At 37.6% G+C, this 115,343-nt stretch carries 110 protein-coding genes, 1 tRNA gene, 1 other RNA gene and 1 pseudogene (2 of these 113 cut by a window edge); 61 read left to right on the top strand and 52 right to left on the bottom strand.

The annotated features are described in order from the left end of the window. The 6 genes from ACX0HA_RS06980 to ACX0HA_RS06955 all read right to left on the bottom strand — a co-directional run. Positions 1-429, bottom strand: the 5' portion of a protein-coding gene (locus ACX0HA_RS06980; protein WP_458844554.1) for a mechanosensitive ion channel domain-containing protein. Its footprint begins 99 nt before the window's first position; 429 of the gene's 528 nt are visible here — the first part of the coding sequence; its start codon is at positions 427-429; its stop codon lies off the left edge, out of view. A 2-nt stretch (positions 430-431) separates the two neighbouring features. After that, positions 432-1,025 (bottom strand): Maf-like protein, encoded by a 594-nt coding sequence (locus ACX0HA_RS06975; protein WP_458844553.1) that lies wholly within the window; start codon positions 1,023-1,025, stop codon positions 432-434. After that, on the bottom strand, positions 1,018-1,911 hold the full coding sequence (locus ACX0HA_RS06970) for a UbiA prenyltransferase family protein (protein ID WP_458844552.1): 894 nt from the start codon (positions 1,909-1,911) through the stop codon (positions 1,018-1,020). Before ACX0HA_RS06970 ends, ACX0HA_RS06975 begins: the two co-directional genes overlap by 8 nt. Before the next feature lie 46 nt (positions 1,912-1,957). Then, positions 1,958-2,485: a KdsC family phosphatase gene (locus ACX0HA_RS06965; protein WP_458844551.1), complete on the bottom strand. Its 528-nt coding sequence runs from the start codon at positions 2,483-2,485 to the stop codon at positions 1,958-1,960. Continuing rightward, positions 2,478-3,233, bottom strand: a complete 756-nt coding sequence (locus tag ACX0HA_RS06960) for a Rossmann-like and DUF2520 domain-containing protein (protein WP_458844550.1) — start codon at positions 3,231-3,233, stop codon at positions 2,478-2,480. Before ACX0HA_RS06960 ends, ACX0HA_RS06965 begins: the two co-directional genes overlap by 8 nt. A gap of 130 nt (positions 3,234-3,363) precedes the next feature. Next, positions 3,364-5,292, bottom strand: coding sequence for a M1 family metallopeptidase (locus ACX0HA_RS06955; protein WP_458844549.1), 1,929 nt, complete (start codon positions 5,290-5,292; stop codon positions 3,364-3,366). A 186-nt stretch (positions 5,293-5,478) separates the two neighbouring features. On the opposite strand from ACX0HA_RS06955, the gene ACX0HA_RS06950 reads away from it, so the two are divergent. The 5 genes and pseudogenes from ACX0HA_RS06950 to ygiD all read left to right on the top strand — a co-directional run. Continuing rightward, a complete protein-coding gene (locus ACX0HA_RS06950; protein ID WP_458844548.1) occupies positions 5,479-8,607 on the top strand; it encodes a cytochrome c biogenesis protein in 3,129 nt (1,042 codons plus the stop codon). A gap of 31 nt (positions 8,608-8,638) precedes the next feature. After that, positions 8,639-9,229 (top strand): glutathione peroxidase, encoded by a 591-nt coding sequence (locus ACX0HA_RS06945; RefSeq protein ID WP_458844547.1) that lies wholly within the window; start codon positions 8,639-8,641, stop codon positions 9,227-9,229. 45 nt (positions 9,230-9,274) lie between these two features. Then, entirely contained in the window at positions 9,275-10,930 is a 1,656-nt protein-coding gene (menD, locus tag ACX0HA_RS06940; RefSeq protein WP_458844546.1) for a 2-succinyl-5-enolpyruvyl-6-hydroxy-3-cyclohexene-1-carboxylic-acid synthase, read from the top strand. Between the two features lie 93 nt (positions 10,931-11,023). Continuing rightward, positions 11,024-11,857, top strand: coding sequence for a CvfB family protein (locus ACX0HA_RS06935; RefSeq protein ID WP_458844545.1), 834 nt, complete (start codon positions 11,024-11,026; stop codon positions 11,855-11,857). Between the two features lie 8 nt (positions 11,858-11,865). Beyond that, positions 11,866-12,579, top strand: a pseudogene (gene ygiD, locus ACX0HA_RS06930) (4,5-DOPA-extradiol-dioxygenase); the annotation flags it as partial. Between the two features lie 118 nt (positions 12,580-12,697). On the opposite strand, the gene ACX0HA_RS06925 reads toward ygiD, so the two are convergent. Beyond that, on the bottom strand, positions 12,698-13,912 hold the full coding sequence (locus ACX0HA_RS06925) for a sterol desaturase family protein (RefSeq protein WP_458844544.1): 1,215 nt from the start codon (positions 13,910-13,912) through the stop codon (positions 12,698-12,700). Between the two features lie 113 nt (positions 13,913-14,025). Continuing rightward, a complete protein-coding gene (locus ACX0HA_RS06920) occupies positions 14,026-15,219 on the bottom strand; it encodes a serine hydrolase domain-containing protein (RefSeq protein WP_458844543.1) in 1,194 nt (397 codons plus the stop codon). A gap of 248 nt (positions 15,220-15,467) precedes the next feature. On the opposite strand from ACX0HA_RS06920, the gene ACX0HA_RS06915 reads away from it, so the two are divergent. Genes ACX0HA_RS06915 through ACX0HA_RS06890 form a run of 6 tightly spaced genes read left to right on the top strand, consistent with a single transcriptional unit; the run spans position 15,468 to position 21,021 of the window. Continuing rightward, a complete protein-coding gene (locus ACX0HA_RS06915; protein WP_458844542.1) occupies positions 15,468-16,310 on the top strand; it encodes a 1,4-dihydroxy-2-naphthoyl-CoA synthase in 843 nt (280 codons plus the stop codon). Further along, on the top strand, positions 16,298-16,855 hold the full coding sequence (locus ACX0HA_RS06910; protein ID WP_458844541.1) for a PH domain-containing protein: 558 nt from the start codon (positions 16,298-16,300) through the stop codon (positions 16,853-16,855). The genes ACX0HA_RS06915 and ACX0HA_RS06910 overlap by 13 nt, the downstream gene beginning before the upstream one ends. Then, positions 16,815-18,341, top strand: coding sequence for a PH domain-containing protein (locus tag ACX0HA_RS06905; RefSeq protein WP_458844540.1), 1,527 nt, complete (start codon positions 16,815-16,817; stop codon positions 18,339-18,341). The genes ACX0HA_RS06910 and ACX0HA_RS06905 overlap by 41 nt, the downstream gene beginning before the upstream one ends. Positions 18,342-18,370: 29 nt before the next feature. Continuing rightward, complete coding sequence (menA, locus tag ACX0HA_RS06900) at positions 18,371-19,273, top strand: 1,4-dihydroxy-2-naphthoate octaprenyltransferase (protein ID WP_458844539.1); 903 nt, start codon at positions 18,371-18,373, stop codon at positions 19,271-19,273. A gap of 32 nt (positions 19,274-19,305) precedes the next feature. Next, complete coding sequence (locus ACX0HA_RS06895) at positions 19,306-19,983, top strand: metal-dependent hydrolase (protein WP_458844538.1); 678 nt, start codon at positions 19,306-19,308, stop codon at positions 19,981-19,983. A 3-nt stretch (positions 19,984-19,986) separates the two neighbouring features. Next, a complete protein-coding gene (locus tag ACX0HA_RS06890; RefSeq protein ID WP_458844537.1) occupies positions 19,987-21,021 on the top strand; it encodes an o-succinylbenzoate synthase in 1,035 nt (344 codons plus the stop codon). Here ACX0HA_RS06890 and ACX0HA_RS06885 read toward each other — a convergent pair. Both ACX0HA_RS06885 and nudK read right to left on the bottom strand, forming a co-directional pair. Next, a complete protein-coding gene (locus tag ACX0HA_RS06885; RefSeq protein ID WP_458844536.1) occupies positions 21,018-23,321 on the bottom strand; it encodes an acyl-CoA dehydrogenase family protein in 2,304 nt (767 codons plus the stop codon). The two genes, ACX0HA_RS06890 and ACX0HA_RS06885, sit on opposite strands and share 4 nt — an antisense overlap. Positions 23,322-23,381: 60 nt before the next feature. Beyond that, positions 23,382-23,960 carry a GDP-mannose pyrophosphatase NudK gene (gene nudK, locus ACX0HA_RS06880; protein WP_458844535.1) on the bottom strand — a complete coding sequence of 193 codons (579 nt, stop codon included), beginning with the start codon at positions 23,958-23,960 and terminating at the stop codon, positions 23,382-23,384. A 165-nt stretch (positions 23,961-24,125) separates the two neighbouring features. Here nudK and ACX0HA_RS06875 point away from each other — a divergent pair, with 165 nt between their 5' ends. Beyond that, positions 24,126-24,539: a hypothetical protein gene (locus ACX0HA_RS06875; protein ID WP_458844534.1), complete on the top strand. Its 414-nt coding sequence runs from the start codon at positions 24,126-24,128 to the stop codon at positions 24,537-24,539. A 221-nt stretch (positions 24,540-24,760) separates the two neighbouring features. Beyond that, a complete protein-coding gene (locus tag ACX0HA_RS06870; RefSeq protein WP_458844533.1) occupies positions 24,761-25,177 on the top strand; it encodes a hypothetical protein in 417 nt (138 codons plus the stop codon). A gap of 169 nt (positions 25,178-25,346) precedes the next feature. Here the strand turns inward: ACX0HA_RS06870 and ACX0HA_RS06865 are convergent, their stop codons facing one another. Further along, positions 25,347-25,853, bottom strand: a complete 507-nt coding sequence (locus ACX0HA_RS06865; RefSeq protein ID WP_458844532.1) for a DUF2911 domain-containing protein — start codon at positions 25,851-25,853, stop codon at positions 25,347-25,349. 146 nt (positions 25,854-25,999) lie between these two features. On the opposite strand from ACX0HA_RS06865, the gene ACX0HA_RS06860 reads away from it, so the two are divergent. Together ACX0HA_RS06860 and ACX0HA_RS06855 are read left to right on the top strand one after the other, a co-directional pair. Continuing rightward, the gene (locus tag ACX0HA_RS06860; RefSeq protein WP_458844531.1) at positions 26,000-27,919 is read left to right on the top strand and encodes a DUF294 nucleotidyltransferase-like domain-containing protein; all 1,920 of its coding nucleotides are present in this window, start codon (positions 26,000-26,002) and stop codon (positions 27,917-27,919) included. A 2-nt stretch (positions 27,920-27,921) separates the two neighbouring features. After that, positions 27,922-28,530 (top strand): 3'-5' exonuclease, encoded by a 609-nt coding sequence (locus ACX0HA_RS06855; RefSeq protein ID WP_458844530.1) that lies wholly within the window; start codon positions 27,922-27,924, stop codon positions 28,528-28,530. On the opposite strand, the gene ACX0HA_RS06850 is transcribed toward ACX0HA_RS06855, so the two are convergent. The 5 genes from ACX0HA_RS06850 to ACX0HA_RS06830 all read right to left on the bottom strand — a co-directional run bounded on the left by ACX0HA_RS06850 (position 28,527) and on the right by ACX0HA_RS06830 (position 33,429). Beyond that, a complete protein-coding gene (locus tag ACX0HA_RS06850; protein ID WP_458844529.1) occupies positions 28,527-28,970 on the bottom strand; it encodes a DinB family protein in 444 nt (147 codons plus the stop codon). The two genes, ACX0HA_RS06855 and ACX0HA_RS06850, sit on opposite strands and share 4 nt — an antisense overlap. Positions 28,971-28,972: 2 nt before the next feature. Then, positions 28,973-29,620: a hypothetical protein gene (locus ACX0HA_RS06845; protein WP_458844528.1), complete on the bottom strand. Its 648-nt coding sequence runs from the start codon at positions 29,618-29,620 to the stop codon at positions 28,973-28,975. Positions 29,621-29,717: 97 nt separating this feature from the next. Beyond that, a complete protein-coding gene (acs, locus tag ACX0HA_RS06840; protein ID WP_458844527.1) occupies positions 29,718-31,625 on the bottom strand; it encodes an acetate--CoA ligase in 1,908 nt (635 codons plus the stop codon). An 89-nt stretch (positions 31,626-31,714) separates the two neighbouring features. Next, complete coding sequence (locus tag ACX0HA_RS06835; protein WP_458844526.1) at positions 31,715-31,936, bottom strand: DUF6814 family protein; 222 nt, start codon at positions 31,934-31,936, stop codon at positions 31,715-31,717. Between the two features lie 2 nt (positions 31,937-31,938). Beyond that, a complete protein-coding gene (locus ACX0HA_RS06830) occupies positions 31,939-33,429 on the bottom strand; it encodes an MFS transporter (protein WP_458844525.1) in 1,491 nt (496 codons plus the stop codon). A gap of 244 nt (positions 33,430-33,673) precedes the next feature. On the opposite strand from ACX0HA_RS06830, the gene ACX0HA_RS06825 reads away from it, so the two are divergent. Genes ACX0HA_RS06825 through ACX0HA_RS06785 form a run of 9 tightly spaced genes read left to right on the top strand, consistent with a single transcriptional unit; the run spans position 33,674 to position 42,884 of the window. Continuing rightward, positions 33,674-34,285, top strand: a complete 612-nt coding sequence (locus ACX0HA_RS06825; RefSeq protein ID WP_458844524.1) for a flavin reductase family protein — start codon at positions 33,674-33,676, stop codon at positions 34,283-34,285. Beyond that, positions 34,286-36,595, top strand: coding sequence for an oxidoreductase (locus tag ACX0HA_RS06820; protein WP_458844523.1), 2,310 nt, complete (start codon positions 34,286-34,288; stop codon positions 36,593-36,595). Between the two features lie 13 nt (positions 36,596-36,608). Next, complete coding sequence (locus tag ACX0HA_RS06815; RefSeq protein WP_458844522.1) at positions 36,609-38,225, top strand: AMP-binding protein; 1,617 nt, start codon at positions 36,609-36,611, stop codon at positions 38,223-38,225. Continuing rightward, entirely contained in the window at positions 38,225-38,653 is a 429-nt protein-coding gene (locus ACX0HA_RS06810) for an acyl-CoA thioesterase (protein WP_458844521.1), read from the top strand. The genes ACX0HA_RS06815 and ACX0HA_RS06810 overlap by 1 nt, the downstream gene beginning before the upstream one ends. 4 nt (positions 38,654-38,657) lie before the next feature. Beyond that, positions 38,658-39,632, top strand: a complete 975-nt coding sequence (locus tag ACX0HA_RS06805) for a carbon-nitrogen hydrolase family protein (RefSeq protein WP_458844520.1) — start codon at positions 38,658-38,660, stop codon at positions 39,630-39,632. A gap of 20 nt (positions 39,633-39,652) precedes the next feature. Continuing rightward, on the top strand, positions 39,653-40,759 hold the full coding sequence (locus ACX0HA_RS06800) for a cupin domain-containing protein (protein ID WP_458844519.1): 1,107 nt from the start codon (positions 39,653-39,655) through the stop codon (positions 40,757-40,759). 34 nt (positions 40,760-40,793) lie between these two features. Then, positions 40,794-41,714 carry a fumarylacetoacetate hydrolase family protein gene (locus ACX0HA_RS06795; RefSeq protein WP_458844518.1) on the top strand — a complete coding sequence of 307 codons (921 nt, stop codon included), beginning with the start codon at positions 40,794-40,796 and terminating at the stop codon, positions 41,712-41,714. A gap of 8 nt (positions 41,715-41,722) precedes the next feature. Further along, complete coding sequence (locus tag ACX0HA_RS06790) at positions 41,723-42,478, top strand: maleate cis-trans isomerase family protein (protein ID WP_458844517.1); 756 nt, start codon at positions 41,723-41,725, stop codon at positions 42,476-42,478. 1 nt (position 42,479) lies between these two features. Further along, on the top strand, positions 42,480-42,884 hold the full coding sequence (locus ACX0HA_RS06785) for a hypothetical protein (protein ID WP_458844516.1): 405 nt from the start codon (positions 42,480-42,482) through the stop codon (positions 42,882-42,884). A gap of 733 nt (positions 42,885-43,617) precedes the next feature. Here ACX0HA_RS06785 and ACX0HA_RS06780 read toward each other — a convergent pair. Beyond that, the gene (locus tag ACX0HA_RS06780) at positions 43,618-44,109 is read right to left on the bottom strand and encodes a DNA-deoxyinosine glycosylase (protein ID WP_458844515.1); all 492 of its coding nucleotides are present in this window, start codon (positions 44,107-44,109) and stop codon (positions 43,618-43,620) included. 198 nt (positions 44,110-44,307) lie between these two features. Here ACX0HA_RS06780 and ACX0HA_RS06775 point away from each other — a divergent pair, with 198 nt between their 5' ends. The 5 genes from ACX0HA_RS06775 to ACX0HA_RS06755 all read left to right on the top strand — a co-directional run bounded on the left by ACX0HA_RS06775 (position 44,308) and on the right by ACX0HA_RS06755 (position 50,398). Further along, on the top strand, positions 44,308-44,928 hold the full coding sequence (locus ACX0HA_RS06775; RefSeq protein ID WP_458844514.1) for a YciE/YciF ferroxidase family protein: 621 nt from the start codon (positions 44,308-44,310) through the stop codon (positions 44,926-44,928). A gap of 67 nt (positions 44,929-44,995) precedes the next feature. After that, complete coding sequence (locus ACX0HA_RS06770; RefSeq protein WP_458844513.1) at positions 44,996-45,652, top strand: DUF6766 family protein; 657 nt, start codon at positions 44,996-44,998, stop codon at positions 45,650-45,652. Positions 45,653-45,740: 88 nt separating this feature from the next. After that, complete coding sequence (gene ku / locus ACX0HA_RS06765; RefSeq protein ID WP_458844512.1) at positions 45,741-46,526, top strand: non-homologous end joining protein Ku; 786 nt, start codon at positions 45,741-45,743, stop codon at positions 46,524-46,526. A gap of 5 nt (positions 46,527-46,531) precedes the next feature. Then, positions 46,532-49,168: a DNA ligase D gene (gene ligD / locus ACX0HA_RS06760; protein WP_458844511.1), complete on the top strand. Its 2,637-nt coding sequence runs from the start codon at positions 46,532-46,534 to the stop codon at positions 49,166-49,168. Positions 49,169-49,204: 36 nt separating this feature from the next. After that, entirely contained in the window at positions 49,205-50,398 is a 1,194-nt protein-coding gene (locus tag ACX0HA_RS06755) for a S41 family peptidase (RefSeq protein ID WP_458844510.1), read from the top strand. A 53-nt stretch (positions 50,399-50,451) separates the two neighbouring features. Here ACX0HA_RS06755 and sucD read toward each other — a convergent pair whose 3' ends face one another. From sucD to ACX0HA_RS06715, 8 genes are all read right to left on the bottom strand, one after another. Then, on the bottom strand, positions 50,452-51,324 hold the full coding sequence (gene sucD / locus ACX0HA_RS06750) for a succinate--CoA ligase subunit alpha (protein ID WP_458844509.1): 873 nt from the start codon (positions 51,322-51,324) through the stop codon (positions 50,452-50,454). Between the two features lie 117 nt (positions 51,325-51,441). Then, positions 51,442-51,804, bottom strand: a complete 363-nt coding sequence (locus ACX0HA_RS06745; protein WP_458844508.1) for a nuclear transport factor 2 family protein — start codon at positions 51,802-51,804, stop codon at positions 51,442-51,444. Positions 51,805-51,810: 6 nt separating this feature from the next. Then, positions 51,811-52,734, bottom strand: a complete 924-nt coding sequence (locus ACX0HA_RS06740; protein ID WP_458844507.1) for a UDP-3-O-(3-hydroxymyristoyl)glucosamine N-acyltransferase — start codon at positions 52,732-52,734, stop codon at positions 51,811-51,813. A gap of 85 nt (positions 52,735-52,819) precedes the next feature. Then, positions 52,820-53,386, bottom strand: coding sequence for an elongation factor P (gene efp, locus ACX0HA_RS06735; RefSeq protein ID WP_458844506.1), 567 nt, complete (start codon positions 53,384-53,386; stop codon positions 52,820-52,822). Positions 53,387-53,441: 55 nt separating this feature from the next. Then, positions 53,442-54,230 (bottom strand): acyl-ACP--UDP-N-acetylglucosamine O-acyltransferase, encoded by a 789-nt coding sequence (gene lpxA, locus ACX0HA_RS06730; RefSeq protein WP_458844505.1) that lies wholly within the window; start codon positions 54,228-54,230, stop codon positions 53,442-53,444. Between the two features lie 10 nt (positions 54,231-54,240). Further along, a complete protein-coding gene (locus ACX0HA_RS06725) occupies positions 54,241-55,629 on the bottom strand; it encodes a bifunctional UDP-3-O-[3-hydroxymyristoyl] N-acetylglucosamine deacetylase/3-hydroxyacyl-ACP dehydratase (protein WP_458844504.1) in 1,389 nt (462 codons plus the stop codon). A 12-nt stretch (positions 55,630-55,641) separates the two neighbouring features. Beyond that, on the bottom strand, positions 55,642-56,664 hold the full coding sequence (lpxD, locus tag ACX0HA_RS06720) for a UDP-3-O-(3-hydroxymyristoyl)glucosamine N-acyltransferase (protein ID WP_458844503.1): 1,023 nt from the start codon (positions 56,662-56,664) through the stop codon (positions 55,642-55,644). A gap of 23 nt (positions 56,665-56,687) precedes the next feature. Next, positions 56,688-57,932: an HD domain-containing protein gene (locus tag ACX0HA_RS06715; RefSeq protein WP_458844502.1), complete on the bottom strand. Its 1,245-nt coding sequence runs from the start codon at positions 57,930-57,932 to the stop codon at positions 56,688-56,690. A 193-nt stretch (positions 57,933-58,125) separates the two neighbouring features. Here ACX0HA_RS06715 and ACX0HA_RS06710 point away from each other — a divergent pair, with 193 nt between their 5' ends. The 4 genes from ACX0HA_RS06710 (at position 58,126) to ACX0HA_RS06695 (ending at position 61,839) form a co-directional block, all read left to right on the top strand. Further along, positions 58,126-58,401, top strand: coding sequence for a hypothetical protein (locus tag ACX0HA_RS06710; protein ID WP_458844501.1), 276 nt, complete (start codon positions 58,126-58,128; stop codon positions 58,399-58,401). 203 nt (positions 58,402-58,604) lie between these two features. Continuing rightward, on the top strand, positions 58,605-60,158 hold the full coding sequence (gene porX, locus ACX0HA_RS06705; protein ID WP_458844500.1) for a T9SS response regulator signal transducer PorX: 1,554 nt from the start codon (positions 58,605-58,607) through the stop codon (positions 60,156-60,158). Between the two features lie 17 nt (positions 60,159-60,175). Then, positions 60,176-60,583, top strand: coding sequence for a tRNA (adenosine(37)-N6)-threonylcarbamoyltransferase complex ATPase subunit type 1 TsaE (gene tsaE, locus ACX0HA_RS06700; protein WP_458844499.1), 408 nt, complete (start codon positions 60,176-60,178; stop codon positions 60,581-60,583). 56 nt (positions 60,584-60,639) lie between these two features. Continuing rightward, positions 60,640-61,839, top strand: a complete 1,200-nt coding sequence (locus ACX0HA_RS06695; RefSeq protein WP_458844498.1) for an alanine dehydrogenase — start codon at positions 60,640-60,642, stop codon at positions 61,837-61,839. Positions 61,840-61,884: 45 nt separating this feature from the next. Here the strand turns inward: ACX0HA_RS06695 and ACX0HA_RS06690 are convergent, their stop codons facing one another. Both ACX0HA_RS06690 and ACX0HA_RS06685 read right to left on the bottom strand, forming a co-directional pair. Further along, positions 61,885-62,268, bottom strand: coding sequence for a YegP family protein (locus ACX0HA_RS06690; RefSeq protein WP_458844497.1), 384 nt, complete (start codon positions 62,266-62,268; stop codon positions 61,885-61,887). A gap of 209 nt (positions 62,269-62,477) precedes the next feature. Then, a complete protein-coding gene (locus ACX0HA_RS06685) occupies positions 62,478-62,840 on the bottom strand; it encodes a winged helix-turn-helix transcriptional regulator (protein ID WP_458844496.1) in 363 nt (120 codons plus the stop codon). A 134-nt stretch (positions 62,841-62,974) separates the two neighbouring features. Between ACX0HA_RS06685 and ACX0HA_RS06680 the strand changes: the two genes are divergently transcribed. Beyond that, positions 62,975-63,757 (top strand): SDR family oxidoreductase, encoded by a 783-nt coding sequence (locus ACX0HA_RS06680; protein ID WP_458844495.1) that lies wholly within the window; start codon positions 62,975-62,977, stop codon positions 63,755-63,757. Between the two features lie 21 nt (positions 63,758-63,778). Next, a complete protein-coding gene (locus ACX0HA_RS06675; RefSeq protein WP_458844494.1) occupies positions 63,779-64,102 on the top strand; it encodes a nuclear transport factor 2 family protein in 324 nt (107 codons plus the stop codon). A gap of 306 nt (positions 64,103-64,408) precedes the next feature. On the opposite strand, the gene ACX0HA_RS06670 is transcribed toward ACX0HA_RS06675, so the two are convergent. The 3 genes from ACX0HA_RS06670 to ACX0HA_RS06660 form a co-directional block, all read right to left on the bottom strand. Continuing rightward, positions 64,409-64,483 (bottom strand) — tRNA-Val (locus ACX0HA_RS06670). Between the two features lie 92 nt (positions 64,484-64,575). Then, positions 64,576-64,953 carry a DUF4258 domain-containing protein gene (locus ACX0HA_RS06665; protein ID WP_458844493.1) on the bottom strand — a complete coding sequence of 126 codons (378 nt, stop codon included), beginning with the start codon at positions 64,951-64,953 and terminating at the stop codon, positions 64,576-64,578. A 12-nt stretch (positions 64,954-64,965) separates the two neighbouring features. Continuing rightward, entirely contained in the window at positions 64,966-66,138 is a 1,173-nt protein-coding gene (locus tag ACX0HA_RS06660; RefSeq protein WP_458844492.1) for a proline dehydrogenase family protein, read from the bottom strand. Between the two features lie 88 nt (positions 66,139-66,226). Between ACX0HA_RS06660 and aroB the strand changes: the two genes are divergently transcribed. The 5 genes from aroB to ACX0HA_RS06635 all read left to right on the top strand — a co-directional run bounded on the left by aroB (position 66,227) and on the right by ACX0HA_RS06635 (position 71,000). Beyond that, complete coding sequence (gene aroB / locus ACX0HA_RS06655) at positions 66,227-67,294, top strand: 3-dehydroquinate synthase (protein ID WP_458844491.1); 1,068 nt, start codon at positions 66,227-66,229, stop codon at positions 67,292-67,294. Between the two features lie 298 nt (positions 67,295-67,592). Continuing rightward, positions 67,593-68,999, top strand: coding sequence for a type III PLP-dependent enzyme domain-containing protein (locus ACX0HA_RS06650; protein WP_458844490.1), 1,407 nt, complete (start codon positions 67,593-67,595; stop codon positions 68,997-68,999). Between the two features lie 24 nt (positions 69,000-69,023). Beyond that, the gene (locus ACX0HA_RS06645) at positions 69,024-69,995 is read left to right on the top strand and encodes a deoxyhypusine synthase family protein (protein ID WP_317499478.1); all 972 of its coding nucleotides are present in this window, start codon (positions 69,024-69,026) and stop codon (positions 69,993-69,995) included. 7 nt (positions 69,996-70,002) lie between these two features. After that, positions 70,003-70,431 (top strand): DNA primase, encoded by a 429-nt coding sequence (locus ACX0HA_RS06640; RefSeq protein ID WP_458844489.1) that lies wholly within the window; start codon positions 70,003-70,005, stop codon positions 70,429-70,431. A 92-nt stretch (positions 70,432-70,523) separates the two neighbouring features. Beyond that, positions 70,524-71,000, top strand: coding sequence for a hypothetical protein (locus tag ACX0HA_RS06635; RefSeq protein WP_458844488.1), 477 nt, complete (start codon positions 70,524-70,526; stop codon positions 70,998-71,000). A gap of 26 nt (positions 71,001-71,026) precedes the next feature. On the opposite strand, the gene ACX0HA_RS06630 is transcribed toward ACX0HA_RS06635, so the two are convergent. From ACX0HA_RS06630 to ACX0HA_RS06615, 4 genes are all read right to left on the bottom strand, one after another. Further along, entirely contained in the window at positions 71,027-71,545 is a 519-nt protein-coding gene (locus ACX0HA_RS06630; protein WP_458844487.1) for a DinB family protein, read from the bottom strand. Positions 71,546-71,551: 6 nt separating this feature from the next. Continuing rightward, positions 71,552-74,128 carry a phosphoenolpyruvate carboxylase gene (locus tag ACX0HA_RS06625; protein ID WP_458844565.1) on the bottom strand — a complete coding sequence of 859 codons (2,577 nt, stop codon included), beginning with the start codon at positions 74,126-74,128 and terminating at the stop codon, positions 71,552-71,554. Positions 74,129-74,207: 79 nt separating this feature from the next. After that, positions 74,208-74,687 (bottom strand): Lrp/AsnC family transcriptional regulator, encoded by a 480-nt coding sequence (locus ACX0HA_RS06620; protein ID WP_294823891.1) that lies wholly within the window; start codon positions 74,685-74,687, stop codon positions 74,208-74,210. 87 nt (positions 74,688-74,774) lie between these two features. Further along, complete coding sequence (locus tag ACX0HA_RS06615; protein WP_458844486.1) at positions 74,775-75,932, bottom strand: M14 family metallopeptidase; 1,158 nt, start codon at positions 75,930-75,932, stop codon at positions 74,775-74,777. Positions 75,933-76,212: 280 nt separating this feature from the next. On the opposite strand from ACX0HA_RS06615, the gene ACX0HA_RS06610 reads away from it, so the two are divergent. Further along, positions 76,213-76,695 (top strand): helix-turn-helix domain-containing protein, encoded by a 483-nt coding sequence (locus ACX0HA_RS06610; RefSeq protein ID WP_458844485.1) that lies wholly within the window; start codon positions 76,213-76,215, stop codon positions 76,693-76,695. Positions 76,696-76,901: 206 nt separating this feature from the next. Here ACX0HA_RS06610 and ACX0HA_RS06605 read toward each other — a convergent pair whose 3' ends face one another. Next, complete coding sequence (locus ACX0HA_RS06605; protein ID WP_458844484.1) at positions 76,902-77,393, bottom strand: 1-acyl-sn-glycerol-3-phosphate acyltransferase; 492 nt, start codon at positions 77,391-77,393, stop codon at positions 76,902-76,904. Between the two features lie 119 nt (positions 77,394-77,512). Here ACX0HA_RS06605 and ACX0HA_RS06600 point away from each other — a divergent pair, with 119 nt between their 5' ends. Next, positions 77,513-78,175 carry a spermidine synthase gene (locus ACX0HA_RS06600; RefSeq protein ID WP_458844483.1) on the top strand — a complete coding sequence of 221 codons (663 nt, stop codon included), beginning with the start codon at positions 77,513-77,515 and terminating at the stop codon, positions 78,173-78,175. Between the two features lie 45 nt (positions 78,176-78,220). On the opposite strand, the gene kdsB is transcribed toward ACX0HA_RS06600, so the two are convergent. Both kdsB and ACX0HA_RS06590 read right to left on the bottom strand, forming a co-directional pair. Continuing rightward, entirely contained in the window at positions 78,221-78,946 is a 726-nt protein-coding gene (kdsB, locus tag ACX0HA_RS06595) for a 3-deoxy-manno-octulosonate cytidylyltransferase (RefSeq protein ID WP_458844482.1), read from the bottom strand. Between the two features lie 12 nt (positions 78,947-78,958). After that, positions 78,959-80,380: an ATP-dependent DNA helicase gene (locus ACX0HA_RS06590; RefSeq protein WP_458844481.1), complete on the bottom strand. Its 1,422-nt coding sequence runs from the start codon at positions 80,378-80,380 to the stop codon at positions 78,959-78,961. 108 nt (positions 80,381-80,488) lie between these two features. Here ACX0HA_RS06590 and ACX0HA_RS06585 point away from each other — a divergent pair, with 108 nt between their 5' ends. Genes ACX0HA_RS06585 through ACX0HA_RS06575 form a run of 3 tightly spaced genes read left to right on the top strand, consistent with a single transcriptional unit; the run spans position 80,489 to position 82,463 of the window. After that, positions 80,489-81,292 carry a DUF3822 family protein gene (locus tag ACX0HA_RS06585; RefSeq protein WP_458844480.1) on the top strand — a complete coding sequence of 268 codons (804 nt, stop codon included), beginning with the start codon at positions 80,489-80,491 and terminating at the stop codon, positions 81,290-81,292. Continuing rightward, positions 81,289-81,873 carry a 16S rRNA (guanine(966)-N(2))-methyltransferase RsmD gene (gene rsmD, locus ACX0HA_RS06580; protein ID WP_458844479.1) on the top strand — a complete coding sequence of 195 codons (585 nt, stop codon included), beginning with the start codon at positions 81,289-81,291 and terminating at the stop codon, positions 81,871-81,873. The genes ACX0HA_RS06585 and rsmD overlap by 4 nt, the downstream gene beginning before the upstream one ends. A gap of 44 nt (positions 81,874-81,917) precedes the next feature. Further along, on the top strand, positions 81,918-82,463 hold the full coding sequence (locus tag ACX0HA_RS06575) for a DUF3575 domain-containing protein (protein WP_458844478.1): 546 nt from the start codon (positions 81,918-81,920) through the stop codon (positions 82,461-82,463). On the opposite strand, the gene rnpB is transcribed toward ACX0HA_RS06575, so the two are convergent. Then, positions 82,463-82,781: RNase P RNA component class A (gene rnpB / locus ACX0HA_RS06570), an RNA gene on the bottom strand. The genes ACX0HA_RS06575 and rnpB overlap by 1 nt on opposite strands. 177 nt (positions 82,782-82,958) lie before the next feature. Between rnpB and ACX0HA_RS06565 the strand changes: the two genes are divergently transcribed. The 7 genes from ACX0HA_RS06565 to ACX0HA_RS06535 all read left to right on the top strand — a co-directional run bounded on the left by ACX0HA_RS06565 (position 82,959) and on the right by ACX0HA_RS06535 (position 88,498). Continuing rightward, on the top strand, positions 82,959-83,267 hold the full coding sequence (locus tag ACX0HA_RS06565) for a hypothetical protein (RefSeq protein WP_458844477.1): 309 nt from the start codon (positions 82,959-82,961) through the stop codon (positions 83,265-83,267). Between the two features lie 3 nt (positions 83,268-83,270). Further along, positions 83,271-84,341 carry a DNA topoisomerase IB gene (locus ACX0HA_RS06560; protein ID WP_458844476.1) on the top strand — a complete coding sequence of 357 codons (1,071 nt, stop codon included), beginning with the start codon at positions 83,271-83,273 and terminating at the stop codon, positions 84,339-84,341. Between the two features lie 92 nt (positions 84,342-84,433). Next, complete coding sequence (gene dnaX / locus ACX0HA_RS06555; RefSeq protein ID WP_458844475.1) at positions 84,434-85,519, top strand: DNA polymerase III subunit gamma/tau; 1,086 nt, start codon at positions 84,434-84,436, stop codon at positions 85,517-85,519. Between the two features lie 47 nt (positions 85,520-85,566). Then, positions 85,567-86,199 carry a DNA polymerase III subunit gamma/tau gene (locus tag ACX0HA_RS06550; RefSeq protein WP_458844474.1) on the top strand — a complete coding sequence of 211 codons (633 nt, stop codon included), beginning with the start codon at positions 85,567-85,569 and terminating at the stop codon, positions 86,197-86,199. 10 nt (positions 86,200-86,209) lie between these two features. Further along, entirely contained in the window at positions 86,210-86,812 is a 603-nt protein-coding gene (locus tag ACX0HA_RS06545) for a hypothetical protein (RefSeq protein ID WP_458844473.1), read from the top strand. Between the two features lie 78 nt (positions 86,813-86,890). Then, entirely contained in the window at positions 86,891-87,532 is a 642-nt protein-coding gene (locus tag ACX0HA_RS06540; protein ID WP_458844472.1) for a hypothetical protein, read from the top strand. Between the two features lie 72 nt (positions 87,533-87,604). Next, complete coding sequence (locus ACX0HA_RS06535) at positions 87,605-88,498, top strand: bestrophin family protein (protein WP_458844471.1); 894 nt, start codon at positions 87,605-87,607, stop codon at positions 88,496-88,498. Positions 88,499-88,504: 6 nt separating this feature from the next. On the opposite strand, the gene ACX0HA_RS06530 is transcribed toward ACX0HA_RS06535, so the two are convergent. The 8 genes from ACX0HA_RS06530 to pyrR form a co-directional block, all read right to left on the bottom strand. Then, the gene (locus ACX0HA_RS06530; protein ID WP_458844470.1) at positions 88,505-89,395 is read right to left on the bottom strand and encodes a Ppx/GppA phosphatase family protein; all 891 of its coding nucleotides are present in this window, start codon (positions 89,393-89,395) and stop codon (positions 88,505-88,507) included. 36 nt (positions 89,396-89,431) lie between these two features. After that, positions 89,432-91,549, bottom strand: a complete 2,118-nt coding sequence (gene ppk1, locus ACX0HA_RS06525; protein ID WP_458844469.1) for a polyphosphate kinase 1 — start codon at positions 91,547-91,549, stop codon at positions 89,432-89,434. After that, positions 91,515-92,036: a SixA phosphatase family protein gene (locus ACX0HA_RS06520; RefSeq protein ID WP_458844468.1), complete on the bottom strand. Its 522-nt coding sequence runs from the start codon at positions 92,034-92,036 to the stop codon at positions 91,515-91,517. The genes ppk1 and ACX0HA_RS06520 overlap by 35 nt, the downstream gene beginning before the upstream one ends. Positions 92,037-92,136: 100 nt before the next feature. Then, entirely contained in the window at positions 92,137-92,781 is a 645-nt protein-coding gene (gene pdxH / locus ACX0HA_RS06515) for a pyridoxamine 5'-phosphate oxidase (RefSeq protein WP_458844467.1), read from the bottom strand. Between the two features lie 117 nt (positions 92,782-92,898). Continuing rightward, a complete protein-coding gene (locus ACX0HA_RS06510; protein ID WP_458844466.1) occupies positions 92,899-93,807 on the bottom strand; it encodes a ribonuclease Z in 909 nt (302 codons plus the stop codon). Between the two features lie 71 nt (positions 93,808-93,878). Further along, positions 93,879-94,211 carry a ribonuclease Z gene (locus ACX0HA_RS06505; RefSeq protein ID WP_458844465.1) on the bottom strand — a complete coding sequence of 111 codons (333 nt, stop codon included), beginning with the start codon at positions 94,209-94,211 and terminating at the stop codon, positions 93,879-93,881. A 122-nt stretch (positions 94,212-94,333) separates the two neighbouring features. After that, on the bottom strand, positions 94,334-95,263 hold the full coding sequence (locus tag ACX0HA_RS06500; RefSeq protein ID WP_458844464.1) for an aspartate carbamoyltransferase catalytic subunit: 930 nt from the start codon (positions 95,261-95,263) through the stop codon (positions 94,334-94,336). Positions 95,264-95,287: 24 nt separating this feature from the next. Further along, entirely contained in the window at positions 95,288-95,821 is a 534-nt protein-coding gene (gene pyrR, locus ACX0HA_RS06495) for a bifunctional pyr operon transcriptional regulator/uracil phosphoribosyltransferase PyrR (RefSeq protein WP_458844463.1), read from the bottom strand. 185 nt (positions 95,822-96,006) lie between these two features. Here pyrR and ACX0HA_RS06490 point away from each other — a divergent pair, with 185 nt between their 5' ends. Then, on the top strand, positions 96,007-96,177 hold the full coding sequence (locus ACX0HA_RS06490) for a hypothetical protein (protein WP_458844462.1): 171 nt from the start codon (positions 96,007-96,009) through the stop codon (positions 96,175-96,177). 68 nt (positions 96,178-96,245) lie between these two features. Here the strand turns inward: ACX0HA_RS06490 and ACX0HA_RS06485 are convergent, their stop codons facing one another. Together ACX0HA_RS06485 and ACX0HA_RS06480 are read right to left on the bottom strand one after the other, a co-directional pair. Further along, positions 96,246-97,868 carry an ABC-F family ATP-binding cassette domain-containing protein gene (locus tag ACX0HA_RS06485; RefSeq protein ID WP_458844461.1) on the bottom strand — a complete coding sequence of 541 codons (1,623 nt, stop codon included), beginning with the start codon at positions 97,866-97,868 and terminating at the stop codon, positions 96,246-96,248. A 120-nt stretch (positions 97,869-97,988) separates the two neighbouring features. Next, positions 97,989-98,465: a GyrI-like domain-containing protein gene (locus ACX0HA_RS06480; protein WP_458844460.1), complete on the bottom strand. Its 477-nt coding sequence runs from the start codon at positions 98,463-98,465 to the stop codon at positions 97,989-97,991. A gap of 63 nt (positions 98,466-98,528) precedes the next feature. Between ACX0HA_RS06480 and ACX0HA_RS06475 the strand changes: the two genes are divergently transcribed. The 5 genes from ACX0HA_RS06475 to ACX0HA_RS06455 all read left to right on the top strand — a co-directional run bounded on the left by ACX0HA_RS06475 (position 98,529) and on the right by ACX0HA_RS06455 (position 108,419). Beyond that, entirely contained in the window at positions 98,529-99,209 is a 681-nt protein-coding gene (locus ACX0HA_RS06475; protein ID WP_458844459.1) for a hypothetical protein, read from the top strand. 102 nt (positions 99,210-99,311) lie between these two features. Further along, positions 99,312-102,143 carry an excinuclease ABC subunit UvrA gene (gene uvrA, locus ACX0HA_RS06470; protein ID WP_458844458.1) on the top strand — a complete coding sequence of 944 codons (2,832 nt, stop codon included), beginning with the start codon at positions 99,312-99,314 and terminating at the stop codon, positions 102,141-102,143. A gap of 34 nt (positions 102,144-102,177) precedes the next feature. Then, positions 102,178-102,900, top strand: coding sequence for an LOG family protein (locus ACX0HA_RS06465; protein WP_458844457.1), 723 nt, complete (start codon positions 102,178-102,180; stop codon positions 102,898-102,900). A gap of 136 nt (positions 102,901-103,036) precedes the next feature. Beyond that, positions 103,037-105,832, top strand: a complete 2,796-nt coding sequence (locus tag ACX0HA_RS06460) for a gluzincin family metallopeptidase (RefSeq protein WP_458844456.1) — start codon at positions 103,037-103,039, stop codon at positions 105,830-105,832. Positions 105,833-106,013: 181 nt separating this feature from the next. Then, positions 106,014-108,419, top strand: coding sequence for an alpha-ketoacid dehydrogenase subunit alpha/beta (locus ACX0HA_RS06455; RefSeq protein WP_458844455.1), 2,406 nt, complete (start codon positions 106,014-106,016; stop codon positions 108,417-108,419). 61 nt (positions 108,420-108,480) lie between these two features. Here ACX0HA_RS06455 and ACX0HA_RS06450 read toward each other — a convergent pair whose 3' ends face one another. Beyond that, complete coding sequence (locus ACX0HA_RS06450) at positions 108,481-109,842, bottom strand: NAD-dependent succinate-semialdehyde dehydrogenase (protein WP_458844454.1); 1,362 nt, start codon at positions 109,840-109,842, stop codon at positions 108,481-108,483. 94 nt (positions 109,843-109,936) lie between these two features. On the opposite strand from ACX0HA_RS06450, the gene ACX0HA_RS06445 reads away from it, so the two are divergent. Continuing rightward, complete coding sequence (locus ACX0HA_RS06445; protein ID WP_458844453.1) at positions 109,937-111,190, top strand: OmpA family protein; 1,254 nt, start codon at positions 109,937-109,939, stop codon at positions 111,188-111,190. 108 nt (positions 111,191-111,298) lie between these two features. Here the strand turns inward: ACX0HA_RS06445 and ettA are convergent, their stop codons facing one another. Genes ettA through holA form a run of 3 tightly spaced genes read right to left on the bottom strand, consistent with a single transcriptional unit; the run spans position 111,299 to position 114,269 of the window. After that, positions 111,299-112,990 carry an energy-dependent translational throttle protein EttA gene (gene ettA / locus ACX0HA_RS06440; protein WP_458844452.1) on the bottom strand — a complete coding sequence of 564 codons (1,692 nt, stop codon included), beginning with the start codon at positions 112,988-112,990 and terminating at the stop codon, positions 111,299-111,301. Positions 112,991-113,036: 46 nt separating this feature from the next. After that, the gene (locus tag ACX0HA_RS06435; protein WP_169519004.1) at positions 113,037-113,213 is read right to left on the bottom strand and encodes a CAL67264 family membrane protein; all 177 of its coding nucleotides are present in this window, start codon (positions 113,211-113,213) and stop codon (positions 113,037-113,039) included. A gap of 51 nt (positions 113,214-113,264) precedes the next feature. Next, positions 113,265-114,269: a DNA polymerase III subunit delta gene (holA, locus tag ACX0HA_RS06430; protein ID WP_458844451.1), complete on the bottom strand. Its 1,005-nt coding sequence runs from the start codon at positions 114,267-114,269 to the stop codon at positions 113,265-113,267. A 52-nt stretch (positions 114,270-114,321) separates the two neighbouring features. On the opposite strand from holA, the gene ACX0HA_RS06425 reads away from it, so the two are divergent. Continuing rightward, the gene (locus tag ACX0HA_RS06425) at positions 114,322-114,774 is read left to right on the top strand and encodes a type I restriction enzyme HsdR N-terminal domain-containing protein (RefSeq protein ID WP_458844450.1); all 453 of its coding nucleotides are present in this window, start codon (positions 114,322-114,324) and stop codon (positions 114,772-114,774) included. Then, a protein-coding gene (locus tag ACX0HA_RS06420; protein WP_458844449.1) for a glycosyltransferase family 2 protein crosses the window boundary here: on the top strand, positions 114,771-115,343 show its 5' portion. It continues 417 nt past the right edge of the window; 573 of the gene's 990 nt are visible here — the first part of the coding sequence; it begins with the start codon at positions 114,771-114,773; its stop codon lies beyond the right edge, outside the window. Before ACX0HA_RS06425 ends, ACX0HA_RS06420 begins: the two co-directional genes overlap by 4 nt.

Here is a 115,343-nt window from a genome sequence, read left to right as displayed (position 1 = left end):
AGTTTTTAATATAGTATGAAAAGCCTTGATGTCTTCGATCTGGGCTTCAATGGGGAAATCTTTGTCGTGTATTTTAATCACATCCCCTATACGGAAGGGAAAGCTAAAAAACAGTATAATACCGGAGGTTATGTTGCTTAAAATTGACCACTGCGCAAAAAAGGCAACACCAATAATAGTTAGGGTAGTGGTAAGGAATGTAAAAACCTGACCCGAATTTATTCCCCAAACTGCAAAAACCAGAATTATAAATAATGCTATCAGAAAGAAATTTATATACTTGCCAATAAGATTGGTACGATGCTCTGATAAATGAGCACCACGCGCATACCCCTTAATAAGTCGTTTGATAATATAACCAACAACAATAAATATCCCTGAGGATATCAGAGTAATTATTAGTTTAGTATAAAATTCCTGATTCGACATCTTTATTCTTTTATAGCAAATTTCAATAGGTGCTGGTATACTTTATCTACCGGCATACCAACAACATTAGCATAAGACCCTTCAATTCTGGCTATGGCAACAAGGCCTATCCATTCCTGTATACCATAAGAACCGGCTTTATCAAACGGTTTATATTCCTCAAGATAATATGCTATTTCTTCGTTTGTGAGGTCGTTAAACGTTACACGTGTTGTTTCATTAAACGTTTCGCCTTGTCCTTTATTCTTAATACAAACCGATGTAATCACTTCATGGGTTTTACCTGAAAGTGACTTTATCATATTGAAAGCATCCTCTTTATCTTTTGGTTTTCCCAGTGCTTTACCCTCATGCCAAACGATAGTGTCGCTTGTAATAAGTATCTCATCATCAGATAGTGTTTCATCTAAGGCTGCCGCCTTAAGTTCTGCCAGGTAATCTGTTATTTCAGCTCCCTGTAGCGTATCGGGATAAATTTCATCAACCTCTTTAAGGCGAACTTCAAAATTTGCATCCAGTTCTTTCAGGAATTGTTGCCTGCGCGGAGAGCCCGATGCGAGAACTATGGTATAATCTTTTAATTTTTCTTTAAGCATGATAATTGCTGTTAAAAGTTATAACTGCTATTGACAAAGCAGCAAAAAACAGTACCGCTTTTAAGATGACCTCTAGTGTTGCAAACTCTTTACTCGTTTTTGCCGACCACAGGTTAATAAGAACATACACAATTGGCCCCAATACAAATAATAGTAAATAGACCATAGCCCATAAATGCTCTTTTAAATAAGCATTGATATAATAAATTATAAGTCCGGCAACTATTAAGCCTATTACAAAGGTAACTTTTGCTGCCCTGTCTTTACCTATAGCTATCGGAAGGGTGTTAAGCCCTTCGTTATAATCAATATCCGTTTTTTTAAGATCGTTCACAAAAGTTAATAAAAGTCCACATGCTGTCGCAAAAACAGTATAATGAACAATCACTTTGAAAAGCATTGAAAGCTGGGTGTATTCAGCTATGGTAACAGAAACCGGGTATAAAGCAAATATACCTATGACCAGTATACTGAGCCCTATAAGACAAGCTATGACTATATTACCAAGTAATAGACTCTCCCTAAGATTCGTAGCATAAAAATAAAGTGTACCTACTGCTATGGCAAAAACCATCATAAAACTAGGCCTGCCTATCAAATTAGATAAATAGTAGCCTAAAGCCAGGCCTCCTATGGTCATTCCTCCATAAATATAATATGCTGCTGATTCGCTTATTCCATAAGACTCACTTCCATGAGCTGTTATACCATTAATAAGAAATCCGCCTGCAGCAATTAAAGCACATGTGATAACCAAAAGTAAAAAATTGCTATCGTTTAGGCTAAGGTTCAGGTTTTGGTAATCAAGAAAACCATATTTAAAGATAAATTGAGCAAAAGCAAGCAGTAAAAGATGGCCGAAACCTATTAGTTTTAAAAATTTCATTTAGCAGATTTAAGTTTAAAAAGATAAAAAACAGAGAGAGTATTAATTAATCGTACCTGGCATTGAAATGCTCCATCCACTTACCCTGTACTTTCATAACCTGCTCTATAACATCCCTTACACAACCAGTACCACCGTTTTTATGAGATATGTACTTGCTGATTTCTTTTATTTCCGGAGCTGAATCCTGAGGGCATGTTGGTAAGCCAACCAGCTGCATAACATGGTAATCCGGAATATCATCACCCATATATAACACTTGCTCGGGTTTAATATTATAGATATCTATGAATTCATCAAATGTTTCTACTTTATTAGGTACTCCAAGGTAAATATCAGTGATTCCAAGATTACGCAGCCTGATGCGCACGCCTTCATTAAGTCCTCCTGAAATGATGCAAACTGTGTAGCCATTCTCCACTGCAGCTTTCATAGCATACCCATCGCGGATATTCATATTTCTAAGCATTTCTCCTGTTGGGGTAACATGTATTGTACCATCGGTAAGTACGCCGTCCACATCAAAAATAAATGTGGTAATGTCATTCATCAATTCTTTATAGCTTTTAGCCATTTGTTCTTTGTATCGATTGTGTTAATAAAGTGTATATGTCTTTCTGCATTGGGTCTGTAATAAAATCCAAATGCCTTTGTATTGTTTCTATATCATTTCTCTTTGCCGGCCCGGTCTGGGCTTCAACAGGAGAAAGTGTTTTTATCTTAGTAGCCGTTTCCAGTATAAGAGGCTTCATAATCTCAAAAGGAATGTTGTTTGCGGTGCAAATATCATTTCCTAAAGCATAGAGGTTATTCGTGAAATTATTTACAAATACTGCCGCTACATGCAGGGCCTGACGTTGGTAAGAACTTATACTGTAGGTTAGGAGAGAGATACTCTTTGCTAATTGTTCAAGAATCACATAATCTTCCTGATGCTCACTTTCAAGGCATAGCGGAATCTGTTTGAAATCTACAGCTTTATTTTTTGAGAATGTCTGCAGCGGATAGAAAACACCCCTACGATTACGGCTGTTCAACTTATTAATTGGCGAACTTCCAGAGGTATGTACTACAAGTTTACCTTTAAAAGAAAACTGAGAAGATACTTCTTCTATTGCATCGTCAGTTACTGAAATAATATAAACATCTGCTTCCGCTAATTCATCGTATGAATTTGTGATTCTGTCAACTGGTAAAAGATGCTGTAATTTTTCAGGATCACGGGCAAAAGCCTGCACAATAATAATATCTTCAGATTTACTGAAGGCATTTATTAAATGCTGGGCAACATTCCCTGAACCTATAACAACAACTTTTAACATGGGGCTAAATTAGTAAAAAACTTTAGGTTTCAGGTGGTTCAGAGGTCTGTAAAATGATGTATTCAATTTGTCATAATGATTACGAAATAACGAATAAAAAAAGCGGTTTAAATACTAAACCGCTTTTTTACTATTGTTTTATCCATGAATTGTCGTTGGTATCAACATCAGGAAGGAAACGCCCCGGATCAATATCAATGGCTTTTACTTTCTTCGATGATTTAAGCAGGTAGTCCCATTCATTGGTTCGTTGCCAAACTTCCACCGGAAGTGTTTTTGTTTCTTTGGTGTCATCTTCATAAATAACTTTAAAAACAACAGGCATTGGCACATCACCTTTATTCACAAAAGTAATCACTGCCGAATCAGGATTCTGAATTACATTAGTCACGCCAAGGTCAATATTGCCACTACCGTTAAACCAGCCTCTCCAAAACCAGTTAAGATTATCTCCTGCGCCATTTTCCATGGCATTGAAAAAGTCTGACGGCTGAGGATGTTTGTATGCCCAGTTTTTAATATATGCTTTAAAAGCATTATCAAAACGTTCAGCTCCAAGAATATATTCGCGAAGCAAAATAAGTCCTGTTGCAGGTTTTGAATAGGCAGTATAACCAAGATTCATTGGCCTTGCAACATCCGGGTAGGTGCTTATACTTTCCCTGCTTTTCGATCTGTACCAAAATACTTTATTGCGACCCTTCGCAGCATCCGAAGTATATTCACCTTTATTAAAGGCAAGTGTACTGTAATGATTGATAAATGTATTGAAGCCCTCATCCATCCACGCATAGCGACGTTCATTAGAACCCACTATCATAGGGAACCAGTTGTGTCCAAACTCATGATCAGTTACCTCCCATAGATCCTGCCCATGGCTTGATGCATGGCAAAAAGAAACTCCGGGATATTCCATACCGCCCACATTTGAGGCTACATTTACAGCATTAGGATAAGGATATTCAAACCACCTGGAAGAATAGTGCTCTATTGAAGCTTTTGTATATTCTGTTGAGCGTGTCCAGGCTTTATCCCCATTACTTTCTTTAGTATAAACCGATTGTGCTACTGCTTTTTTGCCACTCGGAAGGTTAATCCTGGCTGCATCCCATATAAATCCTTTAGAAGCTGCAAAAACGGCATCGCGGCTGTTTTTTATTCTAAAATGCCATGTGGTCTTGCCATTTTGTGATGGTCGGGTGAGTTTGGTATTACCAACTTCGTTCGGAGCTATCAGGTAAACTGTTTTATCGCTTTGTGATGCTTTATCCCAACGGCTTAGCAATTCTTTTGAAAGTACGTCTTTGGCGTTAACAAGCTCTCCGGAGCCTACCACAATATAATCATATGGCACTGTCACTTTAAAATCGTAATCGCCATAATCAAGATAAAATTCACCTGCACCCAAATAAGGTTCAGTATTCCATCCTGATACATCATCATAAACTGCAGCCCTCGGATACCATTGAGCAACGGAATATATTACACCGTCTTTCATCTTCAGCTGTCCCATGCGATCCATGCCTTCCTGTGGAATTTTGAATTCAAAATTCATAGCCACTGTAGCAGTACCGCCTTTGGCTGGTATAGGCTCATTAAAGAATACCTGCATGCGGGTATCGGTTATGAGGTATTTTGAAGATGTATCTCCCTTAACTTTTGCCGAAAGTCCCGATATTTTAAATCCTCCATCTGTATCTCCGGCATAGCGGTTCCTTCCATCAATAGGAGTGGTAAGTGTACCTCTTGAATCTTCCGTAAAGCGGTTCTGTTCAACGTACATCCATATATAATCAAGATTTTCCAGACTGTTGTTATGGTATGTCATTGTCAGCTTACCCTTCAGCATATTGGCTTTTTCATCAAGTTCGACCTCGATAGAATAATCAGCTCTGTTTTGCCAGTATTCAGGCCCCGGTACACCTGATGCACTGCGATAAACGTTACCGCGACGGTACATGATGTCGTCAAACTTTGACTGGTTATTCGGAACTATTTCCTGTGCAAAAACAGTCAAACCACTAAAGCAGAAGAGTAAAAGTAATTTGGGTATTTTCATTAATTTTTTAATTAGTTTATAATCGTTTAGTTTAAGTTTAGAGCAAACGTCAAATATACCCAACTTCTTTATTATTAGAAAAAAATATTTGAGGTTGAAAATTCCTCATTTTTTATAATAAAATAAGGGCAGAGATTTAAGTTTTGAGTACTTTTGCATCAATTTACAAAAACACTTTCCGTACTCATGGATAAAATTATATCGTTCTTTTCTTCAACTCGTTTAATGGCAGTACTTTTCCTTGTTTTTGCTTTAGCAATGGGCATTGGAACCTTTATAGAAGACGCCTACAATACTGATACTGCACGTATATACATTTATAATGCAAAATGGTTTGAGGCCATTATGCTCATATTTGTAATTAACTTCTTTGGTAACATAAAACGTTACCAGCTCCATAAAAAAGAAAAATGGGCAACACTTTTGCTGCACCTTTCTTTTATTTTCATAATTATTGGTGCATTTGTTACCCGTTACATTAGCTATGAGGGCATGATGCCTATCAGGGAAGGTGAAACCGAAAGCCGTTTCTATTCCGATAAGACCTACCTGACAGCATTTGTTGACGGTCAGTACAAAGGTGAAATGAGACGCAGAACTTTCGAAGAAAAAGTATTATTGTCTCCAGTAGCCAATAATCATTTTTCTATTTCGAATAAATTTGACAGTATACCTTTCGAAATTGAATATAAAGACTTTAAAATCGGGGCTAAAGAAACTGTTGCGGAAGACCCGAAAGGTATTTTTTTCCTTAAAATGGTTGAAGCCGGAGACGGTGGCCGTCATGAGCACTACCTGAAAGAAGGAGAAGTACAGAACATTCATAATATCCTTTTTGCATTAAATGCTCCTACTGAGGGTGCGATCAATATCACGATTAAAGATGGGCAGTATACTATAAAAACGCCTTTCGAGGGCGATTTTATGCGAATGGCTGACCAGTTTAAAGGGAGTGTAGCTAAAAATGCTGAACAACCTCTAATGTTCCGCTCGTTATATAATGTTGCCAATGCACGCTTTGTATTTCCGGAAGCTCCCATAAAAGGAAAAATCGACTACGTTTCAAACAATGATTATAAAACAAAAGAAGATGCTGCGCTTACCGTAGTCGTAAAAGCAGAAGGGGAGGAACATGAAGTTACCCTTTTAGGCGGTAAAGCTAAAATGGGAGTGCCGCAATCATTTAAACTTGGTAGCCTTGAGTATACACTTATTTATGGCAGCAAGCAGTACGATCTACCGTTTTCGATAAGAGAGAATGATTTTATTGCTAAAAAACACCCTGGTACTGAATCAAGCTACGAATCTTTTGAAAGCAAGGTTACTGTAGAGGATAAAGAAAAAAATAACACTTTTGATGCACGAATCTATATGAACAATGTTTTGGATTACAGAGGCTACCGTTTCTTTCAGGCTTCTTTTGATGCAGATGAAAAAGGTACTGTACTATCTGTAAATCATGACTTTTGGGGTACATGGATATCTTATTTAGGCTATTTTCTTTTATACATAGGGCTTATGGCTATTTTATTTGACAAAAACACGCGATTTGGTGACCTGAAGCGTAAGCTTGAAAAAGTAAAAGCAAAAAAGGCTACACTTTCGGCTATTGCATTACTATTCTTTGTTTTTAATGGTTATTCACAAAATCATATGCATGATAAGCCAACCGAAAAACAAATGGATTCGCTTATAATGAAATACAAAGTAAGCGAAGAGCATGCTGCAAAATTCGGACGCCTTATCATTCAGGATGCAGGAGGAAGGATGAAGCCAATTAATACTTTCTCATCAGAGCTATTGCGTAAAGTAAGTAAAAGCGACACCTATAAAGGCTTGAATGCTGACCAGGTTTTCCTTTCTATGGCTATGATGGACCAGATGTGGTTCAGTGTACCTATTATTAAACTAAATACAAAGAATGATAGTTTAAGAATAATTACAGGGCTTGATAAGGAAGTTGAATTTGCTTCATTAGCTGACTTTTTTGATGCAAAGGGCAATTATAAACTATCGCGTATTCTTGAGAAAGCTTACAGAGAGCAAACCCCAAATAAATTTCAGACAGATTATATTGAAATTGATAAAAGGGTTAACCTGTTATATTCGGCGCTTACGGGGCAGATCTTAAAAGTCTATCCGGTACCGGGAGATAAAAACAACAAATGGGTTTCTTATTTAGAAATACCGCAAGTTAAAAATGCCGAGCTTGACAAAATCAAAAATGTGTTACCTTTTTATATGCAAGCGTTGGGCGAGGCAAGCCAGACAAACGACTACAAACTGGCAAACAGCCTTCTTGAAGGCCTCACAAAATATCAGCACAAATTTGGAGGAAAGATTATGCCTAGTGATGATAAAGTTAATGCTGAGATCCTGTATAACAAATATGACATCTTTAAAAAACTGTTTTCATGGTATATATATGCCGGAGCATTGATGTTCCTTTTTGTTATCGTAAAAATTTTCAATTCGCGTAAATGGATTACTTATACAGTTAAAACATTCCATACTATAATTGTATTGCTATTTGTACTACATACACTTGGACTAATTGCGCGTTGGTACATTTCAGGCCATGCACCATGGAGTAATGCTTATGAATCAGTTATTTACGTGGCATGGGCAACGATGTTTTTCGGACTTGCTTTCGGAAGGAAATCATCGCTTACTGTAGCTTCAACAGCTTTTGTGGCAGCTATGGTACTGATGGTAGCGCACTGGAACTGGACAGATCCTGAAATTGGCAATCTTGTACCGGTACTTAACTCATATTGGTTAATGATCCACGTCGCGGTAATCGTAGGCAGCTATGGGCCGTTTACCCTTGCTATGGTATTAGGTGTTGTGGGAATGATACTTATGATTTTTAGCAACGAAAAAAATAAGAAAAAAATGGAGCTCAATATTAAAGAGCTTACTTATATCAATGAAATGGCTTTAACAGTGGGGCTTGTTATGCTCTCTATAGGTAACTTCTTAGGTGGTCAGTGGGCTAACGAAAGTTGGGGACGCTACTGGGGCTGGGATCCAAAAGAAACCTGGGCATTGGTAAGCATTATGGTATATGCTTTTGTTATTCACATGCGTTTTGTACCTGCTTTAAGAGGTAAGTGGCTATACAACTTTTTTAGTGTAGTGGCATATGCATCCATTCTAATGACATACTTTGGAGTTAATTTTTATCTTACGGGTCTACATTCCTATGCAAGTGGAGAGGTAAGAACACCAATGTATTTCTTTTGGATGGCTCTGGCTGTTTTCGCTATTGGAGGTGTTTCGTATGTACAGTATAAAAAACATTTAAAGAAATAATTTTCGTATTTTTATATAAATAAATTAAACGATGAAAAAATTTGCAATTGCAATTTTAGGAACAGCACTTTTATTCAGCTGCCAAAACCAGGCACAGACTAAAAAAGCCAAAACCAACAAAGAAACAGCTAAAACTATGTCAGTATCTAACATATACCAGTTCAAAGTAACTGATCTTTCAGGTAAAGAATTTGACTTCGCTTCACTAAAAGGTAAAAAAGTAATGATCGTAAATACTGCCTCAAAATGCGGATTGACACCTCAATACAAAGACCTTGAGGCTATATATAAGGAATATAAAGACAAAGGATTTGTAATCGTTGGTTTCCCTGCAAACAATTTTGCTGCCCAGGAACCGGGGACAAGCAAAGATATAGCTGAATTCTGCCAACTGAATTATGGAGTTACTTTCCCTATGATGGATAAGATATCAGTTAAAGGTGATGATATGGCTCCGATATATCATTTCCTGACAGAAAAAAGTAAAAATGGCCTGCAGGATAGTGAGGTAGAATGGAACTTCCAGAAATACCTTATCAATGAGAAAGGCGAACTTGTAAAAGTAGTCAGCCCAAGGACATTACCTACGGATCCTGAAATAATAAACTGGATAAAATCCTAAATCTATTTAATCCCGGTTTTTGCCGGGATTTTTAAATTCCAAAACATGATCTATCCTAAAATACCTTTAGCGCAAAGCATTATAGAAGTATGCAGAGCTAAAGGAGTTACTGATATAATAATCTCTCCCGGATCGCGTAATGCACCTTTAACTATTGGCTTTGCCAACAATCCTAACTTCAATTGCTACAGTATTGCCGATGAGCGCTGTGCTGCTTTTTTTGCTACAGGGATGGCGCAACAGCTAAAGAAACCCGTGGCTGTTGTATGTACATCCGGTTCGGCATTGCTTAATTATTATCCGGCAGTTGCCGAGGCTTTCTATAGCCAGATTCCGCTGATTGTTATTTCAGCCGACAGGCCACACGATAAAATTGATATTGGTGATGGCCAGACCATCCGTCAGGAAAATGTATATGCCAATCATATTCTTTTTAATGCTAACCTTCTGGAAGAGCCTTCTGAAGAAAATGACAGACTTATCAATGAAGCCATAAATACAGCTGTTTTGAAAAAAGGTCCCGTACATATCAATGCACCTTTTGAGGAACCACTATATGAAACCGTGAATGAACTTTCAGTTGCATCGCAAATTATTGATGTTCCTGCACTTCCAACATATAATGAAGACCTGACTCCATATATTACTAAATGGAATACAGCTAAAAAGAAGCTTGTATTAGTAGGGGTAAATGATCCTAACACTATAGACGAATCAATTATTGAGCATTTAGCCAATGATCCTTCGGTTATAGTAATGACGGAGACTACATCTAACCTTCATGATTCAACATTTCTGAACAACATCGATACTATAATCACTCCGTTTACGATAGAAGATTTCGAAAGATGGAGACCGGAAATACTGCTTACTTTTGGTGGAATGGTAGTTTCTAAACGCGTGAAGGCATGGCTTAGAAAGTATAGTCCGGCTGAACACTGGCATATAGATACACTGAGGGCATATGATACTTTTGGTGCACTTACAAAGCATTTTGAGACAGAAGCCAATACTTTCCTAAAAGCTTTTTTGCCACAAACAAGGCAGGTTGAAAGTAACTATAATCTATTAGCTCAGGAACTAAAAGAGTTTAGAAAAGTAAAACACGATACGTATTTATCTAAAATACCATTCACAGATTTCAAAGCTTTTGAAGTTATATTACCTAAACTGAAAGATAATTCACAATTACAGATAAGCAACAGTTCTGCAATACGTTACATTCAGTTACTTGATGTAAAAGATTCAATTGAAGTTTTCTGTAATCGTGGCACCAGTGGTATTGATGGAAGCAGCTCTACAGCAATTGGGGCCGCTGTAACAAGCGGTAAAGAAACAGTTTTAATTACTGGTGATATCAGCTTTTTATACGATAGTAATGCGCTTTGGAATAACTATACACCTAAAGATTTCAAGATAATCGTTATCAATAATGGTGGAGGTGGTATCTTCAGAATACTACCCGGACATAATGAAACACCGGTATTCAATACCTATTTCGAAACCACTCATACTCTTACAGCTGAGCATTTGGCAAAGATGTATGGATTCGGTTATCAGGCAGCTTCAAATGAAACAGAACTTAAAGGAGAACTGGATACATTCATGCAAAATGGCGATCAGCCTAAAATATTAGAGGTATTTACCCCGATGCTGGAGAATGATAAAGTGCTGTTGCAGTATTTTAGAGAACTTACCTAATAGCAAGCTGGCTAATTGCCGGCTTTGTTGTTTTACAGCCTTTCCCGTTATATTGCCTGATTCTTTGTACCTTTGCAATAGAAATTTACACCCATGATCGAAATAGGAAAATACAACACGCTTAAGATAGCAAGAGATACACAGATAGGCCTTTATCTTAGTGATGGAAAAGAAGATATACTTTTACCTAACAAATATGTACCGAGAGAGTTTGAGATAGGGGAGGAACTTATTGTTTTCGTATACCTTGACCAGGAGGAACGCCCTGTTGCTACAACTCTTGAGCCTTATATTTACCTGAATGAGTTTGCGCTTTTGAGAGTAAATTTCACCAATAAATTTGGTGCTTTCCTTGATATGGGGTTAGAAAAGGATTTATTTGTTCCTTTCCGTGAGCAAGCCCGTGAAATGGAAAAAGGTAAACGTTATCTTGTGTTTATGTACCTGGATGAAAAATCGAACAGGCTTGTAGGTACCAGTAAGATCAACCAGTTCCTAAATAACGATGAAATTACTGTAGAGAATGGGGAGGAAGTAGATCTTATCATTTCGCATATTACCGATATGGGAATCAACGTAATCATCAATGAACAGCATAAAGGTTTGCTGTATAAAGATGAAGTTTATGAAGATGTGCGTACCGGTGACCGCATGAAAGGTTACATCAAAAATATTCGCCTTGATAAAAAAATAGATGTAACGTTACAAAAACTTGGATTTGAAGGCATTGAGCCTAATGCCGAGAAAGTACTCGATGAGCTTCGTGCCAGCCGTGGTTTTCTACGTTTAAACGACAACAGCCATCCTGAAGACATCAAAACCGTACTTAGAATGAGTAAAAAAACATTTAAAAAAGCTATTGGTACACTTTACAAGCAAAAGCTTATTGAGATAAAAGAAGACGGTATTTATCTTGTAAAAGAATAATAAAAATAATGTCATTACACAATTTCAAAAACTGGACCGACAGCCTAAATGAGCAGGATGTAAAACACCCCGTGCTTTTTATTGGGCATGGCTCTCCAATGAATGGAATTGAGGATAATGAGTTTTCCCGCACCTGGGCTAAAATGGGACAGGAAATTGTAAAGCCGAAAGCTGTACTGGTAATATCTGCACATTGGCTTACGCGCGGTACTCACGTTACGGCTATGGATGAGCCTAAAACGATTCATGATTTTGGAGGGTTTCCTCAAGCTTTGTTTGATGTAGAATATCCTGCAAAAGGCAGTCCCGAACTGGCCACTGCAACAGCAAAGTTAATAACGTCAACCGATGTTGGCCTTGACCATGACTGGGGACTTGATCACGGAACATGGACCGTTGTAAGACACATGTATCCTGATGCTGAGATTCCTGTACTGCAATTAAGCATTGATTATGGTAAGCCTCCTGAATATCATTACAATCTGGCTAAAGAAATTGCGGCATTGCGTAAAAAAGGCGTACTTATCATTGGCAGTGGTAATATGGTTCATAACCTGAGAATGGTTGACTGGAGAAAGCTTAATGAGCCGAATTATGGCTTCGACTGGGCCATTGAGATGAATAACGTTTTCAAGCAGAAAATTAATGACGGTAATCATAAAGCCCTTATAGATTATGAAAACCTGAATAAAGCAGCCAAACTTGCCATACCAACGCCCGATCATTATTATCCTTTACTTTATACTTTAGGACTACAGGACAATAATGATACTATCAGTTTCTTTAACGACAAAAATGGTAGGCGGTTCTCTGAATATGACTTCTGTAAAGATTGGTTAATTACTTCGTCTGCAATACATATCCCTGATACCATTTACCTAGTGAGAATATCTTTTCAGCTGCAATCAGGACAACTATTGGCAACAATAAAAGTTCTGCATAGCCCTCAAGATATAACAGATAGCTAAACAATATTGCCAATCGTATATATTCCAGGTAATAAATCCACGTACGCTGCTCTAAAAGCGCTCCGCAATTAATTAGCGTAATGAGTACAAAGCTTAGGTAAAAGAGCTTATCTACAGAGCCCTGAGAACCATAAAAGAAAGTAAACCAGGTAAGTAACAGTACCGATAACCCAATCTGTAACGCAAGGTATCCCCTAAATTTGAGTTCTCTTAATCGTAGTCTCCTGTCCTGAAGGAATTTCTTTTCCAGTTCTGGCCTGATATCCTGATCCATGTAAGCGGGACTGCCAAATACAGCATTCCATTTTCCTTTAAATGTATCAGCACGCTTATAGGATTCATATATCTCAAAATAATAATGAAAATGCTGCCATAAGAAGCTATAGCTTTTTAATGGATGCGTAAGCCCATATTTAGGCTGCTCTTCTTCTGCCTGAAAAGTACCAAACATCTTATCCCAAAACACAAACATGTCGCCGTAGTTCTTATCAAGGTATTTTTCATCTGATGCATGATGCACACCGTGTAATGATGGTGTTATAAAAACATACTCAAGCCATTTGACTCTTTTTAGTACCTGTGTATGTGTAAAGAAAGAATATGCACCGTGAACCAGCAGCATTGTAATAACCATGCTAGGGTGGAAGCCTATAAATGGAAGTATAGACCAAAACACTGTTCTTATAAGTGCCTGTATGGTTGTAATCCGTGCTGACGCGGTAAGGTTGAATTCTTCGCTTTGGTGATGGACGATATGTGCTGCCCAAAAGAGGTTGACTTCATGGCCCAGCCTGTGGTACCAATACCACACAAAATCTGTTGCAAGTATCAATGCTATCCAAACCATCCAGTTACCAGGAATATCTAGCAAAGCATAATTGTTATATACCCAATAATAAACCTGATAAAAACTGGCCGAAACAAAGAGGTTAATAAGTCTCTCAGCTATCCCAATACTTATATTGGACACTGAGCTTTCATATTTAAATAAATGTTCCTTTTTTCTGTGTTGTGCCAGTTTAAATTCCATATAAAGGAATAAAAAGAAAGCAGGCATAGCAAAGGCCAGATAATTGAGTTTCTCCATTTTTTAAACTATTTTCTGTACAAATATAATTATTAGTCTACTAATTCGGTAGACTATTTATCAACAGCTATAGTTTATAAATAAAAAAGCCCTTAAAATAAGGGCTTTAGGTGTTATTCAAGTTCGTCATCTTTGTCCGGTTTAATAGGGTAGTGACCAAATAAAGGCGATAATTTCCAGATTTTATAAGGCTTATATGAGAATTTATTAGACAAGGCAATCATCATTACAGTATCCTTTTTTAAAGTAACATAAGAAGAAGTGTTGCCATGCCACCAGCCATTATGATAAAACAGCTTTTCACCGGTTTCCCATTCGTGCATACGAATACCAAGACCATAATTCTTAGTCCCTTTATGTTCGTAGCTATATCCCTGAAAAACTTCTTTATAAAGTTTAGGATTCAGGAAATTCTTAGAATAGGTAGCTAAATCAAATTTAAGCATGTCACGCGGAGTAGAGTAGATGTTCTTATCTCCATACACATCATCAAGAAAATCCCATCCATACAATACATTATTCCCTTTATAAGACCTGCTTGCCGTTGCACGGTCTTTTTGGTAATCAAAAACATAAGTGTTTTTCATTCCCAGCGGGTCAAACAGTATTTTTTTCATTGCATCATGATACTTCATGTGCGTAATCTTTTCGATGATTAGCGCCAGCATGGCATAATTGGTATTGCAATAACCAAATTTCTTATCAGACTTAAAATAAAGATCAAATTTATGCTGTGCAAACAAGTCCAACACATCTTTATTGGTAAGCATGCTGCGGTCCCAAATCGTTCGGTCATCAAGTACATAGGCATAATTAGGAAGTCCGCTCCTGTGATTAAGAAGCATACGCACAGTAATATCTTCATAAGGAAACTCAGGAAGCAGTGTGTTTACTTTTTGATCAAGCTGTAGTTTATCCCTGTCAATAAGTTTTAATACTACGGCAGCAGTAAGCACTTTACTCACCGAGGCAAGGTGAATAGGTGTTTCAGCGGTAATTTCTTCTTTTTCACTTTTATTAGCGAAGCCTCCGTAATGCTCAAAAATGATCTTCCCGTTTTTGGCAATAAGAAAACCGCCGCTAAGGTCATTCCTACTCCATAGTTTATTGTAAAAATGTTCTATGCTGTTAGCTTTAGAATTTTTATAACTTCGGCTTACTTTATTTAACTTAACATCAAGCGGTGTGATGTGAAGAACTGTGTCTTTAATGGTTTCATTACTGTTTTCTGCAAGATCAGATTTCTCCTTTAAGCATGAAATACAGGTAAATGCAAATATATAGGGTAGTATTCGTAATAACTTCATCTTTCGGTAACGGGTAAACAGCAAATATAGTTAAACCATAATTTTAGAAAAGCTTTTTGCATCAGGTTAACACTAAAAAAAATAATTTATTGTACGTACCGATGTTAATGTTTTGAATCTAAATAATTTATAGGAAACATCATTTTTAATTAGTTTTCTAAATCATTAAGTACATTCTGACATGTCTGCGTATTTTTATTGGCGAATGCAAAAAATGGCTTATTTTTACGGTAAATATTATATACAACATGAGTACTATAAACTGGAAAACCGTAAAGGAATTTGAAGATATTACCTATAAAAAATGTGATGGAGTAGCCCGAATTGCATTCAACAGGCCGGATGTAAGAAACGCTTTTCGTCCAAAGACAACTGCTGAACTTTTTGAAGCTTTTCTTGACGCAAGGGAAGACACTTCGATAGGTGTGGTATTGCTTTCGGCTGAAGGGCCATCATCTAAGGATGGTGTGTATTCATTTTGCAGTGGCGGTGACCAGAAAGCACGAGGCCATCAGGGCTATGTAGGCGATGATGGTATGCACCGGTTAAACATATTAGAAGTTCAGCGCCTTATCCGTTTTATGCCTAAAGTAGTTATCGCTGTTGTTCCGGGCTGGGCAGTAGGAGGAGGGCATAGCCTTCATGTTATCTGTGACCTTACATTAGCGAGTAAAGAACATGCTATTTTTAAACAAACAGATGCAGATGTAACCAGTTTTGACGGTGGTTATGGATCGGCATACCTTGCTAAAATGGTAGGCCAGAAACGTGCCCGCGAGATATTCTTCTTAGGACGTAACTATTCTGCTCAGGAAGCTTATGAAATGGGAATGGTAAATGCTGTTATTCCTCACGCTGAACTTGAAGATACTGCTTATGAATGGGCCCAGGAAATTCTGGATAAATCGCCAACATCTATAAAAATGCTGAAATTTGCGTTTAACCTCACTGATGACGGTATGGTTGGGCAGCAGGTATTTGCAGGAGAAGCTACCCGTCTTACCTACATGACGGAAGAAGCAAAAGAAGGACGTGATGCATTCCTTGAAAAGAGAAAACCTAACTTTAGGGATATTAAATGGATACCATAATCCAAAACAATAAAATGGACGAGTTTACAAACGAAACTATAAATACCATTGCACTTCCCAAATTTGAGGAAATCGCTCTTACTAAACTTCATCCTGATTATAAAAAAATAGTTTTTTTTAATTTAGGCTTGGTGTTCCTTGTCCTGGCTATTATAGCAGGATCAGGGATTTACTTCATTGAAGAGGCTACCATTTATTGGTTACCGGTTACTATTGCATACATTATAATAGCCATACTGTCTGTTGTAATTTGTCTGATAAGCTTAAAAAACAGAGGTTTTGCTTTTAGGAACCATGATGTGATCTACAGGAGTGGTGCAATTGCCGTTGAAACAACCATAATACCCTATAACAGGGTACAGCACGTAACTATGCATGAAGGCATATTATCACGCAAATTTGGGCTGGCATCTATTGAGATCTTTACAGCAGGCGGCATAAACAGCGATATTAAAGTTCCCGGTATTGAGAAAGAGCATGCTGAAAAGATAAAGCAACTGTTGGTTGGAAAAATTCTTAAAGAGGAAAGTACTGATGCAGAGTGATTTTAGCCAGCCGCAACGACAGTCATTTATTGGTGTACTTATCATGTTTGCTGACACATTGCAAAGTGCCTTAAGAGCGTTATGGCCCATACTGATTATATGGCTATTCAAGATAGACACAATGAACAAAATCTATCTTACCATTGGTGCAATCTCGGTATTTATGCTGGCCGGCATTATCGCTTATTTAAAGTATATCAACTTTACATTTTATCTTGATGAGGAAAGTGAGGAATTCGTTATAAAAAAAGGAATTCTCAATAAGAGCAGATTGGGAATACCTCTAGATAAAATACAACAGGTAAATATTAACCAGTCGCTTTTGCAAAAGTTTATTGGTGTTCATGCGCTTGAAGTAGACACTGCCGGAAGCAGCAAAAAGGAAGTAGCCATAAGAGCTATTACCCATGATCTAGCTCTGGCACTAAAAGCAAGGCTGCTTGACGGAAAAAAGAATGCAAATTCATCTGCATCTGAAATAGAAGTGCAGGAAGAACAGGCTTTTGTACAGATCAGCTTACTGACACTTTTCAAAACTGGTATAACATCCAATTATGTGAGGAGTTTTGGTATTTTGCTTGCTTTTTTTATAACCTCTTTCCAATTTATAGAGGACCTCGTAAAAGCAGCAGAACTAGACGATGACCCTCTGGATACTTACCTGAATACAGAGGTTCTTATTAAATTCATGATGTTCATCATTTTAGCGATTGTTCTGTTGACAATTTTTGTTAATTTGGGCCGTACCATACTTAAGTTCTTTAATTTCAGGATAACAAGACAAAACAATTCTCTGCTGTTGTCTTATGGATTGCTAAATACAAAAAATACAATAATACGACCTGAAAAGGTTCAGATGGTAACTGTAGGCCGTAACTATTTTCAAAAGAAACTTGATATTCTGGACATTAAAATCAGGCAGGCATCGAATCAGGAAGCCAACAATCAGGATCAGGGTAAATCTGCCATAGAAATACCAGGATGCAATACGGCTGAAAAAGATATGCTGCTACACTTCCTTTTGCAGGAAGTTCCACAAAAAGGAATAATTATAAAGCCTAGTATCAGGAAAATACTTATGGAGTCTATCAAATTTTTGATATTGCCTCTAGCTGTCTTTTTTATATTAGCTTTCAAAATCTTTCCAGGACTTATGGAATATATACAGTTTATCCCAATTTATGTTTTTTTTGTGGGGCTTGTCATTTATTTTGGCTTTAGGAACAGCAGATTGTTTGTAAACGATAATTTCATTGTAAAACAAAGTGGAGCCTGGGATATTGAAAAAGACTATATAGCACCTCACAAGATTCATGCTATCTCTGTACGTCAGTACTTTTGGCATAAAAGCTCAGATATAGGCATTGTGAACCTTTACACAGCAGGAGGAAAAATATCGTTTGGGCTTGCTAATTACACAAAGCTGAAAGAACTTGTAAATTACTGGTTATACCAGGTTGAAACCACTAATAAACACTGGATGTAAAGCATTCATCATTAATTAGAATTATTAAAATGTCAAATACAAAAGCATGGCTTCAGGCCGCACGTTTAAGAACACTTCCATTATCAGTTTCCGGAATACTGGTAGGTTGTTTTTATGCATTCTCACAAGGTTTTATAAATTATGCCATTCTCGGATTTGCACTGCTTACTACTTTAGGACTACAGGTCCTTTCGAACTTTGCTAATGACTATGGTGATGGTGTAAAGGGTACTGATAACGAAAACAGGATTGGCCCACAAAGGGCTATACAAAGTGGAGCCATTACCGTTGCTGCCATGAAAAAAGGGATAATACTTACATCTATACTAACATTAGCAGCTGCAATACTATTGATTTATGTTTCTTTTGGTAAAGACAATTTCGGTTATTCTGTTTTCTTTTTCTTTTTAGGATTGGCTGCCATAGCTGCTGCAATAAAATATACTGTTGGTAGTTCTGCTTATGGTTACAGAGGATTGGGCGACTTATTCGTATTCATATTCTTTGGCCTTGTAAGCGTTATTGGCTGTTATTTCCTTTTTGCAAAAGAAATAGATATTCTCATAATATTACCGGCAATAACAGTCGGTTTATTGAGTGTGGCAGTTCTTAATCTTAATAATATGCGCGACCAGGTGTCTGATGCACTTTCCGGCAAAAACACCATAGTAGTGAAGATGGGCGCAAAAAATGCCAAAATATACCACTATACAGTTATAATCACAGCGCTTGCGCTAACACTTATATTTGCGATATTATCAGACTTTAAAGCCATACAGTATCTATTTTTAGTCGCATACATACCTTTTATATTGCATATAAAAACTGTCGCAAAAAACACTGAGCCCCGTGCTCTTGATCCAGAACTTAAAAAAGTAGCACTGGGAACATTTTTTCTTTCTGTGTTGCTTTGTATAGCTTTACAGCTTTAACTTTATCTTTCCAATACATAAAAAACATACTTATGAAAATTACATTTTACGGCCATGCAAGCTTAGGAATAGAAGTAGGGGGTAAACATATTATAGTAGACCCATACATTACAGCTAACGAACTTGCAAAGCATATAGATATCATGCAGCTTAAAGCTGACTATATATTAATTACCCACGCACATGGGGATCATATACTTGATGTTGATGCTATTGCAAACAATACAGGTGCTGTGATTGTTTCAAATGCTGAAATAACGGGTTACTATGAGAAAAAAGGTCATAAAACACACCCAATGAATCACGGCGGAAGCTGGAGTTTTGATTTCGGTAAGGTAAAATACGTTGTAGGACACCATTCAAGCTCTTTTCCTGATGGTACTTATGGGGGTAATCCGGGAGGTTTTGTGATAGAGAGCGAGCATAAGAATATCTACATCGCCGGAGACACAGCTGTTACATTTGACATGAAACTTATCCCAATGCGTACAAAGCTCGATCTAGCTATATTACCTGTTGGCAACAACTTTACAATGGATATTGAAGACGCTATTATAGCCTCAGATTTCCTTGAATGTGATAAAATTTTAGGTTACCACTATGATACATTTGGTTATATTAAAATTGACCACGATGATGCGATAAAGAAATTCTTTAATAAAGGTAAAGACCTTATGCTCCTTGAGATTGGTTCATCTTTGGAACTATAATACATGAACGCTTCATATAAAAAATACATACTTGATTTCAAACGCCCCAGCGGAACATCGCGGGGCGTTCTTACTCAAAAGGAAACCTGGTTTATTATCCTTGAAGATAACGGTAAAACAGGAATAGGGGAGTGTGGCATCTTGCGTACCCTGAGTATTGACGATAGGCCTGACTATGAAGAAAAACTAAAATGGGCCTGTGAAAATATACATTTGGGTGAAGAGGAACTGTGGAATGTACTTATCGAGTTTCCTTCAATACAGTTTGGAATTGAAATGGCGTTCCAATCACTCAAATCAGAATCTCCCTATTTATTGTTTCCATCTGCATTTACCGAAGGAAAAGAGAATATCCCCATCAATGGTCTTGTATGGATGGGAGAGGAGTCTTACATGAAACAGCAAATCGAAGAAAAGCTCGAACAGGGTTTTGACTGTATTAAGCTAAAAATAGGGGCTATTGACTTCAGGAAAGAGCTGGACCTACTGGCATTCATAAGGCAAAATTTCACTAAAGCTCAAATAGAGATAAGAGTAGATGCCAATGGGGCTTTTTCTCCAATTGATGCTTTAGATAAACTCAATCAAATAGCTATTTATGAACTACATAGTATCGAACAGCCTATTAAAAGTGGGCAATTAAGTATTATGGAGCATTTATGTGCAGTAACACCTTTGGAAATAGCATTAGATGAAGAATTAATTGGTGTTTTCGGTTATGAAAAAAAGAGACGATTATTAGAAAAAGTAAAACCTCAATATATTATTCTAAAACCAAGTTTGGTCGGCGGTTTTCGCGGTTCTAAAGAATGGATCGATATTGCCGAACAACTAAATATTGGCTGGTGGATTACGTCTGCATTAGAAAGTAACATAGGCCTTAGCGCGATTGCCCAATGGACATTTCTACAAAATAACCCAATGCCCCAGGGACTTGGAACCGGTGCATTATATACCAATAACTTTGACTCTCCACTTGAAGTAATCAATGGAAAACTGACATATAATCCTTTTATAGACTGGAAAGTAACATTTTAAGCTTCCGCGGCTTTATTGGTTACGATTGCACCCAAACAGCTTTCAGGTATATTGAATGCATCCACCAAAGGAACAGCATCCTGTCTGATTTCCCAGCACAGTTGGCTTACAAGTTTGCGGATAGCTTTTGTTTTGCTGCCTTCCATATAGCCTTGTTCCAGATACCAGGCTTTATGTTTCTCAATTTTATTAAGAACAAAAAGGTTATACAGTCTTTCAAGAACTTCTTTTAATCCCTGATCAATTACGGTATCGAGTTTTGCCTGAAATTGTTCTACAAAGACACGGTCCAGGTAACTATCCGCAATCTGTATCATATGAGGATGCATAACATTGGCAGCATCAAAAGTATCAAGTCCATCATCTACCAGTTTTTTAAACCTTCTTGCAGCAGAACTTACAATTTCTTTCTCCCTGTATTGAAAAGCGTGTAAGTGGAAGTTTCTATCTTTAAGATGCTGTTCATCCGTATTTCTTGTCGCAAATGGATTCTTTTCAGTTATACTCGTTTTTGCCTGTTCCAGAACATAATTAAAAATGCTTGAAACATTCATTTCACCAAATTGCTTACGAAATTCACCCAAACGATTTTTAGCCGTTAATTGCATCAATACGGTATTATCACCTTCAAAAGTAGTATAGATCTCAGTGTCATTTTTAAGATCATCAATTCTGTTTTCTGAAAGGTACCCTTTGCCACCACAAGCTTCACGGCATTCCTGTAAAGTATCTCGTGTATTCCATGTAGAATAGGATTTCATTCCGGCTGCTAACGCCTCTATTTCCTGCATTTCTTCTTCCTTGCGATCAACAAAACGTTTTGTAAGATACTGCAAACCAAAATGAATAGCATAGGCATTGGCTAAATAAGGCATGAGTCTGAGCTGGTGCATCCTGTAATTAAGAATAGGAACTTCTAAACCACCTTCAGGACCAAACTGCCTACGCCTGTCTCCATATTTAATTGCAACGGTAAGTCCTGTCTTGGCGGCTGCCAATGCAGAGCGCGGGATACCTATGCGCCCACCGACTAACGTACCCAGCATGGTGAAAAAGCGTCGGTTATCGCTGGGTATTGGGCTTTCGAATTCTCCTTTTTCGTTTACCTGAGCAAAACGATCAAGCATGTTTTCATAAGGAATGATAATGTTTTTAAAGGTAAGTATACCATTATCAACACCATTGAGGCCCATTTTATGACCACAGTCTTCAATTGTAACCCCTTCAAGTGTATTTTTATCTTTATCCCTGATCGGCACTATAAATGCATTTACACCATAATCTTTATCATCAATAATCAACTTTGCAAATACAGTAACCATTTCACCATGATTGGCAGTATTTCCTATATATTCTTTGCGATCGTACTTTTCGGGAGTATTGATCGTGAACGATCTGTCTATATGATTGTAAACAGCGGTTGTCTGCACACCTTTTACATTAGACCCATGATGCGTTTCGGTCATTGCAAAACCGCCAGGAAGTTCCAGTGTACCAATATCTTTCAGGTATTTTTTATAATGTTTTTCAGTACCCAAAGACATTATGCTCATACCCCAAAGCCCAAATTGAACCCCGAATTTAATTACAAGGCTAAGATCATGATAGCTAAGCGTTTCCATAATAGAAAAATAACCTTCAATATCACTTTTGCCACCATATTCTTTTGGATATGCATAACTCCCTAATCCATGTTGGGCCAGCAATTTTGACCACTCCAGTACCTTTTCACGGTATTCTGTTAAATCTGTCGTGGTTGATAGGGCAAATTCAGGGCTGGAAATAAGCTCTTTAACCTTATTGATGGTTACCGCCTGATTACCATCTAACAATTCAGTAAGCTTATTTATATCGAAACTCTTAACAGTACCATATTTATCGGTTACCGTATCACGTTTTGATTTGAAGCCTGCAATAACTTCCCGGCTCATAATACCAAGTTCAGACTCCATTTTTGCAAAAGAAGGGCCTATCTTTTGGATATCGCCTTCTGAAAGCGCAGGTCTTTCAGCGTTTGCAATCAGAACACCTAATTCAGTAAGATTTGCCGGATTTGATTTTTGCAGGCTGTCGTTTATCTTTTCCTTCCAGCGAAAGAATTCAGAGCGGCTGGGAGGGGAGCTATAGTCAATTTTTGTTTTAAGAAAATCTTTTTCTGCCTTTGTTAACCAATCCTGCTTATTTATAAACTCATTTAAAGCGGTGAATTCGGTTTTAGTTAGAAAATCATCCTGCCATGCAAAGTAGATAACAGGTAATAATATATTGAGTTTGGGATTGTTGCTAAATGTGATGTCCATAATAGTATGTTTATACTATAAAAATAAGCAATTACCTACAGTTGCAAGTAAAAAATAGTGTTAAACTAAATTATGGATTTTCGCATACTGAAGAAGCATGATCGTTTTTGCATCTTTAATTTCCCCGGAATCAATCATCTGCATTGCTTTACTGAAAGATAGTTCTAAAACTTCTATATTTTCCTGTTCTTTATCAAGTCCGCCGCCTTCACTGACCTTCATAGCGTCTGAATAAGAAGCTACAAAAAAATACAGTATTTCTGTAACCGAACCCGGAGACATGTAAACCTCCATTATTTTTTTAACATCAGTAATACTATAACCGGTTTCTTCTTCAGTTTCTCTTCGTATACAATCTTCAGGTTCTTTTTCATCAAGCATCCCTGCGCAAGCTTCAATCATAAGGCCATCGTCATTTCCATTAAACCAAGTAGGCAAACGAAATTGTCGGGTTAGGATTACTGTACTTTTATCCTTATTATAAAGCAAAATCACAGCACCATTGCCACGATTGTATACTTCACGTTCCTGAGTTTGCCAGACTTCATTTTTAAGCTGATATTGATATTTTACTTTATTTAGTTTTCCCCAATTATCCGACAATAGGATTGAAGATTCTATTTTTACCTTTTCTGACATTTTATAAGTCTAATAGTGTTAAATTATATCACTTAAAAACGATTCAATAGTACATATAGTATTTAACCACAATAATTATTCACAAAACTATTTTATTTACCTGCATTGATGTAAATAAAATAGTAAAACTTCTATATTTACGGAAAATAAAATTTCCATAACCAAATGAAAAAACTATTAATCTGTTTATTACTGGCTGTAGCCTTTAACATGAATGCTCAGGATAAATCTGTGCCATTATCTATTAAAAATTTCGAATTATATTCAATTCTAAAAAAAGGAACTACATTTAAAGATTTTCCCGCACTACCTGAAAATGTAACCGAACATTATGTTGGGGGTGAACTTCAATATACACAGGCTGAAACTGAAAAATTTACTTTAAAAATTATGGCCGACGGCGAATTCAGATTCAAAATGAAAAAGCCTGCGGTATCATTCGTTGATCAGACTTACTACATAAGATTCCCAAATAATACTGTATTTGGATATGTAATGCAGACGAGAAAAGATGGAGTTATAATTGCAACGGTTTATCAGGGAGAGAAATCAGTATATACTGGAGAAGTAAAAAAATAAACACTCATTGAAATGAAAAAAATAGACCAATTTGGTCTATTTTTTTTACATAATCTATATGTGAATTATTATTCATAATATAAATACTACAAAAAAAATAATAATTTTATTAAAATTAAGCCAAATAAAGCATAAGTTAAGACAAGTACTAAATATATCTCACGTTTTTAGACTAAAACAAAGACTATTCACTATATTTGGATACGAAAAAACCTAACTATATGAAAAATTTATTACTTGTAATGTTACTTATAATTACCTGCACCGGGACAGCGCAGAGTAATTTAAGTAAGCAAAAAGAAGTTGACATATCTGTCAAGCTTCAAAACTGGATGAATGCTATAAAAAAGAATGAATTTTTTAGCTTTATCGAAACTACTCCAAAGAAAATGATAGAAGTTTATGATTGCAATGGAGCTGTTGATTATTATAATATCAAAGGAACGAATTATACAGTTGAATTCAGAGCTAATAATATAATTGTATTTCATGAAGGAAATAAATTTTACCTTACAATGATAAACAATGATTTTGTAGGCTACGGTTGTACGCTTGATACAAGAGAAAAGAGAATGACAACATATTATTTTCAAAACAATAAGATTGTTAAGAAACTTGTAAGTAACTACAGTATATAACATTAGAATAATTAGAGCGGATTATTTCCGCTTTTACTACATGTATATTTGACTTATAATGTATATTATGTAAAATAATAAATTAAAGTTCTACTGCTATATCTTCAGTAAATATTAAAGCGCATCCTTTAATTCAAGAATGCGCTTTAACTATGCTTATTTGCTATACCTATTTAACTGAAACTGGAATATCTAAATTCTCCCAGCTTAAAGTAATATTGCTTTTATTGATTGTATAAACAAGACTTTCATTCATCTTATCAGATTTTTTTGTTTTAACTTTTACACGTAATGCTTCATTAGATTCAACATGCTCATGAGCTCCAATTTTTGGATCTTTACCGAAAATTACTATTGAGGATTCTTTCTCCGGAATTACATATACAGCATATTTACCTGCAGCAAGTTCTTTTCCTTCAATTTTTAAAGCCTTATCAGTTTCTAAAGTTGTTGGTGCATTTGCACCGGCACGCCAAACTTTTCCGTATGGAACTAATTCTCCCCAAATTGTTCTTCCTTTTACGAAAGGACTACTATAGTTAATTGTTATGTTAGCACCATTGATTACGCCTTTTGCCGTAGCTGGTGGACTTGCAGGTTTTTTATCCTGTGCTATTGATAATGTTGTAAAAAAAATTGCTGCAATCAGCATTGTGCATTTTGTTGTGAATTTCATTTTATATTTATTAAGATTTGATTTTGTAAATTTAAAGAAGATTCTTTCATTTATGAAATTTTAACAAACCTTTGGGGATTTACTGTAAGCTTTTTTCTTTCATAAAATAACAAAAAGCATTACTTTTAAATCTCATTTGTCAAACTATGAAAAACCCTGTTGCCCAAAGCATTGCTGATTTCCTGAAACACTTTCCTCCTTTCGATACATTGGAAAACACTGAATTATTAGCCATTGCCGAATTTTCAAAGATTATCTATCTCGATAAAAATGAAATATTATTTAAAGGTGGCGATAGCCTTCACACTGACTTTTATATCATAAAAAGTGGTTCAGTTGGGCTTTCTATAACTTCTGATGCCGAGGAAACACTGATTGATAAATGTGACGAAGGTGATATATTGGGACTTAGGCCATTTTTTGCTAAAAATGATTATTTGATGACGGCTAAAGCAAGAGAAGAATCTATTATTTGTGCAATTCCCATCTCCCCTTTCCAAACCTACATAAATACTAACCAAAATGTTCTTGCCTTCTTTTTGGAAAGTTTTGCCTCGCAGACACGTAATCCTTATGATAAGGAACGTAAAGGCAAACTTATCACTGAAAACATGATATTTACCGACCAGGTTGCTGATATTCAATATTATCAACCGATAAAATATACCAAAAACCCAATTACAGCGAATGCTGACGATGTTCTTAAGTTTATTGCAAAAACAATGGCCAACAGCGCTATTGGAAGTGTGATAATCGAAGAAAACCAATTACCTATAGGAATTATAACAGACAGGGATTTAAGAGCTAAGATTGCTACAGGTCAATTTTCTATTGATGTCGATGCCCGAACAATCATGAAAAGCCCTGTTATAACCGTTCCGGAAAATATTTCTGTTGCTGAAGCACAAATGGTCATGCTTAAACATGGTGTGGGTCATTTATGCGTTACCAAAGATGGCAGCAATAAATCGGCAATTACGGGTATAATAAGTGAACATGATGTTATTGCAGCACAGTCAAATACACCAGGTGTTTTATTAAAACAGACACGCAGAGCAGGTAATGCGAAAGAGCTCAAATATATAAGAGAAAAGATTACTGATCTGATCCAGAATTCTATTGATACCAACATCCCTATTTCACACATTTCAAATATTGTGGCAGAGATAAATATTGAACTTACCCGAAGAGCGATTGAACTGTCGGTTGAAAAAATGGGTACTCCTCCACCGGTACGTTTTACCTGGGTTAACATAGGAAGCCAGGGCCGTAAAGAACAATTGCTAAAAACAGATCAGGATAATGCCCTTATATTTGAAGATGTTGAGCCTGAGATATATGATAATGTAAAAACGTATTTTTTAGAGCTGGCTGAGATTGTAAATGAATTTCTTGAAAAAGTAGGATATGAGCCCTCTCCTACCGGACTGTTAGCAAGCAATTCACTATGGTGCAAGTCATTGTCTGGATGGATAAAACAATACAATAGCTGGATAAATACACCTGCAGAAAAAGGTGTTGAACTAAGTACTACTTTTTTTGATTTTGATTTTATATACGGGGCACCGGATATTGAAGATGCTCTTGTAGCCAATATTCTTCATAACATGGGGCATAATAAAAAGTTTTTCGGTTTTCTTGCTGCTGATACATTAAAAAATCCTCCGCCCTTAGGCTTTTTCAGGCAGTTTCTGTTAGAAAATGAAGGCGAACATAAAGACAGTTTTGACATTAAAAGCCGCGCACTTGAACCTCTTATAGATGCTGCCAGAGTTTTAGCTTTGAGCCATAACCTGCTAGAAATCACGAACACATATCATCGTTACAAGAAACTAGCTGAACTTGAACCTAAAAATGCAGAACTGTACGATGAATGTGCGGAAGCATTCAATACACTTATGCGTTTTAGAACAGAAGAAGGTTTGACAAATGATTCCGATGGTAAGTATTTAAATATTAACGACCTATCAAAGACAGATAAAGTAAAGCTTAAAAATTGTTTTGAGCCTATTAACGAAATCCAGGACATCATTAAAAACCGTTTCCCAATAACTTATATCAATTAATTATGGCATTTGACTGGCTGACAGGTAACACTTTACCCCAATTTTGGAAAAATTACATCTCCCTGTTTGATAGTGATCAGGAGTCTCAACAAAAAAGATATGTCATTTTTGACATGGAAACAACCGGACAAGACTGGAAAGAAGATGTAATACTATCAATTGGGGCACTTGGGATTGCCAAAAATGCTATTATAATTGGTGATTTCTTCGAAGTCATCCTATTACAGGAAAAATTCAATTCGCAGCCATTGACAACTAAAGGAGTCATAAAGGAAAGTGCTGAAAAAGTTGTAGAAGCTGAAGCTATGATTCGCTTCCTTAATTTCGCCAGGGATTCAACACTGGTTGGGCATAACATAAATTTGGATATTGAAATGATTAATCAGGCATTGAAACGTCTTGATTTAGGCAGGATAAAAAATCCAATTATGGATACTAATGTTCTCTTTCAACGCTGGAAGGGCTTGCCTGAAGATTCTCAATCAAGCCTTGATGAAGTATGTGATGCCCTGAAAATTAAAAAAAATGAAATGCATACCGCTTCCGGTAATGCATACATTACTTCTCTTATTTTTTTGAAACTGAAAAACAAATTAAGCATTCACGACTAAAGTTGTGTCCTTTTGTAAAATATGTAATCAGTTACAATAGGTTCAATCCCATGCTGTTTAAAATCAGTTGCAATTTGTGCTCTATGATAGGTAGAATGATTAATGCAATGGAAAAGCATATCCCTGATGCTATTTTCGAAAGAAAGACCTTTGGTATTGGTATATGTGATTTTTTCTTTGAAATCACGATTTTGAACTATCTCTAACGATGTTTGATAGTTTATTTCATTGATCGCAAGAAGTTCCTGAATTGGGCGGATATCCCACACTCCTGTTTCAATTTTTATATTATTTATTCTCGCGTTCCATATTTGCTGTGCATTAACAGTATGGTTGATAAGCTGTATAGACTTGTGCGGAGTATTATTAGGTAATGCATTTATAACCTTATTATTGAACTCATAAGTGTATTCAAACAATTCTTTAAAAAATGGTATCATGATTATTTACAATTAGTATCAACAAATATGTATTTTTTTATAGGAACACACTGCACGAGTTCCATTTGGGTCTCAGGAGTATTAGCCAAACTGTAAACCATTGTTATAAGTCCGTTTGGTAAATCATAACCTTCTTTTATCATTTGAAACAGCAGATCATTAGGCTTTACCAACAGAAAATCAAGCTCTAATTTATTTTCAGTCAAATAATGCAAGGGTAAAAGATTGTATTTTTTTATTTCTTTCTTATTTAACGGGGTCATAACGAAATGTCCATAGCTGGATGCATTTATAAGAGTATCTTTCATTCTCTCATACTTATAATCTGTGAGCTTCGGAATATTTTTCTTTCCTGAATAGGGACACCTTAAACTGATTGCTTCGACAAAAAAGTCTTCTTTTACTATCGTGCCATAATAGTAGGTTCCATCAGCTAATGAAACCATCATATTGTAATCATTTTTACCTTCCCATACTGTAAAAAGAACATCTTTGTCTTTTGAGTTCAAAAACCAATAGGTACTATATGTTTTCTTATGTACTTTATCAATCGTTTTGTATTCCACTACATGATCGAATTTAAATTCTTTCTGGGAATAGCTGAAATAACTTATAAGCAGAAAAGGGAGCAATAAAAAATAGTTTCTCATTGAGTGTAAGGTTTTATGTACATACTAATTTAAACCTTTTATCAATAAATCTTAGAATAGTTTAAAAAAAAAGCAGCCCTTAGGCTGCTTTAATATATTATAGTTTTCCATCTTTAATCTCGTTTACAATTTCAGGATTCAATAATGTAGAAGTATCACCAAAATTAGAGAAATCCCCTTCGGCAATTTTTCTTAGTATTCTCCTCATTATCTTTCCCGATCGTGTTTTAGGAAGACCTGATACAAACTGTATTTTATCCAGTTTTGCAATTGGTCCGATATGGCTTGATATATGTTCGTTGATTTCTTTTTTCAGGTTTTCCCTGTCACGCCCTGCACCAGACTCTTTAAGAATAATAAACCCATAAAGAGCATTTCCTTTTATATCGTGAGGAAATCCAACAATTGCCGACTCAGCTACAGCAGGATGCTCATTAATAGCATCTTCAATAGGAGCGGTACCTAAGTTATGTCCTGATACGATAACAACATCGTCTACCCTTCCCGTTATTCTGTAGTAGCCTACTTCGTCACGTAAAGCACCATCACCTGTAAAATATTTACCCGGAAAAGTAGAGAAATATGTTTCTTTAAAGCGTTGATGATCTCCCCATATAGTTCTTGCCATTCCCGGCCATGGAAATTTGATACACAAGCTTCCTACAACCTGGTTGCCTTCAATTTCGTTACGCAATTCATCCATAAGTACCGGCTGAATTCCCGGTAACGGCAATGTAGCATACGTTGGTTTTGTAGGAGTTACAAAAGGAATTGGCGATATCATGATCCCACCCGTTTCTGTTTGCCACCAGGTATCTACGATAGGCGATTTCTTTTTCCCAACATGATCATTATACCAGTGCCATGCTTCTTCATTAATAGGCTCTCCAACAGATCCGATAACTTTAAGAGTACTAAGATCATGTTTATCTACCCATTCCGAATTTTCTTTTGCTAACGAACGTATAGCTGTTGGTGCAGTATAAAACTGAGTAACTTTATGCTTATCTATAACCTCCCAAAAGCGACCGAAATCAGGGTATGAAGGTATACCTTCAAATAGTACGGTTGTAGCCCCGTTTAGTAATGGTCCGTATAAAATATAAGAGTGCCCCGTTATCCAGCCAATATCTGCTGTACACCAATACACATCATTTTCTTCGTATGCAAAAATATTCTTGAAAGTATATGCCGTATGAACCATATATCCAGCAGTAGTATGCAACATCCCTTTAGGTTTCCCTGTAGATCCAGATGTATACAATATAAATAAGGGATCTTCAGCATCCATGATCTCGGCAACATTATTAGGTATTGCAGCATCTAGTAAAGGCTGTAGCCACTGATCACGGCCTTCCTGCATATTTACGGCAGAATTGGTTCGCTTAACAACCAACACCTGCTCCACGCTCGGACATTTTTGCAGCGCTTCATCAACAATGCTTTTTAATTCGATAGTTTTGTTCCCTCTATATCCTCCGTCAGACGTAATGACCATTTTACAGCCGGAGTCATTAATTCTGCTTGTTACCGCAGAAGCAGAAAAACCGGCAAATATAACCGAATGTATCGCTCCTATCCTTGCACACGCCAATACAGCAATAGCAAGCTCAGGTATCATTGGCAGGTAGATACAAACCCTGTCTCCTTTTTTAATGCCCTGCTCCCTTAGTACGTTTGACATTTTAGCAACCCGATCATACAATTCATTATAAGTAATATGAATCGCATCTTCATCAGGATTATTGGGTTCAAATATTATGGCTGTTTTTCCGCCCCTTTTAGCTAAATGGCGGTCTATACAGTTTTTTGTGATATTAACTTTTGCATTAACAAACCACTTTACTTCAGCTTCCTGCATGTCAAATTCTACAACTTTATCCCATTTTTGGTACCATGTAAAATTCTCGTCGGCTATTTTATCCCAAAACTTGCGTGGTTCGCGTACAGATTTATTATAATGCTTAAAATATTGTTCTAGATTCTTTACCTGATAATAACTCATTTCTTGTGTTGTTTTTTGGATTGTTCAACTCGTAGTGTAAATATACAATCCTTAATTATTTCTTTTAAAGTTTTACGCTTAAAATAGGTCTAAATTGTATCATATTCTCCTTTAAATGCGAAATACCCAAATGTTCCCAACCCGATTACAATAAGAGGTGTGAGGATAAACAGAATGATAATCCCAAAAACAAGATCATCCTGCTTTCCTGATACCAGTTTTGGCCATCCGAACTCAACAATACAAAACCAGGCAGCGATAACTGCAAGAATCATCCAGAATAACCCCAGTAGCCTTTTTAATGTTTTCATACTTAATCGTGTTTGTTATTGTTTTTAGTTTTCAGATAGACCATCCCTATTATAAAACTGATTCCTCCAATAATAATAGGATACCAGAGTCCATTCAGATAAAATTCAGCATCACCGGCATCTTTTGCTGATGATACTAAATATGTAGAGACAGCCGGAAGCAATCCTCCAAAAATACCGTTACCCACATGGTATGGCAAAGACATTGAAGTGTAACGGATCCTGACAGGAAACATTTCTACCAAAAATGCTGCAATGGGGCCATAGACCATGGTTACAGATATAACCTGAATAAAAACCAGAAAAATTAGTCTCCATTTATCAGCTGCGCCAACAGTTACAATAGTTGTCACATCTTCTTTCCCTGTTTTAGCATTCACTTTTTTGACCTGATTCCACTTGGTACCATCTGTATAAATTTTAAAATCATCGTGGTTTTTACCAGATTCACCGGTTACAGTATAATTCCCACTATCAATTATTTCAGTTTTTAAAGTAATGTCTGTGGTCTTGTACATTTCTTTATAAATAGGCCTGTACAGGCAGATTGCTGCCAGCATACCCGTCATCATTACCGTTTTTCTACCTATTTTATCGCTGAGCCATCCAAAGAAAACAAAGAATGGTGTTGCAAAGAGCAATGCTATTCCTAATAATCCATCAACCTGAGAAGATTCGACATTCATAACTGTTTTCAGAAAGCTCATGGCATAAAACTGCCCCGTATACCATACTACGCCCTGCCCCATTGCAGCACCAAATAATGCAAGCAATATGAATTTGAGATTATAACGGTTTCCAAAACTTTCCTTTAAAGGATTAGTACTCGTCTTGCCTTCAGATTTAGCTTTTGAAAATTCGGGTGATTCATCCATTTTTTTGCGAATGAAATAAGAAACCACGACCATAAGTATCGATATCCAGAACGGAACCCTCCAGCCCCATTCATCAAAGGCTTCCTCTGTCAAAACTTCTCTGGTAACGAGTATGACCATTAGTGAAATGAACAGTCCAAAGGTAGCTGTTGTCTGTATCCATGAGGTCCAATAACCCCGTTGGCCTTTAGGAGCATGCTCGGCTACATAAGTTGCAGCACCACCATATTCACCTCCTAGTGCCAGTCCCTGTAGCAGGCGCAGCAATAAAACAAGCAATGGAGCAAAAAAACCGATTGATTCATAGCTCGGTACGCAACCGATAAGAAATGTTGCTCCTCCCATTAGCAGCAAGGTGACCATAAAAGTATATTTCCGTCCAATCATGTCCCCCAGCCTTCCAAAGAATAATGCGCCGAAAGGACGCACAACAAAACCTGCTGCAAACGTAGCAAGCGTTGATAAAAAGGCAGCTGCAGGATTATCTGAAGGGAAAAATTTAGTGGAAATCACAACGGCAAGACTCCCGAATATATAGAAATCATACCACTCTATTAGTGTTCCCAGTGACGATGCAGTAATAACTTTCCATATTCCCTTAGTAGATTTATCTGTCATAATTGGTTTATTGATTGCGATAAAAATATAAAAACGTTTTGGTAGTATTTTATAGAATATTGTATTTATATGGTACGTTTTTTACATAATCATAATTTTTTATATCCTCAGTAACTAACCTGTAAATCAGCTTTAATAATAGTTTTAATTCAAAAATTATTTGAAAGATGGCATTTTGTAACAAAAATGTTTAAAATCTGACCGCTAATTTTCTTTTATTTGCAGTATTCATTTTTTGAAGATTATGAAAATAGACCCGGCACATACAAGCCAGAAAGATGTTTACAAGATCCTTACAGGATCTGTAATTCCACGCCCTATCGGATGGATATCCACGATAAGTAAAGACGGCATCCTTAACCTTGCCCCTTTTTCTTTTTTTAATGCTGTAGGCGAAGATCCGCCTCATGTAATGTTCTCTACTGTGCGCAGCGGAAACGTTAATAAAGACACACTTAATAACGTGTTGGAAACAAAGCAGTTTGTTGTCAATATGGCTACTGAAGAACTGGTTGAAGCTATGAATGCCTCATCAGTAAACATGCCGCCAGAAGGCAATGAGTTTGCGTATGCCGGACTTACACCAATTGCATGTGACCTGATTAGCCCGCCAAGGGTTAAAGAAAGTCCTATTTCATTTGAATGTGAACTGGTACATCACTACAGCCTGGAAGGACATAAAGATGGCGGGGCAACCATTATGGTTGGCCGCATAGTAATGTTTCATGTAGATGAGTCAGTGCTACTGCCGGATTATAAAATAAACATGGATACATATCGCCCAATAGCACGTCTTGCGGGCAATAATTATTCTAAACTTGGAGAGATTTTTTCAATTAAAAGACCTTTTATATAAATGAAAGTAACAGTTATAGGCGGAGGCCCCGGCGGATTGTATTTCTCAATCCTTTTAAAGAAGGCTATGCCTGATTGTGAGATTAATATATACGAACGCAATAAAGCTGACGATTCATTTGGTTTTGGAGTAGTATTCTCTGACGAAACCCTAAGTGAATTCCTTACACGCGACCCTCAGTCGTATGACCTTATACGTACAAAGTTTGCCTATTGGGACGAACTTGATGTAGCCCGTGATGGCGAAAAAGTACGCATTACCGGTAATGGCTTCTGTGGTTGTTCGCGTAAAACATTATTGCAGCTATTACAGCAACGCTGCCGAGAAGAAGGTGTAAATCTTCATTTTGAGGCTAATGTAGATGATTTGAGTCAATTTGCAGATTCAGATATCATTGTAGCTGCAGATGGTATCAACAGCGGCATTCGTGAAAAATTTGTTTCTGATTTTGGCACAAAGACCGAAATGAAAAGCAATCGTTTCGTTTGGATGGGTTCTACCCGCCCTCTCGACTCATTTACCTATTTCTTCCGTACAACACCTTACGGATCATTCGTAGCACACACCTACCAGTATGAAGAAGGCATGAGTACATGGATCTTTGAAACTACTGATGAAACCTGGCAGAAAGCCGGATTCAGCGTGACTGATGAGGAAGATACAATCAAGAAGCTATTAGACATATTTAAAGAAGAGCTTGATGGTCACGGATTGATATCAAACCGTTCACACTGGAGGCAATTCCCTGCCATTACCAATAAAAACTGGAGTAAAGACAATATAGTGCTTTTGGGTGATGCCAAGGCTACCGCCCATTACTCTATCGGTTCCGGAACTAAGCTGGCTATGGAATGTGCTATTGCACTGGCTGATTCGGTTATAAAACACAAAACGGATACACAGGCAGTATTCGCTAATTATGAAAAACTGCGCCGTAACCGTGTTGAGATGATTCAGCATGCTGCAAATGTTTCGCTTGACTGGTTTGAACACATGGACAGGCATATTAAGCATCCTTTCCAGCAGTTTGCCTTCAGCGTTATGACAAGGGCAAAGAAAGTAACTTTTGAAAACCTTGCACTTCGTGATCCTTCATTCCCACAAAAAGTGCAGGCAGAATTCAATACAACAACCGGCAAACCGGCAATTACATCTCCGGCTTTCACTCCTTTTACTTTAAAAGGAATGACAGTTGATAACCGTATTGTTATGAGCCCTATGGAACAATATTCTGCAAAAGACGGCCTTGTTTCAGACTGGCATCTTACACACTATGGTTCACGTGCTACAGGAGGAGTCGGATTAATTCTAACCGAAGCTACGGCAATATCTTACACCGGAAGAATAACTTTAGGATGTCCGGGTATATATACTGAAGAACAAACAGTTGCTTGGAAACGAATAACTGATTTTATTCACCAAAACAGTACTTCAAAAATTGGAATACAATTGGGCCATTCCGGACGAAAAGGTGCTGTACAATTCCCTTGGGAAGATGCATCAAGTCCTATAGAGAATGCCTGGGAACTCATATCAGCATCTCCTATTCCATTCAACAGCAAACTGGCAACTCCGGGAGAAATGAACCTTAGCGATATGGACACCATTACTCTTGAGTTTGTAAACGCTGCTCGAAATGCTGACAAAGCCGGATTTGACATGATAGAGCTTCAGGCACATCATGGTTTCCTGTTAGCCTCTTTTCTTTCTCCGTTAACGAATATCCGTACAGATGAATTTGGCGGAAGCATTGAAAACAGGCTTAAATTCCCAATTAGGGTATTCAGGGCAATGCGTGAAGCATTTCCGCAAGACAAACCTATGAGTGTACGTATATCGGCATCTGATTGGGCTGAAGGCGGCATTACTGAAGAAGATGTAATTACAATAGCCAAAGCATTTAAAGATGCAGGTGCAGATATCATTAACGTTTCCACAGGACTAACTGTCGAAAATCAAAATCCTGCTGTGGGCAGAATGTGGCAAACCCCATTCTCTGACATGGTACGCAATGAAGCTGATGTACCTACGATTACCGCCGGATACATTCAGGATATTGACCAGATAAACACCATCTTACTAAACGGACGTGCCGATCTGGTAGCACTAGGTAAAACATTATTGCTTGATACATCGTTTGTACGTAATGCTCAGGCATACGAGCAATTTAACGCAACCGATTTGCAATCGGTAGGCATACCAAAACAATATATGTCTGCGGCATCACACCACTACCCTTACAAGGCAGGTGAACGCAAGGCTCTTGAAGGAATGAAAAAAGCATTAAAACCGGTAACTCATAAAAAGTAACAACACATTAGTGATGAAACATTACGATGATAATTTTGCACACAACCATCTGCCACACGCATCTTTGCAGGCAGAATGCTTTACAGGACATCCGGATTTTGAGTTCCCGGAAGACCTGAACTGTGTGGAAAGGCTTTTGGATAGGCATATTGCCGAGGGTAACGGTGACAGGGTTGCTATACGCACTTTTGAAACTACATGGACCTATAATGACCTTTTTGAAAAAGCCAATCAAATAGCGCATGTACTTACCGAAAGTCTTGATTTCAAACCCGGAAACAGGGTGCTCATACGTTCGGCCAATAATCCAATGTATGTAGCCTGTTGGTTCGGAATATTAAAAGCCGGAGGTATTGTTGTAGCGACTATGCCCCTACTTCGCGAAAAAGAATTAAGCGTAATGGTTGAAAGTGCTGAGATATCTCATGCTTTTTGCGACTACAGGCTTGAAGATGCCATGATGGAGGTGAAATCTCCTTTCCTGAAACACGTTATAACTTTTGACGGTTCAGGTGAAGGCATTTCAAAACTTGAAACGCTTATGGGCAACAAGCCGACAGCGTTTAAGAACTACCCGACCAAAGCAGACTCGCTTTCGATCATAGGATTTACATCGGGAACGACAGGGAAACCTAAAATGACTTCGCATTATCACAAAGATATATTGCTGATTTGTGAGGCTTTCCCTCAGTATTCCCTTCAGCCAACGGCTGATGATGTGTTTACAGGAAGCCCACCATTAGGATTCACCTTTGGCCTTGGCGGAATGGTATTGTTCCCTTTTTATTATGGTGCATCTACAGTACTTTTAGAAAAACCATCGCCTGAATTGCTATTGCAGGCTATCCAAGACTTTAAAGTGACCATTTGCTTTACCGCTCCTACCGCATGGCGTGTTTTGACAACCAAAACAAATGAGTTTGATATCTCTTCACTCCGCAAATGTATATCGGCTGGAGAAACATTACCATTAAAAGTTTGGGAAGACTGGTATGAAGCCACAGGACTTAAAATAATCGATGGTATAGGCTCAACCGAAATACTGCATATCTTTATATCCTCAAACGAGGAAAATATGCGTAAAGGTGCTACAGGATTACCTGTACGTGGTTACGAAGCCAAAATTGTAGACAAAAAAGGTAATGAAGTAGAAACCGGTACACCTGGCCGACTTGCTGTTAGAGGCATAACAGGCTGTAAATACCTTAACAGCCCAGATAAGCAAAAAGAATATGTAGAAAATGGCTGGAATATTACCGGAGATATCTTCCGCAAGGATGAAGACGGTTATTTCTGGTTTGTAGCCCGTGGTGATGATATGATTATTTCTTCAGGCTATAATATTGCTGCTATTGAGGTAGAAAGTGTGCTGCTTACCCACGAAGACATTGCAGAATGTGCTGTAGTAGGCCTTCCCGATGAAAACAGAGGTATGCTGGTTTGTGCCTACATCGTATTAAAAGATAAGGAAAAAGCTTGCGACTCTTTGACCAAAACCATACAGGATTGGTTTAAGCAGGTTGCAGCACCTTATAAATATCCACGTGAGATTCGCTATATGGATTCACTTCCTAAAACGGAAACAGGCAAGATCCAGCGATTTAAACTTAAAACAACGTTACAAGCATAATGGAAAATGCATTTATAAAAAAAGAGAAAGTCCGCTTTCAGCATGTGGATTACGCAGGAATAGTATTTTATCCTAGATTTTTGGAGATGCTGAACTGCCTTGTAGAAGACTTTTATGAAGAAGCGCTTGATATGCCATTCAAGAACATTCATAAAACGGGCGGAATTCCAACGGTCGACCTGAAAATACAGTTTAAAAAGGCTGCACGCCTTGGCGATGAGTTGACAAAATATTTCTGGATCAAAAATCTTGGCGGTTCGTCAATGAATTGTGGGTTCAAATTTGAGCATGAAGACGGTTCTGTTTGTCTTGAAGGAGAGGTAACACTTGTAAAAGTAGATTTCCTTAACGACAGAGGCGATATAAAAGCGAGTCCGTTTACAGATGAAATGAGATCCATATTAGAAAAATACAGAATTCAAAATTAAGAATATGTTGAATTTACAAAAATTTAAAGCCGCTGCAGTACAGGCCTCTTCCGTATTCTTAGACGTAGATGCTACTGTAGACAAGTCAATATCTATTATTAAAGAAGCTGCCGGCAATGGTGCCTCCTTAGTAGCTTTCCCTGAAGTGTTTGTCGCGGGTTATCCGTATTGGAACTGGATCATGACACCGGTACAAGGAAGCAAATGGTATGAAAAGCTGTATGTGAACTCAATAACAGTTCCGGGACCTGAAGTGGACCGTATTTGCGAAGCTGCAAAAGAAAATAACATTCATATCGTTATTGGTGTTAATGAGCGTGGACAAAGCTTTGGTGAGCTTTACAATACAAACCTGATCATCGATAATAAAGGTAACCTTATTGGAAAGCACCGAAAACTGGTTCCCACCTGGGCTGAAAAGCTTACGTGGACCGGAGGCGATGGCTCATCATTAAAAGTATACAATACTGAAATTGGCCCTATCGGTACATTAGCTTGTGGTGAGAATACAAATACCCTGGCACGTTTCACACTCCTTTCTCAAGGAGAACTGATTCATATTGCAAATTATATTTCACTGCCTGTAGCACCTCCTGATTACGATATGGCTGAAGCCATAAAGATTAGGGCAGCTGCACACTCTTTTGAAGGAAAGCTTTTTACGATAGTATCGTGCTCAACTATCACTAAAGAGATTATCGATGCAATGAAAGAAGACGTACCAAATGCTGAGGAACTGCTTACACGTAAAAATAGTGCTTTCTCTGGTATTATTGGCCCTAATGGCTCTGTTATAGGAGAACCGCTTATTGATGAGGAAGGTATAGTATATGCCGATATTGATCTTTCAAAATGCATCCAGCCAAAACAAATGCATGACATTTTAGGGCATTACAACCGTTTTGATATTTTTGACCTTAGGGTAAATACAGCCCCAAGGAAAAACATTACTTTTATAAACAATAACGACACCGAATAACTTCAACTAATACCATTAGTATGGATTCAAAATATGACGATAGCGTACTAGGCAGAGCCCGTGTTCAGGACACTCCCGAACTGGAAGCCTATTACAAAGAGCTTGAAAGTCTTGGTGCGGGAGCACTCTGGACAGTAGCCAATGATATTGAGCCGTGGGAACCAAGAACTTCATCTGTTCCTATGCTTTGGAAATATGAAAACCTGCGTGAACTGGTGCTGAAATCTTCAGAACTGGTTACTCCTGAACAGGCTGGCCGACGTGTTGTTTATCTTGTAAATGATAAACGTAAAGACGTTAGTGCTGCCGTGGGATGGCTATATACCGGAATCCAGGTTACACGCCCGGGTGAAAGCACATCGGCACACAGGCACAAAGCTTCTGCCCTTCGTTTTATCATGGAAGGTGAAGGCGGATATACGGTTGTCGATGGTAACAAGATCATGCTTGAAGTCAATGATTTTGTAATAACCCCTAACAGTACCTGGCATGAACATGGTGTTGAAGAAGGCGGAAAAACCTGCATCTGGCAGGATGGCCTTGATATTCCACTTGTAAATGCACTTGAGGCCAACGATTATGCCGTTTATGATGGCAAACAGCCATTAGTTGCTCCTGTTAACCATTTACCCATGACGTATGGTGGCGGTGCAGGTGTTGTTCCTGCTGATATTGCATGGGACAAGCCTTACTCTCCCCTTTTTAAATATTCATGGAAAAAAGTATACCCAGCTCTATTAGAAGCTGCCAAGGTTAACGAAGGTTCTCCTTTTGACGGTATCCTTATGCATTATACAAATCCTGTTACAGGTGGGCATGTAATGCAGACTATGGGAGCATCTATACAGCTGCTTCGTGCCGGAGAACACACCAAAGCCCACAGGCACACCGGATCTTTTGTATATCAATGCGCTAAAGGACATGGTTATTCAATTATAGCCGGTAAGCGTTTTGACTGGAAAGAGCGTGATATCTTCTGCGTACCGTCATGGGCATATCATGAGCATGTGAATCTTTCTGAAACAGAAGATGCATGTTTGTTCTCATTCAACGACCTTCCTGTTATACAGTCATTAGGATTGTACCAGGAACAGAACCATCCGGAAGGAAACCAAAAAATAGATTAATACAGAATAACGACATAATTACAACAAACGGATAATGAAATTAGTTACTTATAGAATTAACCACACTCCTGCCCGCTTAGGTTTTATTGATGAGCAGATGATTATTGATGCTGAAAAGCTTGGACACATAAAACAAAGTCCACTTCCTGATAACATGCTTGACTTTATTGATCTTGGTATTGAGGGCATCAACCACGCTGTTCGCCTTATCAATACAGCTACGAAAGAAGAACTTTTAGATTGTTCTATTCCATTGGCAAATGCAACACTTTTGGCTCCAATTCCAAAGCCGCGTAAAAACATCTTTGGTATCGGCCTTAACTATACAGAGCATGTAGCTGAATCGGCTCGTACACTTGACACATCAAAAGACCTGCCGCAGGAACCGGTTATTTTCTCTAAGCCTACAACTGCTGTTACAGGTCCGGATACTAATATCATCCACAACCAGAAAATTACTAAACAACTTGACTGGGAAGTTGAGCTTGCTGTGATCATTGGTAAGGGAGGTAAAAACATTACCAAAGAAAATGCAATGGACCATGTATACGGTTATACTGTTATAAATGATATCAGCGCACGTGACTGCCGTCGAGCAGGACAATGGATCGTTTCTAAAGGACAGGATACTTTTGCTCCTATGGGCCCGGTATTGGTTACCCGTGACGAGATTGCTGACCCACATAACCTTAACCTTCGCCTTACTGTAAATGGTGTTGAAAAACAGAATTCGAATACAAAGTTCATGCTTTTCAATATCGAAGACCTTATACATGATCTAAGTACAGTATTTACACTTGATACTGCTGACATTATCGCTACAGGAACTCCTGCAGGTGTTGGCGCAGGAAGAAGTCCGCAGGAATTCATGTGGCCGGGTGACGTGGTTGAAGCTACAGTTGAAGGCATAGGAACAATAAGAAATACGATTGTAGATTCTGAAGAGGTGAAATAATATTTGAAATGACTAAGAAAACATATAAAATAGGCCAGATAGTACCAAGTTCAAATGTTACTATGGAAACCGAAATCCCTGCATTACTACGTTCAAGAGAAACAATTTCACCTGAACGATTTACTTTCCATTCAAGCAGAATGAGAATGAAAAAAGTGACCAAGGAAGAACTTGAAGCAATGGATGCACAGAGCCTTAAATGTGCTCAGGAATTATCAGATGCACGTGTCGACGTCATGGGCTATGCATGTCTTGTTGCTATCATGAGCATGGGACGCGGTTACCACTGTGTATCTGAAACTAATCTTTACGAAGAAACTGTAAAGAATGAAGCTCCGGCTCCTATTGTTACCAGTGCAGGTGCTTTGATCAACGGACTGAAAGTGTTAGGTGCTAAAAAGGTAGCTGTTATCACACCCTATATGAAACCGCTTACCCAGTTGGTTGTTGATTATATCGAACACCAGGGATTTGAAGTCGTGGACTTTATTGCTCTTGAGATTGCTGACAACCTTGAAGTTGCGGCTCAGAACCCTATGAACCTTCTTGACATTTACAAACGTCTTAACCTGGAAGGTGTTGATGTACTTGTTGTTTCGGCATGTGTACAAATGCCTTCACTTGAAGCAATTGACGCTATTGAGAAAGAAATTGGCATCCCTGTTACATCAGCAGCTGTGTGTACAACTTATGAAATGCTTAAAAAGCTTGGCCTTGACACTAAGGTACCAATGGGCGGTGCTTTGCTAAGCGGAAAATATTAATATGAAAAAATTCTTCACCTTATTTTTTATAGCGTTTGCCTTAACCTTAAGTGCACAGCCAATTGCTAAAAAAGAACTTATAGGTAAATGGAAGGCCATTAGTACAGGTGCCATTCAAAAAATGGAGCAATCAGAACTTAAAGAACTAAAGACAATGTTTGCAAACAGTACATTTAGTTTTCTGGATAATGGCAAATTTTTAATTACACTTCCTGAAGATAAACAAGGTATGGAGGAAATGTTTGCCAATACTTTATGGATTTATGATGAAAACACGGCAGTCATTAAAATTGGCACACAAAAGGACAACTTTAGCATTATGGCTATAAAAGCAGTGAAAAGTAAAGGGAAATTTTGCTTTTCACTATTAGAATCGGGTATAAAGCTGGAAGTAGTTAAACAATAATATGGATCCTCTCTAGATTTTACAGAACGTTCTATTATATGTTGATTTTATATTTATTATTTTTTTCTCTTTTATGAGAGTTAGATCTAATTAATGTGGGACTATTGATAATAATTCCGGTTATACATATTAACATTAGTATAAGAAAGATTGAAAAATACAGAACTCCATTAGCGTCATCGAAATTTGGAAAGTCCAATATAAGATAGCAGAGTGAAACAAGTAAAGCAAGCACTGAAATAATAAAACTAAATATTCTCATAATCCTGTATTTATTGGTTAATTAATACATTAACAATTGAAAGGACTATCTACGTTAGTTCTTTCAGTTTTTAATTGTTTTTCATCATTATTTGAGTAGTGTAAGGTGAATTAAAGGATTAACCTTTATTAATTGCTTTATAAATTTACAAAAAAAACTTAAGCAAAAGTTAATAGTATGTAAATATGTGTTAAAAAAATAAATACATCTTCTGAGTCAATGATTGAAAACCCAGTAAATAAGGGAGTAATTATACCTGTGATGTTAAATCTAATCATTTAACATCGTTTTAAAAGTATTTGGATGATTTATATTGAAATTGCATCAGCAATCCAAAGAAGAGTAAAATGAACTGGAAAAATTTAAAATTTAAGACTAAAGCTCTTATTGCACAAACCATGAGGAGCTACAGACAGCACAGGCTTCGAAGATATTTTATGTCTTGATTATCACAGACTATTTTGCCCCTGTTTACTCATTAAGCAGGGGCAAAATTTTTTCTTTCCATTCATCAAGCTTCTGCTGATAAGACTTTGATGCATTTGCTCCGCTTGGAGACGGTAAAATGCTATATTGCAGATTATTACTTCGTCCAATATATTTATCATAATAGGCAGCAGCATTCTTACTTGAAAATAGTACATATTTTAAATTAGGATAGTTTTTGTAGAATACTTCAAAATCATTGACTTTTTCATTTTTGATTTTACTGTCAAGACTCCCCTCCCGTTCGCAATACTCCAGTACATCCCAAACTGCAATTCCGTGAGCTTTTAAAAAAATTATTTTCCTATTATAATCAATTTCTAAGGGTAATTCAAATATAGAATATATTAATCTCCAGAATTGGTTTCCCTTATTACCATAATATTCCTGAAATTCCAAAGATTTCTCTCCAGGCATAGTACCCAAAATCAATATCCTGGCGTTATTGTCAATTATTGGTTGGAAGGCTTTCTTCATCAGATTGTAAATGTTTTGTTTGATTTTATAAATACAACTGTCATTTTTAAGTAATCTGTAACACAACGAGTTAAAGTATTGTTACCATAATTTCTTTTATGATTTCATTAGCAACGGTTACTTTATTCATTGGGTAATTTTGATTTGACAACAAGTTATAAATTGAATTTCAATTAATCAAAATAAACAGTAAACATTATGAAAACAGCAACAAAAACTACCGCTAAAACAACAAAATCAACTGCCGCATCAAGAGTAAAGAAAACTACGGCTACTAAAACAGCTACAACTGGTAAAGTAAAAGCTAAAAGTACTGCTGCTGAAGGCCTTATGGAGCTATATACAGATAGCCTTAAGGATATTTACTGGGCAGAAAAAGCACTGCTAAAAGCATTGCCAAAAATGGCTAAAAATGCCGAGTCGGAAAATTTGGTTAAGGCTATAGATGAACATATTGCTGTTACCGAAGAACAGGTAGCCAGACTTGAAAAAGTTTTTGAGCTGGCAGGTAAAAAAGCTGTAGCAAAAAAATGTGAAGCAATGGACGGCCTTATCAAAGAAGGGCAGGATATTATGGAAAGTACAGAACCCGGCCCTGTAAGGGATGCAGGTATAATTGCTGCGTCACAAAAAATTGAACATTATGAAATCGCAACATACGGTACGCTTTGTGCTTTCGCCAAAACATTAGGTCAGGATGAAGCAGCAGCACTACTTCATGAAACATTAACCGAAGAAAAAGAAGCTGATATTACATTAACCGAAGCAGCTTACAACACTATTAACTTTGATGCATCTGAAGAAGATGCTAATATGTAATCTTTTATAGAAATTTTAAATGGGGCTTATGCCCCATTTTTTAGTTTACAAACTTTAAGCTAATCAAATGAAAACTTTTATAAAGAACAACAGTCTTTCACTTACTTTTTTTATTCTGTTTGTAATTGCAATACTCGCACAAACATTCTTTGGGCTAAAGGAATACAATAAAGAATTGGCAGAGCATGGCGCTTCAGATGTAGGCCTATTACAATATTTAAGTTCAGGCCATTTTATTGAGTCCACTTTTGAAAATTGGGAAAGTGAATTTTTGCAGATGGGCTTGTTTGTATGGTTAACTATCTTTTTGAAGGAAAAAGGATCCTCTGAATCTAAGGGCTTTGATAAGAATGAACCTGTGGACAGGGAACCTGATCCTAATCGAAAAGATGCTCCCTGGCCGGTTAGAAAAGGTGGATTTATATTGAAACTATATAAAAACTCATTGACCATTTCGTTAATGCTTTTATTTCTGCTTTCATTTATCCTGCACTTTTATGGTAGTCTTAAAGATCAAAATCTGCAAAACGAACTTGAAGGCAAACCCTTAGAAACCATATCCGACTATATATTTGATTCCCGTTTTTGGTTTGAATCATTTCAAAACTGGCAGAGCGAATTCTTGTCAGTATTTGCGATAATAGTATTGTCAATATATCTGCGCCAGAAAGGGTCATCACAGTCTAAACCTGTTGATGCACCTCATTATGAAACAGGCGAATAGTGTCAAAGGAGTGCTAAATAACTATGGTTTGGTTTTTAATCTCCTTAACTTGAAATTGAAGTAGTTATCACAACTTAATTTTCTAATTATGAAAGCATTATGGAAAGGCAGTATCAGCTTTGGGCTGGTGCATATCCCAATAAAACTCTACAGCGGTACTCAGGTGCATAATCTCTCTCTTGACATGGTGCGACAGAAAGATAAATGCCCTATTCAATATATTCGTGTATGTAAAAAAGATGGCAAAGAAGTGCCCTGGGAAGATATTGCAAAAGGCTATCGCAAAGAAAATGGCGACTATGTCATATTGGATAAGGATGACTTTGCAAAGGCTGCGCCTGAGAAAACACAGTCACTGGATATTTTTGAATTTATAAAAGAAGATGAGATTCCTTCGAAATACCTCGAAAAGCCCTATATCACTGAACCCGCTAAAGAAGCTAAAAAAGTCTACGCCTTATTAAGGGAAGCTCTTCGTAAATCCGGGAAAGTGGGCCTGTGCAAATTTGTAATGCGTACAACTGAACATCTTGGCATCCTTAAAGTTGAGGAAGATGCCATCCTGCTCATACAAATACGCTTTGAAGATGAATTGAGAGATCCTGATGAAGCCGGATTGATTCCCAAAGACATAAAAATTGAAAAGAAAGAACTGGATATGGCCATGAGCATCATAGACCAGCTTACAGACACATTTGATCCTTCAAAATATAAAGACACCTATAAGGCTGAATTAATTAAAATGATCAAGAAAAAAGCAGCTGAAAAGCAGGGAGCAAAAGCACCTGAACCCCGTAGACGTAAAAAAACACCTGCCGCTAAAGATGATCTGCTCGAACAGCTTAAAGCCAGTCTTGCAGCGATTAAAAATTAATTTTTATGAAATTATCTGAATATAACAGGAAAAGGGATTTCAAAAAAACGGCCGAACCAAAAGGTAAAGTCAAAACAACAGGAAAACAACTTCATTTTGTTGTTCAGAAACATGATGCCTCCCGCCTGCATTATGACTGGCGACTCGAGATTGATGGTGTTTTGGTAAGTTGGGCCGTACCCAAAGGCCCCAGTTCAGACACGTCGATTAAACGTCTTGCGATGCATGTGGAAGATCACCCTATGGATTATATTGATTTTGAAGGAACTATTCCAAAAGGACAATATGGTGGTGGCACTGTTATGGTTTGGGATACGGGTACTTTTCTGGCTGAAGGCTCAGATGATGTTGAAGAAAGCGAAAAAATGCTTCGCAAAATGCATATGGAAGGAAATATTAAGGTCGTAATGAGTGGTAAAAAACTAAAAGGCTCTTACCATCTTGTACGAATGAGCGGAAAACAGGATGAATGGCTCCTGATGAAAGGTAAAGATGAATATGCAGATAAAATAGAATTTGACCAGCATTCTGTAATAACGAGGCGAACATTAGAGGAAATTGAAAACGATAAAAAATCGAAAACATGGCAAAGTAATAAAGGGGAAAAGAAAAATTCATCTGACGATGATAATGACATTCTTACAGAAGAAGCAAGAAAGACATCAGGTAAAAAAGCCTCCTCTCCTACTTTTACAGCCGAAGATGTTGCCGATGCCAAAGTTCTTAAAACTTTTCCAAAAGAATGGAAACCGCAACTTGCAACTCTCGCCGATGAGATATTTGACAACGATGAATGGGTATTTGAAAACAAATATGATGGCTATCGCGCCTTGATAAAAATACATAAAGGAAAAGTTGAATTATTATCCCGTAATGGACTGTCTTTTAATTCTAAATACAAATCATTGGTTGAAGCTTTTGGAATCATAAACGATGACATGATCCTGGATGGGGAAATTGTGGTTGAAGATACAAACGGAAAAAGCAACTTTCAATGGCTGCAGTACTATCAGGACAATCCTGACAAAGGAAAACTAAAATGTTATGTATTTGACATCTTATATTTCAATGGTTACGACCTCACTTCATTAGAATTGCTACAGCGAAAAAGAATATTGAAAGCACTTTTGCCAAAGATTGACAATATCATATATTCTGATCATATTATTGGCAAAGGAACAAAAGCTTTGGCAGATGCCAGAGAAAAAGGCAGCGAAGGGCTTATCGCAAAGAAAATCACTTCTGCTTACCATATAAACAAACGTTCGAAAGAATGGCTTAAAATCAAAGTAACTAAGGAACAGGAAATGGTTATTGGCGGTTATACTGAACCGAAAGGTTCCCGAAGCGGTTTTGGCTCCCTTCTCCTTGGCTATTATCAAGATGGTGATCTTATCTATTCGGGAAAAGTAGGTACGGGTTTTAATGAAGAATCGCTTAAAGATATGCACACCAAACTTATAAAACTGGAAAGTAACACCTCTCACTTTAAATCAAAGCCTAAAGAACCCGGGGCACACTGGATAAAACCTGAACTGGTTGCACAGGTAAAATATTCGGAATGGACAGAAACAGGCAGCCTCCGGCATCCGGTATTTATAGGACTGCGAACAGATAAAAAGCCGAAAGATGTTGCTCGGGATAAAGCAGTTAGGACTGAAGAGGTAATTCCCAAACAAAAAACTGCAAAAGAAGTAAAAAGTTCTAAATCAAAAAAGGTGAAAAAGGAAACTGACAACATTAAGCCGTTGAAAGGTTTTGATACTGAAAAAGTAGAAATAACCAATCCTGATAAGATATTCTGGCCAGCAGAAGGATATACAAAAGGCGATGTAATAGCGTACTACGATGAAATGGCCGAATATGTATTAAAATATATTCAAGACAGACCACAATCATTGCGTCGTACACCCGATGGTATAAAAAGTGAGGGCTTTTTCCAAAAAGATATGGCTGGCAAAGCACCGTCATGGGCTAAAACAAGAAAGATCAAATCTTCTTCCAATGGAGAAAGCATTGAGTATCTTATCTGCAATAACAAAGAAACATTGATGTATATGGCAAATCTCGGATGTATAGAAATCAATCCGTGGAGTAGCCGCATAGGGAACATCAATAATCCTGATTATATCATTTTTGATCTTGATCCAAATAAAGCAACGATTAAAGACCTGGTTAGCACAGCAAAAAAAGTTAAAGAGATACTGGATAGCCTCAATATTAAAGGATATCTTAAAACATCCGGAGGAAAAGGCCTTCATGTATTTATACCTGTACTTCCTAAATATACGTATGATCAGACAAGGGATTTTTCACATATCATCAGTGAGGCTGTTCATAAAGCATTGCCTAAAATCACAAGCCTTGAACGAATGCCTAAGAACCGTATAGGTAAGATATACCTGGATTTTCTTCAAAACGGTAAAGGAAAAACCATGGCCTGCGCCTACTCACTTCGTCCCCGCGAAGGAGCTACAGCCAGTACACCTTTAGAATGGGATGAATTAACTGACACCTTTGACCTTAAAGATTACACTATTAAAACGCTACCAAAAAGAGTCAAAGAAAAAGGAGACCTATGGGAAGATTTTTTTGATAACGCAATTGACCTTAAAGCAGTTCTTGATAAACTAAGCGAATAGACACAGTTTTTATATATTTGTAAGAAAATAAAAACAATGTTCAGAAAAATCATTCTTGCAGGTTTATTTATCTGCAGTGTTCCCTGCATTTCACAAAACAAATATGAAGCAGATTTCTTAGAGTTTTGGGCAGACTATAATAACAATTATGCCTATTTTGAAAAACAAAGTATTGATTGGAACAGGGTGAAAGAAATTTATCTTCCATTATCCAAAAATATTAATAGTGACAGTGAATTTATCTCTTTCCTTGAACAGGTTACTCATGAACTTCATAATGGTCACGTTAGCCTTAATACAGCCCTTTACACATCTAACAGAATAATTCCTAGTGGGCAGGATATATTCGTAGAAAAGAAAGACAATTTGTTTTTTGTAACCGATGTAAAGAAAAATTCAGCCGCCGAATTATCAGGTATTAAATCAGGAATGCAAATCGTTGAATTCAATGGGAAACTTATTGAAGAGGAATTTCAAAAATTCCTTCCAAAATATGCTTCTGTTTATGATGACAGCATGTATTCCTATGCAGTAAATATGCTATTGGCAGGTACACGCGACAAACCCCGTGAAATTACAATAATAAAAGACCGCCTTGAAACCATAATAATTCCAGATGATTCAAAAAACAACGTTACAGCCAATTCATTAGTCGATTATAAGATATTAGAGGGAAATATTGGGTACATAAAAATCAATAATTCATTAGGAGAAAATAATCTTATTGTAGAATTTGACAAAACAATAGATGCCTTGATGAATACCAAATCTATAATTTTGGATCTTACAGATACTCCGGGCGGAGGAAATACCACTGTTGCAAGGGGTATTATGGGAAGATTTACAGATAAAGAACTTCCATACCAAAAGCATCAGATTAATGAAAAGGAATTTGGCACTGTAAGAAGTTGGGTTGAATATGTTTCACCAAGAAAAATAACCTATAAAAATAAGGTTGTCGTTATGGTTGGGCATTGGACGGGTAGTATGGGAGAAGGAATGGCTATTGGATTTGACGGGATGAAACGTGCTAAAATTACCGGAACAAAAATGGCCGGACTTATAGGCGCTATCTATACTTTCAGAACGTCACAGACTAATATCGGCTATCAGATTCCTATTGAAAGAATGTATCATATAAATGGTACACCACGCGAAGATTATATAATCAAATATCAAACTGCCAATAGTGATGAAACATATCTCAGAGCATTGAATTTAGCTAAATAAAAAAGGCTGCCAACAGGACAGCCTTACTATTTTGAATCAGAATCATATTAAGATTAACCTAATACTTCTTTTACTTTTTTACCGATCTCAGCAGGAGAGTCAACAACGTGGATACCGTTATCTCTCATAATACGTTTTTTAGCTTCAGCTGTATCATCAGCACCACCAACAATTGCACCTGCGTGACCCATTGTACGTCCTTTAGGAGCAGTCTCACCAGCGATAAATCCGATTACAGGTTTTCTGTTACCATCAGCTTTGATCCATTTAGCAGCATCAGCCTCTAATTGACCTCCAATTTCACCGATCATGATGATCGCTTCAGTTTCAGGGTCGTTCATTAAAAGTTCAACAGCTTCTTTAGTAGTAGTACCAATGATTGGGTCACCACCAATTCCGATAGCTGTAGTGATACCAAGACCTTGTTTTACAACCTGGTCAGCAGCTTCATAAGTAAGAGTACCTGATTTAGAAACGATACCAACTTTGCCTTTTTTGAATACGAAGCCCGGCATGATACCAACTTTAGCTTCTCCAGGAGTAATAACACCCGGACAGTTAGGACCAACTAAACGACAGTCTTTACCTTGAATATAGTCATAAGCTTTGATCATATCTGCAACAGGAATACCTTCAGTGATCGTGATAATTACTTTGATACCTGCTTCAGCAGCTTCCATAATTGCGTCAGCAGCAAAAGCCGGCGGAACGAAAATGATAGTTGTATCAGCACCAGCGATATCCACTGCATCTTTAACAGTGTTGAATACCGGACGGTCTAAGTGTGTAGTACCACCTTTACCAGGTGTAACACCACCTACAACGTTAGTACCGTACTCTATCATTTGAGTAGCATGGAAAGTACCTTCGCTACCTGTAAATCCCTGAACAATTATTTTGGAATCTTTATTAACTAAAACACTCATGATATATTTTTTAAATTATTTTTTAAAATCGTGTTGCAAAAATAGGGTTTTGTAAAATATAATTAAAGCTTTGTGCGACTTTTATAAAGATATTTTTACGAAAAGATAATATACGGCTTAGCCCAATTGACTCATAAGATAGCCGCGGTAAAACTTATTGTCTTTTATTTCCCATATAACCACAAAATTTGCAAGAACCACTTCTTCGTTTGGGTTTTCAATCGGGTTCACATAATGTGTATAGCGCACCGTAACACTATCACCTTCTGCAATAGTATGAGTAATGTTAAGTCTTGAAGCAGAGTACGACTTATCCAGTTCGGCAGCCAAAGTGAGCAGATCGCTCTTTTCAAGCTGTAAGTAACCTTTTGAACTATGCCATTGCAGGACAAGTTCTTCATGAAGATAGTTTTTCATACCTTCTTCTGACCTGAAAGCGCCTGAATTATAATACTCCGATACAAGTTCTTTTGCACTCATTATTATTTATTTTTTAAACAGTTCAGGTATACGTTTTATATATGCTAATTGCTTAAGTTTTTCGCGTACTTCCTCAGCAGGATAACCAAAATATACTTTACCGCCTTCAAGCGATTTACTAACGCCTGATTGGGCCTGAATTACCGCTTTAGTACCTATAGTGATTCCGCTTGTTGTTCCTGCCTGTCCCCAAAATGTAACTTCATCCTCAATAACTACGCAGCCTGCAATACCAACCTGTGCAGCAATAAGGCATTTTTTACCGATTACGGTATCGTGGCCTATCTGTACCTGGTTATCAATTTTGGTTCCTTCACCTATAGTAGTATCACCGGTTACACCTTTGTCAATAGTACAAAGGGCTCCAATGCCTACATTATTTTCAATGATAACCCTTCCGCCTGACAAAAGCTGATCAAATCCTTCAGGACGTTTTTTATAATAAAAAGCATCCGCTCCCAGAATAGTTCCGGCATGGATTATAACATTATCTCCGATGATCGTATTATCATAGATACTTACATTAGAATGTATAAGACAGTTTTTTCCAATAGTTACATTGTTACCAATAAATGTATTTGGCTGTACTACCGTCCCCTCTCCTATTTTAGCCGTTGTTGAAATAGAAGTGTTTGAAGACTGAAATGGCTTGAAGTGCCTGGTTAGCTTATTAAAGTCCCTGAATGGATCATCACTAACCAATAATGCTTTACCCTCAGGGCATTCAACCTGCTTGTTGATCAAAACAATTGTTGCTGCCGATTGAAGTGCTTTGTCATAATATTTAGGATGGTCTACAAAAACAATATCCCCTGGCTCAACAACATGAATTTCATTCATACCATGAACAGGGAAATTATCTTCACCCACATAATCGCAGCTAATAAGAGCAGCAATCTCCTTTAAAGGATAAACATTTGGGAATTTCATTTAGTATGTTTCTTTGGTTTATTGCAATCCGGTTATTTACATTGCCAATGTACAAATAATCAAATAACCGGACCTACAAAATAAACTATTCTTTTACACGCTCCATGTAGTGGCCTGTAGCCGTGTCAATTTTAATTTTATCGCCCTCATTGATAAACAATGGTACATTAACATTTGCACCGGTCTCAACTTTAGCAGGTTTGGTAGCATTTGTTGCTGTATTACCTTTAACTCCCGGCTCAGCATAAGTAACCTCAAGGATTACAGAAGCAGGCATATCTACAGACAGAGGTGCATCAGTTTCGGTATTCCAAATAACCATAACATTCTCGCCTTCTTTTAGAAGGTCCGGAGCATCAAGGATGTCTTTATGTAATGATATTTGCTCATAGGTCTCAACATGCATGAAGTTAAACTGATCGCCTTCAGCATACAAAAACTGGAACTTGTGAGTTTCAACTCTTACATCGTCAATTTTGTGTCCTGCAGAGAAAGTATTATCTAAAACTTTACCATTGGTAAGGCTTTTAAGTTTAGTTCTTACGAAAGCAGGCCCTTTACCCGGTTTCACGTGAAGGAATTCAATGATCTTGTATATGTCGTGGTTAAACTTAATACATAATCCGTTTCTGATATCTGATGTACTTGCCATTTCTGTTAAATTATATTATGTTGTATGTAACTTATGTAGAGAAATACTCTAATTGTTAATTATAAATACCTGTATACCCTTTCATTACCCCTCTCGAAGAATTCCTGATAAACATAATGATCTCATCACGTTCCGGAGTAGCCTCCATCTCAGCTTCAATAATGCTTAATGCCTGAGTTGTGTTGTAATTTTTTTGATATAATATTCTGTAAATCTCCTGTATTTCCCTTATTTTTTCAGGAGTAAAACCTCTTCTTCTAAGACCCACAGAGTTAATCCCTACATAAGATAAAGGCTCTTTAGCAGCTTTGGTAAATGGAGGTACATCTTTTCTTAAAAGAGATCCGCCGGAGATCATTGCATGATCACCAACACTGATAAACTGATGCACTGCAGACAATCCGCCAATAATAGCGTAATTACCAATTGTAACGTGACCTCCAAGAAGTACACCGTTTACAATGATTGCATTATCACCAATGTGACAGTCATGGGCTACGTGTGCTGCAGCCATGATAAGACAATTTTTACCTATTACGGTTTGTCCTGAAGCAATAGTACCTCTATTAATGGTAACGCACTCACGAATAGTACAGTTATCTCCTATTATAGCAAGCGAATCTTCACCTCCAAATTTAAGATCCTGAGGAACTGCAGATATTACTGCACCAGGGAATATATTACAGTTCTTGCCTATTCTGGCACCTTCCATAATCGTTACATTTGAACCTATCCAGGTTCCTTCACCTATCTCCACATTATTATGGATGGTGGTAAAAGGCTCGATCACTACATTTTTAGCGATTTTTGCGCCCGGATGTACATATGCTAATGGTTGATTCATAATTTTTTGTTTAGCTGTTTTTGACAATCTGAGCCATTAGTTCGGCTTCAGCAACAAGTTTTCCATTAGCATAAGCATTTGCCTGCATGTGGCAAATCCCTCTGCGGATTGGTGAGATCAGGTCACATTTAAACACAAGTGTATCACCAGGAAGCACTTTATGCTTAAACTTCACATTGTCAATTTTCATAAAATAAGTAAGATAGTTTTCCGGATCAGGCACAGAGCTTAATATAAGGATACCGCCTGTCTGTGCCATGGCTTCTACTATAAGTACACCAGGCATAACCGGAGCACCCGGGAAGTGGCCAACGAAAAAGCTTTCGTTCATGGTCACATTCTTTAAACCTACTACATGGTTGTCGCTCATCTCAAGGATCTTATCCACCAGTAAAAATGGCGGACGGTGAGGCAACATGCTCATTATTTTGTTCACATCCATCAAAGGTTCTTTATGCAGGTCATAAACCGGCACCTGATTACGTTCTTCGATTTTAATGATTTTAGACATTTTTTTAGCAAACTGGGTATTAACAAAATGCCCCGGTTTGTTTGCAATAACCTTTCCTTTTATTCTCATGCCAATAAGTGCAAGGTCACCAATAACATCAAGCAATTTGTGACGTGCAGCTTCATTTGGATGATGAAGGGTAAGGTTATCAAGAATACCGTTTGGTTTTACAGTAATATTATCTTTACCAAAAGCAACCTTAAGGCTTTCCATAGTTTCTGCAGATATTTCTTTATCTACATAAACAATAGCATTATTAAGGTCTCCTCCTTTGATAAGCCCATTATTTAAAAGGGCTTCAAGTTCATGCAGGAAACTGAATGTACGTGAAGAAGCGATTTCCTCTTTAAAATCGCCCATGCTTTTAAGTGTCGCATTTTGAGTACCCAGTACTTTGGTACCGAAATCAACCATAGCAGTTACCTGGTAATCATCTGCAGGCATAACAATTATCTCACTGCCGGTTGCTTCATCGGTATATGAAATAACTTCTCTTACAACATATACTTTACGTTCCGCCTCCTGTACTTCAACACCTACAGCTTCAATAGCTTCAACAAAAAATTTAGATGATCCATCCATTATTGGTGGTTCAGAAGCATCTAGCTCAATTATTACGTTGTCTACATCACAACCAACAAATGCTGCAAGCACGTGTTCAGATGTTTGAATCTTAACACCTTTTTTCTCAAGATTTGTTCCTCTTTGGGTATTAACTACATAATTGGCATCCGCCTCAACAATAGGCTGTCCTTCTAAATCTACCCTTACAAAAGTAAATCCATTGTTTACCGGTGCCGGCTTGAAAGTCATGGTAACTTCTTTACCTGTATGCAGTCCAACTCCTTTTAACGATATTTCACTTTTGATTGTGGTTTGTTTAACCATTATATCTGTTGTTTATTGTTTTATTTGTTGCTTTAGCTCATCTATTTCAGCTACAATCTTAGGGAAGTTTCTGAAATGAACATACGATTTATTAAAATCATTATAACCTAATGCCGGGCTTCCCTGTATGATTTCACCATCAGGAATACTTTTTCCAACACCTGATTGTGCCTGAATCCTGACACCATTGCCAATGGTTATATGTCCAACGATACCTACCTGTCCGCCGATAACGCAATTGCTTCCGATCTTCGTTGAACCGGCTACCCCTGTTTGAGATGCTATAACTGTGTTTTCACCAATAATAACATTATGCGCAATCTGTATCTGATTATCAAGCTTTACGCCTTTTTTTATAATTGTAGAGCCTAAAGTAGCCCTGTCTATTGTCGTACAAGACCCTACATCTACATTATCTTCAAGTATAACATTCCCTATTTGTGGGATTTTGCTGTAAACACCTTCATCATTTGGTACAAAACCAAAACCATCGGATCCTACTATTGCTCCGGAATGAATTGTACATCCGTTTCCTATTTCGGTTTCAGAGTAAATACGCACACCTGCAAACAGTATTGTATTATCGCCAATCGTTACATTGTCACCTACAAAAGTATTTGGGTATATTTTTACATTGTCGCCAATCTTTACATTTTTACCAATATAACAAAAGCTGCCAAGATAAAGATTATCTCCATAACTAGCTCCTTCAGAAATTACAGAAGGCTGTTCTATACCGGACTTCATCAGTTTGACCTGATTGTAGTATTCAAGAAGCTTAGAAAATGACGCATACGCATCATCAACTTTGATTAAAGTAGTAATAATATTGCCTTCAGGCTCAAAAGACCTGTTAACGATTGTAATTGTAGCCTCTGTAGAATATATGTATGATTGATACTTAGGATTCCCTAAAAAAGTAAGGGATCCAATCGTTCCTTCTTCAATTTTGGCCAGCTTATAGACCTCGGCCTGCGGATTACCCACAACCTCACCTTCCAGTATGCCTGCTATTTGTTCTGCTGTAAATTTCATCCCGACAAAAATATAAAATTTAATTAAATTGCTGCGCCCTCTAAAAGCACTTTTGGAAAACACAAATAATACTTCGTGACGGGCTTGGATAAAGCCTTTAAATTCAATTGGTCAGAGGCTTCTACAACATCTTCGATTGTACGGTCTTTCTTTAAAATATGTATTGGTTCCCCTGTTTTATTGTAGGCCTGGTTTTTGATTTTACCTCTAAAGACAAAATATTCTGCTTCTCTTTCTGTTAAGCCGGATATTTCTGCAAACCTTTTCAATAAAGTAATTACTTCTTCTTTACTTACTTTTTCAGAGCGCATTCTTATTTTAAGAAGATCACGATTTATGATCATCTTACTCAATTCTCTTAAAACATAATCGTCATTGAACTGCCATGATTTTACAGCACTGATAATATCAAAATCGTCGAGATAAGAAAACTTATTTAGTATTTCGTCATTAAAATCATCAAGGGTAACCTTGTTTTGCATAAAATACAACAAAGGTTCACTTGCAGGTAACTGTATACCCATTTGGGTAAGTTCTTTAGCGCGCTTTAATATTTTTGTCATGATAAGCTCGGCAGCAACACTAGTTTTGTGAAGGTAAGCCTGCCAGTACATCAACCTTCTGGCAACAAGGAATTTTTCTACCGAATAAATGCCCTTCTCTTCTATCACCAGCATATCATCCTGAACATCGAACATCTGGATAAGTCTTTCAGAATTAATGTTCCCTTCGGCCACACCCGAATAAAAACTATCCCTTTTAAGGTAGTCCATCCTGTCCATATCCAATTGGCTTGAAATAAGCTGCAACATAAAATGACGGTGATATTCACCTTTAAATATTTGTATGGCAAGTGTCAATTTGCCATCAAACAATTCATTAAGCCTGTTCATGAACAATAATGAAATAGCCTCGTGGTGAACGCTCTCTGCAATACTATGTTCCATTGCATGCGAAAACGGGCCGTGACCTATGTCGTGAAGCAGTATTGCAATATTAAGTGCTGTTTCTTCTTCCTCGCTAATTTCTGTACCTTTAAACTTTAGTACCTGAATGGTCTTTTGCATAATATGCATACAGCCAAGAGCATGGTGAAAACGCGTATGATGCGCCCCGGGATAAACCAAATAGGACATACCCATTTGCGAAATACGGCGAAGTCTCTGGAAGTATGGGTGCTGGATAAGATCATAAACCAGCGGGTTTGTAATTGTTATAAACCCATAAATTGGGTCATTTAATATTTTTAGCTTGTTGATTTCGCCCACAGGTACAAATTTTACACAAATATACTAATTAACATAGTGGTAAAATCCCGAAATTAGCCTTTTTTAAGTAGCTTATCCAAGATGCCTTAACGTAAATTAATAAAAAAGAGTTAAACATAGGTTAATCATTACAACTACTTAACTGTATAAGAACATAATACCTAATTTTACGATAGTAATCATACATCACACCATGAAAACCACACTATTTACACTATTTGCTTTTTTTGGATTTACTTTACTTGCTACAGCACAGGAAGAACAGGATAAAACAGAACGACAGCCGGTAGCGGTAACTCAGGCACAGGTTGAAAAGGACGCACGAATGGCTGAAGAAGAACGCAAAAAACATGAAGACGCAAAAAAAGCGCTCAAGGAAGATAAAATAAAAGCAGATGATAAAAAGAACGCACCAAAAAATAATAATTCATCTGCTAAAAAGGCTTCAACACGGCCTGGCAAACAATAATAACGTTATTTTTTGTTACTTAGGTTATTGAAGGAGAGCTCTGCAGATCATATCTGCAGGGCTTTTTTTCTTTAAAAAACGGGATAGCAATAAAACAGTAAAATAGCTGTTTATTACTCAGCTATTTTTATTAAAAATTTAGGATTAATTTCCTTACTTTCCACTAACTTGCAGGATTAATTAAGAAACGAAATTTTACTCATATGAATGAGATCAAGATACTTTGGGTTGACGATGAGATAGACATGCTAAAACCTCATATTCTTTTCCTTGAAAAGAAGAACTATAAGGTCACAACGGCAAATAATGGACAAGACGGACTTGATATATTTGATCAGGAAAACTTTGATATTGTTTTTCTTGATGAAAACATGCCAGGGCTTAGTGGGCTTGAAACACTTACCATGATAAAAGAGAAAAAATCTTCAGTGCCTGTGATAATGATCACAAAAAGTGAAGAAGAATACATCATGGAAGATGCTATAGGCTCTAAGATTGCCGATTATCTTATTAAGCCTGTGAATCCAAATCAGATATTGCTTTCACTTAAGAAGAACCTTGACCATTCACGTTTGGTTTCTTCTAAAACCACACTGGATTACCAAAAAGAATTCCGCAAAATTGCCATGGATATGGGAATGGTGAATTCCTGGGAAGAGTGGATCGATATGTACAAAAGACTCATCTTTTGGGAACTTGAGCTTGAAAACATTGAAGACCAAAGCATGGTTGAGATTCTTGAATCACAAAAAGTTGAAGCTAACTCCCAATTTGGTAAGTTTATAGAAAAAAATTACGAAGACTGGTTTGATCCCAAAGCTGATAAGCCTGTGCTATCGCATAATCTTTTCAGAGAACTTGTTGTGCCGGAACTGAAAAAGAAACAGCCTATACTTTTTGTTGTAATTGATAATCTGCGCTATGACCAATGGAAAGCATTTGAAAGTGTAGTAAACAATCATTACAAGCTGGAAAAAGAAGCTCCCTTCTACTCTATTCTCCCCACAGCTACCCAGTATGCACGAAATGCCATCTTTTCGGGTCTTACACCTCTGGAAATGGAAAAAAAATATCCTCAATACTGGAAAAATGATGTTGAAGAAGGTGGTAAAAACCTATATGAAGCCGATTTTCTTACTGAACAGCTAAAAAGACTTGGCTTAAGCAACCTTAAACAAGAATACTATAAAATAACCAATTTTAAAGACGGTAAAAAGCTTGTAGATAATTTCAAAGGACTTAAGGATAATGACCTTACTACAATAGTATATAACTTTGTAGATATGCTTTCTCATGCCAAAACAGAAATGGATGTTGTTAAGGAGCTTGCGTCTAACGATAAGGCATACCGTTCTCTTACCTTAAGCTGGTTCAGGAATTCGCCATTATTGGAAATGATACAGCAAGCCCAGCAAATGGGTATGAAACTTATACTGACTACGGACCATGGTACAATAAATGTTAAAAACCCAAGCAAGGTAATAGGCGACAAGAATACCAGCCTGAATTTGAGGTACAAGACAGGCCGCAGCCTGACATTTGAGGATCGTGACGTATACCACGTTAAAGATCCAAAATCGGTTCAGTTGCCTACGATAAACATGAGCAGCTCATTCATATTTGCCAAAAACGACCATTTCCTGGCTTATGTGAATAATTATAACCATTATGTAAGCTATTACAGGAACAGCTATCAGCATGGAGGAATATCCCTTGAAGAGATGATCATTCCGTTCCTTGTATTCAACCCTAAATAATACCCCCTTTATTATATATGGAAATCACATTTTCTTTAGAGGAAATAGATGCAGCTGCCGAACAGGTTTTGGCGCAAAACATAAAAAAAACAATTCTTTTTCATGCCGGTATGGGTGTAGGTAAGACTACATTCATTAAAGCCATTGCGCGTAAGCTTGGCGTAAAAGACATGACGTCAAGCCCTACATTTTCGCTTGTAAATGAGTATGAAACCGGTGATGGTGAGATATTGTATCATTTTGATCTTTACCGCATAAATACTGAAGAAGAAGGTTATGATATGGGACTTGATGAATATTTCTATTCAGGTAATCTATGCCTTATAGAATGGCCTGAAAAAACACCGAATCTAATTCCTATAGATCATACATCCATAACCATAAAACAACTGCCTGATGGGCGGCGTCATCTTACTGTAAAATAGTTAAGTACCCTTCAGTTTTTTTCGTAAATTAGAGCAAAAATATACCAAACCGAACCATGTCATTGTCATTAACACCCTTTACAAAACAGCAATTGCTGCCGCAGGAAGAGAAACTTGAAATTGAGCGCCAAAAGAGTGAACTTTTTATAGGTATACCAAAAGAGACATCATACCAGGAAAGAAGGATATGCCTTACCCCTGATGCTGTAAATTCACTTACTGCACATGGCCATCGCGTGATGATTGAAGCCGGTGCAGGCCTTAGCTCAAGTTATAGCGATAAAGACTACAGCGAAGCAGGTGCCGAAATAACACAGGATACCAAAAAGGTATTTGGCTGTCCGGTCATTTTAAAAGTCGAGCCGCCAAGTGTTGCTGAAATTGAAATGATGAACCCTCAGACGCTTATCATTTCAGCGATACAGCTAAAAACGCAAAAAAAAGAATATTTTGAGGCACTGGCGACAAAAAAAATCACTGCACTTGCCTTTGAGTTCATTAAGGATGAAGACGGTTCCTACCCTGCTGTAAAATCGCTTAGTGAGATTGCCGGTACAGCTTCGGTACTTATTGCTGCTGAATTGATGATCAACCAAAAAATAGGAAAAGGCCTGCTGATGGGTAACATCACTGGGGTACCACCGACTGAGGTAGTTATTATAGGTGCGGGAACAGTTGCTGAATTTGCGGCAAAAACTGCGTTAGGTTTAGGTGCAAGTGTAAAAGTCTTCGATAATTCCATAAACAAGCTTCGACGACTTCAGAATAACCTTAATCAGCGTATCTTCACTTCTACAATACAGGAAAAATCACTGCTAAAAGCACTTATGCGATGCGATGTAGCGATAGGTGCAATGAAAGGTAAGAATCGTACTCCCATAATCGTTAGTGAGACTATGGTCGAACACATGAAAAAAGGAGCGGTAATTATTGATGTTTGCATTGATACCGGTGGTTGTTTTGAAACTTCAGAGGTGACTACTCACGAGAAGCCTACTTTCGTTAAAAATAACGTTATACACTATTGCGTACCCAATATCCCATCACGTTACTCTAAAACAGCATCAATGTCCATAAGTAACATTATTAGTCCTTTCCTGTTACAAATGGCCGATGACGGAGGTATTGAAAGCGCTATACGCTGCAATGCGGGATTAAAGCATGGTATTTATTACTATCACGGCATATTAACCAACAGATCGATAGGAGAATGGTTTTCCCTAAACTACAGGGATATCAATCTTATAGCATTTTAAGCAAAGAAGCTTCAGTATGACTGAAGCTTCTTTGTTTTGTCTCAATTATTCGGTTCGTTCTGCCTCTCCAAAAATTTCTTCAGCATCAGGAAAGACAAAATCATTTTCAGAAAAATCAAGCGTTTCCGCTACAGGAGCGTATTTCGTAATTTCATCAATACCTTTTTTAAGTCTTAATTCTGTTGAGTATTTACGGCTTGTAGCCAAAACCAGCCCGCCTTTTGACAACCTGAAGAAATATTTACCTGAAGTTGCCGTGTTTTTGGTAAAAGCAAATAAGGCCATATTATCCCTGATTCCGCCAATCATGAGTTCACAATCAGACTTTTGCTTACAGCTGATACTGGTAAAGATTGTCTTTCCCTTTCTCGATGTAAATACAAATTTATATTCACCGTTAAATCGTTTGCTGATTACAAACATCCCCATATTTCTTCTACCTGTATTAGTTTGTTTACACTTCAAAGCTAAGGAAAATTGAAGGAGTTTAAAAGTGCATAAGCAGGAAGAAATTAAGAGTTATAAACAAATAATAAGCAAGAAGCACCATAAAGTATTTATTTAAAGAACAATATAATTTCTCCAATAAGAGAAAAAAGTTTTTTGATGAAAGAATGACGATTTATTTCTTTTACATCTTAATTTTCATCTAAACGCTTTAAAATGAGCGACCGTAAACGCTCTTCATGCTCATCTCCCCAATTCCCGATTGCTGAAATTACAGGGATTAATGTTTTTCCAAAATCTGTCAGGTTATATTCGACTTTAGGAGGCACAACAGGGTAAATAATCTTTGAGACAAGTTCATGTTCCTCTAATTCCTTCAACTGAATATTTAAAACCCTGCGTGAAGCATCAGGTATTTTACGCTGCAATTCACTTGGGCGTTTGTGTCCCTGATCAATAAACCAAAGCAAGCGTATCTTCCATTTGCCGTAAAGTACTTCACCTATCAGGTCAAGACCACAATTCAAATTAGGTAATGTTTTTCTCTCATACATATTACAAAAGTAAACGTATATACCAATCTGTGCAATAGGGGAATAATTTATCCCTATATGAATCGTAACTCCGTACTTGTGAGGAATTAACGTACTCCCGAGATTTGTACAAAGAAATTTAAATATAACATAAGATGGATTATCAAAATGAATTATCAGGAAAAATTGCCTTAGTGACAGGAGGTACAAAAGGAGCCGGAAAGGCAATTTCAGAAAGACTGCTGCAAGCGGGTGCTACTGTAATTATTACCGCAAGGAATGCTCCGGAAAAAGAAAACAGTAAGCTACATTTCATTTCTTCCGATTTAAGTAAGGCAGAAGGATCACAAAAAGTAGTTGAAGAAGTGCTGTCGACTTACGGGAGACTGGATATTCTTGTAAACAACCTTGGTTCTTCAGCAACACCCGCAGGCGGCTTTAGCGTATTAACAGATGAAGATTGGGAATCAACCCTGCAAGCTAATTTGCTGGCTCCTGTTCGACTGGACAGGAGATTTTTACCACAAATGCTAGATAAAAAAAGTGGTGTTATTATTCACATAGCTTCTATTCAAGGTAAATTACCGCTATATGATTCTACTTTGCCTTATGCTGCTGCAAAAGCAGGATTGATAAATTATAGTAAAAGTTTATCAAATGAAGTTGCGCCTAAAGGTATTCGAGTACTAACTGTTTCACCGGGATGGATAAATACAACAGCATCGAAAGCCTGGCTGGGTGAAATTGCAAGAAACGCAAATAGTACTGTACAAGAAGCTCAACAAAGTGTTATGGATGCATTGGGCGGAATACCTTATGGCAGGCCTGCCGAACCGGAAGAAGTAGCTGAATTAGTTGGTTTCCTTGTTTCACCAAGAGCCAGTTATTTGACAGGAACAGAATTTATAATCGATGGTGGTACAGTACCCACAATTTAATAATCTTTAAAAATAATAACAATGAACTTACCAAAAGTAATAATTGATTTGATAAAAGCGCAGAACGAATTCGACAGTGTTGCCTATGCCAATTGTTTTTCAGAAACCGGGGTAATGCTTGATGAAGGTATGACCCATAAAGAAAGGGTTGAAATCCAGCACATGATAGACGAGGCAAACAAAAAGTACCAATCAGTGATGCAACCCCTTGAATATACTGAAAATGGTACAACGAGTATCTTATCTGCAGCGTGTTCGGGTACATTTCCCGGAAGCCCGATTACATTGAAATTTCATTTTGATATTGTTGATGGACAAATTCAACATTTAAAAGTAACAGATTAAAAAATAAATTATTTGTCTTTGTGTGGGTATTGAGTTCCATAGATATCACGAGAGCCCAGATTTATTGGTAAAACGAGATTATCTTGAGAAAGTATCTTAAAATAAAAAAGCTTCAGTTTTCACTGAAGCTTTTCTTGTGGGCGATAAGGATTAACTTCGTTCATTCCAAGGAGTATTAATGCTACAAGAAAAGCCCAACCTTACTAAAGTCAGGTTACTTTTGTTTTTCAGAAAAGTTCTTGAAAGAAATCTTTCCGCACTTTTTTGAAAAGCAAAAAGCCGAAACTTGCGTTTCGGCTTTTCTTGTGGGCGATGAGGGATTCGAACCCCCGACCCTCTCGGTGTAAACGAGATGCTCTGAACCAACTGAGCTAATCGCCCTATTTCCGTAATTCGTTACTGTTATTTAGTTCCTTATTACGGGTGCAAATATACGCTTAGTATTTGTATTTGCAAGACTTTTGAGAAAAAAATTACTGTTTTTTTATGTCTTTCAAAACTGCTTTATCACTAAAGTTTACAATTTCGAGGATAACAGGTTCATTATTAGCTGTTATAGATTCAATTATATAAATCTTACCTCCACCCGGATTTGGCTTATTGCTTTTAGAAAAATCAACATTTCCGTTTTCAAGGCTGCTTTGAATATCATCCATCGTTACCCATTTCTCATTTAACCTGTTCTGCGCTTCTTTAGATATAACAAGTCCCTTTGCTTTAAAATCTTTAAGGACCCTGCAATTTGGCAGGTAACAGAAATCCTGTCCGCGTTTGGTAAATACAAAAGCAACCAGGAAAAACCCAAGGGTAAGTCCAAAAATATAATAAGCTATTCTGTGTTTTAATTTCATTTGATAATATATTTAGTCCTGAAGTTTTCTTCTTTTTCTTTCAGCACTGATAAGGTTTAGTTCACGGCTTGTCTGTCCAGCAACAGAAGTGTTCTCCTCTGCCCTTCTTATAAGGTATGGCATAACATCTCTTACCGGTCCGAACGGAAGGTATTTTGCAACATGATAACCATGAGCTGCAAGATTGAAGCTTATATTGTCACTCATACCATAAAGCTGTCCAAAGAATATCCTCTCATCGCTAGCACTTATGCCTTTTTGCTTCATTAGCTCTATTAGTTTATAAGAGCTGTCTTCGTTATGCGTTCCTGCAAAGATGGCCATACTATCAATATGATCTATCATATATAAGATTGCAGCGTCATAATTAATGTCCGTAGCTTCTTTTGAAACGCATATTGGTGTAGGATACCCCATTTCTTCAGCACGCTTGTTTTCTTTCTCCATATAAGCGCCCCTCACAATTTTCATACCTATATGAAAACCTTCAGCTTTTGCCTGCTCATGAAGTTTTTTAAGATAATCAAGCCTGTCCCAGCGGTACATCTGAAGCGTATTGTAAACAATTGCTTTGTTCTTATTGTATTTGCGCATCATATCAGCAACCAGATTATCGGCAGCATCCTGCATCCAGCTTTCTTCAGCATCAATAAGAAGGGCTACATCATTATCATGAGCAGTTTTGCATACGATCTCAAAACGCTCCACTACCCTATTCCATTCTGTTGTTTCATCAGCGGTAAAAGTTTTTCCTTCACCAAGTTTAACCCAAAGGTCAAACCTTCCGAAACCTGTTGGTTTAAAAACAGCAAACGGTATTGCTTGCCTTTCTTTTGCAAATTCAATGGTTTTTAATGTCTTTTCTAATGCTTTGTCAAATTCCGACTCATCTTCTTTTGCTTCTACTGAATAATCCAGAACAGAAGAAACTCCTTTAGTGAACATTTTGTCTACTACAGGCAGACAGTCTTCTTCTGTAGTGCCTCCGCAAAAATGATCAAAAACTGTAGCCCTGATAAGCCCCTCTACCGGAAGATGAAGATTAAGCGCAAAATTGGTTACTGCTGTACCTATCCTTACCAATGGCTGGGAAGCTATCATTTTAAATAGAAAATAAGCCCTGTCAAGTTCAGTATCGCTTTTAAGCGCAAAAGCATCGGCAGTATTATTGAAGATTTTTTCCATTGTCTTTAAAAAATTTGTGCAAATATAGAGACTACTCAAGAATTTATAGTAATAATTACCTTATTTTGCTTTTTCTTTAATCAAAATTATGGAAGCTCTCAAAACATCTGACTATGCCATTTACTTTAATGACGATTGTTATTCCTTTTTACAGGAAGTTTTATTGCGCGAAAATTATTCGTCTTTATTCATTATAGCAGATACTAATACATCACAATACTGCCTCCCTAATTTTCTAGCACAGGTAGTTACAGACCTTCCTATTGAGATCATTGAAATTGAAGCCGGCGAAAGCAATAAATCCATAGAAACATGTATTGAAGTGTGGCATGCGTTGACAGAGCTAGGTACCGACCGTAAAAGTGTTATCATCAATCTGGGAGGCGGCGTAGTTACAGATTTAGGCGGTTTTGTTGCGTCCACCTTTAAAAGAGGTGTTGATTTTATTAATGTTCCTACTTCCCTGCTAGCTATGGTAGATGCATCAGTAGGTGGTAAAACCGGTGTAGATCTTGGTGTTCTGAAGAACCAGATAGGTGTAATCAACAATCCGGCAGCCGTGCTGGTCGATACTACTTTTCTTGAAACACTCCCCTCAAACGAAATGCGTTCAGGCCTTGCCGAAATGCTTAAGCATGGACTCATTGCCGATAAAAATTACTGGAAACAATTCTCAGACCTAAGCAATTTAACTACTGATGATCTGGGTAAACTGATCTACGACTCAATAGTGATCAAGAACTCTATTGTAGAACAGGATCCAACAGAAAAAGGAATACGTAAGGCACTTAATTTTGGACATACTATTGGTCATGCAATAGAATCGTACTTTTTAGATAATACTGAAAGAGAAACCTTGTTGCATGGCGAAGCAATTGCTATAGGAATGATCATTGAATCGTATCTTTCTTTAGAAACAGGTCTAATCACAAAAGAAGAGTTCGCTGAAATAAAAAACATAATCAACGATATTTTTGAGAAAGTAGATTTTGACGATAATGACGTCTCAGAAATCATTAAATTGCTTGTTCACGATAAAAAAAATGTGTCAGGTGAGGTTCAATTTGTACTCTTAGAAAAAATTGGAAAAACAGTTATTGGGAAAACCGTTCAAAATTCACTGATTATCAAAGGGTTTGAAGACTATAAAACGTAACAATTTTTTAAGAGATTTGTTTTTAAATACGAAGTAATATTTTTTACATTTGCCGTGATGAAAATGAACCGAAGCATGTTTTCCCTTTTTGGGACTATCAGTAAATTAAAGGCTTTTGCAGAAGCAAGCAGTTCTGTGTTTGCTATACGCAGAATTGCGGACATGTCGGTATTCTATAACGAAAACACCTGCCGGGAAAAGCTGCAGATTATATACGCGAATATAAGAGTTTGAAAATCAGGTTATAATCTTAGGAATAAATCTTATTTTTATAATCATATTTATCTATTCTTTTCAAATGAACACAAAATATTTCGACCTTATAAACCAGACTTTTTACTTCCCACAGGAAGAATTCACACTTAACAAAGACAACCTTCAGTTTCACAACATCGATTTGATGAAACTGGTAGAACAATATGGTACGCCATTAAAGTTCACCTATTTGCCTGCCATTTCCAATAACATCCGTAAAGCTAAAGGCTGGTTCAGGAATGCTATGGAGAAAAATAAGTACGAAGGTAAATATTACTACTGCTATTGTACAAAAAGCTCTCACTTTGAGTATATCATGGATGAGGCTTTTAAAAACAATATCCATATTGAAACGTCAGCTGCATTCGACGTAAACATTGTTGAGAAACTTCTTGAGAAAGGAAAGATCAACAAGAATACTTACGTGATATGCAACGGCTTTAAAAGAGATGCCTACGTAGAGAATATCGCTAGGCTTATCAATAACGGTCACAGCAGAACAATACCAATTATTGACAACTACGAAGAACTTGACCTGTTACAGGAACAGATCAACGGTAAGTTCAAAATCGGTATCCGTATCGCAGCTGAGGAAGAACCTAAGTTTGAATTCTATACGTCTCGTTTAGGAATTGGTTACAAGAATATCCTTCCTTTTTACAGGAAACAAATACATGAAAATAAGAAAGTTGAGCTTAAAATGCTTCACTTCTTTATTAATACAGGGATCAGGGATACATCTTATTATTGGAATGAGCTTGTGAAATGTCTTAAGGTTTATGTAAGCCTTAAAAAAGAATGCCCTAGCCTGGACAGCCTTAACATTGGAGGCGGATTCCCTATTAAAAATTCACTGGCATTCGAATACGACTACCAGTACATGATTGATGAGATACTTAATCAGATAAAAATTGCATGTGATGATGCTGAAGTACCGGTACCAAACATCTTTACTGAATTTGGATCGTTTACTGTTGGAGAAAGCGGAGGAGCCATCTATCAGGTGCTTTACCAAAAACAACAGAATGACAGGGAAAAATGGAACATGATCGATTCATCTTTCATTACAACACTTCCTGATACATGGGCTATCAATAAGCGTTTCATTATGCTTGCAGTAAACAGATGGAATGACCAGTATGAAAGGGTTTTACTGGGAGGCATGACATGTGATAGTGATGACTATTACAACTCTGAGCAGAATATGAATGCCATATACCTGCCGAAATATAACAAAGAGAAGCCTCTTTATATTGGTTTCTTTAATACAGGGGCTTACCAGGAAACTATTGGAGGTTATGGAGGGTTACACCACTGCCTTATCCCCCAGCCTAAGCATATACTTATTGACAGGGACGAAAACGGCATACTTGCCACAGAGATTTTCTCTGAGCAACAACAGGCTGAAGAGGTACTGGCAATTTTAGGTTACAACAGAGAAAAGAAATAATACTTGAATTTAAATACGATAACAATGAGCAAAGGACCAATTAGCCAGTTTATTGAAAAGTACTACCTGCACTTTAACAGTGCTGCGCTTGTGGATGCCGCTAAAGGCTACGAAAAACAGCTTCAGGATGGTGCCCAAATGATGGTAACGCTCGCAGGAGCGATGAGTACGGCAGAACTTGGGAAAATTTTCGCCGAAATGATCCGTCAGGATAAAGTACAAATTATTTCATGTACTGGAGCTAACCTTGAAGAAGATATAATGAACCTTGTGGCACACTCTCATTATGAGCGTGTACCAAACTATAGAGATCTTACTCCGCAAGAGGAATGGGATCTTTTAGAAAGAGGACTTAACCGTGTTACTGACACATGTATCCCTGAACACGAAGCTTTCCGTCGTCTTCAAAAGCATATTCACAAGATATGGAAAGATGCTGATGACAAAGGCGAACGTTATCTTCCGCATGAATTCATGTATAAGATGCTTCTTTCAGGAGTATTGGAAGAATATTATGAAATTGACCTTAAAGATAGCTGGATGTATGCTGCAGCTGAGAAAAATTTACCTATTATTGTACCAGGATGGGAAGACAGTACGATGGGTAATATCTTCGCATCATACGTAATTAAAGGAGAACTTAAGGCTTCTACGATGAAATCGGGTATTGAATACATGACATTTCTTGCTGACTGGTACACAAAAAACAGCAGCAAAGGTGTAGGTTTCTTCCAGATTGGTGGAGGTATTGCAGGAGATTTCCCTATTTGTGTTGTACCTATGCTTTACCAGGATATGGAAATGCATGATGTTCCTTTCTGGAGTTATTTCTGCCAAATATCTGATTCAACAACCAGCTATGGTTCGTATTCAGGTGCTGTGCCAAATGAAAAGATTACATGGGGTAAGCTTGATATAAACACCCCTAAATTTATAATTGAATCTGATGCAACTATTGTTGCCCCTCTTATTTTTGCTTACTTATTAGATTTATAATAGATTTATGAAAAGAGTTATAGTTGACTACGCCAAGCTAACTAATGAAATTCTTACCTTATTGGTTGAGAAATTTCCTGACGGATATGATGATTCGAACATCATACGCTTTAAGAATGCCAAAAATGAAACTATTGAAGCTGTAGAAGTTAGAACGGAAGACACCATCTATCTTGTTAAAGTAAGTACTAAGCTTGCTGACAGGATTGAAAATTATGATGATGAGGATATTGATGATTCATCTGATGATATTGATCCATTAAAAGATCTTGAAATCGGTGACGACGACGATGACGATGCTGATGATGAAAAAGAAACACGCGAAAAAAGTGATTCTGAGGATTCTGATGGAGATGATGCAGACGAAGACGACGATGAGGATGAAGATCGTGACTACAATGATGCTGAAGATGATGAGGATGAAGACGAAGATTAATTCATTACATCTTTAAATTTATATAAAGAACTCTTAACAGAGTTCTTTTTTTGTTCGTTATATCTTACTTTTATAAAAAAGAAACATCCATAATGAAATCTAATATCCTATTAATGGCTTCTGCCCTGGTTATATTTACCTCTTGCCAAAAAAAAGAAGAAAAGACCGAAACGGTTATTGAAGAAACAAAAATTGAAAAACCCTCTAAAGAGGAACTTGCAGAAAACGAAGAGTTATGTTTTTCTCAGATTGTAAACAAAGACACTTTGATCCTGACCGTTATAAAAAATGGCGAGAACATATCCGGCACTTACAAATCTATACCTTTTGAAAAAGATAAAAAGACAACAATTTTTAAAGGCAGAATCGTAGGTAATACAGTTACCGCTGTAGGTACAGCAATGGCCGAAGGTCAAACATCACAAGAAGAAATAATCTTTACACTCGAAAACAATAAAGCCGGTATAAAATTTGGCGAAATGATCGAAGGTGATGACGGTGTATACCGTTATAAAAATATAAAAAACACTTCTTCTTTATTTGTCAATAAAGCAGACTGTCCTAAATAAAAAAAGCCACTTTAAAGTGGCTTTTTTTATAAATATCTTTCCTTAAAAATTTTAATGTGATGGTTTTGATGGCCTATAATCAAAAAGCCAAAAGCCCTGACAGATACCGTATATCCTGAAGCGGTACCTTTTCTCATAAGATCATCTGCTTTAAAGGATTTGAACATCATAATATTAGCATGACGCAAAGCCGACATTTCAGTAAGCAGATCGTTTATACTCCTGTCATTGCCATGTGCAATATCAGCATATGTATTTTCATCAAATCCAGGTAAAGGAGTCTCATCGCCACGCGAAAAACGTAAAGCCCTGTAGGCAAATATCCTTTCGGAATCTATAAGGTGTTGAATGATGTCCTTAATTGTCCATTTGCCTTCAGCGTAACGGTAATCATATTTATCCATTGGGATTTCCCTCACGAAATGGATAAAGTTGTGCACACTAATTTCAAGTTCCTCGACAAGGCTATAAGCACTGTCAACTAACTTTATATAGGATTCCTGATAAGGCGCATATTCGTCAGATTGTATATCTGTAATTTTCATAAATTATTAAGCAGAGTTCCTGCTTGCATTAATATTCCCAAAAAGAGAACGGGTTACTATTTTTTCGTAAGTTTCCAGTAAAGCAGCATCTCCACTACCGCTTTTTATAAGCCTAATTTTATTTAAGGCATATTGCTGAATAGTCAGCAAAGGTAACACAATATGCTCTCTTAATTTTATGGATGCCTTGCCGTCCGGATAGTTTTCCATAAGCTCATTGTAACCTGATATTTTAAGTAAAAGGCGTTTAGTTTCAAGGAATTCATTATAAATGATTTCCCAAAATTCACCAAATTCCTCATCCTGTCTCATATAGGCTGTAAGTGGAAAGAATGATTTAGACAAAGACATCATACTATTCTCTAACAATGTCCTGAAAAACAATGAATTATTATATAAATCCTGCACTTTTTCCCACTGCCCATTTTTCTCATACTGCCCCAAGGCATAGCCTACACCAAAGAATCCCGGAACATTTTGCTTAAGCTGGCTCCATGATCCTACAAACGGTATCGCTCTGAGTTCAGAAAAATCTAACGATGCTGATTTACTCCTTTTAGAAGGACGACTGCCAATATTAGTCTTAGCATAGTAATTCAGCGTGCTCATCTGGTCGAGATACGGCAGGAATTTAGGATGTTTCTTGAAATCAAGATATTTTTCATACCCCAATTGAGCAAGATCATCGATTAGGCCACGTTCCTGTTCGGTAAATTGTTTTTTCTCTTTTTCGAACACCCCATTTGTAATTCCGGCACTTAGAAGATTCTCCAGATTAAAACGACAACTATCCAGCGTACCAAAATTTGAGCTGATCGTTTGTCCCTGTATTGTTATTTGTATCTCGTTATTCTCAATCGTAGCACCTTGAGAAGCATAGTACTTATGTGTTTTACCTCCTCCTCTGGCTGGTGGTCCTCCACGGCCATCAAAAAAGACTACTTTCACCCCATGCTCCCGTGCTATAAGGGTCAGGTTTTCTTTAGCCCTGTAAATACTCCAGTTCGCCATCAGATATCCACCATCTTTAGTACCATCAGAAAAACCAAGCATAATCGTTTGTTTATTGCCTCTGTTCTTAAGATGTTTGGAATAGGCTTCATTATCATAAAGCAATTTCATAACTGTCCCCGCATCCTTAAGGTCATCTACAGTTTCAAATAATGGCACAATATCAACTTTAGGATTTTCAAATCCTGAAAGCCTGAACATTGTAAGCAGCTCTAAAACATTCAGCGCACTCTCATTATTACTAATAATGTATCGATTAGTTCCCTGCTCTCCATTATTTTCCTGTATCGTTTTGATGGCATTTATAGACTCTAATGTTTTACATGTATCTTCATTCTCAAACATCTGCGGCTCTATTCTGTCTTTAAGTCCGTTAAGTAACTTTATTTTTGATAATTCATCTAAATCAGCATATCCTGAAAGCGCATTATTTTCTTTTGCAAGGTAACTTACTACATCTGCGAAGACAGTATTATGGATGTGGCTGTTCTGACGGATATCCAGTGAAGCAAAATGAAACCCGAAAAGATATACTTTATTAATAAGTTCATCAATTTCATCCAGATATAGTGACTGGTGCTCCTTTTCGATCAAATCCCTGATTACAACCAATGATTCTTTTAGTTCCTCAAGTGTAATATACAATTCACCCTCAGAATAAAATACCGAACGGTATAATTTCAATTCTATATCGGTTACTTTTTCTTCTACACCAGTAAAAGTCAGTTTACGCTTAAGGTTACGAATATCTCTATAATAGCATTTTAATATTGAAGTACGGAGCCTATCCGCAACTTTAAGTGTGATATCAGTGGTAACAAAAGGATTGCCATCGCGATCTCCTCCCGGCCAGAAACCGAATGATAATACCGGGTGCTGAAGCGGACCTTCTTTAAAGATAGCATCCTGAACAAAAGACGACATATCTCCCGCGGCATAATAAAATACATTCTCAAGATACCATATAAGACTAACGGCTTCGTCGTAAGGAGTTGGCTTCTCTTTCTTTATGAAGGGAGTTTTACCCAACTGAGAGAGTAAGTCCTTTATTTCAGGCAACTTGTTTTGTTTTATGGCTTCAGTAAGATCTGTGATGATTCCTAATACTGACCCTGGATAGAACTGAGTTGGGTGCGCTGTTAATACAGCACGTACCTGAAAATCTTCAAGGAATTCCCTTAATTCATGGATCATGCCCAGGCTTTCAGCTTTTTCACGGCTATAGCGCAATGAGCCACTTCCTTCAAGATTATTGATGTCGGCAAAAGCTGCATCTTCAATAGCGTCGAAAAGTACAATCTGGCGTTCGACATATTGAATAAAGCGGAACATCATGCTTATTCTTTCATCTTCAGTCGTGTCAGGAAGGTATTTGTCTGCAAATTCATTAAATATTTCTTCAGGACTTTTATCATTTTTAAATCCTTCATCGCATAACTCAGAAAACAAGGGAAGGAGACTTCCGGTATTGTCTATAGCCTGAAATGGTAGCGTAAGGAATATACTGTTGAAAATCTGATATTTAAGCGCAACCTGTTCGTTAAAGCGCTCAATTAGGGTAGCAGGGTACATAAGATGTGTTTTGGTAATTGAATTTAATAAAAAAACCCTCATGTCTAACGTCATGAGGGTTTAAAATTTTTATAAAATCTTACATATCTTTAAATATGGTATGCATCAATCTTTTCTTATCATTGATGCTTTCTTCAAGAGAGATCATTGTTTCAGTTCTGTAAACTCCTTCAATGTCATCAATCATAAAGATTACCTCTTTAGCATGCTTTGTATCTTTTGCCCTAATCTTACAGAAAATATTAAATTTCCCTGTTGTAACATGAGCTACAGTAACAAAAGGTATTTCATTGATTCTTTCAAGTACAAACTTAGTTTGTGAGGTGTTGTGTAAAAATACACCAACATAGGCGATGAAAGAATAGCCAAGCTTTTCATAATCAAGCGTTAGTGAAGACCCCATTATAATACCTGCATCTTCCATTTTCTTAACCCTAACGTGTACAGTTCCGGCAGAAATTAATAGCTTTTTTGCAATATCAGTAAATGGAACCCTGGTGTTGTCAATCAGCATATCCAATATCTGATGGTCAACTTCATCTAAACGAAATTTGCTCATAAATGTGTTTTTAAAAGGTTATATTGGTTTCTCTAATTCTAATTTTTAAAACCTGTTATCAAAAAAATCATTTATAAGGACGATTTACTATTTTATTTCCAGTCCGTTAACAAATTTTCTACCGTTATCGAACGAAAAATCCGCTTTATCTCCAATTATCGGCATTTTTTTAAGTTCTGAATCTTCAAATCCGGCGCCAAAAACGTCGAATTCTTCGTGTCCATATAAACCTTCCAAATTACCTATTTCGCTAATTATAGCTTGAAAAATTACAGAATTCTCAAATAGAACTTCCTTATATTGTGATGCAAAATTCGTGATTTTTTCTTTATTTTCATAATTTATTTTGACATTTTTGTACATCATATCATAAAATATAATCTTATTTTGAGGAATCCTAAAATATTCTACCTTTTTGTTAACAGCTATAACGTTTTCGTAAATTGCATTAAATCCTAACAATAATGCAAAAAAGATATATTTTCGTGATTCCTCACGCTGATAATCATTTTGATAGTGACCAGCCTCAAATAAGATAGTAGGAACTCCTAAAGACTGAAACATATCTCCTATACAATTGATATTGAATGAATCATCAAATCTACCTACTTGTCCGGGTATGAATTCCTGAAGCACTTCGTTCATCGCAACGATAACATTTATCGCTTTTTGACGGCAATCATTGATTTCCCTTTCATTATTATAAGAAGGAGCTAAAAAAGATATTGTAGCCGGTTTAAGTGTATCTCCTACCCCAAATATTGTGCGCTGATCATGCATATTATAGCAGTAATCTGGCTGGAAATCTTTAAATGTTTTACGTAAAAGTTGACTTTCGGGCTGTGTAAGGTTTAACGAATCGCGGTTAAGGTCAATTTTTACAGCATTTTCCCTGGTATATAAGCGAGCTCCATCAGGATTAAGGATCGGGAGTATTAAGAAAGTAAATTTGCTTTTAAGCTGGCTGGATAATTCAGAGTCTTCTTTAAGAAGATTTAGAAAATCAAAAATAGCCTTAGTAGTGGTAGCTTCATTACCATGCATCTGAGACCACATAAATACTTTAGTTTTTCCGCTACCTGCTTTAATACTATATATAGGTTCATCTAATACAGACCTGCCTATAACAGTAATATCAAAAGTTTCTTTTAGTCGTTCAAGCAACGGTTCTATATGTGTATTAGTGACATAACGCCCAAACAAACCTTCTTCTTTATATTGGGTAAATAATTGCTGCAAATCCATGATTAAATATTAGATTACAAAAGTAAACATCTTATATTTTACAATTGTAAACAAGAAGAAATATTCATTTAGTTACAATTGTAAACAGTAAATTTAAAAATCTAACTCGTTAAATATTCAAAAAACTAAACATTGTATTTAAAATTATATAAATCAAATACTTATGCTTATTCATTTAAAGTATTACACTAATAAATAATAACTTTACATCAATAAATATATGTAAATAATTATAATTGTTTACATTTGTAATATCACAATTTTCAAAGAATACGTTACAATGGTAAACACTGATGATTTTATTAAACGGCTTGAAATAATTTTAGATTATTATAATCTTTCAGCTTCCTTATTTGCAGATAAGATGGGTGTGCAGCGATCAGGCCTTTCACATTTGATGTCCGGAAGAAATAAGCCGAGCCTAGATTTTGTGATGAAGATTATCGAGAATTTCCCTGACGTAGATTTTTATTGGCTGCTGAATGGCGATGGTACTTTTCCTAAAACAGAGAATAACATTACTGTTCCTTTAGAACCGGTGGTACCCCCTACTCTTTTTCCTGAAACTGAAAACACTGCTTTTGATTTGTTTTCTTCAGAAGAACAAATCCCATTAGATGAACATAAGTCTGAACCTGATTTATTTTCGGCTACAGCAGGAAAAAATATTTTAAAACCCTTACAGCAAAACCCTGAAGCCATAGAACGTATAGTCGTATTCTATACGAATGGGACATTTAAAAGTTATAATCCCGGAAATTAAAAAACCCCGATAGCTTTATAAAAAGCTGACCGGGGCCATTAACCAATAAAACAAACACAAATTATCTTTAATTCGATAATCCCCTCTTCCCGGGGAATGATATTCAATATATACTTTATTGGTAATAAGGTATCATCCGTATTTCTCTTATTGTAAATTTACAGCTACTTAATGTTAAATAAATCAAACACTTAGTTAAACTATTCTTAATCCTTTTGAAAACTATATTCAGGTACATAGCCTGTTACACCTTTATAATTTTCTTCAAGAATTTTAAAATCTCTTTCTTTCTCACCTGTTAGATAGTAAGCTTCCGCAATTTTAACTTCTTTCTTTCCGTAGTCAAAAGCTACAGCTATAACAGGTACATTAGCTTTCAAAGCAATATAATAGAAACCTGTCTTCCACTCCTCTACTTTTTTGCGTGTTCCTTCCGGTGCTATCGCAAGCCTGAATACTTCACGTTCTTTAAATATAGCAGCTATAGCATCTACTTTATTTTCGTTTTTCTGTCTGTCAAGCGGCGCTCCACCCATCCAGCGAAAATAAGACCCGAAAGGAAACCTGAACAGCTCTTTCTTCCCCACAAAATGCATCTCCTGTCCTATCGCTCCCCTTGCAAATACTCCAATAGCAAAATCCATCCAACTCGTATGGGGTACAACAATGATAACACACTTTTTAATTTGTGGATCCATACAACCTTTTATATGCCAACCGAATAGCCTAAAAAAGATAAATTGATATATTTTTTTCATATTCTTCTAAAAATCCAGCGGTAAAAATAATATATATTTACAATAGTAAAACAGTTAACATGCTTAAGAAACTCTTCAGCTATTTTATTCCCATAAATATCTATAAAAAGAATTCAACCATAAGCCAAAAGCTTGAGGTTACGTATAATAACGGCCAATTGGTACTTGATTCAAAGAACACCAACTACTCCTATGGCAGCCTTCAGCGAATCCTGCGCAAAGGATTGGATTACATAGGTTTTGAAAGAATAAGAGGATTCGAGAATGTACTTGTGTTGGGCGTTGCTGCGGGCAGCGTCATTAAAACGCTGGCTGAAGAAATAAAATTTAAAGGCAAAATTACCGGAGTTGAGATAGACCCGGCTGCCATAGAAATTGCTAACCAGTACTTTAATCTTGATAAGATAGAGAACCTGGAAATCGTTATTGATGATGCATTTGAATTTGTGTTAAAGACCAAAGAAAAGTATGATCTCATCATTATTGATATTTTCCGGGATACTGAAATGCCTAACTTTTTATTCGAAGATTTCTTTATAAACAGGATTAATTTTTTGCTTAATGTAAATGGATTTATATTATTCAACACCATGACATTAACTAAAAAAGATTTTGATCGTAATTTATTATATCGTGCCCGCTTCAGCAGTAAATATTCAGTACGTATGTACCCGAAAGTAGAAGTTCACAATGAGTTGTTTACTATCAAGAAATTAGGGTAAGACAGTTTTCAGTCACAGGAAGCTGGAAACTGCGACTGCATACTGTTAGAGCATCTTCCTTGCCTTCTCCAAATCTTCAGGCGTATCAATACCAATTCCGGCATGGCTGGTTTCTACCATTCTTATTTTCTTACCATATTCGAGGTAACGTAGCTGCTCTAGTTTTTCTGAAGCTTCAAGGGTCTGCATTGGCAGATTATAGAAATCCAGTAACGCATGTTTCCTGAAGGCATAGATACCAATATGGCGATAATACCTCACCCCTGCTTCCTTATCACGAGGATACGGAATTACTGATCGGGAGAAATATAGTGCAAATTTTTTCTGGTCTACTATTACCTTCACGTTGTTAGGATTTTCAATATCATCCCAGTCGGTTATATGCATCATTACTGATGCCAGGTCAATTTCGCGTGCTGTATCTCCTTTGAAAACCTCTAGTACGTCAGCCAACGGTTCTTTGTTGATAAAAGGCTCATCACCCTGAACATTAACCACAATATCAACATCAAGATTTTCAATAGCTTCTGCGATGCGATCGCTACCGCTCTCATGCTCTTTGATGCTCATTATCGCCTTGCCGCCATTTGAAACGATTTCATCAAAAATAATATCTGAATCAGTCACGACAAATACATCATGAAACAGTCCTGTACCAAGCGCAGCCTGATACGTTCTGGTAATTACGGTTTTTCCGCCAAGATCCTGCATCAGTTTGGCAGGAAAACGGGTTGAGGCATATCGTGCAGGTATAACAGCTATGATTTTCATATCTATATTTTTTTATTCTTCAAAATAATCATCTTTAAAACCAATCAGGTAAAGTTTGTCCTTTGCCCTGGTAATGGCCGTGTACAGCCAACGAATATAATCCTTAGTAATACCATCCGGCAGATAAGGCTGCTCTATGAATACGGTATTCCATTGTCCACCCTGCGATTTATGGCAGGTAATAGCATAAGAGAACTTAACCTGGAGCGCATTGAAATGCGGATTGTTCTTCACCTTCAGGAATTTCTTGTACTGCGCTTCACCTTCATAATCTTTCATTACTTCCTGATACAGATGGTTAGACTGTTCATAGGTAAGTGATGGCGACTCGCTTTCTACCGTATCAAGTAAAAGGTAAGTCTCAATTGGAATCTGGTTGGGGTAATCGACCATCCTGATCTTTACCCTGGCAAATTTAAATCCATACAGTTCTTCTATCCTGAAAATTTCAAGGATCTCAATAATATCACCATTGGCAATAAAACCGGCCTCACTCTTCTCGTCAAGCCAAAAATAGTTATTCTTTACCACCATCATGAAATCGCCACTAGAAAGTTCACTTTCACGTGACAGAATTCTGGAGCGAATCTGTTGGTTATATTGGTTTGCGCGTTTATTTGAACGTACTATAAATGCGGTATCTTCTATGCTATAATTGCTGTAGGCATGATTGATGGCATCCTGAATATCATAGCCATCAACCAAACGGATTATATCCTTAAATCCGCGAAGCTTAAACTGAAAAGTATCTGCAAAAGCAGATTTAAGCACTTCCCTTAACTCCGTCGCATTATAAAGGATTCCCGAATTCTCTTCCTGACGCATTACTTCATCAAGCTCTATGTGATGAACATCTTTAAAGTAATGAATAGAAAGGGAATCAATATCTAATGCGGGGCTAAGTTCAGAATTTACAGGTGGCAGCTGCGCAGTATCGCCAATTAGCAACAGCTTACAGTTCTTACCGGAATACACATACGACATTAGGTCATCGAGCAGCGAGCCATTCTCATACATTTTGGATTCCTGAATAGCATCAGATATCATTGACGCTTCATCTACAATAAATATGGTATTGGTAAACTTATTAGGCTGTAGTGTAAAGCCAACACTTCCTCCACTTCCTTTTTTTGGAAAATAAATGCGTTTATGTATGGTGAACGCAGGTTTATTGGAATAATTGGCAATAACTTTTGCTGCACGGCCGGTTGGTGCCAGCAGCACATATTTTTTATTGGCTTCCGCCAAATGATTTACAATGGTAGATATTATCGTAGTTTTACCGGTACCTGCATATCCTTTCAGTACAAATACTTCTTCGTTATTAGTATTGGTAATAAATTCAGCTGCTTTCTGCAAAAAGATATCCTGTTTTACAGTTGGGTCAAACGGAAATCTCTGGCGAAGAAGTTTATAGAAAGAAGCAGATGTCATTAAAAAAGAGGAGGATTATATTAATTACCCCAAAGATAACATGAATTTAACGGCTAGCCCGTACTAAACCAAAAAAGAATGTAAATTTGCATGGAAACTACCTTATAGATGAACAACACCATAACTTCCAGAAATTACAAAAAGCTGTCACTGCAGGTGTCGGCTCACGGAATATCGTTTTGTTGTTTTGACACACTAAACAGGACAGTAACACATTGTATTTCAGAAACTTTTTCGAAATACGCACCCTTAGAAGAAGAATTATGGAAAGTTTTTGTAAACAATCCGATACTTACTAATGAGTATGATGAGATAGTAGTTTTGCATGGTAACAGTTTTAATACTTTTGTGCCCGCTGCTATTTTTGATGCAAATTACCCGGGAAGTTACCTTCAGTACAATACCAAAGTTTTCGATACCGATTATTTTGCGGTTGATGAACTGGACAGCTATGAACTGAATAACGTTTATGTTCCCATGATGAATGTAAACAACTTTCTGATTGACCAGTTTGGTGCTTTTGAATATAAAAATGCCAACAGTGTATTGGTTTCAAAGCTTTTGGATACTTCTAAAAACATAGATGATAAGCTTATTTTTGTGCATTTTCAGGATAATAATTTTGAAATTATAATCATACGCAATCAAAAACTGTTACTACACAATTCATTTGAGTATAAAACGCCGGAGGATTTTCTGTATTTTTTGTTATTTACAATGGAACAGCTATTTCTTAATCCGGAAACAGCAAAAGTATATCTATTAGGAAAAGTAGAGGAAAACGATGCTAATTTCTCAATTGCATATACATATATAAGACATCTTGCTTTGCTTAACACACAACCGTTACAGCAAAAATGGAACAGGAACAAAGAAGAGACTTTACAACACTTTATACTATTTAACTCATGAGGATCATTTCAGGAAAATACAAAGGGCGAAGAATAACAGCTCCAAAAAACCTTCCGGTGCGCCCCACGACAGATATGTCTAAAGAATCACTTTTTAATATACTCAACAACCGTTTTGATTTTGAAGGACTTAAAGTGCTTGACCTTTTTTCCGGGACCGGTAATATTAGTTACGAGTTCGCTTCACGTGGTGCAGCAAACGTAACCTCGATAGATGGCGATTTTGGCTGTGTGAAATTTATAAAACAAACAAGTACAGAGTTTGAATTTAATATCTCTGCTGTAAAAAGCGACGTTATCAAATATTTAAAAGGCTGTAAATCTTCTTACGACATTATTTTTGCAGATCCTCCTTATAACATGGATCAGGCAGTCTTCGAAGAAATAGTTACGCTGGTGCTTGATAATGAATTGCTTCAGCAGGATGGCATGATGATCATAGAGCATTCAAAGCACACAAAACTAAGCCACATGATGAATTTTTCATTCCAGAAAAATTATGGTGGCTCTACATTTTCATTCTTTGAATTTGATGAAGAAATAGAAGACGATATTGTTGGTGATGACGATGATAATATGTAATTTTCCTGCAAAAATTTTGCTAATAAATTACTCTCCTCTTTTTAATGAAAAAATATTTTTTATCAGTTCTGTTACTGGTAGTTACTTCTTCTTTCTCGCAAACTTACATTAAATTCAATGCTCCTACGACTTTACTTGGTGCCCCGCAGATTGGTGTTGAGACAAGCTTAGGGAAAAAATTCACCTTGGAAGGTGATGTTTTAGGTACCTATTGGGAATCTTTTAATGGTGCTCCGCTAAAATTAGTAATGGTGTTTGCCGAAGTTCGATACCACTTTAATGAAAATTACAAGGGCGTTTATGTTGGTGGGCATATAGGCGGAGGTGCCTTTGAATTTCAGAAATGGAATTATATCAACTCCGATAAATACCAAACGGGGGAAGCCCTGTTTATGGGAGTTTCTCTTGGATATGAAATTAAAATAAATGAAAAGTGGATGATAGATATGTTCATTGGGGGTGGAAACCAACAGGGGCATTATGTTGGAAGACATCTTTCAACCGGAGAACGTTATGAACATTCGTCTTATAATAAAAGCGGCGAATGGTTACCCTACCGAGCAGGTATTATGTTTAGCTACAAACTTTAAAAAATAGCAGGCCTGTAAGCCGGATTCTGTAACCCCGCCCTAAAGCGGGGTTTCTTATCATTTATCTAGACTCAGCATTACTGCATGAGGTCAATCTGCCTACCCCCCGGCATCGGGCGGGCAGCCCTTAATTGCCGGTATACATGGCATTTCACCGCATAGAGTTTACCTGGTTTCACTACAGCATTACCTGTACATACTTTCTGTTGCACTTGTCCTCTCATGCATGAGCATGATGACGGGAGTTACCCGCTATGCTACCCTCTGGTGTCCGGACTTTCCTCCCCTCTTGCGAGCGGCGATAAGACGGCCTGCAGCTGCAAAGGTAGATTAAACTAAGGAGTTTTAAAAATTACTGTCCCGATAAAGTCCTTATGGAAAGTTTAACCTTTTTGCACATGGTGTGAGAAAATGTTTAACATTTCGTTGGCGGGCATGAAAAAATGAAAGCTGTAATTTTAAGTCTATAAAACAAACTAACTAAAATACAGTATCATGGACAGACAAATGTATCATTATGCCACAGTATCAAAGGCATTACAGGAACTAAACGATAAAGGCTATACTACGGATTATAACCTTGAAGAAGACCGTATAAAAAAACATAGTGAGGAGTTCGAGATACAGCATATATATCGCTATGAAGGAGAAAGTGATCCAGGTGATGAAGCTACAGTATATGGCATTAAAGCAAAAAATGGAGAAAAAGGGGTATTTGTAGTAAGCCCCGGAGCATTTACCGAAGACGGTGCTGCAAAAATTTTGCTTGATATGTCTATTAAAGGAAGAGCTGAACAGCAATAACCCATGAACAGGCTCGAGAAAAAACTTGAAAAAATAGGGAGCGATCCCAAAATAACAGCAAAAGCCGTTGGCCTGCGCTATTCTTTAAAGTCTGACAGAGGCTATTACAGAAAGCAAAAAGGCAGCGGCTTTAGCTATATAAATGAAGAAGGGCATACAATTAAAGACAGGGATATACTTGAGAGAATAAAAAAACTGGTAATTCCGCCGGCATGGCAGAATGTATGGATATCCCCTTTTGAGAACGGGCATTTACAAGTAACAGGTACAGATGTTCGCGGCAGAAAACAATACCGCTATCATCCTAACTGGAATAAGATTCGCAACCAGTCAAAATTTTTCAGGTTAAGAAGGTTTGCCAATGCCTTACCTCTTATTCGTCAACAAGTAGATAATGACTTAAACCGCAAAGGCCTGCCTTATGAAAAGGTTGTTGCCCTGGTAGTACGTCTCATAGAAATGACCAATATCCGTATTGGTAATGATGCCTATAAAAAGTTATATGGTTCTTTTGGACTTACAACATTACGTGACAAACATGTAAAGTTTGACGGATCGACCGTTTGGTTTGAGTTTACAGGAAAAAAAGGGGTTAAACATAAAATTAAGCTGCAAAGCCGTAAAATGGCGAATCTTGTAAAAAAATGCAAAGAAATTCCCGGTCAGGAGTTATTTCAGTATTATGACGATAATAACCACAGGCACACCATTGGTTCGGCCGATGTTAACAGCTATATTAAAAATGTAACCGGTGAAGATTTTACAGCAAAGGATTTCAGGGCATGGGCAGGAAGCCTCAATGCATTATGTGCCTTTCTTGATGTAGGTGAACACACGAATGAAACCGACTGTAAAAGAAAAATAGTGGCTGTTCTGGATTCCGTAGCGCAAAAACTTGGAAATACCCGCACAGTCTGTAAAAAATACTATGTTCACCCTACTGTAATAGCATCTTATGAAAAAGGTTCGATATGGAATTACAGGCCCGGGGATGCTAATGAAGAATTTAATGCTAACGAAAAAGCATTGTTAAAACTACTTACTACAGAAGATATAGCAGAAGTTATTGCATAGCTCTCAAGTTTGTTGATAAAATATATAAATCTGCCATTTTAAAAGCCTGAAATCAACTGTTCAATTACTATATTTGCTCTACACAAATTTCTATGGAACAGTTTATAGTATCAGCCCGTAAATACCGCCCGCAAACCTTTAAGGATGTTGTTGGGCAGCAGGCTATTACCAACACACTGCTTAATGCCATAGAAAACAACCACCTTGCCCAGGCACTATTATTTACCGGGCCTCGTGGTGTTGGAAAGACGACTTGTGCACGAATCCTTGCCCGTAAGATCAATCAGGAAGGTTATGATGACCCGTATGAAGATTTTGCTTTCAATGTATTTGAACTTGATGCGGCATCCAACAACTCGGTTGATGACATCCGTAGCCTTATCGATCAGGTGCGCATACCACCACAAACTGGTAAATACAAGGTTTATATCATAGATGAGGTGCATATGCTTTCTCAGGCTGCTTTTAATGCATTCCTAAAAACGCTGGAAGAGCCGCCAAGACACGCCATATTTATATTGGCTACTACCGAAAAGCATAAGATAATACCAACCATATTATCGCGATGCCAGATATTTGATTTTAAAAGAATTACAGTTAAAGACGCTAAAGAACATCTTGCAGAAGTAGCACGCAGCCAGGGTATTACTTTTGAGGATGATGCACTACATATCATTGCTCAAAAAGCTGATGGTGCCATGCGTGATGCCCTTTCTATATTTGACAGGGTTGTGAGCTATTGCGGAACCAATCTGACACGTCAGGCTGTAACCGAAAATCTTAACGTACTTGATTACGAATATTACATAAAAGTAACCGATCTGTTATTAGAAAATCGGATTCCTGAACTATTGCTTGCTTACAACGAAATATTGGCAAAAGGCTTCGATGGACATCATTTTGTAGCCGGCCTTGCCTCTCACTTCCGTGATCTTTTGGTAAGTAAAAATCCTGCAACATTAATGTTGCTTGAAGCCGGAGAAGTTGCACAAAATCTTTACAGGGAACAATCACAAAAAGCAAGTCAGGATTTTTTACTAAAAGCTATTGACCTTGCTAACGATTGTGACCTCAAATATAAGTCAAGTCAAAATCAAAGGCTTCTTGTAGAGCTTTGCCTTATGCAGCTTGCCTCCATCACTTTTGATGGAGAAAAAAAAAAGCTGACCAATTTATAATTCCTCCCCATTATTTTAAAGATAATGCTCCTGTTTCTGTAAAAGTTATGGTTGAAGAAACTATTGTCCAAACAGATACTGCTACAGTTGAATCTGTGGAAATAACCACCGAAATTACTCCCGCTCCTATCGCTCCGCTGCCGGCAGCAAAACTGGAAGTAGAAGCTCCCGAAGTTGTTAAACCTCCTGTAGTAAAAACAGATAATGACGGAACGCCAAAGGTATCGGCATTTTCACTGGCAGGTTTACGTCAAAAAAAGGAATTACAGGAAACCCAAAAGAACATGGTAAGGCATACTGATGAGTTGCCGCGTGATGCTTTCAATGAAACCGATATGCTATTGCAATGGAATAAGTTTGCACAGCGATTAAGCGATTCAGGGCAAAAGATACTGTCTACTTACATGCAGATGAATGACCCTGTTCTGGATAAGAATGGTGTCACAATTCGGTTAGAGTTACCAAATGAGGGGTCAAAAGTGGACTTTGATAGTGGTAAACATGAATTACTGGGTTATCTGCGTGGAAAGCTGCACAACCACGACATTACAATTGAGGTACATGTAAATGAGGCTACCACATCTAAACACGCCTTTACACCACTCGAAAAATTTGAGAAATTAAAATCTATCAATCCCGCTGTTGAAACCTTGAGAAAGACATTTGATCTTGATATATAATTCATTTATTATGAGACTAATATTTTTATTACTTCTATTCACTGTAAATTCTTTTGCCCAGTCTACAGAAAAATCGGGATATGTTTTGAATGAAAAAGGAGAAAATATTACTCAGGACTTTTTTCTAAAACAAACCCGATCGGGTAAATATACCTGGATCGCTTTTGAAACAAAAGATTCACTGATCGCAAGGCTAATTCCGAGAGAAGAGTACGGTGAGATCACTCCAAAACAAAAAGAGCACCTTTTGGTAATTTTAAAAGAAATAAGCGGCACTACTGTTCGTGAAAACCAAACGATAATCATAAATTTTGCTTATCAAGACAGTATCCCTAATCAAAGACACTGTTTAGATTACTACAGTTCTGTAAAATCATATCGAAAATTTTTTAAGAAGAAAGAGCAATTCGCTCAATTTTATATAAGCCAACAAGGGTTTCACTATTCAAAAGAATTTATTTATGAAGATGTAGATGATGCTATAAGAAAAATGCTTTTTCTATATGCGTCAGACTGTAGTTATATCATTATAAAACCTGACGGAAGGTTTTACAGGCAAGTAAGTGAACACCATCAGGATAAAATTCCATCTATAGCTCAAGAAGATTGGTGAAATTTTTTCATAACTTCATAATTTCCAGCAACATTTGTATAACTTTATACTTAAATAATAAATTTCTGGCAAACAGGCGTGTTTCTAAACTATATCTTTTCAATCAGGTTAAATATGAGACTTATATTTATATTATTTCTGTTCACGATAAATTCTTATGCTCAGTCTACAGATAAACCAGTTTATGTTTTAGATGAAAAAGGAGAAAAAATTTCCCAAGATCTTTTTTTACAACAATCCAAAACCGGTAAATATACCTGGATTACTTATGAAACTAAAGATTCGCTAAACACAAGGCTTATTAAAAGAGAAACATACGGAAAAATCAATTTAAAACTAAAAGAGCAGCTTTTGGAGGTTTTAAAAACAATAACCGGCGTGATAGTCGACAAAGACCAGACCATAGTTATTAATTTCTCATTCAAAGATGAGTATCCAAACCAAAAAAGACATTGTCTTGATTACTATACTTCAATAAAACCATACCGAAATTTTTTTAAGGGCCAAACAGAATTTGCACAATTTTATATAAGCCAGCAAGGCTTTAAATATAAAAAGGAATTTGTTTTTGAAGATAAAGATGATTGTGTCAGGAAGGTATTTTTCCCATATGGCCTGGGATGTAGCTATATAATCATAAAACCTGACGGTAAATTTTACAAACAAATGGGCGAGCATCGTCAGGATGTAATCCCTGCAATAGCCAAAGCAGATTGGTAAATTTTTATTAAGCCTATAGTATCCAATCGGAACATTTACTAACTTTAGTATATATATCTTAAATAATTCTATATGCTGGTAGACAAGCGTGTTCCTATACGGTATCTTTTCAATCTGGTTAAATATGAGATGCTGATTGTATTTCTTCTGGGTTTGGGCATCCACCTTTCAACTGATAAAGTATACGACTATCTCCCCGAAATGCCGTTGACGATAGCCACATTTTTAGGAACAGCAATATCTGTACTTTTATCTTTTAAAATGAGCCAGTCCTATGACCGTTGGTGGGAAGCGCGCAGAATATGGGGTGCAATCGTTAATGATTCCCGTAGTATCGTATTGCAGCTTCAGGCATTTCTGAAGGAAAATAATACAGAAGACATACGAATCATAGGGTATAGACAGATAGCATGGTGTTATTGCCTGGGACAATCGTTAAGAGGTTTAGAACCAATGGAGAATTGTGAATCCTTTTTATCTGAAGAAGATTCAAAAAAAGCCAGTAAGCATAAGAACAGAGTGCTTGGTATTTTACAACTTAATGTTGAGCATATAAGCAATCTGCGAAGAGAAAACAAACTAAGCGACTTTGAGCATATACAGTTAAACACTACCTGCGTTCGCTTTTCAGACAGTATGGGAGCGGCTGAACGTATAAATTCTACGGTCTTTCCAACAACTTACAGGATGTTCCTGCATTTTACCATTTACCTGTTTGTAATTATACTTTCGATTGCATTGAAAGGTGTCACATTACTGTATGAATTACCGTTGCTTATGCTTTTATCTCTTGTGTTTTTTATGCTTGAAAAAACAGCTTATTATTTACAGGACCCATTTAGAAACCGCCCAAGTGATATATCGGTAACTGCGATATCCAGAAATATAGAGATCAACATCAGGCAATTGCTGTATGAAGAAGATGTGCCGGATCCTATAACAAAAGATGAATTTTATATAATGTAACTTCTATTATATCTTATCGTAGTACATCGCCTTTACGATACCATCCGAAAGTCCTATCTTAGGCACATATATATTGCGTGCTCCACTCCACTTCATAGCGTTAAGGTAGATGCGGGTCGCATAAATAATAACGTCGGCACGATCCGGATTAAGGCCAAGTTCTGCTATTCGCTGTTCGTATGTAAGTCCGTTAAGGAACTGGTACTGGCTGTTTACATAGAAATAAGACAATGGTTTCTCCTGTTGCTTACCTGACATTTTAAACAGCTTATTGATGTTGCCACCTGACCCAATAAGCGTGATAGTTTCATAAGGCTCACATACAGCTTTGATCCATTTCTCGATTTCAACCCAAACCACCTCATTCACCATATTATTCAACAGGCGTACAGTACCATTTTTAAATGATTTTGAAGCTACAATTTTGCCATTGGCAAACAATGAGAATTCGGTACTTCCTCCGCCTACATCTACATACAAATATGTCTGGTCGGTTTTAACCAGATGATGTAAGTCGGTAGAAGCAATAATAGCAGCCTCTTTTTTACCGTCAATGATTTCAACTTTTATTCCTGATTCTGCTTCTATAAGATCTGCAACTTCTTTACCGTTAAATGCTTCACGCATGGCAGAAGTAGCACAGGCAGTATATTTTTCAACCTTATGTACTTTCATAAGAAGTTTATAGGCTTTCATGGCATCAACCATACGCTCTATATTCTCATCAGAAATCTCGCCAACAGTAAAAGCATCCTGTCCGAGACGTATAGGCACACGTACCAGTGAACTTTTATTGAACTGTGGCTCTTTCCCTTCCTGCTCTACGATATTGGATATAAGTAACCTCATGGCATTTGAGCCAATATCTATTGCAGCATATTTTTTTATAGTAATCATTCTAAGTACCTAAGTAACATGGTGCTAAAACACCTTTTATTTAACATGTTCGTAAATCACATCCAACTTGTTTCTGTAATAGTTGTATGTTTCTAATTGTGCACGGAAAGGCTTTTCATTAGGGCGTTTCCTGTATTTGTTCTCAAGATTTTCGGAATGTAGCCTTGCTTTCACATTTGCTTTCCACCCTATCTCGAACGTCTCCAGCATCTCCTTTTTTATTTCGGTATCGTAAATAGGACAGGTAACTTCTACCCTTGCATCAAGATTTCGCGTCATAAAATCGGCAGAAGATATATAAATCTCAGGATCACCACAATTAGCAAACATATATACCCTTGAATGCTCAAGATAATTATCTACTATGCTGATGGCTTCAATATTCTCGCTCATGCCGGGAACTCCGGGAATAAGACAGCATATACCCCTTATGATCAACTGTATCTTAACACCTTCCCTGCTGGCTTCATACAGCTTATCGATCATCTTATAATCAGTAAGGCTGTTCATTTTCAGTTTAATATACGCTTCTTTACCACCTATAGCATTCAATATTTCCCTGTCAATCAACTTATAGAATTTACTGCGGGTATAATGTGGAGATACAAAAAGGTGCTTATAGCGGTGTACTCGATAGTTAACCTCAAAGAATTCAAATATTCTCTGCGTCTCTCTTAATATTTGCTGATGGCTTGTAAACAAGGTAACATCGGTATAAACCTTTGCTGTAGATTCGTTAAAGTTACCAGTAGATATAAAACCATAACGCTTGATCTTATTGTTTTCCAGACGTTCAACCACACATATCTTACTGTGAACTTTTAATCCTTTAACTCCAAAAATCAGGTTAATACCTTCCGTTTGCATCTGTTCGGCATACGAAATGTTACTGGCCTCATCAAAACGTGCCTGAAGCTCAATCTGTACGGTAACTTTCTTCCCGTTCTTAGCGGCATTAATAAGCGAACTGATGATCTGTGAATTCCTGGCCAGCCTGTATAATGTTATGCTTATAGATGTGACTTTAGGATCAAGAGCTGCTTCACGCAAAAATTTGATCACATAGGAGAATGATTGGTATGGTGCATTAAGCATATAATCCTTTTGCCTTATTTTATGAAGTATACTTCCTTCAAGGCTAAGGCCCGGAACCGGCAATGGTACATTCTGCTGATAAACAAGATCTTTTCTTCCCATGTTCGGGAAATCCATATAATCACGCCTATTGTGATACCTTCCTCCCGGAATGATACTATCAGATGAGTCGATTTCCATACGGGTAAGGAAAAAATCAAGGGTATCTTCTCCAATAGCCTGATCATATACGAAACGAACCGGTTCACCAATACGCCTTTCTTTAACACTCGTGGAAATTTTTTCCATTAAGCTTTTGCTCTGGTCACTGTCTATCTCCAGCTGTGCATCACGAGTAATTTTGATCATGTGTGCAGAGATGCTCTCATATCTGAAGATATTAAATATACTGTGCAGGTTAAAGCGTATAACATCGTCAAGCATAATGATATACTGTTTTTCATTATTGCTTGGCAGTATAACAAATCTGTTGATTGTTTTTGGTATTTCAATTACGGCATAACGCACTTCGCGGAGAATCTCTTCCGTATCTGAACCAGAAACACTTTTAGGACTCATTACCAACTTGACAGCAAGGTAACCCGAAGTATCTTTAAGAAGCGGAAATTCATCCAGGTCGTTAAGGATAATAGTAACAAGTTCAGGACTTACTTTTTGAATAAAGAAGTCCTTCACATATATTTCCTGCTCTTTTGTAAGCTGGGTTTCATTAACCATAAATATGTTCTCCTTCTCTAGCTCTTTTTCAATGATGCTCAAAATACGGAGACTTTCCGATTGCTGTTCAATAACAATATCGGTAATTTCGGTCAGAAGTTTTTGGGCAGTAATCCCACCCAGTATTTTTTCACCGGTTTGCCCTTCCAGGCTCAAACGACGTATGGCTGCATAGCGCACCCTGAAAAATTCGTCAAAATTATTTGAAAATATCCCTAAAAATCTTAGTCTGTCCAGCAATGGAACCTTTTCATCTCCTGCTTCCTGCAGAACCCTTGCATTAAATGCCAGCCAGCTTTTTTCCCTGTCAATGTACCTGTTTACCGGTGAGTGGTGGATCATGTTTTTTTAATTCGCTTGGAAATAATACTTTTTCTATTTTTCCCTTTTGGATATCTTTCCAGTCATCTTCCTGGAAAGAAAGGGATACAAATCCCGACGTAGGCACATTGTCTACAGCGCGGTTCCCAAAGGTATTAACAAAATTAGTAATAGCGTCGTTATGTCCAAAAAGAATTAGGTTATCAAATTGATTATTGCAGCTTTTTATTGCTTTTTCAAGACTGCCGGCATCAAATGTATAAAGGTCATCTTTGAATATTATTGTTTCTAACGGTATGGAAAGGTTTTGTGCAAAAATATAGGCTGTATTTTTTGCACGCTTCGCCGTGCTGCTCCAAACAATATATGATTTTGGAAGAAGTTGTTCAACCTCAGATGCAACAAGGTGCGCATCATTAATCCCTCTTTTAGACAAAGGGCGGTCTTTATCCACCAATGGAGCATCCCAACTCGACTTGGCATGACGGATAAGAATTAAATTTTTCATACGCACAAGGGTTTAATAGTTATGTATCAGTATATTAAATATCCGAAATAAAACTTACCCTATTCCATAAATTATGTTAAAAACGTATTAAAATTCTAATTTATGGAGCAAGTCTTTCAATTTTCCACGAAAAATCTTTCAATAATGTATATCGTATACGGTCATGAAGACGGTTTGCCCTGCCCTGCCAGAATTCAACCTCGACAGGTCTTACCAGAAAACCTCCCCAATGTTGTGGCCTAACGATTTCCTTACCCTCAAATTGCTTCTCCAATTCTTTCAGGTTGTTTTCAATAAAATCCCTTGAAGGTATAACCTGACTTTGCGGTGAGACTATAGCCCCCAGCTTACTGCCATCAGGCCTGCTTTCAAAATAACCATCGGATATATTTTCAGACACTTTCTCTGCAATCCCTTTAATGATTATCTGGCGCTCCATTCCTTCCCAAAAAAAAGATAAACATAATTTAGGATTGACAGCGATTGCCTTTCCTTTTTCAGAGTCATAATTGGTAAAAAAAATAAAACCTTCGTACGTATATTGCTTTAGCAGTACTACGCGGCTTTTAGGGAATCCATCAAGGCCAAAGGTGGAGACAGTCATAGCATTTACCTCTCCCGGCCCATCAAACTCTTCAACCTCAATAAACCATTTCTTAAACAGGTTAATTGGGTCTTCGGGAAGATTACCTTCTAAAAGCTCACTTTTTTCGTAGGAACGACGGTAATTGCTTAAGTCTGTCATTTTTTGGATTGTTTGATGATTGGATATTTTGATTTTCAAGCCTATGCCAAATCACGATTGCATTTACAAATTTATGATATCATTTTCAAAAAACAGAACGATCAAATAATCGAGTATCTAATTGAACTCGAGAACTTTACCGTCATCGGCTAAATGTACATTGGCAAACACTGTTTCTGCTTCTTCTTTAAAAGGCTCTATAGAGCCGTATCGTGTAGAATAATGGCCTAAGATCAGTTGCTTTGCATTAGCCTTCACAGCGATTTCAGCAGCCTGTTTTGCTGTTGAGTGCATGGTCTTTTCGCAGTAATGCGCTTCTGATTCAAGGAATGTGCTTTCATGATACAAAACATCAACATCCCTGATTACCGAAACAATGCTTTCTTCATACATTGTATCTGAACAAAAGGCGTAACTCATTGCTGGATAAGGGTCAAAGGTAAGAAGTTCATTAGGAATTACCCTTCCATCTTCAAGGGTCATATCGCCGCCACTTTTGATCTTGTTATAATAGCAGGTTTCAATACCGTATTGATTTACAGCATCCATATTAAGTTTGCGATCTCCTGACTTTTCCTGAAAAAGGAAACCGTTAGTATAAACCCTGTGCCTTAGCGGTATAGTACTCACTATCACCTTATCATCTTCAAAGATAACTTCAGAGTTTTTGCTTTCAAGCTCGTGAAAATACAGGTTGTAGCTAGTCCATGACGCAGACAGCTTCAATTGCAGCAGTGTAACTTCCTTAATGCCTTTTGGTCCGTAAACATGAAGGTCAGTTTGTCGTCCAAGCAATGAGAAAGTAGATATCAAACCGATAAGGCCAAAGAAATGATCACCGTGAAGATGTGATATAAATACGTGGTTAATACGTGAGAATTTAAGCTTATGCTTTCTTAACTGCACCTGAGTACCTTCTCCGCAATCTATCAGGAACATCCTGTTCTTCATTTCCAACACCTGCGATGTAGGATTGGTCATGGTTCGCGGAGTTGCGGCATAACAGCCTAATATGGTTAAATTCATTCTGGTTTGTTTAAGATTTAGGGTCTAAAGTTCTCCCATAACCTTAACCACTATAATTTAAAAATAATCGATTAAAATCCGAGATCTCTTTCAATCTCTTCCATTTCAATAATATCATTAGCCTCAAGAACAGTCGGTACTACAACCATCTCATCAGGTACATCATTAAAATTTATATCAGCAGCAACCATTACAAATGATTTCTTTGCTTTCCTGTGCTTGTTAGACAATTCAAGAAAAGATAGTAATATCTCTAATGTTATTTCTTTATCCTGACTTAGGTCAAGGATAATGTTACGCTCTTTATAGTTGTTATATTCGGCAGTTATCTTATCCAGGAAAGCTTTTAGATCTCCCTGGGTATCTCTAATGATAACGGTATGTCCTTTTTCTTCTACTTTCATTCCTTTAGAGTTACTGAGTTTCAGAGTAGCTAAGTTACAAAGTTGAATAGTAACCGGATACTCTCTTCAGAATATTTTATAATATTATCAGTCTGTAAACTGTGACTGTGACTGAAAACTTATTATTGTTTAATTTTTGAGGCCAGCAGGTAAATGACAGCCATCCTTACTGCTACTCCATTTTCAACCTGCTCAAGGATAACCGACTGCTGTGAATCGGCAACATCACTGGTAATCTCAACACCACGGTTAATTGGGCCCGGGTGCATGATCACGATTTCTTTATCCAATGAATCCAGTAATGCTTTATCCACTCCATACTGTTGTGCATACTCACGTGTCGACGGGAAATAATTCACATCAAGCCTTTCGTTCTGTACTCTTAGCATATTGGCTACATCAGCCCATTCTAATGCTTTGCGAAGGTTTGGTTCAACTTTTACTCCAAGTGATTCAATATACTTTGGAATAAGTGTATTCGGTCCGCAAACCTTAACTTCGGCACCCTGCATCTGCAAAGCGAATATATTTGATAGAGCTACCCTTGAGTGAAGGATATCACCAACGATAACTACTTTTTTACCTTCTACCCCGCCAAGCTTTTCACGAATAGTAAAAGAATCCAATAAACCCTGTGTAGGATGTTCATGGGCTCCGTCACCGGCATTGACGATACTTGCATTCACATTTCTGGAAAGGAAATGAGCAGCTCCAGGCTTTTCGTGACGCATAACCACCATATCCACTTTCATGGAAAGGATATTGTTTACGGTATCAATTAGCGTTTCACCTTTTTTAACCGAAGACTGTGCAGCAGAAAAGCTAATCACATCGGCAGAAAGCCTTTTTTGTGCCAGTTCAAAAGACAGTTTTGTCCGTGTACTGTTTTCAAAAAATATATTGGCTATAGTAATATCCCTAAGTGATGGGACTTTTTTAATAGGTCGGTTAATTACTTCTTTAAATTGATCGGCAGTTTCAAAAATAAGGTCTATATCGTTCTTGTTGATATATTTTATCCCTAATAAATGATTAACGCTTAATTCTTTCATTGTAGTTACTGTTGCAGTTAAGCCTTATATTAAAAAAACACTGTCTTCACCATCATTCTCCACCCAGGACACCTTTACCTTCTCGTCGTTGATCGCATCTACCTGACGCCCACGATAATCAGGCTGTATTGGCAGGTGGCGGCTAAAACGACGGTCTATAAGCACAAGCAGCTCAATTTCAGACGGTCGCCCGAATGATTGTATCGCTGTTAGCGCAGCACGTATGCTACGGCCTGTGTAAAGGACATCGTCAATGAATACCACTTTTTTATTCTCCACTAGGAAATCTATCTCGGTTCTATTTGCCTCAAGAGGCTTGTCTGAACGGCGAAAATCATCCCTGAAGAAAGTTATATCAAGAAAACCAAGTTCTATGCCTGACACGTTATATTCCTGTTCCAGCAATTGTTTAATGCGCTCTGCGAGAAAACGTCCGCGTGGCTGAAGCCCAATAAGTACGGTCTCTGAAAAATCAAGATGTTTTTCAATTAACTGGCAGGCCAAACGGTGTAGGATGATATTGACTTCTCTTGAAGTAAGCAATATTTTGTGGCTCATAATGCGGTATTGTGTTTGGATTGTAAAAGTAGGTAAAAAATGGATTTAGAAAAAATATGAACCGAATAAATTAGACTTATTCTACATACCCTCACATCTTAATGTTTTTACAATTGATTCAATTTTAACAAAATCTTGTTTTTGCAGTAGTAACTTTAATGTAATAACCTAAAAAACAAAAAATCATGCAAAGCAGAATATTTAAACTCGGATTCTTAGCACTGTTCTTAAGTACACTATTAACAAGCTGCGAAGTGATAGGCGATATCTTTCAGGCAGGAATGACTGTAGGCATCGTAATTGTAATTGCTGTAATAGTACTTATCGTATGGCTTATAAGCCGATTCAGAAAATAACAAGAGTGATTAGGTATCATCTCTAATAAAAAATCCCGTAAGTATAATGCTTACGGGATTTTTTTATATTAGTTGTACATCTTCTTTCTCAGCTCCTGGATCTTTTCATCATCAAGGTAATCATCGAATGTCATGTAACGGTCTATAACGCCATTTGGTGTGATTTCCAGTACACGGTTAGCAACTGTCTGTGCAAACTCGTGGTCATGGGTTGTAAACAACACCGAACCTTTAAAGTTTTTCAGCGAGTTGTTGAATGCCGTGATCGATTCAAGGTCAAGGTGGTTGGTAGGCTCATCAAGCATTAGTACGTTAGCACGAAGCATCATCATACGCGAAAGCATGCAACGAACTTTTTCTCCTCCTGATAATACCCTTCCTGTTTTTAATGCCTCTTCACCACTGAAGATCATCTTACCAAGGAATCCACGGATGTAAACCTCGTCACGCTCTTCTTCGGTCTTAGCCCACTGGCGTAACCAGTCTACAAGAGTAAGGTCGTTCTCAAAGAAAGAGTGGTTATCTGCAGGCAGGTAAGACTGTATAGTTGTGATACCCCAGTCAAACGTACCGCTATCAGCAGTCATGTTACCGTTAAGTATCTCATAGAAAGCCGATGTCGCACGTGAATCTTTAGAGAATACAACGATCTTATCGCCTTTAGCCATATTCAGGTCAACATTCTTGAAAAGAAGCTCGCCGTCTGTAGATGCACTAAGATCTTTTACATTAAGTATCTGGTCACCAGCTTCACGCTCCTGGTCGAAAATGATTGCAGGATACCTTCTGCTTGAAGGCTTGATATCGTCAACTTTAAGTTTCTCAAGCATTTTTTTACGGCTGGTAGCCTGTTTTGACTTCGCAACGTTAGCAGAGAAACGCATAATGAACTCCTGAAGTTCTTTCTTCTTCTCATCGGCTTTTTTGTTCTGCTGGGCACGTTGTCTTGCAGCAAGCTGGCTTGATTCGTACCAGAAGGTATAGTTACCCGAGAAGTGGTTTATTTTACTAAAATCGATATCCGATATATGTGTACACACAGCATCAAGGAAGTGACGATCGTGCGATACAACGATTACAGTGTTGTCGTAGTTTGCAAGGAAGTTTTCTAACCATGAGATCGTTTCAAAATCCAGGTCATTGGTAGGCTCATCCATAATAAGCACGTCAGGGTTACCAAATAGTGCCTGTGCCAATAGCACACGTACTTTTAGTTTACCGTCCATTTCGCCCATTAGTGTATAATGAAATTCTTCACCAATACCAAGATTAGAAAGCATGGCAGCAGCATCAGAATCAGCATTCCAGCCATTCATTTCTTCAAATATCACCTGAAGCTCTCCTACCCTCTCACCATCCTTATCAGAAAAGTCAGGCTTAAGATAGATCTCATCCATCTCTTTTTTAACTGCATAAAGGGTTTTATTACCCATCAGGATCGTTTCAAGCACAGTGTGCTCGTCAAACATATTGTGGTTCTGGTTAAGTACCGACATACGTTTCCCCGGCTCAAGGTGTACATGCCCCGATGTAGGGTCTATATCACCTGCAAGGATTTTAAGGAAAGTCGATTTTCCGGCACCGTTAGCACCAATAATACCGTAGCAGTTGCCGTGGGTGAATGATGTGTTTACTTCGTCAAACAATATACGTTTGCCAAACTGAACCGATAGATTTGAAACTGATAGCATTTTCTGAAAAATTTTTGCAAAAGTACGGAAAAAAATTGGTATTTCAGTTGTCGGTTGATGGTTGCAGGATATTAAATTTCTAGGCAAGACTGATTACTTTGCAACTCTGCCACTTTGCAACTATTTAATCGGAATCCATATCTCCTCCTCCGAGTCGGGATCGCCATTTTTGTATTTAGGGCCGAGTATTTCAAAATGCGGACGGTCGTCCAGTTCATAGCCCGAAGCAGGCAGCCATTCACCAAAGATGTAACTGAACACATCAAAACCATTATTATGTGAGCCCTTGTAGTGAAACACCGCATACTGACCGGCAGGAATTGTAAAGACAACCATACCATCAGGTGCAACAGCAGTATTAGCCACTTCGAGTGCTGCCCATTTTATAAATTCTGCCTTGAGATCAAAAGGAGTGAAAAAATCCTTACCATACACCTGCAGCGAATACATCTGCTCGGGATTAATGGTATTAGTAATTGATTTTCGCTGTGGCATAAAGCTGCTCCACAGTTCAAAGGTTTTGTTTTCGGCAAAGGTCATGGTTAGCCATTTGCCGATAAGTTTTTTGGACGGGATGGTTTGTATGGTTGGGGTCATAATGTTTTACGAAATTGTTAATTCAACAAAATACAAGTAAATTCGTAATGTTAATACTAATTTATGAAGTACGCAATATACCTACTAGTCTTACTACCATTTATTTCTTTTTGTCAAAATGATTATAATGCATCAGTAGTTTCTATCGAAAAAGCAAATACCGTTTATAGAAATGTTGAAAATTATATAAAAATAGGTGTCCCTAATGCTAAATCATTCGAAGTGTCTTCAACAGGCACACTAAAAAAATTAGATGAATTTGGAAACTATTCTCTTATAGTTACCCAAGTGCCAGGTCTTGAGTTTGATATTAAAATTGATATTACGCTGAATGATGGGACGAAAAAAAAAGAATATAAAAAGTTTTACATTAAAAATCTTGGTAGTGCCTATGGAACAATTGATGGTAAAGGTGGAATTGATTGCATTGTAAAGGCAAATATAAATGAATTGAAAAACGCCATAATCGGGTTTAAATTTGAAAATTTCATTTATGAAATTCAAGGATTAGATGGACATTTTGGAAGTAAATTCGATGGTATAGTCCGAAAGTTTACAGTTGGAATTATCTCTAAAAACGGAAAAAAAATTATTAAAGAAATTGAAATCATAGGAAACCAATTTGACAAAAAAATCTTAGATGAACTTGAGAAAATGGATTCAGGTCGCGAATTTCTGATTTATCATATAATTGCAAACGGCTTTGACAAAAGCCCTAGAGATATCCATATACTTATAGAATAATAAGTATATCATTTCACTCCTCACTTTAACAATTCCTTACCCCTCACCTATATATAAAAACTGCTTAAAAATGAGTACCTTTGCGTTTTGCACAAAACTGCTATGCTAGATACTACCGAATATATAGAAGTGTTAGGCGCCCGTGCGCACAACCTTAAGAATATAGATGTTTCCATACCGCGTGAAAAACTTGTTGTGATTACCGGGCTTTCGGGCTCAGGGAAATCGTCGCTGGCTTTTGACACCATTTATGCCGAAGGGCAGCGCCGCTATATCGAGACCTTCTCGGCATACGCGCGTCAGTTCCTTGGAGGACTTGAACGCCCTGATGTCGACAAGATAGACGGCCTTAGTCCCGTTATTGCCATAGAGCAGAAAACGACAAGCAAGAGTCCGCGCTCTACGGTAGGAACCATTACCGAGATCTATGACTTCCTGCGACTTCTTTACGCCCGTGGTGCCGATGCTTACAGCTATGTTACCGGCGAGAAGATGGTTAGCTATAATGACGAGCAGATCAAAGACCTTATCATCGAGAAATTTGACGGTAAGCGCATTACCATACTTGCTCCGATTGTTCGTACCCGTAAAGGACATTACCGCGAACTTTTTGAACAGATATCAAAACAGGGCTTCCTGAAAGTGCGTGTAGATGGCGAAATCAAGGACATCGAACCGGGAATGAAGCTGGACCGTTACAAGAACCACGATATCGAAACGGTTATTGACCGTATGGCTGTTGATACCTCTGCCGATACCGATAAGCGCCTTGCCGACAGCATCAGGACTGCAATGTACCACGGCGAAGACGTGATGATGGTCATTGAGCACGATACTAATGAAGCGCGCTACTACAGCCGTAACCTGATGTGTCCTACTTCGGGCATCTCTTACCCTAACCCTGAACCGAATAACTTTTCGTTCAACTCTCCTAAAGGGGCGTGTCCGCATTGTAATGGTTTGGGAACCGTTAACGAGATAAACTTTAAAAAAATTGTACCTAACCCTAAGCTTACCATTAAGCAGGGAGGTTTTGCGCCACTTGGCGAATATAAAAGCACCTGGATATTCAAGCAGATCGAGATAATAGGCGAAAAATATGGCTTTAAGCTGACTGACGCTATTGAAAAGATCCCTACGGAAGCCATGGATATGATACTGAACGGTGGTAAGGAGAAATTCACCATCGATTCGAAAACACTGGGTGTAAACCGTGAATATAAAATTGACTTTGAAGGGGTTTCAAATTTCATAAAGAGCCAGCATGACGAAAGCGGGTCGGCTTCGCTGAAACGTTGGGCAAAAGACTTTATGGATGAGATTCCGTGTCCTGAATGCAATGGCACAAGGCTTCGCAAAGAATCGCTTTACTTTAAAGTAAACGGACTGAATATTGCTGAATTATCTGCTATGGATATATTAGACCTTGCCGAATGGTTTGAAAACCTTGACAGCAACCTTTCTGAAAAACAGAAGGTTATTGCCATGGAAATCGTAAAAGAGATCAAAGCACGCCTTAGTTTCCTTGTAGATGTTGGTCTGAACTATCTGTCGCTTAATCGTGGCTCTGGAACGCTTTCGGGTGGCGAGGCACAGCGTATACGACTGGCAACCCAGATAGGATCGCAGCTTGTAGGTGTATTGTATATACTTGATGAGCCTAGTATTGGTCTGCACCAACGCGATAACGAAAAGCTTATCAAATCGCTGGAATCGCTTCGTGACATTGGCAACTCGGTACTTGTTGTAGAACACGACAAAGACATGATTGAACGCGCCGATTATGTTATTGATATTGGCCCTGCTGCAGGACGCTTTGGCGGACAAATAGTCAGCCAGGGAACACCGGCAGAATTATTGAAAGAGCATACGCTAACGGCGGCTTACCTTAACGGTGAGAAAGAAATAGCAGTTCCTGAAAAACGCCGTGAGGGTAACGGAAAAACCCTGAAACTTACAGGCGCAACTGGTAATAACCTAAAAAATGTTTCGATAGAACTTCCGTTAGGGAAAATGATATGCGTTACAGGTGTTTCAGGTAGTGGTAAATCGACGCTTATCAACGGTACGCTATATCCCATCCTGAATGCACATTTCTTCAACGGGGTTAAGAAACCGCAACCCTACAAAAAGATTGAAGGCCTTGAGCATATCGATAAGGTTATTGATATTGACCAGTCACCTATCGGGCGAACGCCAAGGTCAAACCCGGCAACCTATACGGATGTATTCTCAGAAATACGTTCGCTATTTACACAAACGCCTGAAGCTATGATACGTGGTTATAAACCGGGACGTTTCAGCTTTAACGTAAGTGGAGGCCGTTGCGAAACCTGTGAAGGATCAGGACTCCGTGTTATCGAAATGAGTTTCCTTCCTGATGTATACGTAGAATGCGAAACCTGTCAGGGCAAACGTTTTAACCGTGAAACACTGGAAATTCGTTACAAAGGAAAATCAATATCTGACATACTGGACATGACCGTAGATGAGGCTGTTCCGTTCTTTGAGAACATCCCTAAGATCTACCGAAAGATAAAAACTATACAGGATGTGGGGCTTGGCTATATTACGCTTGGGCAGCAGAGCACTACCCTATCGGGTGGTGAGGCACAACGTATAAAACTGGCATCGGAACTTTCCAAAAAAGACACCGGAAACACCTTCTATATCCTTGACGAACCTACCACCGGACTTCACTTTGAAGACATTCGCGTACTGATGGACGTGATCAACAAACTGGTTGATAAAGGAAATACCGTACTTATTATAGAGCATAATATGGACGTTATTAAACTGGCTGATTATATTATAGACATTGGTTATGAAGGTGGTAAAGGCGGTGGGCAGCTTATTGCCAAAGGAACGCCTGAAGAAGTAGTTAAAAACAAGAAAAGCTATACTGCACAATTCCTTAAAAAAGAACTATCTTAGGAATCTGTTTTACTCATTATTTAGTTGAAAAGCCATGAAAGAAAAGTTTGAAAACGACGACGAATGGATTAATGAAAGCCTGAAACAAAAATCATGGCACGAAATACGCAGTAATGACTCATGGGTTATCTTTAAGGTAATGGCAGAGTTTGTGAACGGCTACGAAACCATGGCAAGGATTGGCCCTTGTATTTCTATTTTTGGATCAGCCAGGACAAAGCCCGAAGATAAATACTACCAACTTGCCGACAGAATTGCCGAGAAAATCACCCGTGCAGGATATGGTATCATTACAGGTGGTGGTCCCGGTATCATGGAAGCAGGCAACAAAGGTGCAGCTACCGGTGGTGGCCCATCAGTTGGCCTTAATATCGAACTGCCTTTCGAACAGCATTTCAATCCGTATATCGACCATGACAAAAATGTGAACTTTGACTATTTCTTTGTGAGAAAAGTAATGTTCGTGAAATACTCGCAGGGATTTGTAGTAATGCCGGGAGGCTTTGGAACACTGGACGAAATGTTCGAGGCTATTACCCTTATCCAGACTAAGAAGATTGCTAAGTTCCCTATTATACTTGTAGGTACGGAATATTGGAGCGGATTAATGGACTGGATCAAGAATGTGCTTATCGACAAATTTAAAAATGCTAATCCTGAAGACCTTAACCTCATAAAAGTCGTAGATACTGAAGATGAAGTGGTGGCGGTTATAGATGCATTTTATAAAAAATATAGCCTTAGCCCGAACTTTTAATATATTGCGGTATATTTTAACATCAGGCGAAGCAACCATTCGCCTGATTTTGCACCTAAATATATATAAGTCTAACAGGTTAATCTCTTAAGGTAGTTTGAATATAACAGCGCGGTTATTTTTCTTATTTATACTGATGTCTTCGGTACAGTTGCATGCCCAGCATCTTAACAGGCTGTTTGTGGAAGCAGATACTGATAAAAAAATACTGACTGTCAGGCAGGAAATAACATTCAATAACCAGACAAATGATACAATAACCTCAATTATCCTGAATGACTGGAACAACGCATATTCTGCCAAAGATACTCCTTTGGCAAAACGTTTTTCTGATGAATATGTAAGGGCATTCCATTTGGCAAGCGACGATGAGCGCGGCAATACCACCATACATTCTGTCAGTGACCTGTATAGCGTGCAGATTCCATGGCAAAGACCGGAAGGACATCCTGATCTTGTAGAACTCCGTCTAAATGCACCTATATATCCCGGAAAGCAATTTAAAATTACCCTAAGTTATCATGTAAAAATTCCGAGTGACCGCTTTACAAGGTTTGGTTACGACGACAGGAATGGCGTACTCAATCTTAAAGACTGGTACCTTACCCCTGCACGTTATGTAAATGGGGAATTTGTAAAATACAGCAATGAGAACCTGGACGACATAGCCAATGCCGTTTCCGACTTTTTTGTAACCCTGACAGTACCCAAAAGCAGTAGTGTCGCAACTGACCTGAAAGAACATGATAAATATGATAAAGGCGGTAAATGGGTATATGAACTGGAGGGAACAAAACGCGTGGGATTCGGTCTTATTTTAGAAAAACAGAATAGTTTTGAAACTTTTACTACCACTAACAGAACTGTAATCAGTAACCTAAGAGAAAACCGTATTACTGAAATTCAGAAGGGTACGCTGATCAGCCAGATTGCTGAATTTGCTCAAAAAAACCTTGGTATTTACCCTTATGAGAATATTATGGTCACACAGGCTGATTATGACCGTAATCCGACTTATGGCGTAAATCAACTCCCTGCATTTATAAGTCCATATCCGGATTCATTTATCTATGAAATAAAATTCCTTAAGACTTATCTGAACACCTATTTAAAAAATACGCTTAAGCTGGATCCTAGAAAAGACAACTGGATCTATGATGGTATCCAGATTGAACTCATGATGAAATACATTGAGCAATTCCATCCTGACAGAAAAATGATGGGGCAGCTTTCCTCTTGGGGTATTCTAAAAGGGCATAAAGTATTCAAGCTAAGCTTTAACGAACAGTACAACTATGTTTACCTATTAACAGCACGTAAAAACCTGGATCAGCCCATTGGTGACCCAAAAGATACCTTCATAAAATTTAATGAGCAGATTGCCGGAAAGTACAGGGCCGGCCTTAGTATATATTATCTTGATGATTACCTGGGAGATAGCATCGTGCCTAAAACTATTACTGATTTTTATACTCTCAACCTGGATAATAGTATAACTGACAGGAATGATTTTCAGTCGATACTGAACAGCAAAACCACAAAAAAAACCGATTGGTTTTTTACAACTGTAGTCGACACACGCGATATCATCGATTTTAAATTCACAAAAGTTAAGGAAGAAAAAGATTCGTTGACAATTACTGTTAGGAACAGGACCGAAGCCAAAGTACCTGTATCATTATACGGACTTAAAAAAGGAAAGATCGTTTTTAAGCAGTGGCTCGATGAAATTAAAATAGACAGCACCTTTACCGTTGCCCGAATGGATGTGGACAGACTGGCCTTAAATTACAATAATGAAATACCGGAATATAACAGGCGTAACAATTGGAGAAGACTGGACAAATTCTTTCCTAATAATAAGCCTTTAAAATTCACCTTCTTTCAGGATATAGAAGACCCTTACTATAACCAGATTTTCTATGTACCCAGTTTTAGCTTTAATATTTATGATGGATTCTCTCCCGGATTCAGGGTTCATAATAAATCACTGTTAGATAAACCATTTATTTTTGATCTTGAACCTACCTACTCCATTAAAACGGGTGAACTTATTGGTTCGTTCTCCTTATTGCTTAATCAATATATACGTGACAATTCCTTATACAGTGTACGCTATGCCGTTGGAGGATCTACCTATCACTACGCTCCCGATGCACGTTATCTTAAATTCACCCCTTCGGTTCTTTTCAGGCTTCGTGAAGACAATTACAGGGAAAACAAGAAACAAAGCATTCTAGTTAGACAGGTATTGGTAAATCGCGAAAAGTCATATTACATCGATACTGATGAGCAAAATGAAAACTATTCTGTATTCAACTTGCGATACAGCAGATTTGAATCAGAAATAATACGTCATTATAATTTTTTCACCGATCTGCAGCTTTCAGGCTCTTTCGGAAAGATATCAGGAGAAATACAATACAGGAGATTGTTTAACGACAACAGGCGTATCAACCTAAGATTGTATGCAGGAACATTTCTTTACCGCAATACAACTTCTGAGTTCTTCAGCTTTGGACTCGACAGGCCTACTGATTATATGTTTGATTACAGCTTCTACGGCCGTTCAGAAACTACGGGGCTTTTTAGCCAGCAATATGTTATGGCCGAAGGCGGTTTCAAGTCCAAGCTGGACACACGTTATGCCAACCAATGGATGACTACAGCTAATGCAAGTTTTAATATTTGGAACTGGATAGAAGTGTATGGTGATGTCGGATTAATCAAAAATCAATACAGCGATGCAGAGTTTGTATACGATAGTGGTATACGCTTAAACCTTCTTCCCGACTACTTTGAGTTATATTTTCCGATATATTCAAGCAATGGTTTTGAACCAAATCTCGGAAATTATGAGGAAAGGATACGTTTTGTAGTAACAATTAGCCCGGGAACCTTGGTTGGCCTCTTCACCAGAAAATGGCTATAAGAACAAATTTTCTTCTGAAAAATTACACAAAAAACACTTTTTCTGTGTTTTCATTAAGATAAAATCACTCAAAGCATACTGAGTCAAAGTTTTATTATGAAAAACGAAATCATTTTTTTCGCATGTTTTTATAATATGTCATTCTTTTACTTAAATTTGTACTCCTACCTAAACCGGTTTTATGACAGAGACAGAAACAAAAAAATCGATTTCATTTGAAGACTTCAGGACTGAGGTACTGAACGATTATAAAATTGCTATTACAAGCAGAGAGTGCAGCCTTTTAGGCCGACGCGAAGTGCTTACCGGAAAAGCCAAGTTCGGAATCTTTGGTGACGGAAAAGAAGTACCACAGCTTGCAATGGCTAAGGCTTTTAAGAATGGCGACTTCCGTTCGGGGTATTACAGAGACCAGACTTTCATGATGGCTATTGGGCAGCTAAACATACAACAGTTTTTTGCAGGCCTTTACGGACATAGTGACCTTAATCACGATCCGATGTCTGCCGGAAGGCAAATGGGCGGGCATTTTGCTACACACAGCCTTGATGAGAACGGCAACTGGAAAAACCTTACGCAGCAAAAGAACTCAAGCTCTGACATTTCTCCTACCGCAGGACAGATGCCAAGACTTCTTGGACTTGCACAAGCTTCAAAAATATACCGTAATGTAACGGGTATTGAAAATAAAACCAACTTCTCAATCAACGGAAATGAGATTGCATGGGGTACTATTGGAAACGCAAGTACTTCTGAAGGTTTGTTTTTTGAAACTATAAATGCTGCGGGTGTACTACAGGTTCCTATGGTTATCAGCGTTTGGGATGACGAATATGGAATTTCTGTACATGCACGCTACCAGACCACCAAAGAAAACATTTCTGAAATACTTAAAGGTTTCCAGAGAGATGAGAATGGTAAAGGCTATGAGATCATCAAAGTAAAAGGATGGGATTATCCTGAACTGGTTTCGGCTTATGAAAGAGCTGCTGAAATTGCCCGTACAGAACATGTACCGGTACTGATGCACGTTCATCAGTTGACTCAACCGCAAGGTCACTCAACATCAGGATCGCATGAGCGTTACAAAAATGCTGACCGTCTTGCATGGGAAGGTGAATACGACTGTATCGCGCAGATGAAAAAATGGATGCTTGAAAACAGTATGGCTACAGCCGAAGAGCTTGATGCTATAGATGAGCAGGCCAAAAAAGATGTTTTGGAAGGCAAAAAAGCGGCATGGTCTGCTTATGTAAACCCAATAAAAGAAGAACAAAAAGAACTTGTTGCATTGCTTAACAGTATTGCAGCACAGAGTCCGAATAAAGTATTCATTGACAAATATGTTACCGAAGTTTCGGGCATCAAAGAGCCAATAAGAAAAGACCTTTTGGTTACTGCGAGAAAAATACTTCGCCTTATCGTAAAAGAGAATGGTAAAGATACGCTTGCACAATGGATTACAACTTATACCGAAAAAACACAGCCAAGATTCAGCTCACACCTGTTCTCACAATCTGAGAAGAATGCTCTTAATGTAAAAGAAGTACTTCCGGAGTATAACAATGAGACTGAAGATGCAGACGGCCGTATGGTAATGCGTAACAACTTCGATGTTATATTCAGTAAATATCCTGAAGCACTTGTTTTTGGTGAAGACTGTGGTAACATTGGAGATGTAAACCAGGGACTTGAAGGCATGCAGGAAAAATACGGAGATTTCCGTGTGTGTGATGCCGGTATACGTGAGGCGACCATCCTTGGACAAGGAATTGGTATGGCTATGAGAGGCCTGCGCCCTATAGCTGAAATTCAGTACCTTGACTATTTGCTTTATGCAATACAGATAATGAGTGATGACCTTGCCACCCTGCAATACAGGACCGCAGGAAGACAAAAAGCACCACTAATCATCAGGACCCGTGGCCACAGACTGGAAGGTATCTGGCATTCAGGTTCACCAATGGGAATGATAATAAACGCTATCCGTGGTATACATGTACTTGTTCCAAGGAACATGACTAAAGCTGCCGGTTTTTATAATACACTTCTGACAACCGATGAGCCTGCTCTTGTGGTGGAATGCCTTAATGGTTACCGCCTTAAAGAGAAAATGCCATCTAATCTTGGGGAATTCAAGACACCTCTTGGTGTTGTTGAAACACTTAAAGAAGGTAAAGATATTACGCTTGTTTCTTATGGTTCTACCCTGCGCATTGTGGAACAGGCTGCAAAAGAACTTTTAGAGATAGGTATCGACGCCGAGATCATCGATGTACAGTCGCTTCTACCATTTGACCTTAACCACGATCTTGTTCAGAGTGTAGCTAAAACAAATAGGTTATTAGTGATTGACGAGGACGTACCGGGAGGTGCTTCGGCTTATATCCTTCAGCAGATCGTTGAGGAACAAAATGCATACAAACATCTTGATAGTAAGCCGGAAACGCTTACAGCTAAAGCACACCGCCCTTCTTACGGAACTGACGGTGATTACTTCTCAAAACCATCTGTTGAAGATGTATTCGAAAAAGTATATGCTATAATGCACGAAGCTAAACCAAATGAATTCCCTAAATTGTATTAATCCGTTAGTTTAATTCAGAATATAAAAACGCCCAACATATGTTGGGCGTTTTCTTTTATCATTACTTAATGTAAACCGTCTTGACGTTTACAAACTCTTTAATTCCGTTTTCTGCAAGCTCACGACCATAACCTGAACGTTTGACACCACCAAAGGGCAATGCCGGATCAGATTTAACCATAGCATTGATAAACACTGCACCTTCTTCAAAAAGATGGACCTTGTTTTTAATACCTTCAATATCTTTAGTGAATACTGTAACTCCGAGTCCAAATGAAGATTGGTTACTTAAAGCTACAGCTTCTTCAAAGGTACTGAATGGCATTACCGGAACAGCCGGCCCAAATACTTCTTCATTAAAGATTGGCATATCCGTTGTAACATCTACTACAACTGTAGGTTTATAAAAAGCATTGTTTCTTTTACCTCCGGTGACAATCTTTGCTCCCATTTCTACCGATCTATTAACTTGTTTTTCTATATCTTCTGCCAGATCAATTCTTGCCAATGGGCCTATTTCAGTAGTATCAAGCATAGGGTCTCCTGATTTGAGCGCTTCCACTTTTGATTTAAAGCTATCAATAAAAGTGTCAAAAACTGAATCATGCACAAAGAAGCGTTTGGCTGCAATACAACTTTGACCGGCATTCTGCATTCTGGCCGTAACCGCGACGGATACAGCAGCTTCAATATCTGCATCCTCACAAACAATAAAAGCATTGCTGCCACCAAGTTCGAGAACAGCCTTTTTTATTTGTTTAGCAGCCGCAGAAGCTACTGCTGCTCCCGCCTTTTCACTACCGGTGAGCGATACAGCCTTTATAATTGGATTATTGATAACTTCTTCAACCTGATCACTTGAAATCAGAAGGTTTTGATAGACACCTGTAGGAAAACCTGCTTCAAGAAAGATTTCTTCAAGAAGTTGTGAACAGCCGGCCACATTAGAAGCATGCTTGACCAAAACAGTATTACCGGCCAAAATTGCAGGGACAGCAAACCTGAAAACTTGCCAGTAAGGGAAATTCCATGGCATTACTCCTAATATGACACCTAATGGTTCATAGGTTATAAAACTTTCAGAAGCATCGGATTTTATATGTTTTGAAGCCAGAAATTCTTCAGAATTGTTTAGGTAATATTCGCACAAAAGAGCACATTTCTGAACCTCGGCAACCGCCTGTTTTATTGGCTTTCCCATCTCTAAAGTGCACATTTCGGCAAGCAAATGTTGGCGTTTTGTTAAAACAAATCCTAAAGTTTTGATAAAATCAACTCTTTCTTTAACAGTTGTAGTCCTCCATTGTGTAAAGGTAGTCTGACTAACGTTTATATGGTCGGAAATTTGTATCCCATTTAAATACTGATAGTTCGACAATAAATTATTGTTAAAAGGGTTAATTGTTTTTATTGTTTTATTCATGATTTACAAGTATTTACATTAAGAAAATGTGATTTTTTCATTTTTCTAAATTACTACTTTTACAAAAAAATTCATCAAAACAATAACCAATATTATGAAAAAAATTGTATTCCCTTTATTATTAGTTTGCCTGACTTCGGCAAATTTAAGTGCACAGGATGCACAACAAACAACTACGGCCGCCGATAATGATTTTAATAAATGGTCAATTGAAGTTGGAGGCGGGATAAACAAACCTTTCAGAACATTTACGCCGGGCTTTGGAACAGAACCTGCTAATTTTTTTACCGCAGATCTTGGTTTCCGTTATATGCTAAATAACAAATTTGGTTTAAAACTTGATTTTGGCTATAACAGATTTAAAAATGCTGACGATACACCGGAATTTGAAAGTAATTATGTAAGAGGTAACATCCAGGGTGTAATTAACTTAGGGCGAGTTCTGAATTTTGAAGACTGGACAAATACTTTTGGCCTTTTAGCCCATGGTGGTGGGGGTGTTTATATGCTAACCAATGATGATGCCTTTGACGGAGAAGATTGGGGAGCAAATCTTATTGGAGGACTTACTGCACAGGTGAGATTATCTGACAGAGTTGTATTGACTGGAGATGTAACTGGTATCGTCAATGGCCTTCAAAGCCGCTCATTTGACGGTTACAGCATTGAGAACAATACTATCGATGGACTTATCGTTAACGCAACCGTTGGTCTTACATTCTATCTTGGAAGCCATGAAAAACATGCTGACTGGGTAACCGATGTTAAATCTGATGAGTTAGCAGCACTTGAAGAAAGAGTTGGCTCTATCGAAACACAAATGAATGACACAGACAAAGACGGTGTGCCGGATTATCTTGATGCTGAACCTAATTCTACAACCGGTGTTGCAGTTGATACTAAAGGAAGAGCTGTTGACTTAAACAACAATGGTGTACCAGACGAATTAGAATCATATATTGAAAATAAAACTAAAAATAACACCACTACAACAGGTACAGATCTTCAGGGTCTAATCAACGGCGGTTATGTGAATGCATATTTTGACTTTAATAAAGATATGCCAAACGAGCAATCTACTGCCGGAATTAACTTCCTGACTAAATACCTTAAAGAGAATCCATCTGCAACAGCTGATGTAATCGGATATGCTGATGAGATTGGTAATAGTGATTATAACAAACAACTTTCTCAGAGAAGAGCTGAAAACGTTAAGAAAATATTGGTTGACTCCGGTATTGATGCTTCAAGGCTGAATATTATTGGAAATGGTGAAGATGCATCTGTAAACAAAGATAGCAAACAAGCCCGCCAGGTTGTAAGACGAGTTACATTTATCATTAAATAATAAATATAACTTCAAAGGTTAGATTGATCCCCCGCTTTGCGGGGGATTTTTTTATTGTATAGTATGCAAAAAAAATCCCGCCTTAGGCGGGATTTCATATTTGTCAACTTATCTGATAAGCTTTCTATATTTGATACGCTTAGGTGTTAAGTCACCACCTAGGCGTTTCTTTTTGTTCTCTTCATATTCAGAGAAGCTTCCTTCAAAGAAATATACTTCAGAGTTTCCTTCGAACGCAAGGATGTGGGTACACACCCTGTCAAGGAACCATCTGTCGTGAGAGATTATTACCGCACAGCCTGCAAAACTATCAAGACCTTCTTCAAGCGCACGAAGCGTATTGATATCAAGGTCATTCGTAGGCTCATCCAGTAATAGTACGTTACCTTCTTCTTTTAGTGTTATAGCAAGGTGAAGTCTGTTACGCTCACCACCCGAAAGCGTAGCTACTTTTTTATTCTGGTCACTGCCGCTAAAGTTGAATCGGCTAAGGTAAGCACGTGAGTTAACCTGTCTTCCGCCCATCATGATAAGCTCCTGGCCATCGCAGAAGTTTTCCCAAATAGTTTTTTCAGGATTGATGTTTGAGTGTGACTGGTCAACGTAAGCGATCTTAACTGTTTCACCAACTGCAAATTCTCCGGCATCCGGAGTTTGTTCGCCCATAATCATTTTGAATATAGTCGTCTTACCGGCACCATTGGGACCGATAATACCAACGATACCCGCCTGAGGAAGCGTGAAGTTAAGGTTATCATATAATAACTTATCTCCAAATGCTTTAGCAACACCTTTGGCATCGATAACATTAGTACCAAGCCTCGGTCCGTTAGGAATATAGATCTCTAATTTCTCGTCAAGTTCTTTCTGGTCTTCATTCAATAACCTGTCGTAATTCTGAAGACGTGCTTTTTGTTTTGTCTGACGGCCTTTAGCTCCCTGTCTTACCCAGTCAAGCTCACGCTCAAGGGTTTTTCTACGTTTAGAAGCAGTTTTTTCTTCCTGCTCCATACGTTTAGACTTCTGGTCAAGCCATGAAGAATAGTTTCCTTTCCACGGAATACCTTCTCCCCTGTCAAGCTCAAGAATCCATCCTGCAACATTGTCAAGGAAATAACGGTCGTGGGTAACTGCAATTACAGTACCTGCATATTGTGCCAAATGCTGCTCTAACCACAGTACGCTTTCCGCATCAAGGTGGTTGGTAGGCTCATCAAGCAATAATACATCCGGCTGTTGCAGCAAAAGACGGCATAAAGCCACCCTTCTTCTCTCACCACCCGAAAGTACTTTTATAGGGGTATCAGGATCTGCTGTACGAAGCGCGTCCATTGCAATTTCTAATTTGGTATCAAGTTCCCATGCACCCGAAGCATCAATCCTATCCTGAAGCTCTGCCTGACGATCCATAAGTTTCTGCATTTTATCTGCATCCTCATACACTTCCGGATCTCCAAAACTATCGTTGATCTTATTGAATTCCTCAAGAAGTGCTACAGTTTCTGCAACACCCTCACGAACAACTTCAATAACTGTTTTGTTCTCGTCAAGCTGTGGTTCCTGCTCAAGATAACCTACAGTATATCCCGGAGCAAATACTACATCTCCCTGGAAATTTTTATCTACACCCGCTATAATTTTTAATAGCGACGATTTACCCGATCCGTTAAGACCAAGGATACCAATTTTGGCACCATAGAAAAAACTCAGGTAAATATCTTTAAGCACAGGTTTTTGTGCGCCCGGGAAGGTTTTGCCAACTCGGGACATTGAGAATATTACTTTCTTATCGTCAGACATTTTTAAAATGTTTATTATTTTGTTGTTTATAGTTTATTGTTTGTGGTTACACTCGCCCTTTGAGAGAACTGAATACCCATGCTATAGCAAAAAAACCTATGCCAACAGCTGCAAAGCCGTAACCTGCAATATCGTTATATCTAAAAGCGCCAAGCCCTATCAGCAGGAGCCCCATAAGTATCATTATAAAAGTGGCCCATCCTAAAATGGTATTCTTATTCATTCCCATCGTGTTTCTTCAATTTTAAGCCAGCAAATATCGTGATTAAAAAGCTTAATTAAAAATCTTTACCAGCATCTCTTTCAATAAGTCAGACTGCGGAATTGAGTTTGCGCCCACACCTTTGCTTTTAACGTCAATATCCCTGAGGGCAGCGACAACGGCACTCACTTTTTTCATGGGGTAATTACGGGCAGCAACATCATAATCTTTTACAAAATAAGGATTTACTTTAAGTACCCTGGCTATATTGGCAGGGTTCTTATCTTTCTGCCCATGATATTGCAGCAATTGCGAAAAGAAACCAAAAACAAGTCCTGTAGTTACTACAAGGGGATTGTCTTTTGGATTATTCGAAAAGTAATCCGCAATTTTATACGCTTTTAGCTGGTCGCGCTCACCAATAGCCTTGCGTAGCTCAAAAACGTTATAATCTTTGCTGATACCTATATTTTCTTCAATAACATTGGGTGTAATCGTGCTTCCTTTCGGAAGTATGATCATGAGTTTTTCCAGCTCATTATTAATCTTGCTAAGGTCAGTACCTAAGAATTCAACCAGCATTGAGGCTGCTTTTGGTTCAATACCATAATTCTTGCCTTGCAGGACACGCTTGATCCAGTCACCAACCTGGTTTTCATATAACTTTTTGCTTTCAAACACTACTCCTTTTTTCTCAAGCAGCTTGGTAATCTTCTTTCGCTTATCAAGGGTTTTATATTTATAAGCAAAAACAAGTACGGTTGTTGGCTGCGGATTCTCGGCATAGCTTTCCAGCTTTTCGATAGTACGTGAAAGTTCCTGCGCTTCCTTAACGATTACCACCTGTCTGTCGGCCATCATCGGATAACGTTTGGCATTTGATATCACATCTTCTATAGATACATCTTTTCCATAAAGCACCATCTGGTTAAAGCCTTTTTCTTCTTCTGCAAGGATGTTATTTTCTATATATTCAGTCAGCCTGTCAATATAATAAGGTTCCTCACCCATAAAAAAATAAATGGGCTTAATATTGCCCTGCTTTATCTCGTTTAAAATCTTTACAACTTCGTCCACTATACGGTTATTTAATGAGTGTGGTATATATCAAAAAAGCTAAATTTGCGTGATGCAAAAGCTAAACTTTAAGAACTATACATTTCGTTTCAAAAATAGTGAAAATAAGGTCGCCATTTTTGACGAAATCCGTAAAAAATTCATCATCCTTACTCCGGAAGAATGGGTAAGGCAACATGTAGTGCGTTTTATCCTGGAAGAAAAAAAATATCCAAAATCGTATGTGAATGTTGAGAAGATCGTTAAGATCAATGGTATGTCCAAACGCTATGATGTTGTTGTGTTTCAACCGGATGGCTCAATATTTCTTTTAGTTGAATGCAAAGCACCGGCAGTAACCATTTCTCAAAATACATTCGACCAGATTGCCCGTTATAACATGTCGCTAAATGCAGTACACATGATGGTTACCAATGGCTTAAATCATTACTTTTGTCAAATGGACTATGAGCAGGAGAAATACTTTTTCCTGCAGGATTTACCCGAATATACCCCAACACCATGAACAGTATAGCTGTAGTAATCTTAAACTGGAATGGCAAAAGCCTCCTCGAACAGTTTTTGCCTTCTGTTACAAAATATTCCGCCGAAGCTGCTATATATGTAGCTGACAATGCATCTACCGATGATTCTCTTGCATTCGTAAAGGCAAATTATCCTGAGATTAAAATTATAGAGAACAAGGGTAACTTTGGCTATGCCAAGGGTTATAATGTGGCATTGCAGGAAGTTGAAGAAGATATTTATGCCCTTATAAACTCTGATATTGAAGTGACCGAAGGTTGGCTGCAACCCATACTTTCGCTTTTTGAACACGACAGTGAAACAGCTATCGTACAACCCAAGATACTCGACTATAAAAACAAGACACATTTTGAATATGCCGGTGCTGCCGGAGGTTTTATTGATAAATATGGCTTTCCGTTTTGTCGTGGAAGAATATTCGATACCATTGAAGAAGACAAAGGCCAATACAATGATACCAGCCAAATATTCTGGGCATCGGGTGCATGTTTCTTTATTCGTAAAGAAACCTTCAGGGCATTAAAAGGTTTTGATGCTGATTTTTTTGCC

The organism is Flavobacterium hauense (assembly GCF_054457175.1).
The sequence above is the reverse complement of the archived record's forward strand: the minus strand, read 5'-3'. Positions and strand labels throughout refer to the sequence as shown.

What these genes read in the sequence shown, in the direction of transcription:
- ACX0HA_RS06505 (WP_458844465.1), bottom strand. Translation starts at nt 94,211, where the DNA reads ATGAAAGTAGAAGAAAAAGGACATACCGTTATCATTAGAGATACCCAG.
- acs (WP_458844527.1), bottom strand. Translation starts at nt 31,625, where the DNA reads ATGAGTTATTATCAGGTAAAGAATCTAGAACAATATTTTAAGCATTAT.
- ACX0HA_RS06935 (WP_458844545.1), top strand. Translation starts at nt 11,024, where the DNA reads ATGATCGAAATAGGAAAATACAACACGCTTAAGATAGCAAGAGATACA.
- ACX0HA_RS06660 (WP_458844492.1), bottom strand. Translation starts at nt 66,138, where the DNA reads ATGGAAAAAATCTTCAATAATACTGCCGATGCTTTTGCGCTTAAAAGC.
- ACX0HA_RS06535 (WP_458844471.1), top strand. Translation starts at nt 87,605, where the DNA reads ATGCTGGTAGACAAGCGTGTTCCTATACGGTATCTTTTCAATCTGGTT.
- ACX0HA_RS06710 (WP_458844501.1), top strand. Translation starts at nt 58,126, where the DNA reads ATGAAAACCACACTATTTACACTATTTGCTTTTTTTGGATTTACTTTA.
- ACX0HA_RS06475 (WP_458844459.1), top strand. Translation starts at nt 98,529, where the DNA reads ATGAAGTACGCAATATACCTACTAGTCTTACTACCATTTATTTCTTTT.
- ACX0HA_RS06690 (WP_458844497.1), bottom strand. Translation starts at nt 62,268, where the DNA reads ATGGGGATGTTTGTAATCAGCAAACGATTTAACGGTGAATATAAATTT.
- ACX0HA_RS06790 (WP_458844517.1), top strand. Translation starts at nt 41,723, where the DNA reads ATGACTAAGAAAACATATAAAATAGGCCAGATAGTACCAAGTTCAAAT.
- ACX0HA_RS06835 (WP_458844526.1), bottom strand. Translation starts at nt 31,936, where the DNA reads ATGAAAACATTAAAAAGGCTACTGGGGTTATTCTGGATGATTCTTGCA.
- ACX0HA_RS06695 (WP_458844498.1), top strand. Translation starts at nt 60,640, where the DNA reads ATGTCATTGTCATTAACACCCTTTACAAAACAGCAATTGCTGCCGCAG.
- ACX0HA_RS06635 (WP_458844488.1), top strand. Translation starts at nt 70,524, where the DNA reads ATGAAATCTAATATCCTATTAATGGCTTCTGCCCTGGTTATATTTACC.
- ACX0HA_RS06915 (WP_458844542.1), top strand. Translation starts at nt 15,468, where the DNA reads ATGAGTACTATAAACTGGAAAACCGTAAAGGAATTTGAAGATATTACC.
- ACX0HA_RS06855 (WP_458844530.1), top strand. Translation starts at nt 27,922, where the DNA reads ATGGCATTTGACTGGCTGACAGGTAACACTTTACCCCAATTTTGGAAA.
- rsmD (WP_458844479.1), top strand. Translation starts at nt 81,289, where the DNA reads ATGAGGATCATTTCAGGAAAATACAAAGGGCGAAGAATAACAGCTCCA.
- ACX0HA_RS06795 (WP_458844518.1), top strand. Translation starts at nt 40,794, where the DNA reads ATGAAATTAGTTACTTATAGAATTAACCACACTCCTGCCCGCTTAGGT.
- ACX0HA_RS06925 (WP_458844544.1), bottom strand. Translation starts at nt 13,912, where the DNA reads ATGGAGAAACTCAATTATCTGGCCTTTGCTATGCCTGCTTTCTTTTTA.
- menD (WP_458844546.1), top strand. Translation starts at nt 9,275, where the DNA reads ATGATCTATCCTAAAATACCTTTAGCGCAAAGCATTATAGAAGTATGC.
- menA (WP_458844539.1), top strand. Translation starts at nt 18,371, where the DNA reads ATGTCAAATACAAAAGCATGGCTTCAGGCCGCACGTTTAAGAACACTT.
- ku (WP_458844512.1), top strand. Translation starts at nt 45,741, where the DNA reads ATGAAAGCATTATGGAAAGGCAGTATCAGCTTTGGGCTGGTGCATATC.
- uvrA (WP_458844458.1), top strand. Translation starts at nt 99,312, where the DNA reads ATGCTAGATACTACCGAATATATAGAAGTGTTAGGCGCCCGTGCGCAC.
- ACX0HA_RS06965 (WP_458844551.1), bottom strand. Translation starts at nt 2,485, where the DNA reads ATGGCTAAAAGCTATAAAGAATTGATGAATGACATTACCACATTTATT.
- ACX0HA_RS06895 (WP_458844538.1), top strand. Translation starts at nt 19,306, where the DNA reads ATGAAAATTACATTTTACGGCCATGCAAGCTTAGGAATAGAAGTAGGG.
- ACX0HA_RS06640 (WP_458844489.1), top strand. Translation starts at nt 70,003, where the DNA reads ATGAAAAGAGTTATAGTTGACTACGCCAAGCTAACTAATGAAATTCTT.
- ACX0HA_RS06865 (WP_458844532.1), bottom strand. Translation starts at nt 25,853, where the DNA reads ATGAAATTCACAACAAAATGCACAATGCTGATTGCAGCAATTTTTTTT.
- ACX0HA_RS06820 (WP_458844523.1), top strand. Translation starts at nt 34,286, where the DNA reads ATGAAAGTAACAGTTATAGGCGGAGGCCCCGGCGGATTGTATTTCTCA.
- sucD (WP_458844509.1), bottom strand. Translation starts at nt 51,324, where the DNA reads ATGAGTGTTTTAGTTAATAAAGATTCCAAAATAATTGTTCAGGGATTT.
- ACX0HA_RS06605 (WP_458844484.1), bottom strand. Translation starts at nt 77,393, where the DNA reads ATGGATCCACAAATTAAAAAGTGTGTTATCATTGTTGTACCCCATACG.
- ACX0HA_RS06485 (WP_458844461.1), bottom strand. Translation starts at nt 97,868, where the DNA reads ATGCTATCAGTTTCAAATCTATCGGTTCAGTTTGGCAAACGTATATTG.
- ACX0HA_RS06445 (WP_458844453.1), top strand. Translation starts at nt 109,937, where the DNA reads ATGAAAAAAATTGTATTCCCTTTATTATTAGTTTGCCTGACTTCGGCA.
- ACX0HA_RS06620 (WP_294823891.1), bottom strand. Translation starts at nt 74,687, where the DNA reads ATGAGCAAATTTCGTTTAGATGAAGTTGACCATCAGATATTGGATATG.
- ACX0HA_RS06680 (WP_458844495.1), top strand. Translation starts at nt 62,975, where the DNA reads ATGGATTATCAAAATGAATTATCAGGAAAAATTGCCTTAGTGACAGGA.
- ACX0HA_RS06560 (WP_458844476.1), top strand. Translation starts at nt 83,271, where the DNA reads ATGAACAGGCTCGAGAAAAAACTTGAAAAAATAGGGAGCGATCCCAAA.
- ligD (WP_458844511.1), top strand. Translation starts at nt 46,532, where the DNA reads ATGAAATTATCTGAATATAACAGGAAAAGGGATTTCAAAAAAACGGCC.
- ACX0HA_RS06610 (WP_458844485.1), top strand. Translation starts at nt 76,213, where the DNA reads ATGGTAAACACTGATGATTTTATTAAACGGCTTGAAATAATTTTAGAT.
- efp (WP_458844506.1), bottom strand. Translation starts at nt 53,386, where the DNA reads ATGGCAAGTACATCAGATATCAGAAACGGATTATGTATTAAGTTTAAC.
- ACX0HA_RS06810 (WP_458844521.1), top strand. Translation starts at nt 38,225, where the DNA reads ATGGAAAATGCATTTATAAAAAAAGAGAAAGTCCGCTTTCAGCATGTG.
- ACX0HA_RS06530 (WP_458844470.1), bottom strand. Translation starts at nt 89,395, where the DNA reads ATGATTACTATAAAAAAATATGCTGCAATAGATATTGGCTCAAATGCC.
- ACX0HA_RS06585 (WP_458844480.1), top strand. Translation starts at nt 80,489, where the DNA reads ATGAACAACACCATAACTTCCAGAAATTACAAAAAGCTGTCACTGCAG.
- ACX0HA_RS06960 (WP_458844550.1), bottom strand. Translation starts at nt 3,233, where the DNA reads ATGTTAAAAGTTGTTGTTATAGGTTCAGGGAATGTTGCCCAGCATTTA.
- ACX0HA_RS06565 (WP_458844477.1), top strand. Translation starts at nt 82,959, where the DNA reads ATGGACAGACAAATGTATCATTATGCCACAGTATCAAAGGCATTACAG.
- ACX0HA_RS06625 (WP_458844565.1), bottom strand. Translation starts at nt 74,128, where the DNA reads ATGTACCCTGCTACCCTAATTGAGCGCTTTAACGAACAGGTTGCGCTT.
- ACX0HA_RS06770 (WP_458844513.1), top strand. Translation starts at nt 44,996, where the DNA reads ATGAAAACTTTTATAAAGAACAACAGTCTTTCACTTACTTTTTTTATT.
- ACX0HA_RS06480 (WP_458844460.1), bottom strand. Translation starts at nt 98,465, where the DNA reads ATGACCCCAACCATACAAACCATCCCGTCCAAAAAACTTATCGGCAAA.
- ACX0HA_RS06780 (WP_458844515.1), bottom strand. Translation starts at nt 44,109, where the DNA reads ATGAAGAAAGCCTTCCAACCAATAATTGACAATAACGCCAGGATATTG.
- ACX0HA_RS06725 (WP_458844504.1), bottom strand. Translation starts at nt 55,629, where the DNA reads ATGGTTAAACAAACCACAATCAAAAGTGAAATATCGTTAAAAGGAGTT.
- ACX0HA_RS06950 (WP_458844548.1), top strand. Translation starts at nt 5,479, where the DNA reads ATGGATAAAATTATATCGTTCTTTTCTTCAACTCGTTTAATGGCAGTA.
- ACX0HA_RS06645 (WP_317499478.1), top strand. Translation starts at nt 69,024, where the DNA reads ATGAGCAAAGGACCAATTAGCCAGTTTATTGAAAAGTACTACCTGCAC.
- ACX0HA_RS06615 (WP_458844486.1), bottom strand. Translation starts at nt 75,932, where the DNA reads ATGGATTTGCAGCAATTATTTACCCAATATAAAGAAGAAGGTTTGTTT.
- ACX0HA_RS06830 (WP_458844525.1), bottom strand. Translation starts at nt 33,429, where the DNA reads ATGACAGATAAATCTACTAAGGGAATATGGAAAGTTATTACTGCATCG.
- lpxD (WP_458844503.1), bottom strand. Translation starts at nt 56,664, where the DNA reads ATGAAATTTACAGCAGAACAAATAGCAGGCATACTGGAAGGTGAGGTT.
- ACX0HA_RS06970 (WP_458844552.1), bottom strand. Translation starts at nt 1,911, where the DNA reads ATGAAATTTTTAAAACTAATAGGTTTCGGCCATCTTTTACTGCTTGCT.
- ACX0HA_RS06800 (WP_458844519.1), top strand. Translation starts at nt 39,653, where the DNA reads ATGGATTCAAAATATGACGATAGCGTACTAGGCAGAGCCCGTGTTCAG.
- ACX0HA_RS06955 (WP_458844549.1), bottom strand. Translation starts at nt 5,292, where the DNA reads ATGAAAATACCCAAATTACTTTTACTCTTCTGCTTTAGTGGTTTGACT.
- ACX0HA_RS06975 (WP_458844553.1), bottom strand. Translation starts at nt 1,025, where the DNA reads ATGCTTAAAGAAAAATTAAAAGATTATACCATAGTTCTCGCATCGGGC.
- pdxH (WP_458844467.1), bottom strand. Translation starts at nt 92,781, where the DNA reads ATGACAGACTTAAGCAATTACCGTCGTTCCTACGAAAAAAGTGAGCTT.
- ACX0HA_RS06425 (WP_458844450.1), top strand. Translation starts at nt 114,322, where the DNA reads ATGCAAAAGCTAAACTTTAAGAACTATACATTTCGTTTCAAAAATAGT.
- ACX0HA_RS06910 (WP_458844541.1), top strand. Translation starts at nt 16,298, where the DNA reads ATGGATACCATAATCCAAAACAATAAAATGGACGAGTTTACAAACGAA.
- ACX0HA_RS06890 (WP_458844537.1), top strand. Translation starts at nt 19,987, where the DNA reads ATGAACGCTTCATATAAAAAATACATACTTGATTTCAAACGCCCCAGC.
- ACX0HA_RS06875 (WP_458844534.1), top strand. Translation starts at nt 24,126, where the DNA reads ATGAAAAAACTATTAATCTGTTTATTACTGGCTGTAGCCTTTAACATG.
- ACX0HA_RS06885 (WP_458844536.1), bottom strand. Translation starts at nt 23,321, where the DNA reads ATGGACATCACATTTAGCAACAATCCCAAACTCAATATATTATTACCT.
- ACX0HA_RS06745 (WP_458844508.1), bottom strand. Translation starts at nt 51,804, where the DNA reads ATGAGTGCAAAAGAACTTGTATCGGAGTATTATAATTCAGGCGCTTTC.
- ACX0HA_RS06550 (WP_458844474.1), top strand. Translation starts at nt 85,567, where the DNA reads ATGGTTGAAGAAACTATTGTCCAAACAGATACTGCTACAGTTGAATCT.
- ACX0HA_RS06845 (WP_458844528.1), bottom strand. Translation starts at nt 29,620, where the DNA reads ATGAGAAACTATTTTTTATTGCTCCCTTTTCTGCTTATAAGTTATTTC.
- nudK (WP_458844535.1), bottom strand. Translation starts at nt 23,960, where the DNA reads ATGTCAGAAAAGGTAAAAATAGAATCTTCAATCCTATTGTCGGATAAT.
- ACX0HA_RS06455 (WP_458844455.1), top strand. Translation starts at nt 106,014, where the DNA reads ATGACAGAGACAGAAACAAAAAAATCGATTTCATTTGAAGACTTCAGG.
- ACX0HA_RS06815 (WP_458844522.1), top strand. Translation starts at nt 36,609, where the DNA reads ATGAAACATTACGATGATAATTTTGCACACAACCATCTGCCACACGCA.
- ACX0HA_RS06600 (WP_458844483.1), top strand. Translation starts at nt 77,513, where the DNA reads ATGCTTAAGAAACTCTTCAGCTATTTTATTCCCATAAATATCTATAAA.
- ACX0HA_RS06805 (WP_458844520.1), top strand. Translation starts at nt 38,658, where the DNA reads ATGTTGAATTTACAAAAATTTAAAGCCGCTGCAGTACAGGCCTCTTCC.
- ACX0HA_RS06860 (WP_458844531.1), top strand. Translation starts at nt 26,000, where the DNA reads ATGAAAAACCCTGTTGCCCAAAGCATTGCTGATTTCCTGAAACACTTT.
- lpxA (WP_458844505.1), bottom strand. Translation starts at nt 54,230, where the DNA reads ATGAATCAACCATTAGCATATGTACATCCGGGCGCAAAAATCGCTAAA.
- ACX0HA_RS06450 (WP_458844454.1), bottom strand. Translation starts at nt 109,842, where the DNA reads ATGAATAAAACAATAAAAACAATTAACCCTTTTAACAATAATTTATTG.
- ACX0HA_RS06510 (WP_458844466.1), bottom strand. Translation starts at nt 93,807, where the DNA reads ATGAATTTAACCATATTAGGCTGTTATGCCGCAACTCCGCGAACCATG.
- ACX0HA_RS06665 (WP_458844493.1), bottom strand. Translation starts at nt 64,953, where the DNA reads ATGAAATTAAAACACAGAATAGCTTATTATATTTTTGGACTTACCCTT.
- ACX0HA_RS06435 (WP_169519004.1), bottom strand. Translation starts at nt 113,213, where the DNA reads ATGAATAAGAATACCATTTTAGGATGGGCCACTTTTATAATGATACTT.
- ACX0HA_RS06520 (WP_458844468.1), bottom strand. Translation starts at nt 92,036, where the DNA reads ATGAAAAATTTAATTCTTATCCGTCATGCCAAGTCGAGTTGGGATGCT.
- aroB (WP_458844491.1), top strand. Translation starts at nt 66,227, where the DNA reads ATGGAAGCTCTCAAAACATCTGACTATGCCATTTACTTTAATGACGAT.
- ACX0HA_RS06465 (WP_458844457.1), top strand. Translation starts at nt 102,178, where the DNA reads ATGAAAGAAAAGTTTGAAAACGACGACGAATGGATTAATGAAAGCCTG.
- ACX0HA_RS06870 (WP_458844533.1), top strand. Translation starts at nt 24,761, where the DNA reads ATGAAAAATTTATTACTTGTAATGTTACTTATAATTACCTGCACCGGG.
- ACX0HA_RS06650 (WP_458844490.1), top strand. Translation starts at nt 67,593, where the DNA reads ATGAACACAAAATATTTCGACCTTATAAACCAGACTTTTTACTTCCCA.
- dnaX (WP_458844475.1), top strand. Translation starts at nt 84,434, where the DNA reads ATGGAACAGTTTATAGTATCAGCCCGTAAATACCGCCCGCAAACCTTT.
- kdsB (WP_458844482.1), bottom strand. Translation starts at nt 78,946, where the DNA reads ATGAAAATCATAGCTGTTATACCTGCACGATATGCCTCAACCCGTTTT.
- ACX0HA_RS06460 (WP_458844456.1), top strand. Translation starts at nt 103,037, where the DNA reads ATGTCTTCGGTACAGTTGCATGCCCAGCATCTTAACAGGCTGTTTGTG.
- porX (WP_458844500.1), top strand. Translation starts at nt 58,605, where the DNA reads ATGAATGAGATCAAGATACTTTGGGTTGACGATGAGATAGACATGCTA.
- ACX0HA_RS06675 (WP_458844494.1), top strand. Translation starts at nt 63,779, where the DNA reads ATGAACTTACCAAAAGTAATAATTGATTTGATAAAAGCGCAGAACGAA.
- ettA (WP_458844452.1), bottom strand. Translation starts at nt 112,990, where the DNA reads ATGTCTGACGATAAGAAAGTAATATTCTCAATGTCCCGAGTTGGCAAA.
- pyrR (WP_458844463.1), bottom strand. Translation starts at nt 95,821, where the DNA reads ATGAGCCACAAAATATTGCTTACTTCAAGAGAAGTCAATATCATCCTA.
- ACX0HA_RS06785 (WP_458844516.1), top strand. Translation starts at nt 42,480, where the DNA reads ATGAAAAAATTCTTCACCTTATTTTTTATAGCGTTTGCCTTAACCTTA.
- ACX0HA_RS06590 (WP_458844481.1), bottom strand. Translation starts at nt 80,380, where the DNA reads ATGACATCTGCTTCTTTCTATAAACTTCTTCGCCAGAGATTTCCGTTT.
- ACX0HA_RS06500 (WP_458844464.1), bottom strand. Translation starts at nt 95,263, where the DNA reads ATGAAAGAATTAAGCGTTAATCATTTATTAGGGATAAAATATATCAAC.
- ACX0HA_RS06685 (WP_458844496.1), bottom strand. Translation starts at nt 62,840, where the DNA reads ATGTATGAGAGAAAAACATTACCTAATTTGAATTGTGGTCTTGACCTG.
- tsaE (WP_458844499.1), top strand. Translation starts at nt 60,176, where the DNA reads ATGGAAATCACATTTTCTTTAGAGGAAATAGATGCAGCTGCCGAACAG.
- ppk1 (WP_458844469.1), bottom strand. Translation starts at nt 91,549, where the DNA reads ATGATCCACCACTCACCGGTAAACAGGTACATTGACAGGGAAAAAAGC.
- ACX0HA_RS06490 (WP_458844462.1), top strand. Translation starts at nt 96,007, where the DNA reads ATGCAAAGCAGAATATTTAAACTCGGATTCTTAGCACTGTTCTTAAGT.
- ACX0HA_RS06740 (WP_458844507.1), bottom strand. Translation starts at nt 52,734, where the DNA reads ATGAAATTCCCAAATGTTTATCCTTTAAAGGAGATTGCTGCTCTTATT.
- ACX0HA_RS06545 (WP_458844473.1), top strand. Translation starts at nt 86,210, where the DNA reads ATGAGACTAATATTTTTATTACTTCTATTCACTGTAAATTCTTTTGCC.
- ACX0HA_RS06775 (WP_458844514.1), top strand. Translation starts at nt 44,308, where the DNA reads ATGAAAACAGCAACAAAAACTACCGCTAAAACAACAAAATCAACTGCC.
- ACX0HA_RS06920 (WP_458844543.1), bottom strand. Translation starts at nt 15,219, where the DNA reads ATGAAGTTATTACGAATACTACCCTATATATTTGCATTTACCTGTATT.
- ACX0HA_RS06825 (WP_458844524.1), top strand. Translation starts at nt 33,674, where the DNA reads ATGAAAATAGACCCGGCACATACAAGCCAGAAAGATGTTTACAAGATC.
- ACX0HA_RS06575 (WP_458844478.1), top strand. Translation starts at nt 81,918, where the DNA reads ATGAAAAAATATTTTTTATCAGTTCTGTTACTGGTAGTTACTTCTTCT.
- ACX0HA_RS06945 (WP_458844547.1), top strand. Translation starts at nt 8,639, where the DNA reads ATGAAAAAATTTGCAATTGCAATTTTAGGAACAGCACTTTTATTCAGC.
- ACX0HA_RS06630 (WP_458844487.1), bottom strand. Translation starts at nt 71,545, where the DNA reads ATGAAAATTACAGATATACAATCTGACGAATATGCGCCTTATCAGGAA.
- ACX0HA_RS06850 (WP_458844529.1), bottom strand. Translation starts at nt 28,970, where the DNA reads ATGATACCATTTTTTAAAGAATTGTTTGAATACACTTATGAGTTCAAT.
- ACX0HA_RS06755 (WP_458844510.1), top strand. Translation starts at nt 49,205, where the DNA reads ATGTTCAGAAAAATCATTCTTGCAGGTTTATTTATCTGCAGTGTTCCC.